This window comes from Streptomyces sp. NBRC 109706 (assembly GCF_000974485.1).
Lineage (GTDB): Bacteria > Actinomycetota > Actinomycetes > Streptomycetales > Streptomycetaceae > Streptomyces.
The window spans coordinates 111190-226532 of the sequence record NZ_BBOM01000007.1 but is presented as its reverse complement, the minus strand read 5'-3'; the positions used below and the strand labels follow the sequence as shown (position 1 = coordinate 226532).

Annotated in this window: 102 protein-coding genes and 1 tRNA gene (1 of these 103 running past the window's edge); 73 read left to right on the top strand and 30 right to left on the bottom strand. The window is 71.7% G+C overall.

What is annotated here, in order from left to right; all coding sequences use genetic code 11:
- On the bottom strand, positions 1–1072 hold the 5' end (the start) of the coding sequence (locus tag AOM46_RS15210; RefSeq protein ID WP_062211411.1) for a BTAD domain-containing putative transcriptional regulator. 2123 nt of this gene lie to the left of the window's left edge; the window shows 1072 of its 3195 coding nt (coding positions 1–1072); the start codon lies at positions 1070–1072; the stop codon falls past the left edge of the window.
- Between the two features lie 140 nt (positions 1073–1212).
- Between AOM46_RS15210 and AOM46_RS15205 the strand changes: the two genes are divergently transcribed.
- Complete coding sequence (locus tag AOM46_RS15205; protein ID WP_062211407.1) at positions 1213–2115, top strand: NAD(P)-dependent oxidoreductase; 903 nt, start codon at positions 1213–1215, stop codon at positions 2113–2115.
- A gap of 18 nt (positions 2116–2133) precedes the next feature.
- On the opposite strand, the gene AOM46_RS15200 is transcribed toward AOM46_RS15205, so the two are convergent.
- Positions 2134–2769 (bottom strand): TIGR03085 family metal-binding protein, encoded by a 636-nt coding sequence (locus tag AOM46_RS15200; RefSeq protein ID WP_062211404.1) that lies wholly within the window; start codon positions 2767–2769, stop codon positions 2134–2136.
- Positions 2770–2944: 175 nt separating this feature from the next.
- Here AOM46_RS15200 and hisI point away from each other — a divergent pair, with 175 nt between their 5' ends.
- The 14 genes from hisI (at position 2945) to AOM46_RS15135 (ending at position 14680) form a co-directional block, all read left to right on the top strand.
- Positions 2945–3343, top strand: a complete 399-nt coding sequence (gene hisI / locus AOM46_RS15195; protein ID WP_062211401.1) for a phosphoribosyl-AMP cyclohydrolase — start codon at positions 2945–2947, stop codon at positions 3341–3343.
- An 11-nt stretch (positions 3344–3354) separates the two neighbouring features.
- The gene (locus AOM46_RS15190; protein WP_062211398.1) at positions 3355–4893 is read left to right on the top strand and encodes an anthranilate synthase component I; all 1539 of its coding nucleotides are present in this window, start codon (positions 3355–3357) and stop codon (positions 4891–4893) included.
- Complete coding sequence (locus AOM46_RS15185) at positions 4890–5501, top strand: TIGR02234 family membrane protein (RefSeq protein ID WP_062211395.1); 612 nt, start codon at positions 4890–4892, stop codon at positions 5499–5501. Before AOM46_RS15190 ends, AOM46_RS15185 begins: the two co-directional genes overlap by 4 nt.
- A gap of 107 nt (positions 5502–5608) precedes the next feature.
- A complete protein-coding gene (locus AOM46_RS35360) occupies positions 5609–5905 on the top strand; it encodes an HGxxPAAW family protein (RefSeq protein WP_062211392.1) in 297 nt (98 codons plus the stop codon).
- 103 nt (positions 5906–6008) lie between these two features.
- Entirely contained in the window at positions 6009–6413 is a 405-nt protein-coding gene (locus tag AOM46_RS15175) for a DUF2752 domain-containing protein (protein WP_067226241.1), read from the top strand.
- Between the two features lie 170 nt (positions 6414–6583).
- Entirely contained in the window at positions 6584–7390 is an 807-nt protein-coding gene (gene trpC / locus AOM46_RS15170; protein ID WP_062211389.1) for an indole-3-glycerol phosphate synthase TrpC, read from the top strand.
- A gap of 6 nt (positions 7391–7396) precedes the next feature.
- Entirely contained in the window at positions 7397–7621 is a 225-nt protein-coding gene (gene trpM, locus AOM46_RS35355; protein ID WP_078856845.1) for a tryptophan biosynthesis modulator TrpM, read from the top strand.
- 224 nt (positions 7622–7845) lie between these two features.
- A complete protein-coding gene (gene trpB / locus AOM46_RS15165) occupies positions 7846–9099 on the top strand; it encodes a tryptophan synthase subunit beta (RefSeq protein WP_062211386.1) in 1254 nt (417 codons plus the stop codon).
- Positions 9096–9914 carry a tryptophan synthase subunit alpha gene (trpA, locus tag AOM46_RS15160; RefSeq protein WP_062211384.1) on the top strand — a complete coding sequence of 273 codons (819 nt, stop codon included), beginning with the start codon at positions 9096–9098 and terminating at the stop codon, positions 9912–9914. Before trpB ends, trpA begins: the two co-directional genes overlap by 4 nt.
- 67 nt (positions 9915–9981) lie before the next feature.
- Positions 9982–11199 carry a DUF1266 domain-containing protein gene (locus AOM46_RS15155; RefSeq protein ID WP_062211381.1) on the top strand — a complete coding sequence of 406 codons (1218 nt, stop codon included), beginning with the start codon at positions 9982–9984 and terminating at the stop codon, positions 11197–11199.
- Positions 11200–11252: 53 nt separating this feature from the next.
- On the top strand, positions 11253–12293 hold the full coding sequence (locus tag AOM46_RS15150) for an NAD(P)-dependent oxidoreductase (protein WP_062211378.1): 1041 nt from the start codon (positions 11253–11255) through the stop codon (positions 12291–12293).
- 343 nt (positions 12294–12636) lie between these two features.
- A complete protein-coding gene (locus AOM46_RS15145) occupies positions 12637–13302 on the top strand; it encodes a glycosyltransferase family 2 protein (RefSeq protein ID WP_062211376.1) in 666 nt (221 codons plus the stop codon).
- Positions 13299–13982 (top strand): DUF2064 domain-containing protein, encoded by a 684-nt coding sequence (locus AOM46_RS15140; protein WP_062211369.1) that lies wholly within the window; start codon positions 13299–13301, stop codon positions 13980–13982. The genes AOM46_RS15145 and AOM46_RS15140 overlap by 4 nt, the downstream gene beginning before the upstream one ends.
- Positions 13979–14680, top strand: a complete 702-nt coding sequence (locus AOM46_RS15135; RefSeq protein ID WP_062211367.1) for a bifunctional 2-polyprenyl-6-hydroxyphenol methylase/3-demethylubiquinol 3-O-methyltransferase UbiG — start codon at positions 13979–13981, stop codon at positions 14678–14680. The genes AOM46_RS15140 and AOM46_RS15135 overlap by 4 nt, the downstream gene beginning before the upstream one ends.
- Positions 14681–14806: 126 nt before the next feature.
- Here AOM46_RS15135 and AOM46_RS15130 read toward each other — a convergent pair whose 3' ends face one another.
- From AOM46_RS15130 to AOM46_RS15120, 3 genes are read right to left on the bottom strand one after another with little or no spacing between them, the layout of a single operon-like run.
- The gene (locus tag AOM46_RS15130) at positions 14807–15241 is read right to left on the bottom strand and encodes a hypothetical protein (RefSeq protein ID WP_067226238.1); all 435 of its coding nucleotides are present in this window, start codon (positions 15239–15241) and stop codon (positions 14807–14809) included.
- Between the two features lie 4 nt (positions 15242–15245).
- Positions 15246–16382: a molybdopterin-dependent oxidoreductase gene (locus tag AOM46_RS15125; RefSeq protein ID WP_062211365.1), complete on the bottom strand. Its 1137-nt coding sequence runs from the start codon at positions 16380–16382 to the stop codon at positions 15246–15248.
- Positions 16379–17833, bottom strand: coding sequence for a hypothetical protein (locus tag AOM46_RS15120; RefSeq protein WP_370592716.1), 1455 nt, complete (start codon positions 17831–17833; stop codon positions 16379–16381). The genes AOM46_RS15125 and AOM46_RS15120 overlap by 4 nt, the downstream gene beginning before the upstream one ends.
- Before the next feature lie 101 nt (positions 17834–17934).
- Here AOM46_RS15120 and AOM46_RS15115 point away from each other — a divergent pair, with 101 nt between their 5' ends.
- The 5 genes from AOM46_RS15115 (at position 17935) to AOM46_RS15095 (ending at position 26945) form a co-directional block, all read left to right on the top strand.
- Entirely contained in the window at positions 17935–18675 is a 741-nt protein-coding gene (locus tag AOM46_RS15115) for a thioredoxin domain-containing protein (RefSeq protein ID WP_062211364.1), read from the top strand.
- Between the two features lie 117 nt (positions 18676–18792).
- On the top strand, positions 18793–19851 hold the full coding sequence (gene lgt, locus AOM46_RS15110; RefSeq protein ID WP_062211361.1) for a prolipoprotein diacylglyceryl transferase: 1059 nt from the start codon (positions 18793–18795) through the stop codon (positions 19849–19851).
- 15 nt (positions 19852–19866) lie between these two features.
- Positions 19867–20568, top strand: coding sequence for a VIT1/CCC1 transporter family protein (locus AOM46_RS15105; protein ID WP_062211358.1), 702 nt, complete (start codon positions 19867–19869; stop codon positions 20566–20568).
- A 367-nt stretch (positions 20569–20935) separates the two neighbouring features.
- Complete coding sequence (gene gltB / locus AOM46_RS15100; RefSeq protein WP_370592714.1) at positions 20936–25492, top strand: glutamate synthase large subunit; 4557 nt, start codon at positions 20936–20938, stop codon at positions 25490–25492.
- Entirely contained in the window at positions 25485–26945 is a 1461-nt protein-coding gene (locus AOM46_RS15095; protein ID WP_062211351.1) for a glutamate synthase subunit beta, read from the top strand. Before gltB ends, AOM46_RS15095 begins: the two co-directional genes overlap by 8 nt.
- Positions 26946–27053: 108 nt before the next feature.
- On the opposite strand, the gene AOM46_RS15090 is transcribed toward AOM46_RS15095, so the two are convergent.
- The gene (locus AOM46_RS15090) at positions 27054–27632 is read right to left on the bottom strand and encodes a hypothetical protein (RefSeq protein WP_062211348.1); all 579 of its coding nucleotides are present in this window, start codon (positions 27630–27632) and stop codon (positions 27054–27056) included.
- Positions 27633–27821: 189 nt separating this feature from the next.
- Between AOM46_RS15090 and AOM46_RS15085 the strand changes: the two genes are divergently transcribed.
- The 3 genes from AOM46_RS15085 to AOM46_RS15075 are packed head-to-tail and all read left to right on the top strand — an operon-like array spanning position 27822 to position 30887.
- Positions 27822–29123: a sugar ABC transporter substrate-binding protein gene (locus AOM46_RS15085; protein ID WP_062211344.1), complete on the top strand. Its 1302-nt coding sequence runs from the start codon at positions 27822–27824 to the stop codon at positions 29121–29123.
- On the top strand, positions 29113–30066 hold the full coding sequence (locus AOM46_RS15080; RefSeq protein WP_062211342.1) for a carbohydrate ABC transporter permease: 954 nt from the start codon (positions 29113–29115) through the stop codon (positions 30064–30066). The genes AOM46_RS15085 and AOM46_RS15080 overlap by 11 nt, the downstream gene beginning before the upstream one ends.
- The gene (locus AOM46_RS15075; protein ID WP_062211340.1) at positions 30063–30887 is read left to right on the top strand and encodes a carbohydrate ABC transporter permease; all 825 of its coding nucleotides are present in this window, start codon (positions 30063–30065) and stop codon (positions 30885–30887) included. The genes AOM46_RS15080 and AOM46_RS15075 overlap by 4 nt, the downstream gene beginning before the upstream one ends.
- Positions 30888–31082: 195 nt before the next feature.
- Here AOM46_RS15075 and AOM46_RS15070 read toward each other — a convergent pair whose 3' ends face one another.
- On the bottom strand, positions 31083–32021 hold the full coding sequence (locus tag AOM46_RS15070) for a TIGR03564 family F420-dependent LLM class oxidoreductase (RefSeq protein WP_062211337.1): 939 nt from the start codon (positions 32019–32021) through the stop codon (positions 31083–31085).
- Between the two features lie 50 nt (positions 32022–32071).
- Entirely contained in the window at positions 32072–32476 is a 405-nt protein-coding gene (locus AOM46_RS15065) for a VOC family protein (protein ID WP_062211334.1), read from the bottom strand.
- 22 nt (positions 32477–32498) lie between these two features.
- On the opposite strand from AOM46_RS15065, the gene AOM46_RS15060 reads away from it, so the two are divergent.
- Positions 32499–32870 carry a chorismate mutase gene (locus AOM46_RS15060; protein ID WP_062211331.1) on the top strand — a complete coding sequence of 124 codons (372 nt, stop codon included), beginning with the start codon at positions 32499–32501 and terminating at the stop codon, positions 32868–32870.
- A 58-nt stretch (positions 32871–32928) separates the two neighbouring features.
- Here AOM46_RS15060 and AOM46_RS15055 read toward each other — a convergent pair whose 3' ends face one another.
- Together AOM46_RS15055 and AOM46_RS15050 are read right to left on the bottom strand one after the other, a co-directional pair.
- The gene (locus AOM46_RS15055; protein ID WP_078856843.1) at positions 32929–34674 is read right to left on the bottom strand and encodes a coagulation factor 5/8 type domain-containing protein; all 1746 of its coding nucleotides are present in this window, start codon (positions 34672–34674) and stop codon (positions 32929–32931) included.
- A 3-nt stretch (positions 34675–34677) separates the two neighbouring features.
- Entirely contained in the window at positions 34678–35721 is a 1044-nt protein-coding gene (locus AOM46_RS15050; RefSeq protein ID WP_062211328.1) for a chitinase, read from the bottom strand.
- A gap of 405 nt (positions 35722–36126) precedes the next feature.
- Between AOM46_RS15050 and pepN the strand changes: the two genes are divergently transcribed.
- The 5 genes from pepN (at position 36127) to AOM46_RS15025 (ending at position 44604) form a co-directional block, all read left to right on the top strand.
- Positions 36127–38622 carry an aminopeptidase N gene (gene pepN / locus AOM46_RS15045; RefSeq protein ID WP_062211325.1) on the top strand — a complete coding sequence of 832 codons (2496 nt, stop codon included), beginning with the start codon at positions 36127–36129 and terminating at the stop codon, positions 38620–38622.
- 169 nt (positions 38623–38791) lie between these two features.
- Positions 38792–40258, top strand: a complete 1467-nt coding sequence (locus AOM46_RS15040; protein ID WP_062211322.1) for a pyridoxal-dependent decarboxylase — start codon at positions 38792–38794, stop codon at positions 40256–40258.
- An 89-nt stretch (positions 40259–40347) separates the two neighbouring features.
- A complete protein-coding gene (locus AOM46_RS15035) occupies positions 40348–41805 on the top strand; it encodes a lysine N(6)-hydroxylase/L-ornithine N(5)-oxygenase family protein (protein ID WP_078856842.1) in 1458 nt (485 codons plus the stop codon).
- A 254-nt stretch (positions 41806–42059) separates the two neighbouring features.
- Complete coding sequence (gene pyk, locus AOM46_RS15030) at positions 42060–43493, top strand: pyruvate kinase (RefSeq protein WP_062211319.1); 1434 nt, start codon at positions 42060–42062, stop codon at positions 43491–43493.
- A gap of 166 nt (positions 43494–43659) precedes the next feature.
- Entirely contained in the window at positions 43660–44604 is a 945-nt protein-coding gene (locus AOM46_RS15025; RefSeq protein ID WP_062211316.1) for a PmoA family protein, read from the top strand.
- Between the two features lie 27 nt (positions 44605–44631).
- Here the strand turns inward: AOM46_RS15025 and AOM46_RS15020 are convergent.
- Positions 44632–44714 (bottom strand) — tRNA-Leu (locus AOM46_RS15020).
- Positions 44715–44870: 156 nt separating this feature from the next.
- Here AOM46_RS15020 and AOM46_RS15015 point away from each other — a divergent pair.
- The 8 genes from AOM46_RS15015 (at position 44871) to AOM46_RS14985 (ending at position 51884) form a co-directional block, all read left to right on the top strand.
- Positions 44871–45521 (top strand): ANTAR domain-containing response regulator, encoded by a 651-nt coding sequence (locus AOM46_RS15015; RefSeq protein WP_062212616.1) that lies wholly within the window; start codon positions 44871–44873, stop codon positions 45519–45521.
- A 353-nt stretch (positions 45522–45874) separates the two neighbouring features.
- A complete protein-coding gene (locus AOM46_RS15010; RefSeq protein WP_234313788.1) occupies positions 45875–47038 on the top strand; it encodes a branched-chain amino acid ABC transporter substrate-binding protein in 1164 nt (387 codons plus the stop codon).
- A 90-nt stretch (positions 47039–47128) separates the two neighbouring features.
- Entirely contained in the window at positions 47129–48052 is a 924-nt protein-coding gene (locus tag AOM46_RS15005; RefSeq protein WP_062211310.1) for a branched-chain amino acid ABC transporter permease, read from the top strand.
- Positions 48049–49431, top strand: a complete 1383-nt coding sequence (locus tag AOM46_RS15000; RefSeq protein ID WP_062211308.1) for a branched-chain amino acid ABC transporter permease — start codon at positions 48049–48051, stop codon at positions 49429–49431. Before AOM46_RS15005 ends, AOM46_RS15000 begins: the two co-directional genes overlap by 4 nt.
- Positions 49428–50477, top strand: a complete 1050-nt coding sequence (locus tag AOM46_RS14995; protein WP_062211305.1) for an ABC transporter ATP-binding protein — start codon at positions 49428–49430, stop codon at positions 50475–50477. The genes AOM46_RS15000 and AOM46_RS14995 overlap by 4 nt, the downstream gene beginning before the upstream one ends.
- Positions 50474–51250, top strand: a complete 777-nt coding sequence (locus AOM46_RS14990; RefSeq protein WP_067226236.1) for an ABC transporter ATP-binding protein — start codon at positions 50474–50476, stop codon at positions 51248–51250. The genes AOM46_RS14995 and AOM46_RS14990 overlap by 4 nt, the downstream gene beginning before the upstream one ends.
- Before the next feature lie 139 nt (positions 51251–51389).
- Positions 51390–51611 carry a hypothetical protein gene (locus AOM46_RS34045; RefSeq protein ID WP_158920438.1) on the top strand — a complete coding sequence of 74 codons (222 nt, stop codon included), beginning with the start codon at positions 51390–51392 and terminating at the stop codon, positions 51609–51611.
- 48 nt (positions 51612–51659) lie between these two features.
- Positions 51660–51884, top strand: a complete 225-nt coding sequence (locus AOM46_RS14985) for a hypothetical protein (RefSeq protein ID WP_062211302.1) — start codon at positions 51660–51662, stop codon at positions 51882–51884.
- Between the two features lie 436 nt (positions 51885–52320).
- Here AOM46_RS14985 and AOM46_RS14980 read toward each other — a convergent pair whose 3' ends face one another.
- Complete coding sequence (locus AOM46_RS14980) at positions 52321–52845, bottom strand: PaaI family thioesterase (protein WP_062211299.1); 525 nt, start codon at positions 52843–52845, stop codon at positions 52321–52323.
- Positions 52846–52865: 20 nt separating this feature from the next.
- A complete protein-coding gene (locus AOM46_RS14975) occupies positions 52866–55151 on the bottom strand; it encodes an FdhF/YdeP family oxidoreductase (protein ID WP_062211296.1) in 2286 nt (761 codons plus the stop codon).
- A gap of 157 nt (positions 55152–55308) precedes the next feature.
- On the opposite strand from AOM46_RS14975, the gene polA reads away from it, so the two are divergent.
- The 6 genes from polA (at position 55309) to AOM46_RS14945 (ending at position 63605) form a co-directional block, all read left to right on the top strand.
- Complete coding sequence (gene polA / locus AOM46_RS14970; protein WP_062212610.1) at positions 55309–58011, top strand: DNA polymerase I; 2703 nt, start codon at positions 55309–55311, stop codon at positions 58009–58011.
- 133 nt (positions 58012–58144) lie between these two features.
- Entirely contained in the window at positions 58145–59548 is a 1404-nt protein-coding gene (locus AOM46_RS14965) for a lytic murein transglycosylase (RefSeq protein WP_062211293.1), read from the top strand.
- A 359-nt stretch (positions 59549–59907) separates the two neighbouring features.
- On the top strand, positions 59908–61419 hold the full coding sequence (gene rpsA / locus AOM46_RS14960) for a 30S ribosomal protein S1 (RefSeq protein WP_062211291.1): 1512 nt from the start codon (positions 59908–59910) through the stop codon (positions 61417–61419).
- A 218-nt stretch (positions 61420–61637) separates the two neighbouring features.
- Positions 61638–62585: a proteasome assembly chaperone family protein gene (locus AOM46_RS14955; RefSeq protein WP_062211289.1), complete on the top strand. Its 948-nt coding sequence runs from the start codon at positions 61638–61640 to the stop codon at positions 62583–62585.
- 14 nt (positions 62586–62599) lie between these two features.
- Positions 62600–63202: a dephospho-CoA kinase gene (gene coaE / locus AOM46_RS14950; RefSeq protein WP_062211287.1), complete on the top strand. Its 603-nt coding sequence runs from the start codon at positions 62600–62602 to the stop codon at positions 63200–63202.
- A gap of 49 nt (positions 63203–63251) precedes the next feature.
- Entirely contained in the window at positions 63252–63605 is a 354-nt protein-coding gene (locus AOM46_RS14945) for a hypothetical protein (RefSeq protein ID WP_067226234.1), read from the top strand.
- 40 nt (positions 63606–63645) lie between these two features.
- On the opposite strand, the gene AOM46_RS14940 is transcribed toward AOM46_RS14945, so the two are convergent.
- Both AOM46_RS14940 and AOM46_RS14935 read right to left on the bottom strand, forming a co-directional pair.
- Entirely contained in the window at positions 63646–64887 is a 1242-nt protein-coding gene (locus tag AOM46_RS14940; RefSeq protein ID WP_062211283.1) for an aromatic acid exporter family protein, read from the bottom strand.
- A 208-nt stretch (positions 64888–65095) separates the two neighbouring features.
- Positions 65096–65326 (bottom strand): hypothetical protein, encoded by a 231-nt coding sequence (locus tag AOM46_RS14935; protein ID WP_062211280.1) that lies wholly within the window; start codon positions 65324–65326, stop codon positions 65096–65098.
- 105 nt (positions 65327–65431) lie between these two features.
- On the opposite strand from AOM46_RS14935, the gene AOM46_RS14930 reads away from it, so the two are divergent.
- From AOM46_RS14930 to AOM46_RS14905, 6 genes are all read left to right on the top strand, one after another.
- A complete protein-coding gene (locus tag AOM46_RS14930) occupies positions 65432–66106 on the top strand; it encodes a hypothetical protein (protein WP_062211277.1) in 675 nt (224 codons plus the stop codon).
- A gap of 111 nt (positions 66107–66217) precedes the next feature.
- Positions 66218–66658 (top strand): DUF6224 family protein, encoded by a 441-nt coding sequence (locus tag AOM46_RS14925; protein ID WP_062211276.1) that lies wholly within the window; start codon positions 66218–66220, stop codon positions 66656–66658.
- 148 nt (positions 66659–66806) lie between these two features.
- Entirely contained in the window at positions 66807–67256 is a 450-nt protein-coding gene (locus tag AOM46_RS14920; protein WP_062211273.1) for a type II toxin-antitoxin system PemK/MazF family toxin, read from the top strand.
- A 45-nt stretch (positions 67257–67301) separates the two neighbouring features.
- A complete protein-coding gene (locus AOM46_RS14915; RefSeq protein WP_062211270.1) occupies positions 67302–68765 on the top strand; it encodes an exonuclease domain-containing protein in 1464 nt (487 codons plus the stop codon).
- An 87-nt stretch (positions 68766–68852) separates the two neighbouring features.
- Positions 68853–69593 carry a PIG-L deacetylase family protein gene (locus tag AOM46_RS14910; RefSeq protein WP_370592711.1) on the top strand — a complete coding sequence of 247 codons (741 nt, stop codon included), beginning with the start codon at positions 68853–68855 and terminating at the stop codon, positions 69591–69593.
- Positions 69594–70051: 458 nt separating this feature from the next.
- Complete coding sequence (locus tag AOM46_RS14905) at positions 70052–70741, top strand: M23 family metallopeptidase (RefSeq protein ID WP_078856837.1); 690 nt, start codon at positions 70052–70054, stop codon at positions 70739–70741.
- Positions 70742–70774: 33 nt separating this feature from the next.
- Here AOM46_RS14905 and AOM46_RS14900 read toward each other — a convergent pair whose 3' ends face one another.
- The 3 genes from AOM46_RS14900 to AOM46_RS14890 form a co-directional block, all read right to left on the bottom strand.
- Positions 70775–71401 (bottom strand): hypothetical protein, encoded by a 627-nt coding sequence (locus tag AOM46_RS14900; protein ID WP_062211267.1) that lies wholly within the window; start codon positions 71399–71401, stop codon positions 70775–70777.
- A 131-nt stretch (positions 71402–71532) separates the two neighbouring features.
- A complete protein-coding gene (locus tag AOM46_RS14895; protein WP_062211264.1) occupies positions 71533–72078 on the bottom strand; it encodes a methylated-DNA--[protein]-cysteine S-methyltransferase in 546 nt (181 codons plus the stop codon).
- A 64-nt stretch (positions 72079–72142) separates the two neighbouring features.
- Entirely contained in the window at positions 72143–73069 is a 927-nt protein-coding gene (locus tag AOM46_RS14890; protein WP_078856836.1) for a glycerophosphodiester phosphodiesterase family protein, read from the bottom strand.
- 175 nt (positions 73070–73244) lie between these two features.
- Between AOM46_RS14890 and uvrB the strand changes: the two genes are divergently transcribed.
- Positions 73245–75371, top strand: coding sequence for an excinuclease ABC subunit UvrB (gene uvrB / locus AOM46_RS14885; protein ID WP_062211260.1), 2127 nt, complete (start codon positions 73245–73247; stop codon positions 75369–75371).
- A gap of 51 nt (positions 75372–75422) precedes the next feature.
- Here uvrB and AOM46_RS14880 read toward each other — a convergent pair whose 3' ends face one another.
- Together AOM46_RS14880 and uvrA are read right to left on the bottom strand one after the other, a co-directional pair.
- On the bottom strand, positions 75423–78869 hold the full coding sequence (locus AOM46_RS14880) for a phosphodiester glycosidase family protein (protein ID WP_370592710.1): 3447 nt from the start codon (positions 78867–78869) through the stop codon (positions 75423–75425).
- A gap of 127 nt (positions 78870–78996) precedes the next feature.
- On the bottom strand, positions 78997–81966 hold the full coding sequence (gene uvrA / locus AOM46_RS14875; RefSeq protein ID WP_062211253.1) for an excinuclease ABC subunit UvrA: 2970 nt from the start codon (positions 81964–81966) through the stop codon (positions 78997–78999).
- A 247-nt stretch (positions 81967–82213) separates the two neighbouring features.
- Here uvrA and AOM46_RS14870 point away from each other — a divergent pair, with 247 nt between their 5' ends.
- The 12 genes from AOM46_RS14870 (at position 82214) to pgi (ending at position 94651) form a co-directional block, all read left to right on the top strand.
- Positions 82214–82903, top strand: a complete 690-nt coding sequence (locus AOM46_RS14870) for a maleylpyruvate isomerase family mycothiol-dependent enzyme (RefSeq protein ID WP_062212594.1) — start codon at positions 82214–82216, stop codon at positions 82901–82903.
- Positions 82904–82960: 57 nt separating this feature from the next.
- Positions 82961–83617, top strand: coding sequence for an MBL fold metallo-hydrolase (locus tag AOM46_RS14865; RefSeq protein WP_062211250.1), 657 nt, complete (start codon positions 82961–82963; stop codon positions 83615–83617).
- Positions 83618–83686: 69 nt separating this feature from the next.
- Positions 83687–85660, top strand: coding sequence for an excinuclease ABC subunit UvrC (gene uvrC, locus AOM46_RS14860; protein WP_062211247.1), 1974 nt, complete (start codon positions 83687–83689; stop codon positions 85658–85660).
- Between the two features lie 66 nt (positions 85661–85726).
- Positions 85727–86644, top strand: a complete 918-nt coding sequence (gene rapZ, locus AOM46_RS14855; protein WP_062212592.1) for an RNase adapter RapZ — start codon at positions 85727–85729, stop codon at positions 86642–86644.
- A gap of 2 nt (positions 86645–86646) precedes the next feature.
- Positions 86647–87729: a uridine diphosphate-N-acetylglucosamine-binding protein YvcK gene (yvcK, locus tag AOM46_RS14850; protein ID WP_078856835.1), complete on the top strand. Its 1083-nt coding sequence runs from the start codon at positions 86647–86649 to the stop codon at positions 87727–87729.
- The gene (gene whiA, locus AOM46_RS14845; protein ID WP_062211244.1) at positions 87720–88697 is read left to right on the top strand and encodes a DNA-binding protein WhiA; all 978 of its coding nucleotides are present in this window, start codon (positions 87720–87722) and stop codon (positions 88695–88697) included. Before yvcK ends, whiA begins: the two co-directional genes overlap by 10 nt.
- A gap of 166 nt (positions 88698–88863) precedes the next feature.
- Positions 88864–89868 carry a type I glyceraldehyde-3-phosphate dehydrogenase gene (gene gap / locus AOM46_RS14840; protein WP_062211241.1) on the top strand — a complete coding sequence of 335 codons (1005 nt, stop codon included), beginning with the start codon at positions 88864–88866 and terminating at the stop codon, positions 89866–89868.
- 149 nt (positions 89869–90017) lie between these two features.
- Positions 90018–91220: a phosphoglycerate kinase gene (gene pgk, locus AOM46_RS35350; protein WP_062211238.1), complete on the top strand. Its 1203-nt coding sequence runs from the start codon at positions 90018–90020 to the stop codon at positions 91218–91220.
- A gap of 87 nt (positions 91221–91307) precedes the next feature.
- The gene (gene tpiA, locus AOM46_RS35345; protein WP_062211235.1) at positions 91308–92084 is read left to right on the top strand and encodes a triose-phosphate isomerase; all 777 of its coding nucleotides are present in this window, start codon (positions 91308–91310) and stop codon (positions 92082–92084) included.
- A gap of 121 nt (positions 92085–92205) precedes the next feature.
- Positions 92206–92436 carry a preprotein translocase subunit SecG gene (secG, locus tag AOM46_RS14825; RefSeq protein ID WP_062211233.1) on the top strand — a complete coding sequence of 77 codons (231 nt, stop codon included), beginning with the start codon at positions 92206–92208 and terminating at the stop codon, positions 92434–92436.
- Between the two features lie 83 nt (positions 92437–92519).
- The gene (locus tag AOM46_RS14820; RefSeq protein WP_078856834.1) at positions 92520–92855 is read left to right on the top strand and encodes an RNA polymerase-binding protein RbpA; all 336 of its coding nucleotides are present in this window, start codon (positions 92520–92522) and stop codon (positions 92853–92855) included.
- A 134-nt stretch (positions 92856–92989) separates the two neighbouring features.
- Positions 92990–94651, top strand: a complete 1662-nt coding sequence (gene pgi / locus AOM46_RS14815) for a glucose-6-phosphate isomerase (RefSeq protein WP_062211229.1) — start codon at positions 92990–92992, stop codon at positions 94649–94651.
- A 27-nt stretch (positions 94652–94678) separates the two neighbouring features.
- On the opposite strand, the gene pgl is transcribed toward pgi, so the two are convergent.
- The 5 genes from pgl to tkt are packed head-to-tail and all read right to left on the bottom strand — an operon-like array spanning position 94679 to position 101264.
- Positions 94679–95422 (bottom strand): 6-phosphogluconolactonase, encoded by a 744-nt coding sequence (pgl, locus tag AOM46_RS14810; RefSeq protein ID WP_062211226.1) that lies wholly within the window; start codon positions 95420–95422, stop codon positions 94679–94681.
- Positions 95419–96492 carry a glucose-6-phosphate dehydrogenase assembly protein OpcA gene (opcA, locus tag AOM46_RS14805; protein ID WP_078856833.1) on the bottom strand — a complete coding sequence of 358 codons (1074 nt, stop codon included), beginning with the start codon at positions 96490–96492 and terminating at the stop codon, positions 95419–95421. Before opcA ends, pgl begins: the two co-directional genes overlap by 4 nt.
- A complete protein-coding gene (zwf, locus tag AOM46_RS14800; protein WP_062212587.1) occupies positions 96489–98015 on the bottom strand; it encodes a glucose-6-phosphate dehydrogenase in 1527 nt (508 codons plus the stop codon). The genes opcA and zwf overlap by 4 nt, the downstream gene beginning before the upstream one ends.
- 16 nt (positions 98016–98031) lie before the next feature.
- On the bottom strand, positions 98032–99150 hold the full coding sequence (gene tal / locus AOM46_RS14795) for a transaldolase (protein WP_062211224.1): 1119 nt from the start codon (positions 99148–99150) through the stop codon (positions 98032–98034).
- A 35-nt stretch (positions 99151–99185) separates the two neighbouring features.
- Positions 99186–101264, bottom strand: a complete 2079-nt coding sequence (gene tkt, locus AOM46_RS14790) for a transketolase (protein ID WP_062211221.1) — start codon at positions 101262–101264, stop codon at positions 99186–99188.
- Positions 101265–101666: 402 nt separating this feature from the next.
- Here tkt and AOM46_RS14785 point away from each other — a divergent pair, with 402 nt between their 5' ends.
- The 3 genes from AOM46_RS14785 (at position 101667) to AOM46_RS14775 (ending at position 103543) form a co-directional block, all read left to right on the top strand.
- Entirely contained in the window at positions 101667–102614 is a 948-nt protein-coding gene (locus tag AOM46_RS14785; protein ID WP_078856832.1) for a heme o synthase, read from the top strand.
- A gap of 45 nt (positions 102615–102659) precedes the next feature.
- Positions 102660–103058 carry a hypothetical protein gene (locus AOM46_RS14780; protein WP_067226232.1) on the top strand — a complete coding sequence of 133 codons (399 nt, stop codon included), beginning with the start codon at positions 102660–102662 and terminating at the stop codon, positions 103056–103058.
- Between the two features lie 68 nt (positions 103059–103126).
- Positions 103127–103543 (top strand): glyoxalase superfamily protein, encoded by a 417-nt coding sequence (locus tag AOM46_RS14775; protein WP_234313787.1) that lies wholly within the window; start codon positions 103127–103129, stop codon positions 103541–103543.
- A 27-nt stretch (positions 103544–103570) separates the two neighbouring features.
- Here AOM46_RS14775 and AOM46_RS14770 read toward each other — a convergent pair whose 3' ends face one another.
- From AOM46_RS14770 to AOM46_RS14755, 4 genes are all read right to left on the bottom strand, one after another.
- A complete protein-coding gene (locus AOM46_RS14770; protein WP_234313786.1) occupies positions 103571–104557 on the bottom strand; it encodes a heme A synthase in 987 nt (328 codons plus the stop codon).
- Between the two features lie 63 nt (positions 104558–104620).
- Positions 104621–105394 (bottom strand): ABC transporter permease, encoded by a 774-nt coding sequence (locus AOM46_RS14765; protein ID WP_062211212.1) that lies wholly within the window; start codon positions 105392–105394, stop codon positions 104621–104623.
- Positions 105394–106326 (bottom strand): ABC transporter ATP-binding protein, encoded by a 933-nt coding sequence (locus AOM46_RS14760; protein WP_062211209.1) that lies wholly within the window; start codon positions 106324–106326, stop codon positions 105394–105396. The genes AOM46_RS14765 and AOM46_RS14760 overlap by 1 nt, the downstream gene beginning before the upstream one ends.
- An 81-nt stretch (positions 106327–106407) precedes the next feature.
- Positions 106408–107709 (bottom strand): Gfo/Idh/MocA family protein, encoded by a 1302-nt coding sequence (locus AOM46_RS14755; RefSeq protein WP_062211207.1) that lies wholly within the window; start codon positions 107707–107709, stop codon positions 106408–106410.
- A 321-nt stretch (positions 107710–108030) separates the two neighbouring features.
- Between AOM46_RS14755 and AOM46_RS14750 the strand changes: the two genes are divergently transcribed.
- From AOM46_RS14750 to AOM46_RS14715, 8 genes are all read left to right on the top strand, one after another.
- Entirely contained in the window at positions 108031–108864 is an 834-nt protein-coding gene (locus tag AOM46_RS14750) for a metalloregulator ArsR/SmtB family transcription factor (RefSeq protein WP_067226230.1), read from the top strand.
- A 57-nt stretch (positions 108865–108921) separates the two neighbouring features.
- Positions 108922–110343: a Fe-S cluster assembly protein SufB gene (gene sufB, locus AOM46_RS14745; RefSeq protein ID WP_062211204.1), complete on the top strand. Its 1422-nt coding sequence runs from the start codon at positions 108922–108924 to the stop codon at positions 110341–110343.
- Between the two features lie 87 nt (positions 110344–110430).
- Entirely contained in the window at positions 110431–111612 is a 1182-nt protein-coding gene (sufD, locus tag AOM46_RS14740) for a Fe-S cluster assembly protein SufD (protein ID WP_062211201.1), read from the top strand.
- Positions 111609–111947, top strand: a complete 339-nt coding sequence (locus AOM46_RS14735; RefSeq protein ID WP_062211199.1) for a non-heme iron oxygenase ferredoxin subunit — start codon at positions 111609–111611, stop codon at positions 111945–111947. Before sufD ends, AOM46_RS14735 begins: the two co-directional genes overlap by 4 nt.
- 9 nt (positions 111948–111956) lie before the next feature.
- A complete protein-coding gene (sufC, locus tag AOM46_RS14730; protein ID WP_062211198.1) occupies positions 111957–112718 on the top strand; it encodes a Fe-S cluster assembly ATPase SufC in 762 nt (253 codons plus the stop codon).
- Complete coding sequence (locus AOM46_RS14725) at positions 112715–113983, top strand: cysteine desulfurase (RefSeq protein ID WP_062211196.1); 1269 nt, start codon at positions 112715–112717, stop codon at positions 113981–113983. The genes sufC and AOM46_RS14725 overlap by 4 nt, the downstream gene beginning before the upstream one ends.
- Positions 113984–114085: 102 nt before the next feature.
- The gene (gene sufU / locus AOM46_RS14720) at positions 114086–114559 is read left to right on the top strand and encodes a Fe-S cluster assembly sulfur transfer protein SufU (RefSeq protein WP_062211194.1); all 474 of its coding nucleotides are present in this window, start codon (positions 114086–114088) and stop codon (positions 114557–114559) included.
- 31 nt (positions 114560–114590) lie between these two features.
- Positions 114591–114926 (top strand): metal-sulfur cluster assembly factor, encoded by a 336-nt coding sequence (locus AOM46_RS14715; protein ID WP_062211192.1) that lies wholly within the window; start codon positions 114591–114593, stop codon positions 114924–114926.
- Between the two features lie 114 nt (positions 114927–115040).
- Here AOM46_RS14715 and AOM46_RS14710 read toward each other — a convergent pair whose 3' ends face one another.
- Positions 115041–115277: a hypothetical protein gene (locus tag AOM46_RS14710; RefSeq protein WP_062211190.1), complete on the bottom strand. Its 237-nt coding sequence runs from the start codon at positions 115275–115277 to the stop codon at positions 115041–115043.
- Between the last annotated feature and the right edge of the window lie 66 nt (positions 115278–115343).

Here is a 115343-nt window from a genome sequence, read left to right as displayed (position 1 = left end):
CCAGCGCCCCGGCCAGCCGCTCCGGCAGCGGCGCGGCGCCGCCCGGCCCGGGCGTCTCCCGCACGCCCAACACCGCGGCCACCGCGTCCGGCACCGTGTCGGGGCCCTCGGCGGCCAGCTCGACCAGCCAGACGCCGTCGGGGAACGCGGCCGCCAGGCCCTCGGCCACCGCCAGCGCCAGCCGGGTCTTGCCGACGCCACCGGGACCGGTGAGCGTGACCAGCCGGGCGGTGGAGAGCGTGTCCGAGACCTCGACGATCGCGCGTTCGCGGCCGATCAGCTCATCGACCCGGGCCGGCAGATTGCCCGGCGGCCGGGCCGCGAGCGAGGCGTCATGGTGGAGCAACGACCGGTGCAGCGCGGCGAGTTCGGGGGAGGGATCGGCCCCCAGCTGCTCGGCGAGGCCGGTCCGCAGCGTCTCGTAGGCGGCCAGCGCCGCGTCCTGGCGGCCCGCCTGGTAGAGCGCCCGCATCCGCAGCCCGGCCAGCTGTTCGTGCAGCGGATGCCGGGCCAGCGGCTCGGCCAGCTCGGCGAGCACCGCCTCGTGGTCCCCGAGGGCGAGCCGCGCCGCCGCCCGGTCGGCGAGCGCGCCGAGCCGCAGCTCGTCCAGCCGGGCGATCACGGGGGCCAGCAGCGGCTGATCGGCGAAATCGGCGAACGCCGGGCCCCGCCACAGCCGCAACGCCCCGTCCAACGCCGCCAGTCGGGCCGCGGGCGCGGCGGCGGAACCGCCGGCCTCGGCGACGGCCGCGGCGAAGCCGCCCGCGTCGACGGCGGTCGGCGCGACCTCCAGGGCATAGCCCGACGGACGCCACACCACCAGCGATCTGCCGCCCGGCTCGGCCCGCTCAAGGGCGCCCCGCAGCTGGGAGACCCGCGCCTGGAGCGTGCCGGCGGCGGCACGCGGCGGACGGGAGCCCCACAGCTCCTCGATCAGCAGATCCCGGGAGACCGGCGCCCCGGGCTCCGCGAGCAGCAGCGCCAACAGCGCCCTGACCTTGGTGTCGGGGACCGGAACGCCCCGCCCCTGATCCGTCCACACGGCCAGTGGACCGAGCACCCCGAAACGCATCCACCCACCGTAACCGCCCCCACTGACAGTCCCGTGGCGCACCCGTGGCGATCCCGAAGCGCCGCCGCGCACAGTGCCGACAGCGGGAACGAGCCGGCCCCGCCGGCCCCGGAAAACCGAACGAGACGAGGAGAACCACCATGGCGACACGCGAGCCGGTCACCGTCATCGGGCTTGGCCCGATGGGCACCGCGATGGCCGAGTCCCTGCTGGCCGCCGGGCACCCCACCACCGTGTGGAACCGCACGGCCAGCAAGGCCGAGCCGCTGGTGGCGCGCGGCGCCACCCAGGCCGCCAGCCCCGAAGAGGCCCTGCGCGCCGGCGAGTTGATCGTGATCAGCCTGATCGACTATGCCGCGATGTACGACATCCTGAACACCGCGGGAGGGGCGCTCTCCGGCCGGGTGCTGGTCAACCTCAGCTCCGGCAGCCCCGAGGAACTGCGCCGGGCCGGCGGCTGGGCCGCCGAGCGTGGGGCACAGCTGGTCACCGGCGGGATCATGGTGCCGCCGCCCGGCGTAGGACAGCCCGGCGCCTATGTCTTCTACAGCGGGCCGGAGGCGCCGCTGCGCGCCCACGAGGAGGCGCTGGCCGTCCTGGGCCGGGTCGACCACATGGGCACCGACCACGGTCTGTCGATGCTCTACTACCAGGCCATGCTGACCCTCTTCACCGGGACGCTGGTCAGCCAGATGTACGCGACCGCGCTGGTCGCCTCGGGCGGCGACCGGCCGGACCGGCTCCACCCCTACGCGGCCGAACTGGTCGCCGGGCTCGCCGACGAGGGGCCGATGGGCTATCTGCGGATCGTCAGCGAGGAGCTGCAGGCCCGTTCCTACTCGGGGGAGGAGAACAGCCTCCACATGCAGGCGGCCAGCGCGCGGCATGTGGAGGAGGCCTACCGGGAGGCCGGCCTCGACGCCGAACTGCCGCGCGCCATCCGCCGGCTGTTCGAACGCGCGGTGGACGCGGGACACGGTCACCACAGCCTGACCGCGTCCTACGAGGTGATCGAGAAGCCGCCGGCGCCGAGCGCCGACTGACCGGGGGGCGGGCGCGGGTCAGCCCAGGCCGAGCCGCGCCGTCCTGGCCCTGGCCACCGCGTCCTCGTCGCCCTCCAACTCCACCCGGGCCACGTCCTGCCGGCCGAAGGCGAACATCAGCAGCTCACCCGGCTCGCCGGTGACCGTCACCACCGGGGTGCCCTTGTGCGCCACCACGGTCTGCCCGTTGGGCCGGCGCAGCACCAGACCGACCGGGCTGCGCCGGCCCATGATCCGGCCGGCCGTCTCCAGGCGCTTCCACAGCGCGTCCGAGAAGACCGGATCCAGCGACCTCGGCTCCCAGTCGGGCTGGGCCCGGCGGATGTCCTCGCCGTGGACATAGAACTCCACGACATTGGCGGCCTCGTCGATCTGCTTGAACGAGAACGGGGACATCCGCGGCGGGCCCGTCCTGATCAGCTGCAGCAGCTCGTCGTAGGGCCGGGCCGCGAACTCGTCCCGCACCCGCTCCCCCCGGGCCGCGAGCGGCTTGATGATCACCCCGCCCGCCGCGTCCGCCCGGCGCTCCCGCACCACCAGATGCGCGGCGAGGTCACGGGTGGTCCAGCCGTCGCACAGGGTGGGGGCCTCGGGGCCCGAACTCTCCAACAGATCGGCGAGCAGTAGGCGTTCACGCTTGGCATGGGTAGACATGCGCCCAAGCCTAGGCGGTGTCCGGTCGTTTCCCCTGTTGCACCGGGGTTCCGGGGTTCGGGGTTTCCGGGGTCGCGGGTTCTCCGGGGTTCCCGCGACGGTTCCCGCGATTCCCCGGTTTCCGGGGTCGCCCCGGCGGAACCGGGCCCGGGCGTCGGCGGGGCAGAATGGGGGCATGTCCAGCACCCAGTCGCCCCGACTCGATCCCGCCATCGCCGCGCGGCTCAAGCGCGACCCCCAGGGCCTCTTCCCCGCGATCGCGCAGCAGTACGACACCGGCGAGGTGCTGATGCTGGGCTGGATGGACGACGAGGCCCTGCGGCGCACCCTGGTCACCGGACGCTGCACCTACTGGAGCCGCAGCCGCCGCGAGTACTGGGCCAAGGGCGACACCTCCGGCCATGTGCAGACGGTCAAGTCCGTGGCGCTGGACTGCGACGGGGACACGGTGCTGGTCCGCGTCGACCAGACGGGCGGCGCCTGCCACACCGGGGACCGCACCTGCTTCGACGCCGACGAACTCCCGCTGGGCGAGCGGGCCCAGGAGATCGCCCGGGGCCACGAGATCGCCTAGGGTCAGGGGCCATGACGACTGAGGACATCGACCGCTTTCGGGTGCTCGCCAAGGAGCGGCGGGTCATCCCGGTGACCCGTCGCCTGCTCGCCGACGGCGACACCCCGGTCGGTCTGTACCACAAGCTGGCCGCCGGCCGCCCCGGCACCTTCCTGCTGGAGTCGGCGGAGAACGGCCGCACCTGGTCGCGTTACTCGTTCATCGGGGTGCGCGGCGCGGCCACGCTCACCGTGCGGGACGGGCGGGCCCACTGGGTGGGACGGCCGCCGGCCGGGGTGCCGGCCGGGGGCGATCCGCTCGATGTGCTGCGGGAGACGCTGCGGGTGCTGCACACCCCGCGCGATCCCGAACTGCCCCCGTTCACCGGCGGCATGGTCGGCTACCTCGGCTATGACGTGGTCCGCCGGCTCGAGTCCGTCGGCGACTCCACCGTCGACGATCTGCGGCTCCCCGAGTTGACCATGCTGCTCGCCGCCGATCTCGCCGTGCTCGACCACCGCGACGGCACCGTGCTGCTGATCGCCAACGCCTTCAACGACGCGGCGGCTTCCGGCGCCCCCGACGACGAGCGGGTGGTGGCGATCCACGCGGACGCCGTGGCCCGCCTCGACGCGATGGCCGCCGATCTGGCCCGGCCCCTCGCGCTGCCCGCCGTCGAACTGCCGGCCAGCGAACTGCCCACGTTCACCGCGCGCTCGGGCGGCGCCCGCTACCGGGCGGCGGTCGAGGCGGCCAAGGAGTACATCAGGGCCGGCGACGCCTTCCAGGTGGTGCCCTCACAGCGGTTCGACGCGCCCTGCACGGCCAGCGCCCTGGACGTCTACCGGGTGCTGCGCACCACCAACCCGAGCCCCTACATGTACCTCTTCCGGTTCGCCGGCGACGAGGCGGCCGGCGAGAGCGGGTTCGACGTGGTCGGCTCCAGCCCCGAGGCGCTGGTCAAGGTCGCGGACGGGCGCGCCATGCTGCACCCCATCGCCGGCACCCGGCCGCGCGGCGCGACGCCGGGGGAGGACGCGGCGCTGGGCGAGGAGCTGCTGGCCGACCCCAAGGAGCGGGCCGAGCACCTGATGCTGGTCGACCTCGGCCGCAACGACCTCGGCCGGGTCTCGGTGCCCGGCACGGTCGAGGTGGTGGACTTCATGACGGTGGAGCGCTACAGCCATGTGATGCATATCGTCTCCACGGTCACCGGGCAGCTGGCCGAGGGGCGCACCGCCTTCGACGCGCTCACCGCCTGCTTCCCGGCCGGCACCCTTTCCGGGGCGCCCAAGCCGCGCGCCATGGAGATCATCGAGGAGCTGGAGCCCACCAGGCGCGGCGTCTACGCCGGCTGCGTCGGCTACCTGGACTTCGCCGGTGACGCCGACACCGCGATCGCCATCCGCACCGCCGTGCTGCGCGACGGGGTCGCCCATGTCCAGGCGGGCGCCGGGGTGGTCGCCGACTCCGACCCGGTCGCCGAGGACACCGAGTGCGCCAACAAGGCGGCGGCCGTTCTCAGGGCGGTGGCCACGGCGGGAAAGCTGCGCGGTAGCGTGGAGGGGTGACCCCTGACCCCTCCCACAGCCCCAGCGCCAGGGCGACGCGTCGGGCGCTCGGCCTGGCGCTGCTGTTCGGCGCCGCCGGGGCCGCCGTCGTCCTGATCTCGGCGGGGCAGACCTGGGGCGAGGGCGACGCCCAGGGCGGCGGCGCCGAACTGCCGGTGACGGCCAGCGGCAGCGCGGTGTCCGGACTGCCCAGCGCGCTGGCCCTCGTCGGTCTCGCCGCGCTGGTCGCGGTGTTCGCGGTGCGCGGAACGGGCCGGGTGGTCGTCGCCTCCGCGTTGGCGCTCAGCGGCGCGGGATCGATCGGCGCGGCGCTGCTCGGCGCCGGCGACACCAAGGCGCTGGACCGGGTGGCGGTGGACACCATCGGCATCACCGATGTCGCCGTCACCTCGGTGAGCCACACCGGTTGGCCCTGGCTCTCGGCGGTGGGCGGCCTGTTGCTGCTGTGCGCCGGGCTGCTGGCGTTGAGCTACGGGCGGCACTGGCCGTCCATGTCCAGCAGGTACGAGCGGGCCGGACGGTACGAGCGCGGCGGGCGCGCGCCGAGCGACCCGGACCGGCCCGAGGACATCTGGCGGGCCCTGGACCGGGGCGAGGACCCCACCTAGACCCCACCCAGGACTGTCGGTGTGGCCTGCCACAATGGAAGGCGGGCGAGGGAGACACCCACTCAAAACCTTCCGTTCGTCGTTTCGTTTTTCGAGGAGCACACAGCATGGCGGGCCACTACCACCACGGAAACACCCCTGCCGCCTGGACCGGGGTGATCATCGCTTTCATCGGGTTCTGCGTCTGCAGCTACTTCACCGTTGTCGCGCAGCCGTGGGGCGTCGCCGCCGGTGGCGCGGTGCTCCTGCTGGCCTGTGTGGTCGGCCTGGTGATGCGCTCGATGGGCCTCGGCCAGGAGCCGGCCGTCTCCCGGAGCCCGGGCGCGGCGCAGCTCGCGGCCGGCGGGTCGGCCGACATCCCGGCGCAGGCCGCCGGCGAGCCGGAGCGGGCCGCCGCCAACTGACCCGCCCTACCAGCCCCACCCGGCCTCGTCGGCCGACCCGTTCGGGCCGTCGCCCGGCGGGGCGAGCCGGCGGGGGCGCCCCGGCCGTGGTGAGACTGGTCACATGCGGCAGCGGCTGTCCCGGCTCGGTCCACCCCTGGCCGCCGTCGCCCTGCTGGGCGCGGCGGTCGGCTATGTCGCGCGGGTCGATCCCGGGCAGCCGGGGAACTACACGCCCTGCCCGCTGCTGACCCACCTCGGCCTGCACTGCCCCGGCTGCGGCGGGCTGCGCGCCACCCATGCACTGGCGCACGGCGACTGGGCGTCGGCTTTCGGCCACAACGCGCTGCTGGTCCTCGCCGCCGTGGCGGTGACGCTCGGACTGCTCGACTGGACGCTGCGCGCGGTCGCCGGTCGGCCACCCCGCCGGCCGACCCCGGGGCGCCGCGCCGGCTGGGCCGCCGTCGTACTGGTGGCCGTCTTCACCGCGCTGCGGAACCTCGGCCCGTTCTCGGCCCTCCGCCCCTGACCCGCGGGTTCATGGGCCGGCTGGCCCCCTGACCTGCGCGGACGGTGCGGTTTCCGGCGTCGGGACGAGGGGGTTCCGGCCCGCCTCGGGCGGGTGGTACGGGTGTCGGCGGTGCCCGATACTATCGATGGGGATTGCCCTCCCCACACCGACAGGAAGGGGCCGGTCGCGTGAGTGTGCTCGACGAGATCATCGACGGAGTCCGAGCCGACCTCGCCGAGCGGCAGGCACATGTCCCCCTCGACGAGCTGAAGGAACGCGCGGCTGCCGCCCCACCGGCCAAGGACGGTGTCGCGGCGCTCAAGGGCGACAGCGTCACGGTGATCTGCGAGGTGAAGCGCTCCAGCCCGTCCAAGGGCGCGCTGGCCGCGATCGCCGATCCGGCGGGCCTGGCCGCCGACTACGAGGCCGGCGGCGCCGCGGCCATCTCCGTCCTCACCGAGCAGCGCCGGTTCGGCGGCTCGCTCGCCGATCTCGGCGAGGTGCGCGCCCGGGTGGACATCCCGGTGCTGCGCAAGGACTTCGTGGTCACCGCCTACCAGCTGTGGGAGGCCCGCGCGCACGGCGCCGACCTGGTCCTGCTGATTGTCGCCGCGCTGGAGCAGCCGGCGCTGGTCTCGCTGGTCGAGCGCGCCGAGTCCATCGGTCTCACCCCGCTGGTCGAGGTGCACGACGAGGACGAGGTGGAGCGCGCCGTGGACGCGGGCGCCCGGATCATCGGGGTGAACGCGCGCAATCTGAAGACCCTTGAGGTGGACCGCTCCACCTTCGAGCGGGTGGCTCCCGAGATCCCCAACGGCATCGTCCGGGTCGCCGAGTCCGGGGTGCGCGGCCCGCACGATCTCATCGCCTACGCCAACGAGGGCGCCGACGCCGTGCTGGTCGGCGAGTCCCTGGTCACGGGCAAGAACCCGCGCGCCGCCGTCGCCGATCTGGTCGCCGCCGGCGCCCACCCGGCGCTGCGTCAGGGGCGCTGAGGAGCGATGGTTTCCGGACACCCGTACGGCACGCCGAGGCGCGGCACCCCGCCGCCCGCCGGCGGGATCGCGGCGCGCGGCGCGCGAGGCGCCCGCCCGCGTGGCTGCCGTGCGCCCGGTCGTCGGGTGTTGGGCCGTCGGGTGCGGTACCACATCGGCGCCGAGCCCGGGCAGGTGCGCGGCCGCCGATGGCCGGCCGCCCCGGGCCCGGGTGCGTTCCGCCTCGGCTGACGCACTCCGGCACCCCGTGCCCGTGCGGTCGCACGCCCCCGCGCGCCAGCGCTGACGGGCGCGGCCGCGCGCACCGGTGCGCCCGTTCACCCGAGCCACCCCCGGGTGCCCCGACACCCCCGCACGCTTCCGGGCCGAGCGCCCGCCGCATGCGAGGGTTGTCCGCTCCCGCCCTTCTTCTTCCTGCTTCTTCTTTCTGTTCGTCTGGGAAGGCACAGAGATCGATGCCCGCTGACTACTTCTTTCCCGACCCCGACGGTGGGGTGCCCGACGCGCGGGGCTACTTCGGCGCGTTCGGCGGCACCTTCGTCCCCGAGGCCCTGCGCTCGGCCATGGACGAGGTCGCCGCCGAGTACGAGAAGGCGCGGAACGACCCCGCGTTCCTCGCCGAGCTCGACGATCTGATGGTCAACTACGCGGGCCGCCCGAGCCCGTTGACCGAGGTGCCCAGGTTCGCCGAACAGGCCGGCGGCGCCCGGGTGTTCCTCAAGCGTGAGGACCTCAACCACACCGGCTCGCACAAGATCAACAACGTGCTGGGGCAGGCCCTGCTCACCCGCCGGATGGGCAAGACCCGGGTGATCGCCGAGACCGGCGCCGGCCAGCACGGCGTGGCCACGGCCACCGCCTGCGCCCTCTTCGGGCTGCGCTGCACCATCTACATGGGCGAGGTCGACACCGAGCGGCAGGCCCTGAACGTCGCCAGGATGCGGATGTTGGGCGCCGAGGTGATCGCGGTCTCCTCGGGCAGCCGCACCCTGAAGGACGCCATCAACGAGGCGTTCCGCAACTGGGTCGCCACCGTCGACGAGACCCACTACCTCTTCGGCACGGCCGCGGGACCGCACCCGTTCCCGGCCCTGGTGCGGGACTTCCACCGGGTCATCGGGGTGGAGGCCAGACGGCAGATCCAGGAGCGCGTCGGGCGGCTGCCGGACGCGGTGGTCGCCTGTGTGGGCGGCGGATCCAACGCGATCGGCCTCTTCCACGCCTTCATCCCGGACGCGGGCGTCCGCCTGGTGGGCTGCGAGGCGGCCGGGCACGGCGTGGACTCCGGCGAGCACGCGGCGACGCTGACCGCCGGCGAACCCGGTGTGCTGCACGGCTCGCGTTCCTATGTGCTGCAGGACGACGAGGGGCAGATCACCGAGCCCTACTCGATCTCGGCCGGTCTCGACTATCCGGGGATCGGTCCCGAGCACTCCTATCTCAAGGACAGCGGGCGCGGCGAGTACCGGCCCGTCACGGACGCCCAGGCCATGGAGGCGCTGCGGCTGCTGTCCCGCACCGAGGGCATCATTCCGGCCATCGAGAGCGCCCACGCGCTGGCCGGCGCCCTCGAAGTCGGCCGGGAACTCCAGCGGGAGAAGGGCCCCGAGGCCGTCCTGGTGGTCAACCTCTCCGGGCGCGGCGACAAGGACATGGACACCGCCGCCCGTTACTTCGGGCTCTACGACGGCGAGGAGAACGACCGGTGAGCGGCAATCTGAGGCTGCTGGAAGCGGCGTTGGCGGGGGCGCGCGCCGAGGGGCGCGCGGCGCTGATCGGCTACTACCCGGCCGGTTTCCCCAGCGTGGACGCGGGGATCCGCGCCACGGTGGCCATGGTCGAGGGCGGCTGCGACATCATCGAGGTGGGACTGCCGCACAGCGACCCGGTGTTGGACGGCCCGGTCATCCAGACCGCCGACGACATCGCCCTGCGCGGCGGGGTGCGGATCGCCGACGTGCTGCGCACGGTGCGCGAGCTGCACGCGGCCACCGGTGTGCCGGCGCTGGTGATGACCTACTGGAACCCGGTGGACCGTTACGGTGCCGAGCGGTTCGCCGCCGAGCTCGCCGAGGCGGGCGGGGCCGGCTGCATCCTGCCCGACCTGCCGGTCGAGGAGTCCGACGGCTGGCGCAAGGCCGCCGAACAGCACGGTCTGGCCACGGTGTTCGTGGTCGCGCCCAGTAGCGGCGACGAACGGCTGGCCACCATCACGGCGGCCGGCAGCGGCTTTGTCTACGCGGCCTCGCTGATGGGGGTCACCGGCGGTCGGGCCGCCGTCAGCCGGGGCGCGGCCGGTCTGGTGGCGCGGACCAGGGAGACCACCGAACTGCCGGTCTGTGTCGGCCTCGGGGTCTCCAACGGCGCCCAGGCGGCGGAGGTCGCCGGGTTCGCCGACGGGGTGATCGTCGGTTCCGCCTTTGTCCAGGCGGTGCTGGACCGGCTGGCGGACGAGCCGGCCGCCATCGAACAACTGCGGGCGCTGACCCGCGAGTTGGCCGACGGGGTACGCGCCGGACGCTGACCGGGAGCCGGGGCGCTGACGGCTGGTCAGCGCCCCGGCTGTCGGTGGCTGCGGGTACAGTCGGGCCATGGGGAACGAGGGGACCTCGGCCGATCTGCCGTGGCAGCCGCCGACGAGCGTGGAGCAACAGCTCTATGACGCCGGCCTGAACAGCGACTGGACGCGTTACTTCGAGGTGCTGGCCGGCACGGATCTCTTTCTGCCGATGTCCAGGGAGTTGGCGGACGCGGTGCCGGGTCGGCTGCGGTTCAGCCCGTTCCAGCATCCGGAGGTCAAGGGCACCTGCCTGCCGGTGTACACCCGGGGCATGCTGCCGCCGCCCGCGGCCGACCAGATCTTCGAGCGCTGTGAGCTGGCCGATCTCGCCAAGGGCTGGCCGCGCCCGGCGCGTTGGCTCGCCGTCAACCCGGGCACCCCGGTGGAGACGTTTCTGCCCGCCGATCCGCGCAAGTGGAAGCGGCGGGCGAAGAACAGCGCGGCCGAGAGCCAGCTGAAGACGCTCTGGACGGGCCATCGCGCCGGTCCGATGGCGCACGGCCTGGCCTGCGGGGCCCTGCTGATGGTCAACAACGGCGCCATCTGGAACCACCTGGGCTGGCAGTCCGGCGGCTACTCGGAGGAGAAGGAGCTGCTGCGGGCCTGGTGGAGCGTCACCAGCAGGGCCCAGTGGCTGGAGATCCTGGAGCGCCTGCTGAAGGGCGAACTGATATCCCCGGCCTGGGAGTTCGTGCTCCGGGTGCGGCAGGCGATGATCCAGGAGTACGGTGCGGTGCCCGATCCGGTCGCCTGGCGGGAGGCCGCCGAGCGGGTGCTGCTCTCCCGCACCGCCGAGGTGGTGGACCGCACGGGCAAGCCCCCCGAGTTCGATCTGGACGCCGATATCGCCCTGGCCCACCAGCTGATCGGCCAGGTGCTGCGCTATGAGGCGCGGTTCCGCGCCGACGGTCTGATGGCGGCGGACGAATGCGTCCGTTCCGTTCTCGCCTGGGACTTCGGCCGCGCCTCCTGCATGGCGCGCTGGGGCCTCGGCGCCCGCCTCGGCGAGCTGGCCGAGACGGAGCGCGCGGTGCTGCACGCCAGCGAGGGCGCCCGGCAGGTGTACCAGTCCTGGGGGGACTACGCCACCGGCTACATCCTGGGGCGCTGTCTGCACTTCGACAGCGAGGAGTTCGGCGACTGGTACACGGAGATGGTCACGGTCTTCCGGATCCTGACCACCGATCCGGAGAGCCCCTGGCTGAGCGTCCCCTGGGAACACCCGGCGGTGGATCTCACGGAACGCTGACGCGCGGCGCCGGCTCCCACGGTGTCGGGCCCCCGCTGACTAGCGTGTCCGCTATGCGTGTATTGGTCACTGGCGGAGCCGGTTTCATCGGCTCCCATATCGTTCAAGCCCTGCTGGCCGCCGGCCATGAGCCGACGGTGCTCGACATCCTGCCGCCGCAAGCCGCCGGCGCCCCGGCCGAAGTGCCCTGGATCCGCGCCGACGTGCGGGACGCCCAGGCCCTGGCCGGCGCCCTGCCGGGCATGGCGGCGGTCTGTCATCAGGCCGCGATGGTCGGCCTGGGCAAGGACTTCACCGACGCCCCCGAGTATGTCTCCGTCAACGACCTGGGCACCGCCCGGCTGTTGGCGGCCATGGCCGAGGTCGGGGTGCGCGATCTGGTGCTGGCCGGGTCCATGGTGGTCTACGGCGAGGGCCGCTACGACTGCGCCCGACACGGGCAGGTCCGCCCGGGCCCGCGCCGGGTGGCGGAGTTGGACGCCGGCCGCTTCGAACCGCCCTGCCCCGAATGCGGGGCGCCGCTCTCGCCCGGGCTGGTCGACGAGGAGGATCCGGTCGATCCCCGGAGCGTCTACGCGGCCACCAAACTGGCCCAGGAGAACCTGGCGGCGGCCTGGGCCAGGGATGTCGGCGGCCGGGCGATCAGCCTGCGCTACCACAACGTCTACGGCGACCGGATGCCGCGCGACACGCCCTACGCCGGCGTCGCGGCGTTCTTCCGTTCGGCGCTGGAGGCGGGCCGCCCGCCCCGGGTCTTCGAAGACGGCGCGCAGCGGCGGGACTTCGTCCATGTCACGGATGTGGCCCGGGCCAATGTCGCGGCGCTCGGCGCGCTGGCCGACCGTCCGGCGGGGAGCGCGCGGGCCTACAACGTCGGCAGCGGGCAGCCGCACACCGTGGGCGAGATGGCCGCCGCCCTGGCCGAGGCGCGCGGCGGCCCCGCGCCCGTGGTCACCGGCGAGTACCGACGGGGCGACGTTCGGCATATCACCGCCTCATCGGCTCGGCTGCAGAAGGAACTGGACTGGTCCCCCCGCGTCGCCTTCGCCGACGGGGTGACGCGTTTCGCCACCGCCCCGCTGCGTTCCCGCTGAGCAACGGCGGTGGCGCCGCCGGTCGTTGACGGCCCGTTGGCCGGGGTGTCGACGAACCCGGGGCTCTGCGCGGAGGAGTGAGCGCCGGCGCGTGTCCCCGGGGCGGCGCGCCGGCGTGTCATCTGTTCGAGACCGCCCCCGCCGGGAACGTCAGCCCGGCTCCCCGAAAACCACCGGATCGGGTGGCCGGCCGGCGCGTTGCTCCCGCGCCGCCCGCCGGGAACCCGCCGGGCTGCCACACTCCTCCCGCCATCCGCGACGGTCGCCCGGCCGGATGCGAACACCGGGATTCATCAGCACTGTTGCCCCGATATACGTTGTTTGTCTTTGTACGGTATGCCGGGTGAGTAACCATTCATCCGCGCGGGGCGACGTGGTGCTGCCCTGCCTGAACGAGGCCGAGGCCCTTCCCTGGGTCCTCGACCGCATCCCTGACGGCTGGAACGCCGTCGTGGTGGACAACGGCTCCACGGACGACTCGGCCCGTATCGCCGAAAAGCTGGGCGCGCGCGTGGTGTTCGAACCACGCCGTGGCTTCGGCGCCGCCTGCCACGCCGGACTCCGCGCCGCCACGGCCGAACTGGTGGCGTTCTGCGACTGCGACGCCTCCCTCGACCCCGGCGAGCTGCCCCGGGTGGCCACCCCGGTGGTCGACGGCGAGGCCGATCTGGTGCTGGCCAGACGTCAGCCCACCCGAAGAGGGGCCTGGCCGCTGCACGCCCGCGTCGGCAACCAGGCGCTCTCCCGGCTGGTGCGTCGCCGCACGGGCCTGAGACTCCACGATCTCGGCCCGATGCGGGTGGCCCGCAGAACCGACCTGCTGGCGCTCGACCTCACCGACCGGCGCAGCGGCTATCCGCTGCAGATGGTGGTGCACGCGGCCGACGCCGGCTGGCGGGTCGCCGAGACCGAGGTGCCCTATCTGCCCCGCGTCGGCACCTCCAAGGTGACCGGCACCTGGCGCGGCACCTGGCACGCCGTTCACGACATGCGGGAGGTACTCCGATGACCCGTCCGGCCACGACCCTGTTGGTCATCGCCAAGGAGCCGCTGCCCGGCCGGGTCAAGACCCGGCTCACCCCGCCGTTCAGCCCGGCCGAGGCCGCCCGCATCGCGGCGGCGGCCCTGGCCGACACCCTCGCCGCCCTGCTCCTGGTGCCGGCCGCGCGCCGCGTCCTGGTCCTCGACGGCCGCCCGGGCCCCTGGCTGCCCCCCGGATACCTGGTGGTTCCGCAGTGCGCCGGCGGCCTCGACCAGCGGATCGCCGCCGCGTTCGCCGGGTGTACCGGGCCCACCCTGTTGGTGGGCATGGACACACCGCAGCTGACCCCGCAGCTGCTGGCCCCGGCGACCGGACCCGACAGCTGGCCGCCGGGGCGCGCCTGGTTCGGCCCGGCCGATGACGGCGGGTTCTGGGCGCTCGGCATGGCCGAACCCCGCCCCGAACTGGTGCGCGGAGTACCGATGTCCACCGCCCGCACCGGCGCGGAACAGCGCCGCCGGCTGCTGGCGGCCGGGCTCGACGTCCGGGAACTGCCGTCGCTGTGCGACGTCGACACGGCCCGGGACGCGGAACGGGTCGCCGCCGCGCACCCGGACGGCCGGTTCGCGGCGACGCTCGCCGCACTGGCCGCCGGCCCCGGGCGACAGCCGGTCGGCGCGGCCGCCCACGAGGGAGGGGGACGATGACCACCGTCACCACCACCCCCGCGTGGTCCACCGACCTCTACACGCTGGCCCTGCGCACCGGCCGTGGCCCGCTGTTCCTGCGCGCCGCCAACGGGCACCGGCTCCGCCTCGACGTCGAACGCTGGTGCCAACGGCCCGACGCCGCCGACCGCACCGTGCTGGAACGCTGCGCGGGCAGCGTCCTCGACATCGGCTGCGGCCCGGGGCGGATGGTCGCGGCGCTGGCCCGCCGGGCCAGCCCGGCGCTGGGCATCGACACCGCACGCGCCGCCGTCCAGCGGACCAGGGCCAGGGGCGGCGCCGCGCTGCTGCGCTCCGTCTTCGACGTGCTGCCCGACGAGGGCCGCTGGGACAGCGTGCTGCTGATGGACGGCAACGTGGGCATCGGCGGCGACCCGCTGGCCCTGCTCCACCGCGTCGGCCAACTGCTCACCCCCGGCGGCCTGTTGCTGGTCGAAGCGGCACAGTCCGAGGTGGACGAACGGTTCGACGCCTGGCTCGACGACGACCAGGGGGGCACCAGCCCGGCGTTCCCCTGGGCCAGGGTCGGCGTCGACGCCCTGCGCGGCCGCGCTGAGGCCGCCGGCTGGACCACGGTCGCCCGCTGGTCCACCCACTCCCGCCCCTTCCTCGCCCTCCGCCACGGCCTTGCCGGCCCGGCCCTCGCGGCGCCCCCCACCGCGCGGGCATCGGGCTGACCCACCGGGACGGCGGGGCCCGGTCCCGGACCGTGTGGGTCGGGCCCCGCCGGCCTTCGTTACTGGTGCGGGAGCCGCACCGTCGTGACGGTTCGAGCGGCGGCGCCATGGGCGCCGTGGCCCGGGTCAGCGCGGTGGTCGCCCTCGTCGGCCCGCACCGCGCCAGCGGGGTTCGCGCCAGCGGCGCCAGCGGATCAGCACCACCGCCAGGGCCACGGCGGTCAGGGAGATCAGGAGGCCGCGTGGGTAGTCGAGGGGGAGCGAGGTGGGGTAGCGGGCGGAGTCGGCGCGCAGCAGTGGGGGGAGGGCCACCAGGAACAGCGCGCCCGCCGTGAGCAGGCCGCCGCGCAGCGGCCCGCGCCAGCGGCCCGCCGTGGGGAGGGCGAACCCGATCAGCAGTACCAGCGGGGCCAGCAGCAGATCGTGCGCCGGCAGCGTCCCCAGCAACCAGCCGGCCACCTGCCCGGGGGTGCCGTCCGCCGTGTCGACCCACAGCAGCCGCACCCCCACGCCGATCAGCAGCAGGCCCAGCCCGCCCGCCGTCAGCCGAGTCACCGTCATCCCCTCACCCCGTCACCTCGATGGTCCCGACCCATTTCGTCTGCCACACCCCGGGTCGGTTGGGCGCGATGATCCGGGCCGGGAAGCCATGGTCCAGGCTCAGCACCTGCCCGTTGAGGCGCAGCGCCAGCAGGGTCAGCGGATCGGCCGCGTACTGGCCCGGCATCTCCATCACCCGGTAGCTCCCCGTGGTCTGCGCGGAGCGCACCCGCACCGAGGTCCGTGCCGGCGCGCCGGCCAGCTCCAGCAGGTCGCGCAGCCGCACCCCCGTCCACTCCGCCGAGGCGCTCCAGCCCTCCACACAGGCGATGGGCAGCCGCGCCGTGTGCTGGCGCAACGCGCCCAGTTCGGCCAGCGAGAGGGTGTACTCCAACGGGCCCAGCACCCGCAGCCGCCACCGTTCGGACGTCAGCTCGGCACGGTCGACGCCGGCGGCCGCCGCCGTCCGGTTGATCGGCAGGCCCTGCGTCCCATGGTCGGGATCGCGCGGCGCCAACAGGACGAACGGGCGCAACGGCGGGAACGTCTGCCCCGCCGTCACCACCGTCACCGCGCCCACCCCGGCGACCACACCGCGCAGCAGCGACCTGCGGTCGGCCGATTCCGGATCGGCCGGATCGCGCCGCCAGTGCCGGGCGATCAGCGGCAGGCGCACCGCCACATGCAGCAGCACCGAGCCGACCAGCACCCAGGCCAACGCGTAGTGCACCGGCTTGAAGGAGAACGGCCACGGATACCACTGCGCGATGTTGACCAGCCCGATCAGCACCTCCAGCAGCCCGACCGACACCAGCACGGCCACCGAGAGCCGATCCAGCGCATGCGGCACCGAACGCACCGGCGGCCGGACCCAGAGCCGGGGGTAGACGGTCCAGAGCTTCGCCAACAGCAGCGGGACCAGGGCGATCCCGGTGGCCACATGGAGGCCCTGGCTCACCCGGTAGCCCCATACCGGGCGGGTCGGCAGATGCGGCGCCAGCCAGCCGGGCGGCGTCTGCAGACCGTGGCTGACCAGCCCGGTGAGGAAGCAGACCAGCACCCCGACGCCCAGCAGCCGCCCCACCGCCGTCGCCGTCCGCGCGTCGTGCAACCGCCCCCGGAAGCGGGGCCACGGGCGGCGCGGCCCCGGCGCGACCTTCACCAGCTGGTCCGGTACACATGGTTGACGGTGACCGCCATCACCACCTGGGCCGCCAGCCACCAGCGGGCCCGGTTCGGCGGCAACAGCGCCGTCGCCGGCAGCGTCCAGACCACGAACGGCAGCCAGATCCGTTCCGTCTCCGCCTTGCTCATCCCGGAGAGATCCGCGATCAGCAGCGCGGCCAGCGCCGAAGCCACCAGCACCACCAACGCGCCGGTGCCCCGCGCCGGACGCCGCTCGGCCGTCAGATCCCGCAGCCCGCCGGGCAGCCGGGGCGCCCAGTGCCGCAGCCCCGCCACCGTGGCCAGGCCGACCGTCAACACCTGGGCCGCCACGTTCGCCCAGACGAAATACCCGTAGGGGCGCTGGCCGCCCGCGCCCGCGTAGTAGCGCTCCACCAGCACCTGGTAACCCTCGTACCACCAGAAGCCGTTGGCCGTGAAGAGCGTCACCCAGGCCGCGACGCCCAGCAGCACATAGGGCAGCGGCCGCCACTCCCGGGTCAGCACCAGCACCGCCACCCCGACCAGCGCCATCAGCGTCAACCCGTAGGACAGATAGACCAACCAGCCGAAGAACAGACCGGAGCCGAGCGCCGCCCAGCGCCACCGGCGGCCCGGCGACCGCCGCCACACGCAGGCCAGGGTCAGCAGCGCCACCGCCCAGGCGGCCACCGCCGCGAAGTAGGCGTCGGCCGAGACCCCGAGCCAGACCGCCGCCGGCGCCAGCACCAGAAACGGCGCCGCGCGCCTGGCCAGCCGCTCGCCGCTGAGCGCCCGCACCGTGAGCAGCACGGCGGCCGGCACGCTGGCCGCCCAGAGGACACAGAACAGCGAGGCCCAGGTGCCGCCGGAGAGCCCGATCCGGTCCAGCAGGACGAACGTCAGCGTCGCCCCCGGCGGATGACCCGCCACATGCGCCGGCCAGTTGTCGGGCGCGTCGATGGGGATCTGGTACACGAAGGTGTCCAGGAAGTGGCCCAGGGACGGCAGCGCGTTGATGTCGTCGACCGAGCGCAGGTACTCGTGCTTGGTCTCCAGATTGTTGGTCACCCCGCGCCGCCAGCCGTCGATCGACGCCAGCGCGAGCAGCCAGCCGACCGAGCCCGCCCAGGTGCCGAGCAGCAGCCAACGCCAGGGCAGTCGCCGGGCCAGCGTCGGGCCGTAGAGCACCCCGAGGCCGGCGAGCAGCAGCGCCGGCACCGTGCCGGGGCCGATATGCGGCGCCCAACTGGCCAGCAGCGGCGGGGACTGCAGCCGCAGCCGGTCCCCGTCGTTGATGGCGGTGCCCAGCACCGCCGAGAGGGCGAACAGCAGCGCCGCGCAGCCGGCCGCGACCAGCTCCCCGCGTACCCCCGGCCGCGGGGGCCCGGACGGCGGAGGCGGCGGGGGGGCAGGGACGGCTTCCCGTGGAGGGGACGGAGGGGCGGGGGAGGACACTTTCTCGGGCATCACACCAGGAGGAACGAGGCCGGACGCCTCCCGTCACCTGCGCCGATCGTTGCGCGTGGCGTTCGGGCGTGTCCTGGCAGCCCCGGTGTCGTTGGCCAGGCGTGAGCGCACGGAACCAAGAGGGAAAGCGCAGCGCCAGGGAGCGGCTGCGGGAGGAACGCGAGCGGGAGCGGGCCGGTCAACGGCGGTTGCGCGTCCTCAAGATCGTCGGGGTCGCCGCCGTGGTGCTGGCGATCGCCGCGGGCGTCGGCGTCCTGGCCGCCGGCGGGGGACAGGACGACGACAGCGCCGGCCCGGCGGCCGAGCCGATCACGGTGGGCGAGGCTTCGGCCCCCGCCGTGCTGACGGTCTTCGAGGACTTCCGCTGCCCGGCATGCGGACAGTTCGAGTCCATGTTCCGAGAGACGATCAACGAGCTGACGGCCGCCGGTCAGTTGCGCGTCGACTACCACCTGGTCACCATCATCGACGGCAACATGCGCGGCAGCGGCTCAAGGAACGCCGCCAACGCCGCCGCCTGCGCCCGCGACCAGGGCACCTTCCCCGAATACCACGACCTGCTCTTCGACAACCAGCCCGCCGAGACCGACGACGCCTTCGCCGACAAGTCGATGCTGATCGACCTGGGGAGGCAGGTCGACGCGCTGGACAACGAGATCTTCCAGGCGTGCGTCGAGGACGGCACCCACGACGACTGGGTCTCCCGCGCCAACGCGGACTTCCTCAACGGCGACCACAACGCCACGCCGACCGTGCTGCTCAACAACGAGCGGATGGGTCCTGGCGGCGATCCGCTGACCCCCGACCACCTGCGGGAACGCGTCGCCGAGTTGACCGGCTGAGGCAGGGCGCCGGCGGCGGCGCACCGCCGTGACGGACGGGACGCCGGGTGACACGGGCAGTCAACCGGGCCACGGGATTCCACTGAGGACGCGGGGCACGGTAGCGTCGGGGGCACCATGGAGATCCTTGCGTCTATCCCCAGTCCCGGCGGCAGCGAGATCGAGCTGGGGCCACTGCCCCTGCGCGGCTACGCGGTGTGCATCATCATCGGCGTCTTTCTGGCCATCTGGCTAGGCGGTCGACGCTGGGTCCAGCGGGGTGGCCGGGCCGAGACGGTGGCCGACATCGCGGTGTGGGCGGTGCCGTTCGGCCTGATCGGCGCGCGGATCTACCACGTGGTGACCGACTACCAGCTCTACTTCGACGAGGGCAGGAACTGGGTCAACGCGTTCAGGATCTGGGACGGCGGTATCGGCATCTGGGGCGCGATCGCCGGTGGCGCCGTCGGTGCCTGGATCGCCTGCCGTCGGCGGGGCATCGCGCTGCCGCCGATGGCCGACGCCGTCGCGCCGGGCATCGCCTTCGCCCAGGCGATCGGCCGCTGGGGGAACTGGTTCAACCAGGAGCTCTTCGGCCGCCCGAGCGATCTGCCGTGGGCCGTCCGGATCACCGAGGAGGAGAACATCCCGCCGGAGTACCGGGGGATCCACGACACCTTCCAGCCGACCTTCCTCTACGAGTCGCTGTGGTGCGTGGGCGTCGGTGTGCTGGTGATCTGGGCGGACCGCAGGTTCCGCCTCGGCCACGGCCGGGCCTTCGCGCTCTATGTCGCGGGGTACACCGTCGGCCGCTTCTGGATCGAGTACCTGCGGGTCGACGAGGCGCACGAGTTCCTCGGCCTGCGGCTCAACAACTGGACCTCGGTGGCCGTCTTCCTCGCCGCCGTCGCCTATATCGTGATCTCCCACCGCCTCGCCCCCGGCCGGGAGGACGACGTCGAGCCACGCTCCGACGACCAGCCCGACACCCCGGACGCGACGGAAGCCAGGGGCGCCGAGAGCGCCGAAAGCGCCGGCGAAGCCGAGGACGGCGGTAGGGGCGACAGCGGCGGAACCACCGGCGAAGCCGAGGAACCGGGCGACGACGAGGGGACGACGGCGAAGACGACCCTCGACAAGGGCGGGGCCGCGCCGAAGGCCGGCGGCTCCGAGACGGCGCCCGCCACCTCCTCCTGACCCGCTCCGCACGCGATGTCGGCAGCCGAGGCGCATCACCGTCACCGCGACGTCCAGGGCGGCTGGCTGCGCCCGGCCGTCTTCGGGGCGATGGACGGACTGGTCTCCAACCTCGGCCTGATCAGCGGCGTCGCGGGAAGTTCGGCGGCCAGCGGGACGGTGGTGGTCGCCGGCATGGTGGGGATGGCGGCCGGCGCCTTCTCGATGGCCGCCGGTGAGTACACCTCGGTCGCCGCCCAGCGCGAGCTGGTGCTGGCCGAGCTGGCGGTCGAGCGCCGCGAGCTGACCCGCCATCCCGAGGCGGAGCTCGCCGAGTTGGCGGCGGTCTTCGAGAACCGGGGCGTGGATCCCGAGCTGGCCCGTGAGGTGGCCGGGCAGCTCTCGCGCGATCCCGAGCAGGCCCTGGAGATCCATGCCAGGGAGGAGCTGGGCGTCGGCCCGGCCGACCTTCCGTCGCCGGCGGTGGCGGCCGGCTCCTCGTTCGTCTCCTTCGCGGTGGGCGCGGTGCTGCCGGTGCTGCCCTATCTGCTGGGGGCCGAATCGCTCTGGCCGGCGGTGCTGGTCTCCCTGCTGGGGCTCTTTCTCTGCGGCGCGCTGGTGGCGCGGATCACCGCCCGCCCCTGGTGGTTCAGCGGCACCCGGCAGTTGGCCCTGGGGGCGGCGGCGGCCGGTCTCACCTATCTTCTCGGCTCGGCCTTTGGCACGGCGGTGGGCTGACCTACTCTGGACAAAGCCCCCACCCGGGACCACCGGGGCGGAGTCGGGAATACGGCCGCGATGGGTCACGTTAGGTCACTTTGACGTGCTTCGGGGTGAGCTTTGTTTCCGAGGGGTTTCACTTCATGGACGCCGGGCAGGTGCTTGGACGCCCAACGGACAGCGGCGTCCACGCCAGCCAGGTGATTAGGGTGGCCATGTCGCCCATATCCGGCGCGAATCGATGGCATGAAGTCCGTATCGTGGACTGACGTATCCGCTTCCCGGGAAACGGGCCATCGTGTAACCTGCGTGAAAATTTTAGCAACGCCAGGGCCAACGTCGTCCCTCGGAGCCACCACAGACCAAGACGACGACGGGAGAGCCGATGCGTTCTGCGTCCCACCCGGTTAAGCAGGGGATGTACGACCCGCGCAACGAGCACGACGCCTGTGGTGTCGGCTTTGTCGCCACTCTCACCGGCGAAGCCAGCCATCAGCTCGTTGACCAGGCGCTTGCCGTCCTGCGCAACCTTGAGCACCGTGGGGCCACCGGCTCTGACCCGGACACCGGCGACGGTGCGGGCATCCTGATCCAGATCCCCGACGGGTTCCTCCGTGAGAACGTCTCCTTCGAGCTGCCGCCCGTCGGCCGGTATGCCGTGGGCCTGGCCTTTCTGCCCGCCGAGGCGGACGCGGCCGAGGCCGCCGTCGCCCGGGTGGCGGAGATCGCCGCCGAGGAGGGGCTGACCGTCCTCGGCTGGCGGGACGTCCCCGTCGCCCCCGGCCTGCTGGGCGCCTCGGCCCGCGAGACCATGCCGTCGTTCCGGCAGCTGTTCGTCGCCGACGAGCGCGACGGGCGGGCCGGTCTTGAGCTGGACCGCATCGTCTTCGTCCTGCGCAAGCGCGCCGAACGCGAGGCCGGGATCTACTTCCCGTCGCTCTCCGCGCGCACCGTCGTCTACAAGGGGATGCTCACCACCGGGCAGCTGGAGCCCTTCTTCCCCGACCTCTCAGACCGCCGGCTGACCAGCGCCATCGCGCTGGTGCACTCGCGGTTCTCGACCAACACCTTCCCCAGCTGGCCGCTGGCGCACCCCTACCGTTTCGTCGCGCACAACGGCGAGATCAACACCGTCCAGGGCAACCGCAACTGGATGAGGGCCAGGGAGTCGCAGCTGGCCAGCGGCCTCTTCGGGGACCCGGAGCGGCTGGAGCGGGTGTTCCCGATCTGCACCCCGGAGGCGTCGGACTCGGCGACCTTCGACGAGGTGCTGGAACTGCTCCACCTCGGTGGCCGTTCACTGCCGCACGCGGTGCTGATGATGGTCCCCGAGGCGTGGGAGAACCACCCGTCGATGGACCCGAAGCGGCGCGCCTTCTACGAGTTCCACTCCACGATGATGGAGCCCTGGGACGGGCCCGCCTGTGTCACCTTCACCGACGGCACCCAGGTCGGCGCCGTGCTGGACCGCAACGGTCTGCGTCCCGGCCGGTACTGGGTGACCGACGACGGCTTCGTGGTGCTCTCCTCCGAGGTCGGCGTGCTGGATCTTGAGCCGGCGAGGGTGGTCCGCAAGGGCCGTCTCCAGCCGGGCCGGATGTTCCTGGTGGACACCGCCGAGCACCGGATCATCGAGGACGACGAGATCAAGGAGCGGCTGGCCGCCGAGCACCCCTACGAGGAGTGGCTGGCCGACGGCCAGATCGAGCTGGCCGACCTTCCGCAGCGTGAGCACGTGGTGCACACCCATGCCTCCGTCGCCCGGCGGCAGCAGACCTTCGGCTACACCGAGGAGGAGCTGCGGGTCCTGCTCACGCCGATGGCCAAGGCGGGCGCCGAGCCGATCGGCTCGATGGGCACCGACACCCCGATCGCCGCGCTCTCCGAGCGGCCCCGGCTGATCTTCGACTACTTCACCCAGCTGTTCGCGCAGGTCACCAACCCGCCGCTGGACGCCATCAGGGAGGAGCTGGTCACCTCGCTGCTCTCCGCGCTGGGCCCGCAGGGCAACCTGCTGGAGCCGACCGCTGAGTCCTGTCGCAGTGTCTCGCTGCCCTTCCCGGTGATCGACAACGACGAGCTGGCCAAGCTCATCCACATCAACGCCGACGGCGACCTGCCGGACTTCGCCTCCACCACGCTCTCCGGCCTCTACCGGGTCTCCGGCGGTGGCGAGGCGCTGGCGCGGCGTCTCGACGAGATCTGCGCCGAGGCGGACGCGGCCATCGCCGAGGGCGCGCGGGTGATCGTCCTCTCCGACCGGCACTCGGACGCCGAGCACGCCCCGATCCCCTCGCTGCTGCTCACCTCGGCCGTGCACCACCATCTGATCCGCACCAAGCAGCGCACCCAGGTGGGGCTGCTGGTGGAGGCGGGCGACGTCCGCGAGGTGCACCATGTGGCGCTGCTGATCGGCTACGGCGCGGCGGCCGTCAACCCCTATCTGGCGATGGAGTCCGTGGAGGACCTGGCCATCCGGGGCACCTTCCTGCCCGGGGTCGAGCCCGGTGTCGCCATCGGCAACCTGATCAAGGCGCTCGGCAAGGGCGTGCTCAAGGTGATGTCCAAGATGGGCATCTCCACCGTGGCCTCCTACCGGGGCGCGCAGGTCTTCGAGGCGGTCGGTCTGGACGCCGCCTTTGTCGAGCGTTACTTCCAGGGCACCGCCACCAAGATCGGCGGCGCAGACCTCGACGTGATCGCCAAGGAGGTCGCCGCCCGGCACGCCAAGGCATACCCGGCCTCCGGGGTGGCGCCCGCGCACCGCACGCTGGAGATCGGCGGCGAGTACCAGTGGCGTCGCGAGGGCGAGCCGCACCTCTTCGACCCGGAGGCGGTCTTCCGCCTCCAGCACTCCACCCGCGAGGGCCGTTACGACATCTTCCGCCAGTACACCCAGCGGGTGAACGAGCAGGCGGAGCGGCTGATGACGCTGCGCGGCCTGTTCCGGCTGAAGGACGGCGAGCGCCCGCCGGTGCCGTTGGCCGAGGTCGAGCCGGTGAGCGAGATCGTCAAGCGGTTCTCCACCGGTGCGATGAGCTACGGCTCCATCTCCCAGGAGGCGCACGAGACCCTGGCCATCGCCATGAACCGGCTGGGCGCCAAGTCCAACACCGGTGAGGGCGGCGAGGACTCCGACCGGCTGGTCGACCCGACCCGGCGCAGCGCCATCAAGCAGGTGGCGTCCGGGCGGTTCGGCGTGACCAGCGAGTACCTGGTGCACGCGGACGACATCCAGATCAAGATGGCGCAGGGCGCCAAGCCGGGCGAGGGCGGCCAGCTGCCCGGGCACAAGGTCTATCCGTGGGTGGCGAAGACCCGGCACTCCACGCCGGGCGTTGGCCTGATCTCGCCGCCGCCGCACCACGACATCTACTCCATCGAGGATCTGGCGCAGCTGATCCACGACCTGAAGAACGCCAACCCGGCGGCCCGGATCCATGTGAAGCTGGTCTCCGAGGTCGGCGTCGGCACCGTCGCCGCCGGCGTCTCCAAGGCGCACGCGGACGTGGTGCTGATCTCCGGCCACGACGGCGGCACCGGCGCCTCGCCGCTGACCTCGCTCAAGCACGCGGGCGGCCCCTGGGAGCTGGGCCTGGCCGAGACCCAGCAGACGCTGCTGCTCAACGGGCTGCGGGACCGGATCGTGGTGCAGACCGACGGCCAGCTGAAGACCGGCCGCGATGTGCTGATCGCGGCGCTGCTGGGCGCCGAGGAGTACGGCTTCGCCACCGCTCCGCTGGTGGTCTCCGGCTGTGTGCTGATGCGGGTCTGCCATCTCGACACCTGCCCCGTCGGCATCGCCACCCAGAACCCGGCGCTGCGTGAACGCTTCGCCGGCAAGCCGGAGTTCGTGGTGAACTTCTTCGAGTTCATCGCCGAGGAGGTCCGCGAGCTGCTGGCCGAGCTGGGCTTCCGCAGCCTGGACGAGGCGGTCGGCCACGCCGAGCTGCTGGACGTCTCCCGGGCCGTCGACCACTGGAAGGCGCAGGGCCTGGACCTGGCCCCGCTGCTGTACGTTCCCGAGCTGCCCGACGGCGCGGTCCGGCGGCGGGTCGTCGAGCAGGACCACGGGCTGGCCAAGGCGCTGGACAACGAGCTGATCAAGCTGTCGGCCGACGCGCTCGCCGCCGAGCGGGCCGAGGACGCCCAGCCGGTGCGGGCCCAGGTGCCGGTGCGCAACATCAACCGCACCGTGGGCACCATGTTGGGCAACGCCGTCACCAAGCGGTTCGGCGGCGCCGGACTGCCCGACGACACCATCGACATCACCTTCACCGGCTCGGCCGGCCAGTCCTTCGGCGCCTTCGTGCCGCGCGGGGTGACGCTGCGGCTGGAGGGCGACGCCAACGACTATGTCGGCAAGGGCCTCTCCGGCGGCCGACTCGTGGTGCGCCCTGACCGGGGGGCCGAGCATCTGCCGGAGTTCTCCACCATCGCGGGCAACACCATCGCCTATGGCGCGACCGGCGGGGAGATCTTCCTGCGCGGCCGGGTCGGCGAGCGGTTCTGCGTGCGGAACTCGGGCGCGACCGTGGTCGCCGAGGGCGTGGGCGACCACGGCTGCGAGTACATGACGGGTGGCCGGGCCGTGGTGCTCGGCGACACCGGGCGGAACTTCGCCGCCGGCATGTCGGGTGGCGTGGCCTATGTGGTCGATCTCGATCCCGATCTGGTCAACACGGGAATGGTGGCGGTCGAACCATTGGAGGAATCCGATCGGAGCTGGCTGCGCGGGGTGCTGCGCCGCCATGCCGAGGAGACCGGCTCCACCGTCGCGGACCGGCTGCTCAAGGACTGGGACAGCGCCGTCACCCGGTTCAGCAAGATCATGCCCACCACCTACAAGGCCGTGCTCGCCGCCAAGGACGCCGCCGAGCGGGCCGGACTCAGCGAGTCCGAGACCCACGAGAAGATGATGGAGGCGGCGACCCATGGCTGATCCGAAGGGCTTTCTCACCACCGAGCGCGAGGGCGCCAAGAGCCGCCCCGTCGCCGAGCGGGTCAGGGACTGGAACGAGGTCTACGTTCCCGGTTCGCTGCTGCCGGTGATCAGCAAGCAGGCCGGCCGCTGTATGGACTGCGGCGTGCCGTTCTGTCACAGCGGCTGTCCGCTGGGCAACCTCATCCCGGAGTGGAACGACTTCGCCTACCGGGGCGACTGGGCGGCCGCCAGCGAGCGGCTGCACGCCACCAACAACTTCCCTGAGTTCACCGGGCGGTTGTGCCCCGCGCCCTGCGAGTCCGCCTGTGTGCTCGGCATCAACCGGCCCGCGGTCACCATCAAGAACGTCGAGGTGACCATCATCGACAAGGCGTGGGAGGCGGGCGACGTCACCCCGCAGCCGCCGCAGCGGCTCTCCGGCAAGACGGTCGCCGTGATCGGCTCGGGCCCGGCGGGGCTCGCCGCCGCCCAGCAGCTGACCAGGGCCGGGCACACCGTCGCCGTCTTCGAGCGTTCGGACCGCATCGGCGGGCTGCTGCGCTACGGCATCCCCGAGTTCAAGATGGAGAAGCGGCACCTCAACCGGCGCATCGAGCAGATGCGCGCGGAGGGCACCAAGTTCCGCACCGAGGTGGAGATCGGCCGGGATCTGGACGCCGCCAGGCTGCGCCGCCGCTACGACGCCGTGGTGATCGCCGCCGGCGCCACCACCGCGCGCGATCTGCCCGTTCCCGGGCGGGAGTTGACCGGCGTGCACCAGGCCATGGAGTATCTGCCGCTGGCCAACAAGGTGCAGGAAGGCGATCTCACCCGCGCCCCGATCACCGCCGAGGGCAAGCATGTGGTGGTCATCGGCGGCGGCGACACCGGCGCCGACTGCGTGGGCACCGCGCACCGGCAGGGCGCCGCCTCGGTCACCCAGCTGGAGATCATGCCGCGCCCCTCCGATGAGCGCGCCGGTCACCAGCCGTGGCCCACGTTCCCCATGCTCTACAAGGTGACCTCGGCGCACGAGGAGGGTGGCGAGCGGGTCTACTCCGTCTCCACCACCCACTTCGAGGGCGACGAGGACGGCAACGTCCAGTGGCTGCACCTGGTCGAGGTGGAGTTCGTCGACGGCAAGCTCACCCAGAAGGCCGGCACCGAGCGGCGTATCCCCGCCCAACTGGTCACCCTGGCCATGGGGTTCACCGGCACCGACCAGGAGAACGGCCTGGTGCGGCAGTTCGGCCTCGAACTGGACGCGCGCGGCAATGTCGCCAGGGACGCCAGCTACGCGACCAATGTCGACGGTGTCTTTGTCGCCGGTGACGCGGGGCGCGGGCAGTCGCTGATCGTCTGGGCCATCGCCGAGGGGCGCGCCGCCGCCCGTGGCGTGGACCGTTTCCTCACCGGGGAGAGCGCCCTGCCCTATCCGGTGCGGCCGACCGACCGCTCGCTGGCGGTCTGACCCGGCCCCCCACTCGTGCCGTACAACGTGGTACGGACACCCCACGGCGCCCGCCCCTCCCCGACCGAAGGGCGGGCGCCGTCATGCGTGGGTACCGCTACGGCCGGTTCACAGCTCGGCGCCGCTGAGCGCGTCGACCACGGTGCGGTCGCCCAGCGCGGCCTCCAGCTCGACCGGGACCTCGTCCAGCACCAGGATCTCGGCGCACATCTCGACGTCGGGATCGGGCTCGATCCAGCCGCCGACGATCACCAGTTCGTCGGTCTCGGCGACCCAGGCGCCGAAGTCGGCGTCGCACTGGCCGTGGCCGAGCTGAACCGTCAGCTCGTCCGCCGTCGGATCGGCCTCGCCGAGCGCCGTCAGCGGCGCGAGGTGTTCGCCCTCGGGGCCCGCGGGCTCGGGCTCCGGCCAGGTGTCGACCAGCAGTTGGGCGCGCTGTTGGAACGCGGCCTGGCTGTGCGCGCCCGGCTCCTCGCCGCCGGGGTCGTCCGGGTCGGTCCCGTCGGGTTGCTCGCCGCCCGGCTGTTCCTCGTCGGGGTTCTCGTCGGGTGTCTCCTCCGGTGCCTCCTCGCTCGGGGCCTCGTTCCCCTGGCCGTTCTCGGCCGGCTCGTCGCCATCGGACGAGCCGCAGCCGGCCAGCAGCAGGCCGGCGATCGCGATGGTCGGCACGATCATCTTCTGTCGCACGACGTACCTCCTCTGCGTGTTCCGGTGGGACGCGCCGGGCCGGCTCCGGGTTCCGCCGGCCGCCAAAGGTCCAGCCCATAAACGGTGTTGCTCCTGAGGTGTGGAGCGATCCCCGGGTGGACATCGCTGTCACATCGCCGCCGCGCGGAAGGGCGGCCTGTGGGACCCACGGTGAGGACGGGAGAGGCAATGACGCACACCTCCGGAAGACACCCCCGGCGCGGGCGCCGCCGCCGGCTGACCGCCTGCGCGGCCGCCGCCGCGCTGACGCTGGGCGCGGCCACCGCCTGCGGCGGGGACGGCGATTCGGCCGACTCCCTGACGCTGTGGCTCATGGAGGGCACCAACCCCGACGCCCGGCCCTATGTCGAGGCGCTGCAGGCGGAGTTCGGCGAACGCACCGGCGCCACGCTCGACGTCCAGTTCATCCAGTGGGGCGACGCGCACGACCGGATCACCACCGCGATGGCCGGCGACGAGCTGCCCGACGTGGCCGAGATCGGCACCACCTGGGCCCCCGAGTTCGGCGAGGCGGGCGCGCTGCGCGATCTCGCCGGGGACATCGAGGCGGACGGGCTCGGGGACGATCTCGTCCCGGGGCTGTACGAGGCCGGCACGGTCGACGGGGCCACCTACGGGATGCCCTGGTACGCGGGCGTGCGGGCGCTGATCTACCGGGCCGACATCTTCGCCGAGCACGGTCTTGAGCCGCCCACCACCTGGGACGAACTCCGCGATGTCGGCCTGGCCCTGCGCGAGTTGGAGCCGGAGATGATCCCGTTCCCGGTCTCCGGCGGCGCCGAGCACGGGCTCTCCCCGTTCATCTGGGGCGCCGGCGGCGAGATCGCCGAACCGGACGGGAACGGCGGCTGGCGGGCCACCGTCGACGAGCCGGCGGCCATCGAGGGCATCGCCTTCTACACCTCGCTCGCCACCGAACACGACCTCTCCGTCGCCGCCGCCCAGACCTGGCTGGAGACCGACCAGTTGGAGAGCTTCCAGAACGGCCAGTCCGCCATGGTGATCAACGGCAACTGGACGGTGACCACCCTGCTGGAGTCCGATCCGGCGTGGGCGGAGCGGATCGGGGTCGTCCCCGTCCCCGGCCAGGACGGCGGGTTCAGCCCGTCGTTCGTCGGCGGCTCGCTGCTGGGCGACTTCAACAGCTCCCAGCCGGAGCTGGCCTGGGAGCTGATCACCCTGATGACCACCGGCGAGTTCGCCGCCGACTGGGCCGAGCAGACCGGCTACTTCCCCGGCCAGCAGAGCCTGTTGGCCGAGGTCCAGGCCAGGGACGAGCCGCTGGTCGCCCCGTTCGCCCAGCAGATGCTGGAGGCCGGCCGGAACCTGCCGGTCACCGAGAAGTACGGCGCGATCCAGGGCGAGCAGGTGCTCCAGCGGATGCTCCAGTCCATCCTCGCCGGCGACCGGAGCGTCGCCGAGGCGGCCGCGGAGGCGGCGGCGAGCATGGACGAGACCTTTGGCGACTGAGACGGGCCCGGCGGCCCGGGCCGCCGCCGCGCGCCGGGCCCGCGCGGCCCGGGCGCGGGCCCTCCGGCCCTGGCTGCTGCTGGCGCCCGCCCTCGGCGTGCTCGCCGTGCTGCTGTTCTGGCCGCTGGCGCGGGTGGTGCTGCTGTCCTTCCAGGACTACGGGCTGCGGCAGATCAACACCGGCGAGAGCAACTACACCGGCCTCGACAACTACCGGTCCATCCTGGGGGACTCCTTCCTGTGGACCACGGTGCTGCCCAACACCGTTCTCTTCGCGCTGAGTTGTGTGCTGCTCACGGTGGTGCTCGGTACCCTGGTCGCCCTGCTGCTGCGCCGTCTGGGGCGCGGCTGGCGGCTGGTCTGCGCGACCGCGATCATGACGGCCTGGGCGATGCCGGCCGTCACCGGCACCTATGTCTGGATCTGGATCTTCGACCCGCTCAACGGCGTGGTGAGCGGCGGCCTGGACGCGGTGGGCGCGATCGAGCCACGGGAGACCAACTGGTTCACCGACCGCTGGTCGTTCTACGCCATCGCCACGCTCAACGTGGTGCACCACGGCTTCCCGTTTGTGGCGATCACCGTCTACGCGGCGCTGCTCACCATCCCGAGGGAGCTGCCGGAGGCCGCCCTGATGGACGGGGCCAACGCCTGGCAGCGGTTCTGGCGGATCACCGTGCCGACCATCAGGCCGGTGTTCCTGGTGGTCACCATCCTCTCCACCATCTGGGACTTCAAGGTGTTCGCGCAGATCTATCTGATGCCGGGCGGCGCCGGCGCCAACCCCGATGTGCTCAACCTCGGCGTCTGGTCCTATATCCAGTCCTTCAGCCGCAACGAGTACGGCATGGGTTCGGCCATCGCCGTGCTGCTCACCCTGCTGCTGCTCGCCATCACCGTCGGCTATGTGAAGGCCCTGTCCAGGGAGGGGGAGCAGCTGTGAACCGGACGACCCCGCAGCGGCGGTTCGGGCTGGCGGTGGCCGTGGCCGCGCTGTTGGTGTTCACCCTCTTCCCCGTCTACTGGATGGTCTCCTCCGCCTTCGACCCGGGCGCCGACCACCGGGGCGCGGCCGTGCTGCCGCAGGGCTTCACCCTGGACCACTTCCGCCATGTCCTGGACACCGGCGAGTTCGGGCGCTATCTGCGGAACTCCGCGCTGGTCGGCCTCGGCACCGTGCTGCTCTCCGGGCTGCTGGCGCTGTTCGCCGCCGTGGCCGTGGCCAGGTTCCGCTTCCGGCTGCGCACCAAGGTCCTCGTGATGATCCTGGTGGTGCAGATGGTGCCCCTGGAGGCGCTGGTGATCCCGCTCTTCCTGCAGATGCGTGATCTCCAGCTGCTCAACAGCCTGTTGGGGCTGACCATCGTCTATCTCGCCTTCTCGCTGCCGTTCGCGATCTGGACCCTGCGCGGCTTTGTCGCGGCCGTGCCCGAGGAGTTGGAGGAGGCGGCCTATCTGGACGGCTGCGGCTGGTGGCGGATGTTCCGCTCGGTGCTGCTGCCGCTGGTGGCGCCCGGGCTCGTGGCCACCAGCGTGTTCGCGTTCATCGTGGCCTGGAACGAGTTCGTCTTCGCCTTCGTCTTCCTCCAGGACGACGCCAAGTACACCGCGGCCGTCGGTCTGCACCGTTTCTTCGGGCAGTACAGCACCGACTGGGGCGCGGTGATGGCCGGTTCCACCCTGATCACGCTGCCGGTGCTGGTCTTCTTCGTCCTGGTGCAGCGCAGGCTCGCGGCCGGGCTCGCCGCCGGGGCCATCAAATGACGGCCGGCCCGCGTGGGACGGGGAGCCTCGGGAAAGCGACAGGAAAGCGTGGCGGGCGACCATGGACCCGACGGCGGGCCCCGCGCCAGCCCGTCATATCGCACCCGGGGCCCGTCGCCACCACACCCGGCGGGCGTCGGGTGGCCGACAGCTCCCGCCGCGTCCGGGCGGCGGCCCGGACGCGGCGGGTCCCGTTCAGACGCGGGCCCCGCTCAGCTCGCCGGCCAGCCGCCAGGTGCGTCGGCGGGCCGCCTCGCCGCCCATGGCGGTCTGGGTCAGCACCACCTCGGTCGCGCCCGCGTTCCGGTACCGCCGGATCCCGGCCGCGACCGTCTCCTCGTCGCCGACCAGCGCCAGTTCACCGGCCCGGTCCGCGCCGCTCAGATCCAGCGCCCGCCGGTAGGACGGGATCGACTCGTAGAAGGCCAACTCCTCCGTGGCGACGTCCCGCACCCGGGCCACCTCGGCGGTGACCGCCGCCGGCACCAGCGCCACCACCCGGGGCGCCGGGCGGCCCGCCGCCTCGGCCGCCGCCGTCAGCGCCGGCACCACATGCTCCCCGAGGGCGCGCGGCCCGGCCAGGAACGGCAGGGTCCCGTCGGCGAGTTCGCCGGTCACCCGGAGCGCCTGCGGCCCCATCGCGGCCACCAGCACCGGCGGCGCGGGATCGGCCCCCGGCAGGGAGACCGGCAACGTCGGCGCGGCGCCCAGCAGTTCGCCCCGGAAGTCGACGGTGCCGTCGCTGAGCAGCGGCCGCAGCGCCGTCAGGAACTCCCGCAGCAGCGCGACGGGGCGCTCGTAGGGGAGCCGGAAGGCGCTCTCCACCAGCGGTTTGGCGCCCAGCGCGAGCCCCAGCTGGAACCGGCCCCGGGTGGCGGCCTGGGCGGTCAGCGCCTGCCCGGCCACCAGCACCGGATGGCGGGCGAAGACCGGGATCGCCGAGGTGCCCAGGGCCAGCCTCGGCACCACATGCCCGATCACGGCGGCCAGCGCCGCCGCGTCGTAGTCCAGCCGTTGCGCGAACCAACCGGAGGCCACCCCGGCCGCCTCCGCCTCGCGGGCCAGCGCGACGACCCCGTCCACGTAGTTGTCGCCGGTCACGTTCTGTCCTGACAGCACCACTCCGATGTCCATGCCACGGCCAACTCGCCCCGCGCCGCGCTTATTTCCGAACGGGTGGCCGCTCAGGTGACGTCCGCCGTGGGCAGGTCGCGCAGCTGCCCGTAGCAGAGACAGAAGGGGTGCCCGGCCGGGTCCGCGTAGACGCGGAAGCCGCTCTCGGTGCCGCCGCTGTCGTGCAGCGGGGTGGCGCCCAGGGCCAGTACCCCGGCCTCCGCCGCCGGCAGGTCGGCGCGGGTCGGCACGTCGAAGTCCAGATGGAACTGTTGTGGCCGGTCCGGGTCCGGCCACTGCGGGGGTTGGTGGTTCTCCGCCCGCTGGAAGGCGATCCGCAGCCCGGTGGGGGTGGTCAGCTCCACCCAGGGCGGCTCGCCGTCGGCCAGCTCACCGCCGAGGATCCCGTGGTAGAAGGCGCCGAGGGCGCGGGGGTCGGGGCAGTCGACGACAACGCACTGAAAGGTCGCGATCATGCGCGCAGCTTAGGCTGGGTTCATGGAGAACAGCAGCACGGACGAGGGCGTCGTCGCGCGGGGCGGCCTGGACGACAGTGTGCGTGGCGAGTTGGACTCGTTGCGCGACAGCATCGACAACATCGACGCCGCCGTGGTTCACATGTTGGCGGAGCGCTTCAAGTGCACCCAGCGGGTGGGGCGGCTGAAGGCCGACCACCGTCTGCCGGCCGCCGACCCGGCGCGTGAGGCGCGACAGATCATACGGCTCCGGGAGCTGGCGGAGAGCGCCAAGCTGGATCCGGCGTTCGCCGAGAAGCTGCTCAACTTCATCATCGCCGAGGTGATCAGACACCACGAGACCATCGCCGGCGAACGCCCTTCCGACGGCGCCGACAGCACCGAAGGACCCTGACGAGCCGACGACGCGCCCCCGCCTCGGCCGGCGGGGGCGCGTCGACGCGGGCCCTGGATCAGGGATAAGCGACCAGGTTGGCCACGGTGTTCTGGGCGTTGGCCGGGCCGCCCGTGTCGTTGATGATGTGCTCGATGGCGCCGGTGCCGCCGCCCAGCGAGACCGCCACCATATGGGTGAACCGGACGCCGGGCGACTCCGGTACGTCGAAGGCGCGTTCGGCGACCACGCCCGGGTTGGCGTTGAAGAAGCAGTAGGCGCCCAGCCCCCACGCCTGGTGTTCGGTCACCGAGTCGGCCACCTGGTAGGCGGCGTAGCCCCGGGTGTCGCCGTCCATCCAGGCGTCCTGGTTCGGCGGGTCGTAGGGCATCTCGTTCTGGTAGAAGTAGGTGCGCCCGCGCTCGCCGTTCCAGATGGTCTGGGTCTTCTGGTAGTGCTCGACGAAGAGCCCGTACATGGTGGCGTCGTCGCCGTTGACCACCAGCCCGGTGTCGGCGGTGTTCTGGTTCCAGCCGATGCCGGAGCCGTGGTCGCCGCGCCAGAGCCAGAGGTGGTCGCCGATCACGTCATGGCTGTTGATCACCAGGCTGGTGGTGGCCCGGCCGACATGCGAGCCGCCGATCCGGAAGAACACGTCGTGCAGCGAGATCGGGTTGTCCGAGTGGTCGGCGGACGAGCCCTCGGGGCCGACCTCCATCAGCAGTTCGGAGTTCTCCTCGCCGGCGTCGATCAGCACCCCGGCGACCTTGACGCCGGGCACGTCGGCGACCTCGACGGCGGTCACCCCGTTCCGCGGCACAAAGGTGGCCAGACCCAGGCCGAGCACCACGGTGTCGGGCTCGGTGATCCGCAGGGTGTCGTCCAGATCGTAGATCCCGGGGGTGATCAGCAGGTGCCTGCCGCTCTCCAGGGCCGCGTTGATCTCGGCCGAGCCCTGCCCCGGCAGCACCACATGGAAGTCCTCGATGGACAGCGACTCACCGTCGGCCGTGCCGTCCGCCCAGCTCACCCCGGAGGTGTCGGTGCGCAGGGCGGGGACGAAGACCTGGTAGTCGCCGTTGTCGTCCACATAGAGGAAGGGCTTCTCGCGGTGCACCGGGGTGGTGTCGACCCGGGTGTAGGGCGGGTTGGGGAAGTCGCCCGACGGTGCGTTCTCGGCGCCGACGAAGACCATGTTCCAGTTGGAGCCCTGCCAGGCGCCCCAGTCGGTGTTGCGGGAGAGCCACTGCTGCTGGGAGCCGGAGCGCACCGTCCCGTCAACCAGGGTGTCGGCCATGAAGCCGCCGCTCGACCAGCCGCCGTCGTCCAGCTGGAGATCGCCGCGGACATGCATCCGACGGTAGGGGGCGGCCTGGGAGACGGCCCAACGGTCGCTGCCCCCGGTCGGGTTGACCGAGAGGTTCTCCGCGGCGCGCCAGAAGTTGTGGGTGGCGTTGCCCTGGAACCAGTCGGCCTCCACATGGACGGCCCCGTTGATCGTCACATCGTCGGGGTGCGCGCCGAGCCCGGAGACCTGGGTGTAGTAGCCGACGTTCACATCGACGTCGTACTCGCCGGGGGCGAACAGGAACGCCTGCCGGCCGTTGCCGAACTGGCTGGTCTCCTGCTGCCGGAAGACCGCGTCGACCTCGCTCTGGATCTCCGCGTTCGACATCGACGGGTCGAAGACCGACACGTTCGGGCCCAGATCGGGCACGGCGCGCGGCTCCTCGTCCGCCTGCGCGGTCGGTGTCACTGCCACGCCGGCCAGTATCGCACCGAGCGCGACGGCCAGAATCGTCCCATTGCGGGTATCTCGTCCCATCGCTCAGGCTCCTTCGGTGACATAGCGGGCCAGCACCCCGGTGAACTCCCACGGCTGCTGGTCCACTCCGGAACAGCTGTCGGCGCCGCCGCCCTGGCAGGGCCGGTCGCGGTTGACCGACCAGAAGGTGAGGCGGGAGAGCCCGACCTCCTGTGCGTAGTCGAGCATGGTCTCGAAGTCGGCGACGGTGATGGTCTCGCCGACATCGGTGATGCCGTTCATGGAGGAGATGCCCATGTGCCGGTACGCCTCCGCCTCGCCGTAGCCGTAGGCGTCGATCAGCGCGTTCTTGAGGCCCTCGGCCGCCTGGACGGAGAGTTGGCCCATGTCCTGGCCGTTGCCACCGAAGTTGAACGGCATGATGGTCCAGCCGTCCACGGTCAGCCCGGAGTCGGCGGCGCGGTTGATCAGGCTGGTGTCCGGGCCGTTCTGGCCGGTGCCGAAGGTGATGTACACCTTGATCCCGGGGTTGGCCGCCTGGACGGCCAACAGCGCGTCCACGGTCCGCTGTTGGGTGGCGGGATCGTCGTAGGCGGCGGCCTCGATGTCGATGTCGATGGCGGCGAGCCCGTAGGCGTCGATGACCTGCTGGTACGCGGCGGCCAGCTCTCCGGCGGTGGAGCAGGAGCTCTCCAGCTTGTTGCCGCTCCAGCCGCCGAAGGACGGGATCACGTCGCCGCCCGCGGCCCTGACGGTCTCGATGGTGCCCTGGTCGACGCCGCCGGTCAGCGGGCGCCAGCCGTCCCACTGCGGGTCGCAGTAGCCGTTGCTGAGCACGAAGGCGAGGGTGAACCACTCGACGCCGGTGGCGTCCATGACGGTGGTCGGGCTGGGCGGATCGCCCCAGCCGTTGTAGAGGTAGGGCGCGACGGTCATCGGCTCGGCGGCCGGCCGGATCTGCTCGGCGGGTTCGGCGGCCGCCTCCTGGGCGCCGGCGCTCGGCAGTTGGCCGAGCGCGAGGCCGCCGGCGGCGAGCAGCGCGGCGGCGGTGCCGGCGAGCCGGCGGGTGGTGCGGTTGGTGCGGGCGTGGCGCTGTGTGGGGGACATGCGTTCACATCCGATTCCGGTGCGGGAGTGGGGGACGGTGCGTCCTCCGGGGACGGTGCCTGCTCCCCGGGGGCGGCGTCGGGGTCGGGGGCGGGCGACGGGCCGGGCGGAGTCCGTGCCACCGGTGGGTGATGACATCGGGTGGGTTTATGACAATCGGTGACCCCTTCGCTTCGGGCATGATTTAAGGAGCGGCCCCGGGGAGCGTCAAGGCTTTGGACTGGACCAATTCTCGGGTGGCTCCCCACGCACCCCACTGACCTGCGCCGTCCCCCCTTGTAGACGGCCGCGCCGCGAGTTCCGGTACCGCCGGTGCCCTCGGCGCCGGGCCATCGGGGCCCCGTACTCGGCCACGCCGACAACTCGTTGGGCCCCGCGCCCGGCGGTGCGGCAGCATAGGGCGTCATGGCGACACTCACCCGTCTCGAAGCCGAAGCCCGCGCCCGTCAGCTGGCCGTCGAGCGTTACACCATCGACCTCGACCTCACCCGGGGCGACACCGTCTTCGGCTCCACCACCACCGTGCGGTTCACGGCGCGCGAGCCAGGCGACACCTTTGTCGAACTCCGCCCCACCACCCTGCGCTCCGCCACCCTCGACGGCCATGACCTGGACGTCGAAAGCCTCGCCGACGGCCGGCTCCCGTTGCGCGAACTGACCGCCGGCGACCACGAGTTGGCGGTCGTGGCCGAGATGCCCTACTCCCGCACCGGCGAGGGGATGCACCGCTTCACCGACCCGGAGGACGGCCTCACCTACCTCTACTCCATGTGCTGCATGACCAACGCGCCGGTGGTCTTCGCCGCCTTCGACCAGCCCGATCTCAAGGCCGTCTTCGATGTCTCCGTCACCGCCCCCGAGGACTGGACGGTGCTGGGCAACGGCATCGCCACCCCCGACGCCGACCGGCCCGGCCGCTGGCGCTGCGCCGAGACCCCGCCCATCTCCACCTATCTGATGGCGGTGGCCGCCGGCCCCTACCACTCGGTGCGCACCGAGCACGCGGGCCTCCCGTTCGGCCTGCACGTCCAGCGCTCGCTCGCCGCCCAGCTGGACCGGGACGCCGAGGAGATCTTCGACATCACCCGCCGCTGCTTCGACCGCTACCACCAACTCTTCGACGAGCCGTACCCGTTCGACTCCTACGACCAGGCGTTCGTCCCCGAGTTCAACGCCGGCGCCATGGAGAACCCGGGCCTGGTGACCTTCCGGGACAGCTTTGTCTTCCGCTCCGCCGTCACCGACACCGAACGCGCGGTGCGGGCCGTCGTCATCGCCCACGAGATGGCCCATATGTGGTTCGGCGACCTGGTCACCCTGCGCTGGTGGGACGACCTCTGGCTGAACGAGTCCTTCGCCGAGTACCTGGGCTACCAGGTGCTGGACGAGGCCACCGACTACCGCCCGTGGACCGAGTTCGCCGTGGTCCGCAAGTCCTGGGGCTACGACGCCGACCAGCGCCCCTCCACCCACCCCGTCGCCCCCGAGGCCGACGCGGTGCCCGACACCGCGTCCGCCTGGCTCAACTTCGACGGCATCTCCTACGCCAAGGGCGCCTCCGCGCTGCGCCAACTCGTCGCCTGGCTCGGCCAGGACGTCTTCCTCGCCGGCATCAACGACCACTTCGCCCGGCACCGCTTCGGCAACGCGACCCTCGCCGACTTCATCGACGCCATGGCCCGCGCCTCGGGCCGCCCCGTGCCCACCTGGGCCGACGCCTGGCTGCGCACCAGCGGCCCCGACACCCTCACCCCGCGCACCGACGACGGCACCGACGAGTGGCGGCTCAGCCTGACCCACAGCGGCGGCCGACCGCACCGACTGCGGCTCGGCGCCTACGACATCGACCCCACCCGACCCGAACGCGCGCTGCCCCGCGCCCAGTACGAGATCGAACTCGACGCCACCGAGGGCACCACCGAGCACACCTACCCCGGCGCCCGCCCCGACCTGCTGGTGGTCAACGACGGCGACCTCAGCTACGCCAAGGTCCGGCTCGACCCCCGCTCCTGGGGGACCGCGCTCGCCACCCTCTCCAGCCTCCCCGACCCGCTCAGCCGCACCGTGGTCTGGAACGCGGCCCGCGACATGGTCAGGGACGGCGAACTCGCCCCGTTCGACTACCTGGACGCGGCGCTCCGGCATCTGCCGGGCGAACGGGAGACGCCGATCGTGGGCGGCGTGCTGGCCTTCGCCGGCGGCCCGCTGGCCGGGCGCTATGTGCCCGAGGAGCGCAGGGCCGAGGCCCTGGCCGTGATCCGGCGGACCACCGAACTGCTGCTCGTCGGCACGGGGGACGACCCGCGCCGGCTCACCGCCGCACGCTCCGCCATCGCCGCCGCCGACACCCCCGAAACGCTGCTGCACTGGTGGCGCGAGGGCACCGTCCCCGGCGGCCCGGCGCTCGACACCGACCTCCGCTGGCGGCTGCTGCACCGGCTCGCCGTGCTCGGCGCGACCACCGAGGAGGAGATCGACGCCGAGGCCGAACGCGACCGGGGCGCGAGCGGTGAGAAGGGCGCCGCCCGCTGCCGCGCCGCGCTGCCGGACGCCAAGGCCAAGGAGGCCGCCTGGGAGGCCATGTTCGACCCGGCCGACCGTCTCTCCAACTACCTCTTCGCCGCCACCGCCGAGGGGTTCTGGCATCCGGAGCAGCGGGAGCTGCTGGAGCCCTATGTGGAGCGGTACTTCCCGGCCGCCACGGCGCTGGCCGCCCGCCGGGGCCACGCGCTCACCATGACCGTCGGCTACGAGGGCTTCCCGACCCCGTTCACCGACCGGCGCACCCTGGAGCTGGGCGAGGACTGCCTGGCCGGCGACATCACTCCGGCGCTGCGCCGCAGGCTGGTCGACCAGCTCGACGACCTGCGCCGCGCGCTGCGGGTACGCGCCGCCCACTGACGCCGCCTCGGGGGTGGTTAGGCACCCCTTACCACCCCCGAGGGGTGGCGCGTCGGCCCGCTTCGCTCTATCGGGGGAAAGCGAGCCGAAGTGACGGGTGGGGCAGCAGGCACCGCATAGCGTTTGGGCGTTCACGACGTTCCCCCGGCGCCGCCTGTTGGAGTACTCCATGCCTGCCCTTCGCCCGCCCGATCCGACCGCGCTCGCGGGCGGCGGCTCCGGAGCCGCCGCGCTGCGCCCGCTGCTGGAGACGGTGCTGACCGCGCTGGCCGAGGGCGCGGCCGAACGCTGCGGGCCGCTGCCCGCCGGCGGTCCCACGTCCCCGCACGCCCGCTTCGGTGGAACGATCCTGCCGGCCCGGGGCACCGGCGCCCACGAGGCCCTTGGCACCCTGGTCCAGGCGCTGGCCCGGGGCGCGGCCGATCCCGCGGACCCGCACTGCGTCGCCCATCTGCACTGCCCGCCGCTGGCCGTGGCCACCGCCGCCGATCTGGCGGCCAGCGCGCTCAACCCCTCGCTCGACTCCTGGGACCAGGCGCCCGCAGCCTCCGCCCTCGAAGCCCGGGTCACCGCCGAACTCGCCGCGCTCGTCCACCCGTCGGGCCCGGCGCCCGACGCGCTGGTCACCACCGGCGGCACCGAGTCCAACCTGCTGGGCGTGCTGCTGGCCAGGGAACGGGACGAGGCGCCGCTGCGGGTGGTCTGCGGCGCCAACGCCCACCACAGCACCGCCCGCGCCACCTGGCTGCTCGGCCTGCCGCCCCCCGTCGTGCTGCCGACGCCCGCCGGGGTGCTGGATCCGGCCGCCGTGCACGCCGCCGTCGAGGCGCTGCCCCCGGGCGCGCACGCCCTGGTGGTGGCCACCGCCGGCACCACCGACACCGGCGCGATCGATCCGCTGCCCGCGCTCGCCGATCTGGTGCGTGCCCACCGCCGCCACCGGCCGGCCGGCCTGCACATCGACGCGGCCTACGGCGGGCCGCTGCTGCTCAGCCCCCGCCACCGGCACCAACTCGCCGGCCTGGAGCGGGCCGACACGGTCACCCTCGACCTGCACAAGCTCGGCTGGCAGCCGATCGCCGCCGGGCTGCTCACCGTCCCCGACCGGGCCACCCTGTTACCGCTCGGCTACCAGGCGGACTACCTCAACGCCGACGACGACACCGAGGCCGGGCTGCCCGACCTGCTGGGACGCTCGCTGCGCACCACCCGCAGGGCCGATGTGCTCAAGATCGCGGTCACCCTGCGCGCCCTCGGCCGCGCCGGTCTGGCCCGGTTGATCGAGGACACCTACGCCGCCGCCCACCGGCTGGCCGAGCTGGTCGACGCCGAGCCGGGACTGCGGCTGCACGCCCGACCCACCATCAGCACCGTGCTGTTCCGCCCCGCCGGGGCCGGCGACGAGCGGGTCGCCGCCGTACGTCGACAACTCCTCGCCGACGGCCGGGCGGTGCTCGGCCGGGCCTGGGCCGAGGACGAACGGGGCCGGCGCACGCTGTGGTTGAAGGCCACCCTGCTCAACCCGGGAGTGCAGGAGAGCGATCTGGTCGCCCTGCTCAAGCTGGTCCTCGAGCAGGCGGCCGAGCCCGCCCCTCCGCCGGGACCCGCCGTCACCCCCCTGACCCCCCGTCCCTGACTCCCTGCCCGACCACGGGTCCGACCCGTCCCCGACCGCTCGCCCGACCACACAACCACCCGTGACCGACCCCAAGAAGGAAGCAGCCCGTGACCGCCGCTGACCCCCGCTACCCCCTGGACCTCGTCGGCGTCGGCATCGGGCCCGCCAACCTCTCGCTGGCCGCACTCGCCGACGACCAACCCGATCTGCGCACCGCCTGGTACGAGCAGCGCCCCGACTTCCGCTGGCACCCCGGTCTGCTGATCGAGGGCACCACGCTCCAGGTCCCCTTCCTCGCCGATCTGGTGACCCTCGCCGACCCGACGAGCGTCTGGAGCTTCCTCAACTACCTCAGGCACCAACGGCGGCTCTTCCCCTTCTACTTCGCCGAACGCTTCCACAGCTCCCGCGCCGAGTACGACGACTACTGCCGCTGGGTCAGCGAGCAGCTTCCCGCGCTCCACTTCCACCACCGGGTGGACGCCGTCCGCTGGAACGCCGAGCACGCCGTCTTCGACATCGACCTCACCCCGCTCGGCCGCCCCGACGAGGGCGGGGCCACCGGCCGGGTGCACGCCCGCAACCTGGCCCTGGGCATCGGCACTGCGCCCCATGTCCCCGAGCAGCTGCGCCCGCTCATCGACGCGTCGGCCACCGCGCCCGTGATCCACTCCGCCGGATACCTGGAGCACCGCGACCGACTGCTGGCCGCCGGGCATGTCACGGTGATCGGCGGCGGCCAGTCGGGCGCCGAGGTCTTTCTCGACCTGCTGCGGCACCGGCCGGCCGGCGCCGAGCGGCTGCACTGGATCAGCCGCAGCCCGGCGTTCTCGCCGATGGAGTACAGCAAGCTGGGCCTGGAGCACTTCACCCCGGACTACACCCGCTACTTCCACGCGCTGCCCGAGCAGACCCGCGACCAACTCCTGTCCAGGCAGTGGCAGTTGTACAAGGCGATCGACGCGGACACGTTGGCCGCCATCCATGAGGAGCTGTACCGGCGCTCGGTGGCCGGGGGCTGGCCGGACGTGGTGCTCACCCCGGGCGTCGGGGTGCGCACGGCGGGCCGGATCGGCGCCCACCAGCTGGAGCTGCACCTCGACCACCAACCCGACGGCGGCCGCAGCCGGTTGCTCACCAACGCGGTGGTGCTGGCCACCGGGTACCGGGAGCGTCCCCTGGGCTCGGTGCTGGCCGGTCTCGACGCCGACATCCGCACCGACGCCGCCGGCCGGCCCCTGGTCACCAGGGACTACCGGCTGGTGCTCGACCCGGAGATCACCGGCGGCATCTACGTCCAGAACGCGGAACGGCACACCCATGGCGTCGGCGCGCCCGACCTCGGGCTGATCGCGCACCGCAGCGCCACCATCCTCAACGCGCTGACCGGCGAGGCGCGTTACCCGCTGCCGGAGCGGACCGCGTTCACCACCTTCGGCGCCGGGGCCCAGCCGGAGGCGCAGGGCTCCCAGGGGGCGCGGGGTGCGCGGGGCGCCCAGGAGACGGGGGGCCCCGAACCGCGCGCCGTCGCCCCGTTGCCGCCGCCCCGGCACATCCCGGTGTGACCCGCGCGGGCGGCGTCGACGGGTTTCACCGGGCGCGCGCCTGGCAAGGCTGTTCCGCGCGGGGTGCGGCTCGCGATAAAGCCGACGGATCTCCGCATTCCACTCGATTCGAGAGAAACGATAAGGCAGCGGAAAGCTCATAAGAGCGGAGTCGCGCTCATTCTGTTGTTTGTTGGTTCTCTGGTGAAAAGGCCGCCATCTCGTGGTCACTTCCGGATAGTCGGGTACTCACCGGTAACTCCTAGGGTTGCCCCATGCGCCGAGCCAAAATCGTTTGCACACTGGGCCCTGCCAGCGACTCGTCCGAGCGGATCACCGAGCTGGTGGACGCCGGGATGGACGTGGCCCGCCTCAACCTCAGCCACGGCGCCCACCGCGAGCACGAGCTGCGCTACCAGCGGGTCCGGCAGGCGGCCAGGGAATTGGGGCGCAGCGTCGGAATTCTCGCCGATCTGCAGGGTCCGAAGATCCGTCTCGGCCGTTTCGCCGAAGGTCCGGCACTTCTGGAACGCGACGACGAATTCACCATCACCACCGAGGACATCCTCGGCGACCACCGGCGTTGTGGCACCACCTATGGCGGACTCGCCCAGGACGTGCGCGCCGGCGAGCGCATTCTGGTGGACGACGGCCGGGTGACGCTCGAGGTGGTCGAGGCGACCGAGACCGAGGTGCGCACCCGGGTGATCGAGGGCGGCCTGGTCTCCGACCACAAGGGCCTGAACCTCCCCGGCGTCGCGGTCTCCGTGCCCGCCCTCTCCGGCAAGGACATCGAGGACCTGCGCTGGGCGTTGCGCACCGGGGTCGACATCGTCGCGCTGTCGTTCGTGCGCAGCGGCGACGACATCAAGGACGTGCACCGGGTGATGGCCGAGGAGGGCCGCTTCCTGCCGGTGATCGCCAAGATCGAGAAGCCGCAGGCGGTGGAGAACCTGCAGGACATCGTGGACGCCTTCGACGGCATCATGGTCGCGCGCGGGGATCTGGGCGTCGAGGTCCCGCTGGAGACGGTGCCGCTGGTCCAGAAGCGCGCCGTGCGGCTGGCCAAGCGGAACGCCAAGCCGGTGATCGTCGCCACCCAGATGCTGGACTCGATGATCGACTCCTCCCGGCCGACCAGGGCCGAGGCGTCCGACGTGGCCAACGCCGTGCTGGACGGCACCGACGCCGTGATGCTCTCCGGCGAGACCAGCGTGGGGCGTTACCCGGTGGAGACGGTGCGCACCATGAGCCGGATCGTGGTGGCCGCCGAGGCGGAGCTGCTGGCCGAGGGGCTGGCGCCGCTCACCGACGAGAACAAGCCGCGCACCCAGGGCGGCGCCGTGGCGCGGGCCGCCGCCGATATCGGCGACTTCCTGGACGCCCGGCTGCTGGTCGCGTTCACCCAGAGCGGCGACACCGCCCGCCGGCTCTCCCGTTACCGCTCGCCGATCCCGCTGGTCGCCTTCACGCCCGATCCGGCCACCCAGGCCCAACTCAGCCTGACCTGGGGGGTGGAGGCGCATCTGGTGCCCACCGTGCGGTCCACGGACGAGATGGTCACCGAGATGGACGAGGAGCTGCTGCGGGTGGGGCGCTGCCGGGTGGGTGACGTGGTGGTGATGACCGCCGGCTCGCCTCCCGCGACCCCGGGCACCACCAACCTGGTCCGCGTCCACCATGTGGGCGAGGACGACATGCCGCGCTGAGTCGCGGCGCCTCCCCGGGAGTGGGCACCGTCGACGGCCGGCCGTCGACGGTGCCCTTGTCAGTTCGGACGGTGCGTGGTTGGCTTGCTGACCGATCGTTGAAAGCGCTTACCATCCGGGTGCCCTTCCCGGGGCCCGGTGTCCGGATCGGGCCCAGGGAGACCGTGTGACCGCGCAGTTCACCGTCCAGCACACACTCGGCGAGCGCATCGCCCTCTCGGTGGAGGGCGACTCCCGCGTCGAGGTCCTTTCGTATGTCTACCGGCCCGATCCGGAGCCCTACGAGTCGCGCAAGCCGTACGCGCATCCGGTGCGCACCCTCGGCGGGCGGCTGGTCAGCGGCTACCGGCCCAACGACCACCGTTGGCACAAGGGGCTGCAGATGACCGCCAGTCATCTCTCGGAGCAGAACTTCTGGGGCGGCAACTCCTATATCCACGGCCGGGGTTACCAGCGCATCCCGGAGCGCGTCGGCTGGATGCGGCACGACGGGTTCCCGACGCTGGACGCGGCCGGCGACCGGGTGACCGTGGCCGAGGACCTGACATGGATCAACAACGGCGGCCAGGAATGGGCCAGGGAGCGGCGCACCCTCACCGCGCACAGCGCCGATCCGGTCGCCGGCAGCTGGGCGTTGGACTGGTCGATCCACCTCACCAACGTGCGCGGCGAACCGCTGCGCTTCGGCAGCCCGACCACCGCCGGCCGCGAGATGGCCGGCTACACCGGTCTGCAGTGGCGTGGGCCGCGTGACTTCACCGGCGCCCGGGTGCTCACCCCGGCCGGCGTCGGCACGGACCAGGACACCATGGGCGCCCCGGCGGCCGAGGCGCCCTGGCTCGCCCTCAGCTCGGCGCACGACGATGTGGACGCCCATTCGACCCTGGTCTTCGCGCACGCGCCGGAGAACCTCGGCCCCGGGGCCGTCCATCCCTCGCACTGGTTCGTCCGCGCCGAGCCGGTGCCCGTGGTGGCCTTCTCCTGGGCGTTCTTCGAGGAGTTCGAGCTGCCGCCGGGGGAGTCCTTCGACTACCGCTACCGGGTGCTTGTCGCCGACGGAGCCTGGGACGTCCCCGAGGTGGAACGGGCGCTGGCCGGCCACCGCTGGTAGCCGGGGCCAGGGGCCGTACGGAAGGGGTGCCGGGTGCGGGATTCGAACCCGCAAGCCCTTTCGGGCAGAGGTGTTTGAGACCTCCGTGTATGCCATTCCACCAACCCGGCTGGCGGCGCCACGGCAGTCTACCGGCTCTCAACGGGTGGATGCGACTCAGGGTCCGACCGGACTCTGGGTACTCTCATGAGTGCCCCAGCAGTGCCCCAGCGTGCGTGAAACCGAGGAGCATCGTGAGCACCCCCGACGTCCCTGACGAGCCCGACATCCCGGCGGAGGCCGCCGAAGAGGCGGCCACCGCGGACAGCGCCCACGTCCCGCCCAACACCACCCGCGTCGTGATCGCCGAGGACGAGGCGCTGATCCGGCTGGATCTCAAGGAGATGCTGGAGGAGGAGGGCTACACCGTCGTCGGGGAGGCGGGGGACGGCCAGCGCGCCGTGGAGCTGGCCCGGGAGCACAACCCGGACCTGGTGATCCTCGATGTGAAGATGCCGGTGATGGACGGGATCTCCGCCGCCGAGAAGATCGCGGCCGACAACATCGCGCCGGTGCTGATGCTCACCGCCTTCTCCCAACGCGATCTGGTGGAGCGCGCCAGGGACGCGGGGGCCATGGCGTACCTGGTGAAGCCGTTCAGCAAGAGCGATGTGGTGCCGGCGATCGAGATCGCCGTCTCCCGCTTCCAGCAGCTGCGCAGCCTCGCCGGCGAGGTGGCGGACCTGGCGCAGCGGCTGGAGACCCGCAAGCTGGTGGACCGGGCCAAGAGCGTGCTCCAGACCCAGTACGGGCTGACCGAGCCGGCCGCGTTCCGCTGGATCCAGAAGACCTCGATGGATCGCCGGCTCTCCATGCACCAGGTCGCCGAGGCGGTCATCCAGGACGCCGAGGAGAAGCGGCAGAAGCAGCAGAAGTGACGCCACGGGGAGCCGACCCCGCTCCCCGTGTTAACTCTCCGTAAAGAGCATCCCCTTGACGGCGCGCGCCGGGGCATTAGCCTCGACGCGCGCCGCCCTTATGGGAATTGGTCGGTTCCTACCACTGGACAGGTGTCCGGATCGTCCGCTAACCGGGCAGTTGTGTTCTGTTTCCGGCGTGTGCCAGAGGTCACGAGGCGATCACATCTGTCGCTCTGGTGTGTTCGTGCAGCTTGCGGGGCAATAGATTCCGCTGCACGCCGCACCAGTATGCGTGGTGCATGGACGTCGTGCGGTGCCGACATGGCTGGGCTCGTTCCAGGGGGTTTTACCAAGTGCTCAACAAATCCATCGTGCGACTGGCGATACCGGTGGCCGCCGGTGCCCTGCTGCTTACCGGTTGCGGAAGCGATGACGACGAAGGTGGCAGCGGCGGCAACGGCGGAGGTGGCGAGACCTACAAGATCGCCTACCAGGGGCCGCTCTCGGGGCAGAATGTCGCCCTGGGCGAGAACATGCAGAACGGTGTGCAACTCGCCATCAACGAGGCCAACGACAGCGGCGAGTACGACTTCACCATCGAATATTTCGCGGCGGACGACCAGGGTGCGGAGGGGCAGGCCACCTCGGCCGCCCAGTCGGCCATCGACGACCAGGACGTGGTGGCCGTCGTCGGCCCCGCCTTCTCCGGTCCGACCCATGTGGCCGCCCCGCTCTACGGGCAGGCCGGACTCGCCGCGGTCTCCTCCTCGGCCACCGACCCGGCGCTGACCGAGGCCGGCTTCCCGACCTTCCTGCGCGCCGTGCCCAACGACAACGCCCAGGGCAAGGCCATGGCCGACTTCCTGGCCACGCAGGACGGCGTGAACAGCGTCATGGTGATCGACGATGTCACGCCGTACGGCGAGGGCCTCGCGGACGTCGCCATGGAGGAGCTGGCCAACGCCGGTCTCGACGCCCAGCGGGAGAGCGTGCCGGCCGACACGGTCGACTACGGCGGTGCCGCCCGTACGGTGACGACCTCGGGTGTGGACGCGCTGATCTACGCGGGTTACTACGAGGCGTTGGCGCCGTTCGCCACCAGGCTCAGCGAGTCCGGCTTCGACGGCATCGGCATCTCGGGTGACGGCGCCAACGACGACGAGCTGATCAACCTGGCCGGCGGCGCGGTCGAGGACTGGTACCTGACCTGCCCGTGCACCGAGGCCACCGCCGAGGACGCCACGGCCGACTTCGCGCAGCGTTACCAGGACGAGTACGGCAAGGCTCCCGGCACCTACTCGGCCGAGAGCTACGACGTCACCAGCATGGTCATCCAGACCATCGCCGAGCTGGACGGCGACGTGAACCGGCAGTCCGTCTACGAGGCGCTGGCGGCCGTCGAGTACGAGGGCCTGACGAAGACCTTCTCGTTCACGGACACCGGTGAGTTCAACAACGAGGCGATCTTCCTCTACCAGATCAAGGACGGCGTGCGCGGTTATGTGGGCGCGGTCGAAGAGCTGGTCGGCGGCTGACATTTCGTGAGGTCCGGTGGGGCGCTGACTAATCGTCACGCCCCACCGGTCCTGTAATCCCCTGCCGCTCGTCACGAGGAAGTTTCGTCCATGTCCCTTTCCGATATCTGGGACGTTCTTGTCCTGGGCTTGGTGCTCGGCTCGCTCTATGCCGTCATCGCCATTGGGTACACGCTGGTTTACGGCGTGTTGCAACTGCTTAACTTCGCACACAGCGAAGTCTTTATGGCCGGCGGTTTCGGGGGCGTTATCGCGCTGACCATCATCGAACCGGTCGCCGATCCTTCGGGTATGCAGTCGGTGCTCTACATCCTGCTCGGCATGGGCGCCGGAGCACTACTCGGCGGAGTGATTGCCTTCGGTCTTGAGAAGGCCGCCTATCTACCGCTACGGAGACGGAACGCGCCACGCCTGGTCTTTCTGATCACGGCCATCGGCGCGTCGTTCTTCCTCTACAACCTGGCGGGCAAGCTCTTCGGCCGGTATCCCATCGCGATGCCGAACATGTACGAGAACAAGACCGTGTTCACGATCTTCGGCACCACGGTCAGCGTCACCCAGCTGCTGATCGTCGGCGCGGCCGTGGTGATGCTCGCGGCCGTCGACCAGATCGTGAACCGCACCAAGCTGGGCTCCGGGATCAGGGCCGTCGCCCAGGACCCCGAGGTGGCCGCGTTGATGGGCGTGAACATCGACAAGGTGGTCTCGCGGACCTTCGTGCTGGGCGGCCTGCTCGGCGGCGTCGCCGGCTTCCTCTTCGGCACCAACCTGCAGGTCGAGTACACGATGGGCTTCCTGCCCGGGATCACCGCCTTCGCCGCGGCCGTGCTCGGCGGCATCGGCAACGTCCGGGGCGCCGTGCTCGGCGGCCTGCTGCTGGGCGTGGTCGAGGCGTTCACGGTGGAGATCTGGAGCGACGCCTGGCGCTATGTGGGCGCCTTCGCGGTCCTGGTCCTGGTGTTGATGTTCCGGCCGACCGGACTGCTCGGTGAGCGTGTGGGGAGGACAGCATGAGCCAGTCAGCCACGGAGGCGGCGACGCCGTCGGCGGCCCGCCTGAGAAAGGGCGCCTGGTACCAACAGCCCCGTTGGAAGCGGCTGTTCGCCATGATGGTGACGGCCGTGGTGCTGGCCCAGGTCACCGGCGAACAGGGAGTGCGTGGCGATCTCTTCTACGCGCTCAAGGAGAACTTCACCGGGAGCGGTCTCTGGGTCTGGGTCGGGATCTTCCTGGCCGTCTGGTTGGTGCGGGAGTTCCTGCGCGACTGGGCGAAGGCCGCGTTCATCAGGTTCCGCACCGAGAAGTGGGAGCCGAGTCCGCTCGCCGCGCGCGGCCGAGAGGTCACCAAGACCGTTCGTACCGGGCGGTATTACCGCTGGGGCGGGATGGCGGCGCTGCTCGGCCTGCTGATCGTTCTGCCGCTGCTGGTCTCCACCTTCTGGCAGCAGGTGATGGTGGACCAGATCGGCATGTTCGTCCTGGTCGCCATCGGTTTGAATGTGGTGGTCGGCTGGGCCGGAATGCTGGACCTCGGCTTTATCGCGTTCTTCGCGATCGGCGCCTATAGCGCGGCGTTCTGGACCGGCGGCCTGCCGGTGGACTCGCCGATCGAGCTGAACAACTTCGTGGTGATGCCGGTCGCCGTGCTCACCTGTCTGATAGCCGGCGTTCTGCTGGGCGCGCCCACACTCCGGCTGCGCGGTGACTATCTGGCGATCGTCACCCTGGGATTCCACGAGATCGTCTACCTCACCGCGAAGAACTGGACCGAGTTCACCGGCGGCCCCCGGGGTGCCAGCCCCGACCGCTTCTCGATCGACCTGGGATTCTGGTCCTATGAGTGGGGCCTCGATCCGGCGCCCTACTACTGGCTGCAACTCGGCTTCGTCGTCGTGATCCTGTTCCTGTTCGTCCGGCTGGAACACTCCCGGGTCGGCCGCGCCTGGACGGCCATCAGGGAGGACGAGGTGGCCGCGGCGGCCACCGGCGTGGACACCGTCCGCTTCAAGCTGCTGGCCTTCGCCATCGGCGCCTCCACCTCCGGCATCGCCGGCGTGATCTACGCGAGCAAGCTCGGCTTCATCAACTCCGAGATGTTCCTGGTGCTGCTGTCCGTGCTGGCCCTTTCCTATGTGGTGTTCGGCGGGATGGGTTCCCTCCCCGGCGTGCTGCTGGGCACCGCGATCCTGGTGTGGCTCCCGGAGTACCTGCGGGACACCGTCGACCCCCAGGACCGCTACATGTATCTGGGCGGGCTGCTGGTGGTCATGATGATCTACCGGCCGCAGGGCCTGTGGCCATCGCGCCGTAGACAGCGCGAGCTACGCATGTCCCAGGAGGGCGCGGGCTCGGCCGACGGGCTGGGCGCGCAGCCGGGAGGAGCACAGGGATGAAGACCAAAGCGAGCCTCACGAAGCCGGGTCAGGCGGGAGGCGCGTCGGCCGATGTGCTGCACGCCTCCGGGGTGACCCTGCGGTTCGGCGGCCTCACCAGCCTCAACAACGTCGAACTGCGGGTCGGCCGGGGCGAGATCCTGGCCGTCATCGGCCCCAACGGGGCCGGGAAGACCTCCCTGTTCAACTCCCTGACCGGCGCCTATGTGCCGCAGGAGGGGACGATCAGCTTCAGCCCCCGCCGAGGCGGCAGCCATGAGCTGCGCGGCCGCAAGCCGCACAAGGTGAGCCGTCTCGGGGTGGCCAGGACGTTCCAGAACATCCGGCTGTTCGGCGCGCTCACCGTGCTGGAGAACGTCAAGATCGCGATAGAGACGCGGCAGAAGACGGATCCGATCTCCATCATGCTGGGCCTGCCCAACGCGCGCAGGGACGAGCGGGAGAGCGACCACAGGGCCCACGAGGTGCTGTCCTTCGTCGGCCTCGAACACCGGATCAACGAGCTGGCGTCCGCGCTCAGCTACGGTGAGCAACGCCGACTGGAGATAGCCAGGGCGCTGGGCACCGAGCCCGAACTGCTGCTGCTGGACGAACCGGCGGCGGGCACCAACCCGACCGAGAAGCACGATCTGGAACGGCTGATCCGGCGGATCAACACCGATCTGGACATCAGCGTGCTGCTGATCGAGCACGACATGCGGCTGGTGATGTCCGTCGCCGACCGGGTCGCGGTGCTGAACTTCGGCAAGAAGATCGCCGAGGGGACACCGTCCCAGGTGCAGCAGGACCCGGCGGTGATCGAGGCATATCTCGGCGTCTCGGAGGGCGAGGAGAGCGAGGCCGTCACCGAGTTGGTGGCCGAGCAGGCCGAACACGCCGAGGCGGCCCGGGTGCAGGCGGAGGCGGAGGCGGAAGCCGAGGCTGCTTCCGAGGCCGGTTCCGACGCTGGATCGGGGGCCGGTCCGGGGGCCGGTTCGGGGGCTGAGGAGAGCGCGGACGCGGAGGACCAGTCCTCCGGGACCGACGCCGAGAAGGAGCGCGGATGAGCACCACAGCGGACCAGGAGCAGTTCCACCGGACGGAGAACGTGGCCGACGACGGCGGCACCCCGCTCCTGGAACTGCGCGATCTGCGCGTCTTCTACGGCGCCATCGAAGCGCTCAAGGGCATCAGCCTCTCCGTCAACGAGGGCCAGGTGGTCGCCCTGCTCGGCGCCAACGGCGCCGGCAAGTCCACCACCCTCAAGGCCGCCTCGGGCATGCTGGCCCCCCGATCGGGCCAGGTGCTGCTGCGCGGCGAGCGGGTGGACGGCATCAAGTCCCACGAGCTGGTCCAGTTCGGCATCGGGCATGTCCCGGAGGGACGACGGGTGTTCGCCCGGATGTCCATCCTGGAGAACCTGAAGATGGGCGCCTACCGGCTGCGTCGGCCCGACCCGGCCGACATGGACCGGGTGTTCACCCTCTTCCCGGTGCTCGCCCAGCGGCGCAAGCAGATCGCCGGCACGCTCTCCGGCGGCGAGCAGCAGATGCTCGCCATCGGCCGCGCGCTGATGGGCAAGCCGGAGCTGCTCCTGCTGGACGAGCCCTCCATGGGCCTCGCGCCGCTGATCGTGCAGCAGATCTTCGAGATCCTCCGGGAGATCAACGAACAGGGCACCACGCTGCTGCTGGTGGAACAGAACGCCTCACAGGCGCTGCAACTGGCCGACCACGGCTATGTGTTGGAGACGGGAGCCGTGGTGATGGCCGACCGGGCCGGAGCCCTGCTCTCCGACCCGAGGGTGCGCGCCGCCTATCTGGGCGAGGTCGTCGAGTAACGCCGTCAGCGGTGCAGGACCACGACGGCGGCGGGCCCCGGCCCGCCGCCGTCACCGTTCCATGGGACGCGCGCGACAGCCGTGTCACAGCTCCCGCCTGCCGCGTCACGCGGCCGGGGGCCGCGCCTAGGCTCGGCCCATGACCAACGTGCCATGTGCGTACTGCGGTTCGACCCAGCGGGAGTCCGGATTCCTGGCCCCGGGAGGAGGGGCACCTCGCTACACCGGCTGGATACCGGGACCGCTGCGGCTGGGACCGCTCGGCAACGCCCGCGTCGCCGGGAAGCAGAAGTGGCGGGTGGAGGCGTGGCGTTGTGCCGGCTGCGGCCGGCTTGAGATGTTCGCCCGCGAGACGGTCTGACCCGCCGGGGGCGGGGCGCGCCGGCCCGGCGTTGTCTAAGCTCCGGGCATGAGCGACTTCAGCTGTCCGCGCTGCGGCAACGGGCAACACGAAGAGGGATTCGTCGAGGACGGCGGGCAGGGCTCCCAGGGCGCCCTGCGCTGGATCTCCGGCCCGCTGCGCCGTGGCCCGATGGGCGGGGCGCGCCGGATGGGCAGACAACGCTGGGAAGTCGAAGCGTGGCGCTGCACCGGCTGCGGCCGCCTCGAACTCTACGCCCGCGAACAGGCCTGACCCACCCCCCACCCCTGCCCGACACCACGGCCAACCCCGTTGCCCGTCCCCGCCATTGGCTGGCGGGGGCGGGGCCCTTGTGGCTCAGCTGGCGCCGGCGGCGCGGCGGCCTCGGTGCTTCACTCCGCCAGGCCCGTTGTCCGCCGGCCTCAATGGCCGCCCGTCGCTCGTGGCGCGGTCCGCCCCCGCCACCGGCCGGCGGCGCGTTCTTCCGCGGACGGCTTCGTTCCCGGCCCGGGGTCCGTCCGGTCATGCCTCGGCCAAGTCTCGCCCGCCGCCGGCGGCTTCACCCTCGGGCCGGTCAACCCCGCTGCCCGTCCCCGCCACCGGCCGGCCGGGGAGGTGTCGCTCCGCCGGCGGGTTCGTTCCCGGACCGGTCAACACCATTGCCCACCGGCGCCGTTGGCCGCTCGGTGCCCGCCCGGAGGGCGCCCGCTCAGCCCTCCGTCGGTTCGGCGGCGGCTCCGGCGCCGTCCGCGTTGTCGCCGTCGCGGGACGGGGTCTGTTGGGCGGCAGGGCGCAGGGCGCAGGTCAGCCGGGCGGTGCAGACCCGCTTGTCCCGCTCGTCGGTGATCACGATCTCGTAGGTCGCCGAAGTGCGCCCCGCGTGCGCCGGGGTGGCGACGCCGGTGATCAGCCCCGCGCGCACCGGCCGGTGGTGGGTGCAGCTGAGATCGACGCCCATCGCCATCTTGTTGGGGCCGCCGTGCAACATCGCGGCGATGGAGCCCAGCGTCTCCGCCAGCACCGCCGAAGCGCCCCCGTGCAGCAGGCCGTACGGCTGGGTGTTGCCCGCCACCGGCAGCGTGCCCACGACGCGCTCAGGAGCGGCCTCCAGCACCACCAGGCCCATCCGCGAGCCGAGATCACCGGCCGAGAACAGCGCCGGCAGATCGATGCCGAGCCCCGCCCACTGGTCGATCACCTGCGGGGAAAACAGCGTGTTGGTTCTTTCACCCATGGCCGACGTTCTATCAGGTCTCACTGACAAGCGGCCCCGGGGGTGAGGCGGATCACCACCGACTTGCTGACCGGGGTGTTGCTGGTGTCGGCGGTGGCGTCCAGCGGGACCAGCACATTGGTCTCCGGGTAGTACGCCGCCGCGCAGCCCCGCGCCGTCGGATAGTGGACCACCCGGAAGCCGGGCGCCACCCGTTCCGTACCGTCCGTCCACTCGCTGACCAGGTCGGCGTAGTCGCCGTCCGCGAGGCCCGCGTCGGCCGCGTCCGCCGGGTGCACCAGCACCACCCGGCGCCCGCCGGCGATGCCCCGATAGCGGTCGTCGAGGCCGTAGACCGTGGTGTTGTACTGGTCGTGCGAGCGGAGCGTCTGCAGCAGCAGCCGGCCGGCCGGCACCCTGGGGAAGGTGACCTGCTCGGCGGTGAAGTTCGCCTTCCCGGTGGCGGTGGGGAAGCGGCGCTCGTCGCGCGGGGCGTGCGGCAGGGTGAAGCCGCCGGGCTTCGCGACCCGCTCCTCGAAGTCCGTGAAGCCCGGGATCACCCGGGCGATCCTGGCCCTGACCTTCGCGTAGTCCGCCTCGAACTCCGCCCAGGGAGTGGCGCTCCGCTCGCCGAGCACCCGGCGCGCCAGCCGACAGACGATGGCCGGCTCCGAAAGCAGCGCCTCGCTCGCCGGGCGCAGCCGCCCACGCGAGGCGTGCACCACCCCCATCGAGTCCTCCACGGTGACGAACTGCTCGCCACCGGCCTGGACGTCCCGCTCGGTGCGCCCCAACGTCGGCAGGATCAGCGCCCGGGCGCCGGTCACACAGTGCGAACGGTTCAGCTTGGTGGAGACATGCACCGTCAACCTGGCGCGGCGCATCGCCCGTTCGGTGACATCGGTGTCGGGGCTGGCCGCGACGAAGTTGCCGCCCATCGCGAAGAACACCTTCGCCGTTCCGTCCCGCAGCGCCCGAATGGCGTTCACCACGTCGAGCCCGTGGTGGCGCGGGGGCTCGAAGCCGAACTCCGCCCCCAGCGCGTCCAGGAACGCGGCCGCCGGCCGTTCCACGATGCCCATGGTGCGATCGCCCTGCACATTGCTGTGCCCCCGCACCGGACAGACCCCGGCCCCCGGACGACCGATATTGCCGCGCAGAAGAAGGAAGTTGACCACTTCCTTGATGGTGGGCACCGCGTGCTTGTGCTGCGTCAGGCCCATCGCCCAACAGACCACCACGCTGTCGGCCGCCAGCACCATCTCCAGCGCGCGCTCTATCTCGGCCCTGGTCAGGCCGGTGGCCTCCAGGGTCTGCGCCCAGTCGGCCGCGCTCGCCGCCTCGGCGAACCGGTCGAAGCCATGGGTGTGCTCGCGGACGAACGCCTCGTCCACGGCGCCGTCCCGTTCGATGATCAGCTTGTTGAGCAGTCGGAAGAGCGCCTGGTCGCCGCCGAGCCGCACCTGGAGGAAGAGGTCGGTCAGCGCGGTGCCGCCGCCGACCAGCCCCTTGGGCGTCTGCGGGTTGCGGAACCGCTCAAGACCGGCCTCCGGCAACGGGTTCACCGTGATGATCCGCGCGCCCTCGGCCTTGGCCCGCTCCAGCGCCGTCAACATCCTGGGGTGGTTGGTCCCCGGGTTCTGCCCGGCCACGACGATCAGATCCGCGCGGTACAGATCCTCCAGCAGCACACTGCCCTTCCCGACCCCCAACGTCTCGGTGAGCGCCGAGCCGGACGACTCGTGGCACATGTTGGAGCAGTCGGGCAGGTTGTTGGTGCCGAACTCGCGGGCGAACAGCTGATAGAGGAAGGCCGCCTCGTTGCTGGTGCGCCCCGAGGTGTAGAAAACCGCCTCGTCGGGCGAGTCCAGCGCGGTCAACTCCTCGGCGATCAGCTCGAAGGCCGCGTCCCAGCCGATCGGCCGATAGTGCTCGGCCCCCTCGTCGAGATACATCGGCTCGGTCAGCCGCCCCTGCTGGCCCAGCCAGTAGCCGGAGCGCTCGGACAGCTCGGCGAGCCCGTGCTCCGCGAAGAACGCCGGCGTCACCCGCCGCAGCGTCGCCTCCTCCGCCACCGCCTTGGCACCGTTCTCACAGAACTCGGCGCGATGCGGCCGGTCGGGCTCCGGCCAGGCACAGCCCGGGCAGTCGAACCCGGTGGGCTGGTTCACCCGCAGCAACGTCAACGCCGTGCGACGCGCACCCATCTGCCGATGGGCCAGGCGCAGCGAGTGCGCCACCGCCGGCAGCCCGGCCGCGGCGTGCAGCGGCTCGCTGACCTCGGGGGCGTCCTGGACCGGATCCTTCGCGGGGGGCTTGGCTGACATCAGTGATCTTCCTCGATCTTCGGTGATCTTTTTCGGCCTCGGGGTTCCGCTGCTTTCTACGGGTTTTCGCAGGTTTCCACGGGCGGACGAGCCGTCGCAGGGCCGATGGTCGCACGGCTGAGGGCGAGTGTCAGTGGTCCGTGGGAGTATCGACGGCGTGGTTGAGAAAGCATCGCAACAGACCCAGACGCCCCGCCTGCTCCTCCTCGACGGGCATTCCCTGGCCTATCGCGCCTTCTTCGCCCTCCCGGCGGAGAACTTCACTACCGCGGTCGGCCAGCCGACCAACGCGATCTACGGGTTCACGTCGATGCTGGCCAACACCCTGCGTGACGAGGCGCCCACGCATCTCGCGGTCGCGTTCGACGTCTCCCGCAAGACCTGGCGCTCCGAGCGGTACGCCGAGTACAAGGCCACCCGATCCGCCACGCCGGACGAGTTCAAGGGCCAGGTCGAGCTGATCGGCGAGCTGCTCGACGCCATGCGGGTCCGCAGATTCGCCGTGGCCGGCTTCGAGGCGGACGATGTGATCGCCACGCTCGCCACCCAGGCGGCGGGCGAGGGCTTCCAGGTCTCCATCGTGACGGGCGACCGCGACGCGTTCCAGCTGATCACGGAGCAGATCACGGTCCTCTACCCCACCAAGGGCGTCTCCGAGCTGACCCGCTTCACCCCGGAGAAGGTCCTGGAGAAGTACGGCCTGCCCCCCGCCCGTTACCCGGACTTCGCCGCCCTGCGGGGCGACCCTTCGGACAACCTCCCCGGCATCCCTGGCGTCGGCGAGAAGACGGCCGCCAAGTGGATCAACCAGTTCGGCTCGCTGGACGACCTGATCGCCCGCGCCGAAGAGGTCAAGGGCAAGGCCGGCCAGAACTTCCGCGATCATGTCGCGTCCGTCCAGCTCAACCGCCAGCTCACCGAGCTGGACCGCGAGGTCGAGCTCGACTGCCTGCCGGCCGATCTGGCCCGCGAGCCCTATGACAACGCCGCCGTCACCGGCCTGCTCGACGCCCTGGAGTTCCACAACGCCAGCCTCAGGGACCGCCTCTTCGCCGTCGATCCGGGAGCCGACGAGGCCGCGCCCGCGCTCGCCGAGAGCGTCGAGGTGGTGGGCGAGCTGGTCGCCGCCGACGCGTTGGCCCCCTGGCTGGCCGCCCACGCCGCCGCGCCGCTGGGCCTGTCCACGCTCGACAGCTGGCAGTTGGGAGCCGGCGGCGTGCATGCCGTCGCCCTCGCCACCGCCGACGGTCCCGCGGCCTGGTTCGATCCCGCCGAGCTGTCCCCGGGCGACGAGCGCGCCTTCGCCGCCTGGCTCGGCGATCCCGAGCGGCCCAAGGTGCTGCACGGCGCCAAGGAGGCATTCCGGGTCTTCGCCGAGCACGGCTGGGCGATCGAGGGCATCACCATGGACACCGCCCTCGCCGCCTATCTGGTGCAGCCGGGGCGCCGTTCCTTCGCGTTGGACGCGCTGAGTGTGGAGTTCCTCGGCCGCGAGCTGGACAAGCCGGCCGACGACAACGGCCAGCTCGCCTTCGGCGCCGACGACGCGGCCGAGGCCCACACCCTGATGCGCCAGGCCCGCACCGTCCTCGATCTGGGCGAGGTCTTCCGGGGGCGGCTCCCCGAGGTGGGCGCCGCCGAGTTGCTGACCGACCTCGAACTCCCCGTCTCCGCATTGCTGGCCCGGATGGAGCGCGCCGGAATCGCCGCCGACCGCTCCCATCTGACGGCGTTGGAGGGCCAGTTCGCCGCCGCCGTGGCGCAGGCGATCAGCGAGGCGCACGCCTCCGTCGGCCACGAGTTCAACCTGGGCTCGCCCAAGCAGCTCCAGGAGGTCTTCTTCGGCGAGCTGGGCCTGCCCAAGACGAAGAAGACCAAGACCGGTTACACCACGGACGCGGACGCCCTGCTCTGGCTGGCCGGCCAGACGGAGCACGAGCTGCCGGTCATCATGCTCCGCCACCGCGAGCAGGCCCGGCTGCGCACCACGGTCGAGGGCCTGATCAAGACCATCGCGGCCGACGGGCGCATCCACACCACCTTCCAGCAGACGGTGGCGGCCACCGGCCGGCTCTCCTCCACCGACCCCAACCTCCAGAACATCCCGGTCCGCACGGACGAGGGGCGCGCGATCAGGGGCGGCTTCGTCGTCGGCGAGGGCTTCGAGACGCTGCTCACCGCCGACTACAGCCAGATCGAGCTCCGCGTCATGGCCCATCTCTCCGAGGACTCAGGCCTGATCGAGGCGTTCGCCTCGGGCGAGGACCTGCACACCACGGTCGCCTCCCAGGTCTTCTCCGTGGCCAAGGACGCGGTCGACGCCGAGATGCGCCGCAAGATCAAGGCCATGAGCTACGGCCTGGCCTACGGGCTCTCCGCCTTCGGGCTCTCCCAGCAGCTGTCCATCTCGCCCGACGAGGCGCGCAAGCTGATGGACACCTACTTCGAGCGCTTCGGCGGCGTGCGCGACTATCTCCAACGGGCGGTCAAGGAGGCCGCGATCGTCGGCTACACCCAGACACTGATGGGCCGCCGCCGCTACCTCCCCGACCTCGGCAGCTCCAACCGCCAGCGCCGCGAGATGGCCGAGCGCATGGCGCTCAACGCCCCCATCCAGGGCACCGCCGCCGATATCGTGAAGATCGCCATGCTGCGGGTGGACGAGGCCCTTGCCCGGGAGCGGCTGGCCAGCCGGATGCTCCTCCAGGTGCACGACGAGATCGTGCTCGAAGTGGCCCCGGGCGAGCGCGAGGCGGTGGAGGAGCTGGTGCGCCGCGAAATGGCCGGCGCCGTCCAGCTGCGCGCCCCGCTGGATGTCTCCGTCGGCTGGGGCCGGACCTGGGAGGCCGCGGCGCACTGACCGTTCTGTCCCGGTTGGTCGCGCGTTCTCCGTACCGTCACAGCAACCACTCGCCCCGTTCGTGCCGTGGGAACCAACCGTGTCGTACGGTCGTCGGTCACTGGGGGAGAGGCGTCAACGAGGGGAAGTACGCGTGGGGTTGCGCATCACCAGAATCCGTAGGGGGCTTTCCGGCTCGGCGGTGGCGGCCGTCGCCATGGCCGCGCTGTCGGCCTCTCAGGCGTCGGACGTCTTCGGCCAGGGGGCGGCCCCGCCGCCCGAGCCGACCGACCGGCCCGTCACCCAACAGCCCGACGAGGCGCCACCGGCCGAGGGGGTCGAGCTTCCGTACCACACGGATCTGCCGCCCCTCGACACGGTGGATCCCGAGGCGGAAAGCGACGATCCCGGCCAGGGCGGCGGCTCGGAGGTCGCCGACGGCTCCGGCATCCCCGCCACGGTGCTGGACGCCTACCGGCGGGCCGAGGCGCGGCTCGCCGAGACCACCCCGGGCTGCCGGCTCGAATGGCAGGTGCTGGCCGCCATCGGCAAGGTCGAGTCCGGCCACGCCAGGGGCGGCGATGTGACAGCCGACGGCACCACGGCCAGCCCGATCCTGGGCCCGGCGCTGGACGGCAACGGCTTCGCCCATATCGCCGACACGGACGGCGGCAGCTGGGACGGCGACACCCGGTACGACCGGGCGGTCGGCCCCATGCAGTTCATCCCCTCCACCTGGGCCAACTGGAGCGCGGACGGCAACGACGACGGGGTCGCCGATCCCAACAACGTCTATGACGCCGCCCTCGCCGCGGGCAACTACCTCTGCGCGAACGGCCGGGATCTCTCCGACCCCGACGAGCTCGACCAGGCGCTCCTCAGCTACAACCGCTCCTGGGACTACGTCCGCACGGTCCGCTCCTGGCTGGAGTACTACCGCGAGGGCGCCCACGAGGTCCCCGACGGCCAGGGCGCGCTGCCGGACAGCCCGGGCGCGGGCAACCCGGACGGCCCCGGTGACCGTCCCGCCGACCGGCCGGACCGTGGCGGCGCCGGTCGCGAGGAGACCGACCGGCCCGGTGGGGACGAGGAGCGTCCGACGCCCCCGCCGGCCGAGTCCGGCGGCGAGGTCCGCCCCGGCCCCGATCCGGACGAGGAGGAGCCCGACGGCGAGTCCCCGGATCCGGGCGGCGAGGACCCGGACGACCCCGAGGAGCCGGAGGAGCCCGAAGAACCGGAGGAGCCGGGCGAGGAGCCGGGCGAGCCGGAGTGCCCGGTGGATCCGGACGATCCGGATGATCCGGAAGACCCCGAGGCTCCCGTCGACCCGGACGACCCCGAGGTGCCGGAGAGCCCCGAGGAGCCCGGCGACGGCGAGGAGGGCGAAGGGCGCCCGGGCGACGGCGACGACGACGGCGACGAGGGCTCGGAGGAGTGCCCCGACCCGGAGGACCCGGAGGATCCCGACGACCCCGAGAGCCCGGTGGATCCGGACAACCCCGAGGGGTCGGGACAGAGCGACCCCGGCGGTCTCGTCGGGACACGCCGCGCCCTATGATTGATGGCCGCCGCGCCGGTGAAGGGCGTGGCGGCCACTCTCGTCGACGAGGGGCGCGCACGAGCGAGACGGGCGGGGAAGCACGAGTTTCGGCCCGTCCGCGCGCCTCGTGGGGCGAACCGCGCATTGACCCTGGTCGGATGCCCCCGTATGCTATAAGACGCGCTGCGGGCTTGCGCGCCTCGGACGGAGCAGGTCGCGCTCGTAACTGTTGTATGTCTCCTCGGTTGGCGAGGCGCGTGTCAGATCCCTCGGGATCGGGATTCGCGCTTCTCAGGCTGTCCGGCTGCGGCAGTGGCGATAGGGGTCTTCGGCGTAGCAGTGCCTACCAATATGTCCGTACCGGAGCCCTTTACCACATGACGAGCAGCACCGAGACCACCGCGACCACCCCGCAGGTTGCGGTCAACGACATCGGTTCCGAGGAAGCCTTCCTCGCCGCGATCGACGAGACGATCAAGTACTTCAACGACGGCGACATCGTCGACGGCGTCATCGTGAAGGTCGACCGGGACGAGGTCCTGCTCGACATCGGCTACAAGACCGAGGGGGTCATCCCCTCGCGAGAGCTGTCGATCAAGCACGACGTGGACCCCAACGAGGTTGTCGCCGTCGGCGATGAGATCGAGGCCCTTGTTCTCCAGAAGGAGGACAAGGAAGGCCGTCTCATCCTGTCGAAGAAGCGCGCCCAGTACGAGCGCGCCTGGGGCACCATCGAGAAGATCAAGGACGAGGACGGCATCGTCACCGGTACCGTCATCGAGGTCGTCAAGGGCGGCCTCATCCTCGACATCGGTCTCCGTGGCTTCCTGCCGGCCTCCCTCGTGGAGATGCGCCGGGTCCGCGACCTCCAGCCCTATGTCGGCAAGGAGCTCGAAGCCAAGATCATCGAGCTGGACAAGAACCGCAACAACGTGGTTCTCTCCCGCCGCGCCTGGCTGGAGCAGACGCAGAGCGAGGTCCGCCAGACCTTCCTCACCACCCTCCAGAAGGGTCAGGTGCGCTCCGGCGTCGTCTCCTCCATCGTCAACTTCGGTGCCTTCGTGGACCTGGGTGGCGTGGACGGCCTGGTGCACGTCTCCGAGCTGTCCTGGAAGCACATCGACCACCCCTCCGAGGTCGTCGAGGTCGGCCAGGAGGTCACCGTCGAGGTGCTCGACGTGGACATGGACCGCGAGCGCGTCTCCCTGTCGCTGAAGGCGACCCAGGAAGACCCGTGGCAGCAGTTCGCGCGGACGCACCAGATCGGTCAGGTCGTCCCGGGCAAGGTCACCAAGCTCGTGCCGTTCGGCGCGTTCGTCCGGGTGGACGAGGGCATCGAGGGCCTGGTGCACATCTCCGAGCTGGCCGAGCGCCATGTGGAGATCCCGGAGCAGGTCGTCCAGGTCAACGACGAGATCTTCGTCAAGGTCATCGACATCGACCTGGAGCGTCGTCGGATCAGCCTCTCGCTGAAGCAGGCCAACGAGAACTTCGGCGCCGACCCGATGGTGGTCGAGTTCGACCCGACGCTCTACGGCATGGCGGCGTCCTACGACGACCAGGGCAACTACATCTACCCCGAGGGCTTCGACCCGGAGGCGAACGACTGGCTGCCCGGCTTCGACAAGCAGCGCGAGGAGTGGGAGCGCCAGTACGCCGAGGCGCAGCAGCGCTTCGAGCAGCACCAGGCGCAGGTCATCAAGTCCCGCGAGGCGGACGCGCAGGCCGAGGCGGAGGCCGCCGGTGGCGGCGGCAGCGCCCCGCAGGCCGGCGGCGGTTCGGGCGGTGGCAGCTCGTACTCCTCCAGCCCGGCGGAGGACTCCGGCGCCCTGGCTTCGGACGAGGCGCTGGCCGCGCTTCGCGAGAAGCTGGCCGGCGGTCAGAGCTGACCCAGGCTGCCACGGGCTCGGTCCCGTGCTCAGGGGCCCGTTTCCTTCTGGAAACGGGCCCCTGGCCGTTTCTCGCCCCGGCTGGCGGCCTGTTCGGCTGGCTGTTTGACAACGGGCCGCGGACGCCGCCATGTTGACCGCGGGAATGCGCTTCGCGATCGCGGCGTTGACCCGGGAGACGCCAAGCATGCGAGGACACCGGAAGGAGAACGGGGACGGTGCGTGATCCGCAGGAGTTGTACGCATGGGAGCCCGACGGGGTGGCACGGGTGGAGGAGGCCGTCGGGGGAGCTGAGAGCGCCGGGCCCGTCCTGCTCTACCACTTCGACGGATTTATCGACGCGGGTGACACGGGCGGCCAACTGGTGGAACAGCTGCTCGCCGGCCCCACCGTTCCCGTCGCCCGGTTCGACCACGACCGTCTGGTGGACTACCGCGCCAGGCGGCCGACGATGACGTTCCGTCGGCAGCGCTGGACCGCCTACGAACACCCCGCGCTGGAGCTGCGCCTGGCCAGGGACGCCACCCACCAGCCGTTCCTGGTGCTCTCCGGACCCGAGCCCGATGTGGAGTGGGAGGGCTTCGCCGCCGCCGTGGGGCAGTTGGTGGAGCGGCTTCGGGTCCGTCTCGCCGTCACGTTCCACGGGATTCCGATGGGGGTGCCGCACACCCGGCCGGTCGGCCTCACCCCGCACGGCAACCGCGCCGAGCTGATCCCCCTGCAGCGTTCGGTCTTCGAGGAGGCACAGGTGCCGGGGAGCGCGGCGGCGCTGGTGGAGCTGCGGCTCGAACAGGGCGGGCACGATGTGGTCGGCGTCGCCGCCCATGTGCCGCACTACATCTCCAGGTCCCGCTACCCGGACGCGGCGCTGGTGGTGCTGGAGTCGATCACGGCCGCCACCGGCCTGGTGCTCCCGGAGGCGGCTCATGTGCTGCGCAGCCAGGCGCTGAAGACCCAGGACGAGATCGAACGCGAGTTGGCCGAGGGCGAGACGGACCTGGTCGCGGTCGTGCGCGGTCTTGAGCAGCAGTACGACGCGGTCGCCGGCGCGGCCACCCGGGGCAATCTGGTGGCGGAGCCCGCGGAGCTGCCCTCGGCGGACGAGCTGGGCGAGGTCTTCGAGCGCTTTCTCGCCGAACGCGAGGACGGCGACGGAACGCCGTAGCGTAGCCTGCCCGCATGGTGGCAGTGGGGTTGACCGGGGGTATCGGCTCCGGCAAGAGCGAGGTCGCGCGCGCTCTGGCGCGCCGTGGCGCGGTGATCGTGGACTCCGACCGGATCGCGCGCGAGGTGGTGGCCGTGGGGACGCCGGGCTTGGCCGCGGTGGTCGCCGAGTTCGGCGACGAGGTGCTGGGCGCCGACGGGGCACTGGACCGGGAGCGGCTGGGGCGTCTGGTCTTCGCCGACCCCGAGCGCCGCAAGGTGCTGAACGGCATCGTGCACCCCCTGGTGGCGCGGCGTTCGGCCGAGTTGCAGGCGCAGTCCGGCCCCGGGCAGGTCGTGGTGCACGATGTGCCGCTGCTCGCCGAGGAGCGGCTTTCGCACCGCTATGCGGCGGTGGTCGTGGTGGATGCCACCGAGGAGACCAGACTGGCCCGGCTGACCGGGTCGCGGGGGATGGGCGAGGCCGACGCGCGCGCCAGAATGGCGGCCCAGGCCACCCGCGAGGAGCGGCTGGCCATCGCGGACTTCGTGGTGGACAACGACGGCACGCTCGCCGAACTCGACGCGCGGGTGGGGGAGTTGTGGGAGCGGCTGGTGGTGCTGGCGGGGTCGGACTGATCCGCCGTTCCCGTGGCGGTGTCGGGGTCCGGGCCACTACCGTTGCCCCATGGACCTTCAATCCGTTGTCGGCCTGGTCACCGCGGCTGCGGCGAGTGCCGCGAATGAGGTGGGCCGGCGGGCCTGGGACGCGCTGTTGTCACTGACCCGCAGGGTTGCCGCCGGGGAGGACCCCGAGCCCGTCGATCCGGCGGACGACGAGGCCGTGCGAGCGCTGGCGGGGCGCCTCACGCAGCGCGCCGAGGGGGACGACGAGTTCGCCGGTCAGCTGCGCGACTGGGCGGACACCCACCGGCCCGAGCTCGGGGGCGGGGTGCACAACGAGATCTCCGGCGACGCGCGGGTCACCGGCCCGGTGATCCAGGCGGGCACCATCAACGGCAGTATTTCCTTCGGTTCCTGACCGGCCGTCACCGGCCTCGGCCGGCGGCCGGCGCCAGGGCTCAGCCGGTGCGGGCCTGCCACGCGCGTTTGACGCGCCGCTGCAGCCGCTGGGCGCGGCGGCGCATCCGGTAGAGGCGTGGATACTGCTCGCGCTCCTCCCGGGAGACGCGGTCCAGCTCCGCCGCCAGGTTGGTGGAACGCTTCTGGATGTCCAACTCCTCCAGCATCCGGTCCACCTCGGCGAGCAGCGAGCCATGCCACTGCCACTGCTTGGGGTGCTCCTGCACCCGGGCCAGCAGCAGTTTGGCGACATGCTCCCGGGAGATCCGCGCGGCCTCCAGCTCCACTTCCAGGAACGCCTCCGCCTCGTCGGCCGCGCTGCTGACCTGGCTGGTGATCAGGGTCGCGAAGCTGTCGACGGCGCCGGCCAGGTTGGTCAGCAGCTCCCGCATGGCCGGGGCCACATCGTCGGGGAAGAGTGGTTCGTCGGTGCGGCGGGCGGCCAGGTCGCTGATGTTGCGGGACATCGTTCGCAGGATCACCGCGCAGACCTCCAGGGTGTCGAGGCCGGTGCGCAGCACGATGCGGGTGAGCAGCGGTTCCTTGGCCCGGGGGTTGAACCGCAGGCTCTCCTCCGCCTGGGTGAGCGAGGCGTCCACCTGGGCGACGTCGTGGTCGAGCTGGCGCGCCTCCTCCAGTTTGTCGGGCAGCTGGGGGTGGGGGGAGTCGTTCTCGTCGGCCTCCTCGCTCAGTCGGATGAGGAGTTGTCGCATCCGTCGGGCCTGTTCCTCGATGTCCTCGCCGGCCGAGCGCACCCAGACGGGCGGGATGAAGACGAGGTTGAACAGCAGCCCGACCACCGCCCCGATGACCGTCTCCACCACGCGGTCCAGCGCGGTCTCCGCGACCTGGGTCACGCCGAGCACCAGCATCGCGCTGATGGCCACCTCGGGAACGAACTCGCTCACCCGCACCAGGTGGCCGGCCGTCAGCGCGGCGAGGATCAGCAGGCCCAGGCTCCACCAGCTGAGGCCCACCACCGCGCTGAAGGCGGAGGCCAACAGCACGCCCGTGACCACGGCGTTGACCCGGCGCACGCCGGTGGTGATGGTGGCGAAGAGGGTGACCTGGACGACGAGCAGCGCGGTCAGCGGGGCCAGCAGTGGGGCGGTGACATCCGTCAGCCAACGCGCGGCCATATAGGCGAGGGTGGCCGCCGCCGTGGATCGGAGGGTCTGCACCACCACGGGCTCCGAGCCCCGCTTGGCGAGGCCGGCGATATGCTCGGAGACATCCGGCATATATCTCCCCTTTCGCTCCCTGTGGTGTTGTTCGGAAAACACCTAGCAAAAAGATGACACCCGCCGGCCCGGTCGGGGCGAACCCCGGGGAGGTCTGCGCGTCCTCGCGTTCTCGGCGGGCCGGCGCGTTCGGGGTCAGGGGCCCCGATGGGCAGGGAGACGGGGAGTCGGGAGCGTTCCGGGGCGGCGGGGGAGGGGTGACGGCGGGTCAGGGGGCGGCGGTGAGTCGCATCAGGGTGAGCATCTCGCTCTGCAGTTCGGCGGTGAAGGGCTCGCGTTCGCCCGGCGGGTGCGGCACCAGGGGGAGACGCAACGCGCCACCGTCGGTGAGCAGGGCATGGAAGGTGCGCATCAGCAGAATGAACTGCTCCGGGGGTAACCGGGCGCGAAGCGTCTCGACATAGGGCTCCAGCCGGACCGGTTCCTGGTCGTGGGTCATGGCTCTATCGTGCGGCGCGCGGCGCACGGAGGGAAGAACGCGCCCCCCGGCGCCCCCCGGCAGCCCCGGGGGCGCGCGGCGTGCCGCTGCGGCGATGATGGGGTGATGCGACTGGAGGCGATCACCTGGGAACGGCTGGCCGGGGAGCTGACGGAGCGGATCCTGGCCCCGGCGCCAGGCCCTGACGCCGGGGGGCGGGATGCGTCCGAGCCGACCTGGCGGCGGGTGCTGATCGACGGGGCCCCGGTGGCCGGCGGCGGCCGGCTGGCGGCGGCCGTCGCCGAGGAGCTGAGGCTGCGCGGGCGGTCGGCGGTGGTGGTCGACGCGGCCGGGTTCCTCAGGGCCGCCTCGCTGCGCTACGAGTTCGGCCGCCGGGACCCGGACGCCTATCGGGAGTCCTGGTGGGATGTGAGCGCCCTCTGGCGCGAGGTGCTGACCCCGCTCGACCCCGGCGGCACGGGGCGGGTGCTGCCGGATCTCTGGGACCGGGAGCTGGATCGGGCGACGCGCAGCGCCTATGTCGAACTGCCGCCGGGCGGTGTGTTGTTGCTCCATGGTGTCTTTCTGTTGGGTCGGTGGTTCCCGGCCGATCTCGTCGTTCATCTGAGCCTTTCCGCGGGCGCGCTGGCCCGGCGTACGCCGGCGGAGTGGCAGTGGACCCTGCCCGCCTTCGCCGGCTACGCCGCCGACGAGCGGCCGGAGGAGGTGGCGGACGTGGTGGTGCGGGTGGACCACGCGGAGCGTCCCGCGTGGAACGGGGGCGCGGTTCGGCGGCCGTGACGCCCAAGAGGGGGAGCGGGGACGGGGCTTGGCGAACGGACCCATCCGGCGGACAAACCTGACACACTGAGTGCTCCACTGATCAGCGCACAGTGAGCAGGGAGTTGGGGCGTGGACGACGCGGTCAGGCCGTACAGCAGGGACGAGGTGCTGCACGCGGTGGCCCTCATCAAGGCCCATCTCGCCGAGGACGAGGAGGCCGTGCGGGCGCTTCAGGACGAGTCGGACGAGAGCGCGCGGCAGTGCGCCCGTTCGATGTTCGCGTTGGCGCACATCATCGTCTTCGGCCAGATCATCCCCGACATGTGGGTGATGCGGCGCAGCCTGGACTTCGGCCACACCGATCGCGTGCCCGAACTGAACCTCGCCATCCATGTGTTGAAACGTATGGAGGAGCGGGTCGGCCTGGCGCATGTCCACCCCGTGGTCGGGGCGCTGTCCGCCGGCGACGTGATGGATCTGATCGTGCAGTGCACGGGGACGACCATGGAGGACGTGCCCGTCTTTCTCGACAACATTCGCGAACGCACCCTTCGTTCCGCCGACTTCTGACACCACACCGGGATCAGGGGAGCGGGCACCGTCGCCGGCCGCCGCCGACGCCTCCGCCAACGCCCGTGACCACGGCCGAAGTCGACTACCCGAACGTTAACCCCCGCCACTGACAGTCCGGCTGGGCGGCGGCGATACCGTGGGTTCCATGGACAGCATCCAGTCAGACGAGATACCCGGCCGCCATGGCGCCTCCGCCACCGTCGAGGTCGAGCCGCGCGGCGTCGGCGCCGTCCGTACCGAGTACGCCCCGGAGCCCGACGGGGATCCCGATCCCGGCGAGATCGTCTGGACCTGGGTCCCCTACGAGGAGGGCGACGGCCGGGGGAAGGACCGCCCGGTGCTGGTGGTGGCCCGTGAGGCCCAGCGGGAGACGCTGCTCGCGGTGCAGCTCTCCAGCCGCGTCAAGGAGGGCGACGAAGAGTGGTTGCCCCTGGGCTCCGGCCCCTGGGACCGCTCCGGCCGCGACTCCTGGGTGCATCTGGAACGCGTGCTGCGGGTGCATCCCGACGGCATGCGGCGGGAGGCGTGCGCCCTGGACCGCGCGCGGTTCCAGCGCGTCGTGCACAACCTCCAGGCGCGCCACGGCTGGCGCTGAGCGCGCCCACGCTCCCCGTCTCCCTCGTCAACTGCCATGACTCCCATGGATCCCCCACCGAGCGACATACTGCGCGCCCACCGCTTCGTGGTGCTCGACTGCGAGACCACCGGGCTCGCCCCCGAACGGGGCGACCGCATGGTCTCCCTCGCCCTGGTCACCGTGGAGGACGGTCGGATCACCGACCGTTGGAGCAGCCTGCTCGACGCCGGCCGGGACACGGGACCGGTGCATGTCCACGGGATCACCCTGGCGCAGAGCACCGCGGCCCCGCGCTTCGCCGCCGTGCTGCCCCAGGTCGTCAGCAGGCTGGAAGGCGCGGTCCTGGTCGCCCATAACGTGGGCTTCGACCTGCGGTTCCTCGCCATGGAGCTGGAGCTGGCCGGGGCCGGTCGGCTGCCCGAGACGGCACTGGACACCCTGGCCCTGGCCCGCCGCTACCTGCCCGAGCTGGCCAACCACCGACTGACCACCTGCGTCGCCTCGTTGGGCATCGCCCATCGGGCGCATCGGGCGGACTCGGACGCCGAGGTGACCGCCGCGCTCCTCTTCGAACTGCTCGCCAGAGCCGAGGCCGACGGCCACACCGATCTCGCGCGGCTCACCGAACCCACGGCCGAGGTGCTTCACCGGGAGCGGCGCGGGCGGGCCCGCTGCGACGCGGAGACCGAGGGGCTGGGGACGGAGCACCGGGCCGCGCACCGGCTGATCGCCCACTGGCAGGGGGGCGCCGACGCCTGGACACGGGCGCTGACCACCCTCCAGCGGGACGGCTGCCCGGAGGCCGGGCGGCTCTGGGGCTGGTTCGGCGGCATGGTGAGCGGGCCCACCGCCGTCTTCGGGCCGGCACGGCCCGAGCTGGCGCGCGAGGCGCTGCACACCGCGCTGCGTCTGCTGCTGGCCGACCCACGGACCCGACGGTCCGATGTGGCGCCCTCGGTGACCTGGCTCGCCGCCCTGGATCAGGGCCCCGAACCCCCGCGCCACCTGCTGGAACTCTTCCCCGAGCCGGCCGCGGCCATCGCGGCGCTCGCCGACTGCGGCGGCTGCTGGTCCTGCGCCACGCTCGGTCTCTGCGCGACCGGCAGCGCCGGAGCCGCGCTGGTCTCCCACTACGGCGACGATCCGGCGTGGGTGGACGAGCTGGCCGCCGTCCTGCCGCTGCTGCGGGCGGCGGGCGATCTGGCGGCGCTCGGCCGGGCGGCCCGCTATGTCGGGCGGGGCCTTGAACGCCGGGGGCGTGACGCGGACGCCGCCCGGATCTGGCGGTCGGCCGTCGACGGGGGAGTGCGGGATCTGGTGGTGTTCAACCGGCTCTCGCTGCACCACGAGCGCCGGGGCGAGCACGCCGCCGCGCTCGCGCTGTGCGAACGCGCGCTGGCCTTCCGGCGGGGCGAGAGCGCCCAGGCCGCGTGGGAGACGCTTGACCGGCGGGCCGGCCGCTGCCGGCTGCGGCTCGCCCGGACGGGCGGCGGCACGACCGGGGGCGCCGACCACGGCGCTGGTTAGGGTGAGTGGGCTCCCGCTGGGCCCCTCCGTCGTCCGTCGCCCGCCGGCGAGCGGCCTCCGGCCCACCCCGTCGACCGTGAGGAGACCGTGGTGCCCGACCAACTGACCCCCCTGCCCCTGGACTGGCGAAGGGCACTGGCCGTCGTCGCCCACCCCGACGACCTGGAGTACGGGGCCTCCGGAGCGGTGGCCGAGTGGACCGAGGCGGGCAAGGAGGTGACCTATCTGCTGGTCACCAGGGGAGAGGCCGGCATCGACGGCATCGAGCCCGGGGAGTCGGCCCGGATCAGGGAGGCCGAGCAGATCGCCAGCGCGGCGGCGGTGGGCGTGGACACCGTGGAGTTCCTCGACCATCGCGACGGCGTGATCGAGCCGGGCCCCCGGCTGCGGGCCGATCTGGCGGCCGCCGTGCGTCGGCACCGCCCCGAGCTGCTGCTCACCCTCAACCACCACGACACCTGGGGCGGCACCTACTGGAACACCCCGGACCACCGGGTGGTGGGCCGCGCCGTGCTGGACGCCGCCGGCGACGCGGGCAACCGCTGGATCTTTCCCGAACAGCTCGCCGAGGGCGGCCTCCAGCCCTGGGGCGGGGTGCGCTGGGTGGCGGTGGCGGCGGCCCCGCATCCCACCCACGCCCAACCGCTCGGCGAGCGGTCGCTGGAGCGGGGCATCGCCTCCCTCGCCGAGCACCGCGCCTACATCACGGGGCTGGGCGACCACGAGCCGGTCGGCTACGCGCGGAAGCTGCTCACCAGGGCCGCCGAGGCCGACGCGCCCCGTTTCGGCGGCCGCCGCTGCGCCACCTTCGAGCTGTATCCGCAGTGACGAAAAGGCCGTCCCGAGGCTTCCGTCCGCGCTGTGCGCACCCTGAATTCGGCAATCCGACCGCCCTTTTCCGGGCCTGCCCGCCGCATTCCACGTGACGGTCGACACAGCCCCTCGGGGGCCTACGAGGGTGGATAGGAAAACCAGGTGACCAAAGGCCCGGGACTTTCGGTCCTGGCCGATGGGAATTTCGCCCGGCACACTCGCCGACTTCCGGACAGTCGGAAGAAATGACAGGTCAGCGGCGTGTGCCGGGCTTCCTCATGGCATGAACGGCTTCCGGACGGCGTTCCGTGGCGTTCTCGACGGCGGTGATCGGGCCCGTTATTCCGGCCGTGACGACTACGGGGACGGCTAGTAATGAGGGTTCTTGTGCTCGGGGGAAATGCCCGTTATCAATGAGATTCGCCCGGCTGGTTTCGGTCGGGATGCCCCCGAATCTCAGAGGATGTCCCTTCATGCTGAACACCACCACCATCACGACCCGCGCCCCCAGGACCCTCCGTGCCCGTGCCGCCGCCGCTGTCGTGGCCGGCGCCTGCGCCACGGTCGCGCTGACCGGTGCCGCGGTGGCCGCCGAGGGCACGAACGCCGACGCCTTCGCCTCCGGCACCGCGAGCGAGCTGGCCGACACCACGCGTGGCCAGGCCGAGGCGCTGCGGGCCGCCGCCGAGTCGGGCGAGGGCACCGCCAAGGCCGCCAAGGCTGCCGAGACCGACAAGGCCGCCGACTGGGTGTCGCCCATCTCGGACGACTACGAGCTGTCGGCCACCTATGGCAACAGCGGTGACCGCTGGGCCGCCAAGCACAGCGGTCAGGACTTCGCCGTGCCGAGCGGCACCGAGGTGCACGCCGTCCACGACGGCACCGTGGTCAAGGCCGGCGGCAACGGCGCCGGGGACGGCCCCGCGTACGGCAACGCCGTGGTGATCAAGCACGATGACGGCACCTTCAGCCAGTACGCGCACCTGTCGCAGGTCGACGTCCAGGTGGGCCAGCAGGTCTCCGCCGACGAGCGGATCGCGCTGTCCGGCAACACCGGGAACAGCAGCGGCCCCCACCTGCACTTCGAGATCAGGACCAGCGCCGACTACGGCACCGCCATAGACCCCATGAAGTTCCTGCGCGACCAGGACGCCGAGGTGTGAGCCGGCTGATCGACCGATCGGCGACCCGACGCCTCAGGATCCCTCCGGGGCATCCCCCAGCGCGGCGGCCCGCTGTTCCCGGCACTCCGGGCGGAGTGCCGGATAGGCCGCCGCTATCGCGTCGTAACACCGCTCGGTGAGCAGCCGCCGGCCCTCGGCCCGGCTGTCGCCGGGCGGTAGTGCGTCGAGCAGCGCGGCATGCGGGAGCAGCGCCTCCCACAGCCAGCGCACCTGCCATCTGCCCAGCTCGGCGGGCGTCAGCTCGTCCACCGTGCGCGGACGCGGCCGGTGCCCCCAGGACAGCGCGGCCCGCTGGGCATCCCGCAGATTGCGATGGGCCACCGCCCGCTCCGCCAGCTCGGCCTCCGTGAGGCGGGGCAGCCCCAGCGGCGCGGCCAGGATCGCCGCCAGCGCCTCGGCCCGACGGCGCTCGCCCGCCTCGCGCTGCGCCCGCGCCCTGCGCCTGCGCAGCTCCCTGGCGGCCAGGAACTCCGGCAGCGACTCCGCTTCCCTGACCCGGGCGCTGAGATACAGCTCCACCGGCGCCGTGCGATCCGGCCGGCCCAGAAAGCCCCGGACCAGGAACGGCGTCCAGCCACGGGCGCGCAGCGCGTCCAGCGAACAGTAGGTGATCGTCGGCCGATCCTGGGCCCCAGCCATCGTCGCCCTCCTTGCCTGGGGCCGGACGACGCTCGGCGTCGGGCTCGCGCCTGGCGAGGGCGCCGGGAAGAACCACGGATCCGGCGCGGCCCCGGCACCAGTATCGGTACAGAAGGGCGGAGACCGCCTCCTCAGAAGAGCGGGCTGGGCAACACCCCCTCCAGGGCCAGCAGCTCCCGCTTGGTCTCCAGACCCCCGCTGAAGCCGCCTATGCCCCCGCCGGATGCCACCACCCGATGGCAGGGCACCACCACCGGCAGCGGATTCGCCCCCATGGCCCCGCCCACCGCCTGCGCGGCGCCCGGCTCACCCACCCGCAGGGCCAGCTCCTGGTAGGTGACCACGCTGCCCAACGGCACCGACACCGCCAGCTCCCGCAGCACCCGCTGGGTGAATCCGGATGTCAGCGACCAGTCCAGCGGCAGCTCGAAGGCCCGGCGACGGCCCGCGAAGTAGGCCGCCAGCTGCTCGGCAGCCTCCGCCACCACCGGATGCCCGGCCGGCGCCGGCTCCGCCCGGACGCCCAGCTCCGCGGACAGCCGCGCCAGCGCCCGCCGCACCGTCCCCGGATCGGCGTGGAAGGCGACCTGCACCAGGCCGGCCGCCGAGGCCACCAGCAGCAGGGGGCCGATCGGGCTCTGCTCGACGGCCCAGACGCAGCCGCTCTCCTCAGTCATGGCGCTCAGCCTAGGGCGGCCCACTGACAATGCCGGTCGGTGAGCCGCCGGGCACGGGCGGCGCTCAGGAGGCCAGCGCCGCCCGCACCACCTCGGGGACGTCCGAGATGATCCCGTCCACGCCCAGCTCCGCCACCCGGGTGGCCAGCGCCCCGTCGTTGACGGTCCAGGTGTAGACCTTCAGCGGCCGGCCGTGCGGACCCCGCACCGCCTGCACGCTCTCCACATAGGCTGCGGTCAGATCTGCGTGGCGCGGGTTGATCTGGTCGGCGAACTCGGCGTAGTCCGCGATCTCGGCCACCGGGGGCGTGCCGAGGAAGCCGGTCTCGACGCGCGGCGCCAGCTCGTGCACCGTGCGCACCGAGGCGGCGTCGAAGCTCTGCAGCACCAGCCGCTGCCCCGGGTACCACTCGTCGAGCCAGCCCCGCTCGCCCAGCTCCGCCAGGATCTCCTCCTCGATGCCCGGGTAGTCGTCGGGGGACTTCAGCTCAAGCAGCAGCCGCTGATCGTTGGCGGAGAGCCGGTCCAGGAACTCGGCCAACGTCGGGACGCCCTCCCCGGCGAAGTCGGGGCCGAACCAGCTGCCGGCGTCGAGCCGGTCGATCTCCGCCAGGGTGAAGTCCGAGACCCGCCAGGGCGCGCGGTCGGGGAAGACCTCCTCCACGTCGGTGGTGCGGTTGAGGGTGGTGTCGTGCAGCAGGATCAGCTCGCCGTCCCTGGTGCGCTGTACATCGGTTTCCACCCAGGCGGTGTCCAGCTCGGCGGCGGCGTCGGCGGCGGCCAGGGTGTTCTCCGGGGCGTGCCCGGAGGCGCCCCGGTGGGCGACGATCAGCGGGCCCTGGCCGCGCGGGGACGCGGCGGCGGTGCTCGCCGGCGCGGCGGACGCGGTGGCGGGGGAGAAGCCGTGGCCCGGCAGCTCGCTGACCGAGAGCGCGGTGACGGCGACGGCGCCGAGCAGCCAGCCCGGCCAACCGGCGGTGGCGTAGCTCATGGGGAACTCCTCGTATCCGTGGGGGAACGGCGTCCGTGTGGGACCGCGAGGAGCCTGCCCGTCGCCGGGAAACCGCTGGGTAGGCGGACGGCGACGGTGAGTTGAACAGCGTGAGACCGGTGGGGGCGAGGCGGGCCGAGCCCGGTTGTCAGTGCCTCGTCGTACGGTGGGGACCATGCGGCCCGTCTCAGACATCGAACGCTCGTCGACCCCCTTCGAGGTGGTCAGCCCCTATCAGCCCAGTGGTGACCAGCCGGCGGCCATCGCCGAGCTGGAGAAGCGCGTCTCGGGTGGTGAGAAGGATGTCGTCCTGCTCGGCGCCACCGGCACGGGCAAGTCCGCCACCACGGCCTGGATGATCGAGCGGCTGCAGCGGCCGACCCTGGTGATCGCCCCCAACAAGACGCTCGCCGCCCAGCTGGCGAACGAGTTCAGGGAGCTGCTGCCGAACAACGCCGTCGAGTACTTCGTCTCGTACTACGACTACTACCAGCCCGAGGCGTACGTCCCGCAGACGGACACCTATATCGAGAAGGACTCCTCGATCAACGAGGAGGTCGAGCGGCTGCGTCACAGCGCGACCAACTCGCTGCTCACCCGCAGGGACGTGGTGGTGGTGGCCTCCGTCTCCTGCATCTACGGCCTGGGCACGCCACAGGAGTACGTGGACCGCATGGTGCCGCTGCGGGTGGGTGAGGAGACGGATCGGGAGGCGCTGCTGCGGCGCTTCGTGGAGATCCAGTACGCCCGTAACGACATGGCGTTCACCCGGGGCACCTTCCGGGTCAGGGGCGACACCATCGAGATCTTCCCGGTCTACGAGGAGCTGGCCGTCCGGATCGAGATGTTCGGCGACGAGATCGAGGCGCTGTCCACGCTCCACCCGGTCACCGGCGAGGTCATCTCCCAGGACCAGCAGCTCTATGTCTTCCCCGCCTCGCACTATGTGGCCGGCCCCGAGCGCATGGAGCGCGCGATCTCCCGTATCGAGGCGGAGCTGGCCGATCGGCTGGCGACGATGGAGGGCCAGGGCAAGCTCCTGGAGGCGCAGCGGCTGCGGATGCGCACCACCTACGACATCGAGATGATGCGCCAGATCGGCACCTGCTCCGGCATCGAGAACTACTCGCTGCATGTGGACGGCCGGGAGACGGGCAGCCCGCCCTACACCCTGCTGGACTACTTCCCGGACGACTTCCTGCTGGTCATCGACGAGTCGCACAACACGGTGCCGCAGATCGGCGCGATGTACGAGGGCGACGCCTCCCGTAAGCGCACCCTGGTGGACCACGGCTTCCGGCTGCCCTCGGCGTTGGACAACCGGCCGCTGCGCTGGGAGGAGTTCCAGGAGCGGATCGGGCAGACGGTCTATCTCTCCGCGACGCCGGGATCCTACGAGCTGTCCCGGGGCGACGGCGTCGTCGAGCAGATCATCCGGCCCACGGGCCTGGTCGATCCGGAGGTCGTGGTCAAGCCCACCGAGGGCCAGATCGACGATCTGGTCCACGAGATCCGGGTGCGGGCCGAGCGGGACGAGCGGGCGCTGGTCACCACGCTGACCAAGAAGATGGCCGAGGATCTCACGGACTACTTCCTGGAGCTGGGCATCCGGGTCCGCTATCTGCACAGCGATGTGGACACCCTGCGCCGGGTCGAGCTGCTGCGGGAGCTGCGCGCCGGCGAGTTCGACGTGCTGATCGGGATCAACCTGCTGCGGGAGGGCCTTGACCTGCCGGAGGTCTCCCTGGTGGCCATCCTGGACGCGGACAAGGAGGGCTTCCTCCGCTCGGGCACCTCGCTGATCCAGACCATCGGCCGCGCCGCGCGGAACGTCTCGGGCCAGGTCCATATGTACGCGGACCGCATCACGCCGGCGATGGAGAAGGCCATCGACGAGACCAACCGCCGTCGGGCCAGGCAGCTGGCCTACAACGAGGAGCGCGGCATCGATCCCCAGCCGCTCCGCAAGAAGATCAACGACATCGTCGCGTCGATCGCGCGCGAGGACGTCGACACCCAGCAGCTGCTGGGCACGGGCTTTCGGCAGGCGGTGGACACGGCCAGGGGCCGGGCGCCGGTGCCGAGCGTGCCGGCCGGCGGCAAGGCCAAGGGCAGGGCCAAGGAGCCGGAGCAGCTGACGGACCGGCCCGCCGCCGAGCTGGCCGAGACGATCGAGCAGCTCACCGAGCGGATGCGCGCGGCGGCGGCCGAGCTGCAGTTCGAGATCGCCGCCCGGCTGCGGGACGAGGTGTCCGATCTCAAGAAGGAGCTGCGCCAGATGCGGGAGGTCGGCCTGAAGTGAGCGCCCTGCCCCCGGGGCCGCGGCCCCGGGGGCATCGAGCGGGGTGCCCGGTCAGCGGGTGATCCGCACGGCAGCCTCCCTGGTCTCCCCGTTGACGGTCACCTCCAGGGTGACCTCGCCGGGCCGCAGGCCGGTCAGCTCGCCGGTGGCCGGATCGAAGGCGGCCACCGCCCGTCGCCCGGCCTCCTCGGCCGGGCCCAGATGCAGTGGCCGTGAGCCGTCCCAGTCCGCGCTCACCAGCGGGCCGACCGGCACCTCGCGCGGACCGCCCGCGCCGTCCTGCGCGACGGTGGCTTCCACGGCGGCCGTCTCGCCCACCGCCAGCCGGTCGGGCGCGGTCAGCGTCAGATCGTCGACCCGCGCCATGGTGCGCACGGACAGCCAGTCCGGCAGCGCCCGTTCCGGGTGGCGCCGTGCCTCGGCCTGTTCGGCGCGGGAGACGGCGTCCACCCCGACCAGCAGCCAGCCGTTGAAGCCGCCCTCCTCGGGCACCGTCGCCGGCTCCTTGCCGGAGTTGCCGCCGATCACATAGGGCACGCCGTCCAGCCGGTAGGTGTCGAAGATGCCGACATGGGCACCGAAGTAGGCCACCCCCTTGCCGGACCGGTGGCGGAAGTCGGTCAACCAGCGTTCCAGCACCGCCGCCTCCAGACGGTCGGTGAGCTGGCTGGCCGGCTGCGCCATGGTGTCCCGTGGCGGCACATGCCCCAGCACCACCACCGAGTCGATCGAGCGGTCGCCCGCCGCCGCGTCCAGCTGGGCACGCAGCTCCTGGATCTGTGCGAAGCCGCCGCCCCGCAGGGTCAACGAGGAGGTGTCCAGGGTGATGAACCGGGTGCCACGGTGGTCGAAGGTCTGCCGGGTCGCGCCGAACTCGTCGCGGAAGTTGTCGATGGAACCGCCCATCACCTCGTGGTTGCCCGGCACGTAGTACCAGGGCAGGTCATCGCCCAGCTCCTCCTCGATCACCTGCCGGGCGAACGCGAGGTCCTCGGGCGACCCCTCGTCCACCAGATCCCCGTTGATCACCACCAGGTCGGGTTCGGCATCCCTGGCCTCCCGGAGGCTGCGGCGCGCGGCGGCGACCAGTTCGCTCTCCGGGGCGCGCGCCACGAACTGGGCGTCGGAAACCACGGCGAACCGCCAGTCCCGCCCGTCGGTCCCCGCGGCCGAGTCGATCAACGGATGGGCGGCGGGGGCCTGTTCCGGCAGTTCGACCTCGGGCGGGGTGAGGGCGTGCAGCTCGTCGAGGACCACCTCGCTCACATAGCTCTGCTCGGGACGGGTTTCGGCGAGGTACAGCCGATGCACCGAGACCGGATAGGCGGTGCCCTCCGGCACCGCGAAGCTGAGCTGCCGCCAGCCTTCGAAGTCCAGATGGTCGCCGCGCAGGATCAGGTCGGTGCCCCGGGCGTCGCGGAGCTGGAGCGAGGGCCAGGCGCCCCGGCCGTCGCCCAGCACCCAGAGCGTGAAGCTGGCGGGCTGCCCCGGCACCGCGATGTCGGACGGCGGATAGGCGTAGGCCGCGCGGGTCGCGGTGCTCAGCGAGAAGTCGTAGGAGAGCCGGAGGCCCGCGCCGTCCGCCGCCTCGGGCTCGGGCGACACCGAGCCGTCCCCCCTGGCGTGGTCGAAGGTCCACTCCTCGGCGTCGGAGAAGTCGGCGACCGTCGTGTCGGCCAGGCCGACCGTGACGGCCAGCACGGTGGTGACACCGTCGACCGTCACCGTGACCAGGTCGGACGCGGAGTCGACCGGGCCGGCGGTCACGGTGAACCCGCCGCGGGCGACGTCAGGTTCGATGCTGAGAAGGTCCGCGTCGTACTCCAGCCGGATGTCCGCCGGCTCGATCGGCGCCGAGGTGCCGGCCGCGTCCACCCCCAGCACGCCGAAGGAGCCCCGGGAGCCGGCGCCGGCCAGGCCGAGACGTCGGGTGGTGGTGGCGATCTCCGTCAACTCGCCGATGACCGTCAGCTCCGTGGTGCCGCCGACGCCGCGCTGGCGGGCGCCGATCTCCACGCCGCCGGACGAGCGGGCCCGGAAGATCCCGTCCTCGACCGTGCCGACCCGGGGCCGGTCGGAGTGCCAGCGCGGGTCCGCCTGGGCCGGGCCATAGCTCTCGTCGTGGCCGACGGCGGACAACACCCGCGTCAACCCGGGGAAGACGCGCTCCGGATGGCCGCCGGGGACGGGGTCGGCCGTCGGCGCGTGAACCGGTGAGACCGCGCTCTCCACCCGGAGGCCCGACAGTTCGCCGCTGCCGGTGGGCGCGGTGATCGCGAGCCCGTTGGGCACCTCGCGCTCCTGCCCGTCGGACGGGCTGTTGACCAGCTCGGTCCCGGCCGCGCCCGGCAGCCTGGCCAGCAACGTGCTGGAGCCGCCACCGTCGAGGTTGAGCGCGCTGTAGGCGCCCAGATCGGCCATCATCACGGCCAGTTCGGTGAGCGTGGTGCCCCCGGAGTGGGCCTGACGGCCGTCCACGCTGAGCACGTACATCTCCTGACCGTCCCGGGAGAAGCCAACGGCCGTCCGCGGCGCGGTGGCGTTGTTGGGCAGGCCCTCCCAGTCCTGCGGCTCGCCCTCGACCACCAGCACGCCCCGGCCGCCGACCGCGCTGTGCGGCAGTTCGGAGCCGTCCTCGGTGCGGGGCGCGTACTCAAGGTCCACCGGGTCGCCGGCCTCCAGCGTGGCCAGGGTCCTGGCACCGGCTTCGCGCCCCAGCAGGACGACGGCGCCGTCGGGGATCGGGCCCGCGCCCGGTTTCTCGGCGACCGAGGTGACCTCGCCGTCCTCGACGACCACCTCCGTGGTCTCCTCGGCCTCGCCGACCGGGAAGGCCCGGTCGGCCTCGCCCCACCGGGGGGTGAACACCCCGATGCCGTCCGGTGGTACCTCGGGGGAGTTGTAGCCGTCCAGCTCGGCCTCGCCGTCGGGGAGGGTCGCCGTGCCCTCGAAGTACAGGCCCAGGACGCGGCCGGCGCCGTCGGGGCCGATCCCGACCGCCTCGGTGGCGCCGTGCGCGGAGCCGTGCACCAGCTCGCCGCCGTCGAGACCGGGGCCGAGCGGCGCGTTGGTGGCGTTGATGTCGAAGAAGTCGGCGTTGATGGCGGCCACCGTGGTGCGACCCTCGCCCGGGTCGTGCGCGGCGACCAGCTCGCTCAGCGGAGCGGCGTCGGCGACATGGGGCGGGCCGAGGTATTCGACGCCCAGCTCGGCGGTCAGATCCAGGCTGAGTGCGTGGGCGCTCAACCATTTGTCGGACTCCAGCCGTTGATAGCTGGTCAGCTCGGCGCCCGGCGCGAGCGGCTGCCGGGTGCGGGACAGTTCCAGCCCGTCGTGCTCGACGATCCCGGTGGGGACGGTGGAGACGACGGCCGGGGCCTGTCGCGGTGGGGTGACCGCGCCCGCGGGCTGGACCAACCCCATGGTCAGCGCGGACGCGGCTGCCACCGCGATCAGTGCGGGCGCCCGAAACGCTCGACGCACCATGAGTCTCTGCAAGGGAACTCCCTGGGAACGCTTGCCGTGTGCGTGCGGGGAGCACGCCCAGCGGCTCAGCGTTCCAAGGGAGTTGACGCTTCGCCAGACTCCGACCGGGAACTTCCGGGAAACAACTCGACGGGGGGTATCAGCGTTTGGCGGCGGCCTTCTTCCTGGCGGGCTTGCCGGCCGTGCCCGCCGCTCCCTTGCCCGCCGCCGTGCTCCTGGCGGTCTTCCGGCCGGCGGCCCGTGGCGCGACCGGGGTCGCGTCGCTCACCGCGTCGCCCAGGATGTCCCGGAGGAACTTCCCCGTGTGGCTGGTCGGAACGGACGCCACCTCCTCGGGGGTGCCCTCGGCGAGCAGCAGCCCACCGCCGGCGCCGCCCTCGGGGCCCATGTCCAGCACCCAGTCGGCCGTCTTGATGACGTCGAGGTTGTGCTCGATCACCACCACGGTGTTGCCCTTGTCCACCAGGTCGGAGAGCACCGTGATCAGCTTTCTGATGTCCTCGAAGTGCAGCCCGGTGGTGGGCTCGTCCAGCACGTACACCGTGCTGCCGGTGGCCCGCTTCTGGAGCTCGGAGGCGAGCTTGACGCGCTGTGCCTCACCGCCGGAGAGGGTGGGCGCCGGCTGCCCGAGCCGGACATAGCCGAGGCCCACGTCGTTGAGCGTGCGCAGATGGCGGGCGATGCCCGGCACCGCGGCGAAGAACTCCAGCGCCTCCTCGATCGGCAGATCGAGCACCTCGGCGATGGACTTGCCCTTGTAGTGGACCTCCAGCGTCTCCCGGTTGTACCGGGCGCCGTGGCAGACCTCGCAGGGCACATAGACATCGGGGAGGAAGTTCATCTCGATCTTGATCGTGCCGTCGCCCGAGCAGTTCTCGCAGCGACCGCCCTTCACGTTGAACGAGAAGCGGCCCGGCAGGTATCCGCGGACCTTCGCCTCCATCGTCTCGGCGAAGAGCCGCCGGATGTGGTCGAAGACACCCGTGTACGTGGCCGGGTTGGACCGGGGGGTGCGGCCGATGGGCGACTGGTCCACATGGACCACCTTGTCCACCAGATCGTCCCCGGTGACCCGGGTGTGCCGGCCGGGCACCGACTTGGCGCCGTTCAGCTCCCGCGCGAGATGGGTGTAGAGGATGTCGTTGACCAGCGTGGACTTCCCCGAGCCCGAGACGCCGGTGACCGCGGTCAGCAGCCCGATGGGGAAGCTGACGTCGATGCCGCGCAGGTTGTGCTCGCGCGCGCCGTGCACCGTGATCATGCGGTCGGTGTCCACCGGGCGGCGGGTGGCGGGGGTGGGGATCACCCGGGCACCGGAGAGGTACTGGCCGGTGAGCGATTCGGCGTTGGTGAGCAGCTCCGCGTAGGGGCCGCTGTGCACCACCTTGCCGCCGTGCTCGCCGGCTCCCGGGCCGATGTCCACCACCCAGTCCGCGGTCTTGATGGTGTCCTCGTCGTGCTCGACGACGATCAGCGTGTTGCCCAGATCGCGGAGCCGCACCAGCGTCTCGATCAGCCGGTGGTTGTCCCGCTGGTGGAGGCCGATGGACGGCTCGTCCAGCACATAGAGGACGCCGACCAGCCCCGAGCCGATCTGGGTGGCCAGCCGGATGCGCTGGGCCTCGCCACCGGAGAGCGAGCCGGCGGCGCGGTTGAGCGAGAGGTAGTCGAGGCCGACGTCGACCAGGAACCGCAGCCGCTCGTTGACCTCCTTGAGGACCCGCTCGGCGATCTTCTTCTCGCGGGCGGTGAGCCGCATCCGGCCGAGGAAATCGGCGCACTCGCTGATCGACATGCCGGCGATCTCGGCGATCGACCTGCCCTGGACCGTGACCGCCAGGATCAGCGGCTTGAGCCGGGTGCCCTGACAGGCGGCGCAGGGCACCTCGCGCATATAGCCCTCGAAGCGCTCCCGGCCCGAATCCGTCTCGGCCTCGGCATGCCGCCTGCGGATGAACGGCAGCACCCCCTCGAAGGCCGTGGTGTACGCCCGCTCCTGGCCGTGGCGGTTCTCGTAGCGGACGTCGATCTTGGTCTTGTGGCCGTTGAGCAGGGCCTTCTTGGCCCGCTGCGGCAGCCCCTCCCAGGGGATGTCGGTGCGGAAGTTCAGCGCGTCGCCGAGGGCGCCGATCAGCAGGTTGAAATAGCCCTTGGTGTGGCCGTGGGACCACGGGTGGATCGCGCCCTCCTCCAGCGTCTTCTCCGGATCGGGGATGATCAGCTCCGGATCGACCTCCATCTTGGTGCCGATGCCGGTGCACTCGGGGCAGGCGCCGAAGGGGGAGTTGAAGGAGAAGGAGCGCGGCTCCAACTCCTCGAAGGAGAGATCGTCGTACGGGCAGTACAGATGCTCGGAGAACATCCGCTCGCGCTGGGGGTCGTCCTCGGGGAGGTCGACGAAGTCCAGGATGACCATCCCGCCGGAGAGGCCGAGGGCCGTCTCCACCGAGTCCGTCAGGCGCCGCTTGGCGCTGTCCTTCACCGTGAGGCGGTCCACCACCACCTCGATGGTGTGCTTCTCCTGCTTCTTCAGCTTGGGCGGGTCGGCGAGCTGGATCGTGGCGCCGTCGACCCTGGCCCGGCTGTAGCCCTTGGTCTGCAGATCGGCGAAGAGATCGACGAACTCGCCCTTCCGCTCCCGCACCAGCGGCGACAGCACCTGGAACCGGCTGCCCTCGTCGAGGCCGAGCACCTTGTCGACAATGGCCTGGGGCGACTGCCGGGCGATGGGCCGGCCGCACTCCGGGCAGTGCGGCTTGCCGATCCTGGCGAACAGCAGCCGCAGATAGTCGTAGACCTCGGTGATGGTGCCCACCGTGGAGCGGGGATTGCGCGAGGTGGACTTCTGGTCGATGGAGACGGCGGGGGACAGGCCCTCGATGAAGTCCACATCCGGCTTGTCCATCTGCCCGAGGAACTGCCGGGCATAGGCGGACAGCGACTCGACATATCGCCGCTGACCCTCGGCGAAGATCGTGTCGAAGGCGAGCGAGGACTTGCCCGATCCCGACAGCCCGGTGAAGACGATGAGCGAGTCGCGGGGCAGGTCGAGCGAGACATTCCGGAGATTGTGCTCGCGAGCGCCACGAACGATGAGTCGGTCGGCCACGCCGGATGGACCTTTCGTTGTTGATCTGGGGTGATCTGGATGCGTTCGCCCGTGAGGCGAGCGACCTATCCCAGGGTATGGGGGACCACTGACAAACGAGTCCGGATGCCGAGTCCCGCCCCCGCACCCTATAGCACGTGCGTTCGATTCCCGGCCCCCGGCCACCTCCCCACCCGCCCTCGCCCCTTCTCTCCGGCGTTCCCTCGTCGTTCTTTCACTCGATGGGGTGGCGAGCTAGCGTGTGATCATGACCGCACCCGAAAGCGACCTGACGGCCGTCGAGGACGCCACCGTCCCGCTGCTGGCCACGGCCGCCGGGCTGGGGCCGGCGGAGCTGGCCGCCCCCTCCCTGCTGCCGAACTGGAGCCGGGGCCATGTGCTCGCCCACCTCGCACGCAACGCGGACGCCCTGACCCGGATCCTCGCCGGTCAGCCCATGTACCCGAGCGACGAGGCCAGGGACGCCGACATCGAGCGGGACGCACCCCGTCCGCCGGCCGCCCAGCTCGACGACCTGCGCACCAGCTCCGAGCGGTTCCTGACCGCCGCCAGGGCGCTGGACGAACAGCGCTGGGCCGAGGTGGTCCGGCTCCGCAACGGAATCACCGATCTGGCGTCCAGCCTGCCGTTCCGCCGCTGGGTCGAGGTCGAGATGCACCACATCGACCTCGGCGTGGGCCGCACGGTGGCCGATCTGCCCGGCGCCTTCCTCGACCGGGCGCTGCGCTACCTCGCCGACCGGTTCGTCGGTGCCCCCGGGCTGCCCCCGATCGAGCTGCGCGCCGAGGACGGCCGGCACTGGCCCACCGGCGGGCCGGACGGTGAGTCGCGGACGGTCGCCGGCACCCCGGCCGCCCTGGTCGGATGGCTCTCCGGCCGCACCCGGGGCAGCGGCCTGACCAGCGCCCTGCCGCTGCCCGAACTCCCCCCGCTCTGAGCGGGCCCCGACCACCTCCGAGTCGGACCCGAGCCAACACCGAGAGGCTTCACGCGCATGCCGTACACAGGGAACGTCCAGGTCGGCGGTCCCGCCGACGCGCACGAGCTGGCCCACCTGGTGATCAGCAAGATCGCCGTGGGGGCGATGGAGAACAACGCCTATCTGCTCCGCTGCCGGGCCACCGGCGAACAACTGTTGATCGACGCCGCCGCCGACGCCCCCGCCCTGCTGGAACTGATCGGCCCGGACGGCCTCGTCGGGGTGGTCACCACCCATCGCCACGGTGACCACTGGCAGGCGCTCGAAGAGGTCGTGCGCGCCACCGGCGCACCCACCTACGCCGGCCGCCACGACGTCGAGGGCATCCCGGTGCCCACCTCGGTCCCGCTGGACGACGGGGGCGAGGTCGCCGTGGGCCGCTGCCGCCTCACCGTCCGGCACCTGGTCGGGCACACCCCGGGCTCCGTCGCGCTGGTCTACGACGACCCCGACGGCCACCCCCATCTCTTCACCGGGGACAGCCTCTTTCCCGGCGGCGTCGGCAACACCCGTGGCGACGCGGACGCGTTCGCCAGCCTGCTGCACGACGTGGAGACCAAGCTGTTCGCCCAACTCCCCGACGAGACCTGGGTGTACCCGGGCCATGGCGCGGACACCACGCTGGGCGCCGAGCGACCGAGCCTCCCCGAGTGGCGCGAACGCGGTTGGTAGCCGTCCGGGGCCGGGCCGGGGAGCCGCGTGCTTCGCTCACTGTCAGTTGGCGGCAGTAGGGTTGCGGTCATGGCCGATCCTTCCAGCTACCGCCCGAGGCCGGGCGAGATTCCCGACTCGCCCGGCGTCTATCGGTTCCGCGACGAGCACCGCCGGGTGATCTACGTCGGGAAGGCGAAAAGCCTGCGTCAGCGCCTTTCTTCCTATTTTCAGGACATCACCGGGCTGCATCCCCGCACCGCCACCATGGTCACCACGGCGGCCTCGGTGGAGTGGACGGTGGTGGCCACCGAGGTCGAGGCCCTGCAGCTGGAGTACTCCTGGATCAAGGAGTACGACCCCCGATTCAACGTCAAGTACCGCGACGACAAGAGCTATCCGTCACTCGCGGTGACCATGAACGAGGAATTCCCCCGGGTCCAGGTGCTCCGTGGCGCCAAGCGCCGGGGCGTTCGCTACTTCGGCCCCTACGCGCACGCCTGGGCCATCCGCGAGACGGTGGATCTGCTGCTCCGCGTCTTCCCCGTCCGCACCTGCTCCGCCGGGGTCTTCAAACGCGCGCACGCCATCGGACGCCCCTGCCTCCTGGGCTATATCGAGAAGTGCTCCGCGCCCTGCACCGGCCGGGTCAGCCCCGAGGAGCACCGCGCGCTGGCCGAGGAGTTCTGCGATTTCATGGCCGGGCGCACCGGCGCCTATCTCCGCCGCCTGGAGGCCGAGATGGGCGAGGCGGCCGAGGCCCTGGAGTACGAGCGGGCCGGCCGGCTGCGGGACGACATCGAGGCGCTGCGCCGCGCCATGGAGAAGAACGCGGTGGTCCTCGCCGACGCCACCGACGCCGATCTGATCGCCCTCGCCGAGGACGAGCTGGAGGCGGCCGTGCAGATCTTCCATGTGCGCGGCGGCCGGGTGCGCGGCCAGCGCGGCTGGGTCACCGACCGGGTGGAGAACGTCACCACCGGAGAGCTGGTGGAGAGCGCCCTGCAGCAGCTCTATGGCGAGGAGACCGGCGAGAGCGTGCCCAGGGAGGTCCTGGTGCCCGCCCTGCCCGAGCCGGCCGAGCCGCTTACCGACTGGCTCACGGAACGCCGGGGCTCCGCCGTCAGCCTGCGCGTCCCGCAGCGCGGCGACAAGCGCGATCTGATGACCACGGTCGAGCGCAACGCCCAGCAGGCGCTGGTGCTGCACAAGACCAAGCGCGCCTCGGACCTCACCACCAGATCCCGCGCGCTGGAGGAGATCGCCGAGAACCTCGGCCTGGATTCGGCGCCGCTGCGCATCGAGTGCTTCGACATCTCCCATCTCCAGGGCGACGACGTGGTCGCCTCCATGGTCGTCTTCGAGGACGGCCTCGCTCGGAAGAGCGAATACCGTCGCTTCCAGATCAAGAGCTTCGCCGGACAGGACGATGTCCGGGCCATGCACGAGGTGGTCTCCCGGCGGTTCCGCCGCTATCTGCGCGAGCGCGAGCGCACGGGGGAGTGGGCGGTCGAGGAGGAGACGGACGACGCCTTCGCCGCCCCGGTGGAGGACGACGGCCGCCCCAAGCGCTTCGCCTATCCGCCGCAGCTGGTGGTGGTCGACGGCGGCCAGCCGCAGGTGGCGGCGGCCCGCCGGGCGCTGGACGAGCTGGGTATCGACGATGTCGCGGTCTGCGGCCTGGCGAAACGGCTGGAGGAGGTCTGGCTGCCGGCCGAGGAGGATCCCGTGATCCTCCCGCGCACCAGCGAGGGGCTTTACCTGCTGCAGCGGGTCAGGGACGAGGCGCATCGCTTCGCCATCCGCTATCAGCGCGGGAAACGGTCACAATCGATAAGAAAGGGTCCTCTCGATGCCATTCCCGGCCTCGGGGAGACCCGTAAGAAGGCGCTGCTCAAGCACTTCGGCTCGGTCAAACGGCTCCGCGCCGCCACCGTGGAGGAGATCAGCGAGGTGCCCGGCATAGGCCGCAGGACCGCCGAGACGGTCGCCGCGGCCCTCGCCGGCCAGGCCCCGGCCGCCCCCGCGGTCAACACGGCCACCGGTGAGATCGTCGAGGACTGAGCGAGCGCGGAAGAGGCCACCCACAACGACCCACTTCACAAAGGAACAGGCGGGGGATTGAGCATGATGAGTGAACACACCAGAGGCGAGGAACCCACCACCGGGCCGGCCGGCGACGACGCCGCCACCCCGGAGCTGGTCATCATCTCCGGCATGTCCGGAGCCGGTCGCAGCACGGCGGCCAAGTGCCTGGAGGACCTGGGCTGGTTCGTGGTGGACAACCTCCCACCGGCCCTGATCCCCACCATGGTCGATCTCGGCGCCCGCTCCCAGGGCAACGTCGCCCGGATCGCCGTGGTGGTCGACGTCCGGGGCCGCGGGTTCTTCGACAGCCTGCGGGAATCGCTCACCGACCTGGAGGCCAAGGGCGTCACCCGGCGCATCGTCTTCCTCGAAGCCTCGGAGAACGCCCTGGTCCAGCGGTTCGAGTCGGTCCGCCGCCCGCATCCGCTGCAGGGCGAGGGACGGATCGTCGACGGCATCGCCGCCGAACGCGATCTGCTGCGCGAGCTGCGCGGCGACGCCGACCTGGTGATCGACACCTCCAACCTCAACGTCCACGAGCTGCGCGCCAAGATGGACGCCCAGTTCGCCGGCGGGGACGAGCCCGAGCTGCGGGCCACCGTGATGTCCTTCGGCTACAAGTACGGCCTGCCCGTCGACGCCGACCACGTGGTGGACTGCCGCTTCCTGCCCAACCCGCACTGGGTGCCGGAGCTGCGCCCCTTCACCGGGACCAGCGAGGAGGTGGCCGGCTATGTTTTCAACCAGCCGGGGGCCAAGGAGTTCCTGGACCGCTACGCCGAGCTGCTGCAGCTGATCGCCGCCGGCTACCGGCGCGAGGGCAAGCGCTATGTGACCATCGCCGTCGGCTGCACCGGCGGAAAGCACCGGAGCGTCGCCATGTCCGAGCGGCTGGCCCGCCGGCTGTCGGCGGAGGGAGTGGAGACCGTGATCGTCCATCGTGACATGGGACGCGAGTAGGGATGCCGCGCAAGGCGATAAGACAGCGTCGCGCGGCAGCCGGCGGCGCCCCCCTGCTGGGGCGCCGCGGCGTCCGCACGGCGCGGGGCGGCCGTCGCGGGGCCCAGCCGAAGGTCGTCGCGCTCGGCGGGGGCATGGGCCTGTCCGCCTCCCTCACCGCCCTGCGCCGGATCACCGGCGATCTCACCGCCGTGGTCACCGTCGCCGACGACGGTGGCTCCAGCGGCCGGCTCCGCGACGAGCTGGGCGTGCTGCCCCCGGGCGACCTGCGCAAGGCGCTGGCCGCGCTTTGCGGCGACGACGAGTGGGGTCGCACCTGGTCCGAGGTGATCCAGCACCGCTTCCAGAGCGAGGGCGCGCTGCACGACCACGCGGTGGGCAATCTGTTGATCGTCGCGCTCTGGGAGCAGCTGGGCGATCATGTCGGCGCCCTGGACCTGGTCGGCAAGTTGCTGGGCGCGCACGGCCGGGTGCTGCCCATGTCCGCGGTGCCGCTGGCCCTGGAGGCCTCGGTGCTCGGGCATGATCCGGCGCACCCCGACGAGCTGGCCCGGGTCAGGGGCCAGGCGGCCGTGGCCCTCACCACGGGGGAGGTGCGGGAGGTGATGCTGGTGCCGCACGATCCGCCGGCCGTACCGGAGGCGGTGGAGGCGGTGCTGGACGCCGACTGGGTGGTCCTCGGCCCCGGCTCGTGGTTCTCCTCCGTCATCCCCCACCTGCTGGTGCCCGAGCTGCTTCAGGCCCTGGTCGACACGAAGGCCCGCAGGGTGCTCTCGCTCAACCTCGCGCCCCAGCCCGGCGAAACTGATGGCTTCTCACCGCAGCGTCATGTGGAGGTTTTGGTACAACACGCCCCTAAACTCGCCTTCGACGTGGTGCTGGCAGATCGGGCCGCCGTCCCCGACGGAGAGAGCCTGAGCCAGGCCGCCGCCGAACGGCTGGGGGCCGATGTGGTGTTGGCACCGGTGGCCGCGAGCGGTGGCTCCGGTGCCGGCGCCGGCTCTCCTCGGCACGACCCCGAGCTACTGGCCGCCGCGTACGACCGTATTTTTCGGATGCATGGAAGGATCGGCCCATGGCGATGACGGCTGCGGTGAAGGACGAGATCTCCCGCCTTCCCGTCACCCGCACCTGCTGCCGCAAGTCGGAGGTGTCGTCCATCCTGCGCTTCGCGGGCGGTCTGCACCTGGTGAGCGGGCGGATCGTGATCGAGGCGGAGCTCGACACCGGAATCGCCGCCAGGCGGCTGCGCCGGGACATTCTGGAGATCTTCGGGCACTCATCCGACCTGGTGGTGATGGCCCCCGGCGGACTGCGCCGGGGCAGCCGCTATGTGGTGCGGGTGGTGGCCGGGGGTGACCAGTTGGCCCGGCAGACCGGGTTGGTCGACGGCCGGGGCAGGCCCATCAGAGGGCTGCCACCACAGGTGGTCTCCGGAGCCACCTGCGATGCCGAGGCCGCCTGGCGCGGGGCCTTCCTGGCGCATGGTTCGCTCACCGAGCCGGGGCGTTCCTCCTCCCTCGAAGTCACCTGCCCGGGCCCCGAGGCCGCCCTCGCCCTGGTCGGCGCCGCCCGGCGGCTGCAGATCGGGGCGAAGGCCCGCGAGGTGCGCAGCGTCGACCGGGTGGTCGTCAGGGACGGTGACGCCATCGGCGCGCTGTTGACGCGTCTCGGCGCGCACGAGTCCGTGTTGGCCTGGGAGGAGCGGCGGATGCGGCGCGAGGTGCGCGCCACGGCCAACCGCCTGGCCAACTTCGACGACGCCAACCTCCGTCGTTCCGCCAGGGCCGCCGTCGCCGCCGGGGCCAGGGTGCAGCGCGCGTTGGAGATCCTGGGCGACGAGGTGCCGGACCATCTCGCGGCGGCCGGCCGGCTGCGGATGGAGCACAAGCAGGCGTCCCTTGAGGAGTTGGGCGCGCTCGCCGAGCCGCCGCTCACCAAGGACGCGGTGGCCGGCCGGATCCGCCGGCTGCTGGCGATGGCCGACAAGCGGGCGCAGGATCTGGGCATTCCGGGGACGGAGTCCAACCTCACGGAGGAGATGGTCGGCTGACCGCCGCCTGATCCGGTGTCGCGCGGCCGGAGTTCCGGGGGGCGAACACGCCTGGGCGATGTCTCCCCCCGGGGCGCGGCGCGGTAGGGTCGGAGACGGTCGGGGACATCCCAATACAGCATCGCCGGTATCTGTTTCGCCGGCGTACCAACGAGGAGATCGGTTCGTGACGATCCGCGTAGGAATCAACGGCTTTGGCCGTATCGGTCGCAACTACTTCCGCGCGCTCCTTGAACAGGGGGCGGATGTCCAGATCGTCGGTGTCAACGACCTGACCGACAACGCGACTCTGGTTCACCTGCTGAAGTACGACAGCATCCTCGGCCGCCTCAAGGAAGAGGTCAGCCACACCGACGACACCATCACGGTCGGCAACCAGACGTTCCGCACCCTGGCCGAGCGCGACCCGGCCAACCTGCCCTGGGCCGAGCTGGGCGCCGACATCGTGATCGAGTCCACCGGCATCTTCACCAAGCGCGAGGACGCCGCCAAGCACCTCGCCGCCGGCGCCAAGAAGGTCCTGATCTCCGCCCCGGCGAAGAACGAGGACATCACGATCGTGATGGGCGTCAACCAGGAGCAGTACGACCCGGCGGCGCACGACGTCATCTCCAACGCCTCGTGTACCACCAACTGCGTGGCGCCGATGGCCAAGGTGCTCGACGAGAGCTTCGGCATCGTCAAGGGCATGATGACCACGGTGCACGCGTACACCAACGACCAGCGCATCCTGGACTTCCCGCACAAGGACCTGCGCCGCGCCCGCGCCGCCGCGGAGAACATCATCCCCACCACCACGGGCGCCGCCAAGGCGACCGCGCTGGTGCTGCCGCAGCTCAAGGGCAAGTTGGACGGCATCGCGATGCGCGTCCCGGTGCCCACCGGCTCGGTCACCGACCTGGTGGTGGAGCTGGACCGCGAGGTCACCAAGGAAGAGGTCAACGCCGCCTTCCGCACCGCCGCCGAGGGGCAGCTCAAGGGGTACCTCGACTACACCGAGGACGCCATCGTCTCCTCGGACATCGTCAACTGGCCGGCCTCCTGCACCTTTGACTCCTCGCTGACGATGAGCCAGGGCAAGCAGGTCAAGATCGTCGGTTGGTACGACAACGAGTGGGGCTACTCGAACCGCCTGGTGGACCTGACCGTCTACGTGGGCGAGCGGCTCTGACCCGCTGCTGAACGTGGCGCCGCCCGGCCGCCGAATGGCAGGCCAAGGGGCCCGCGGAGTGCGTGAAGCGCTCGGCGGGCCCTCGCCGCGTCCGCCACGTCGATGGGGACAGAAGCGGGTTTCACCAGCCTCAAGGAGTCCAGACAACCATGAAGACCATTGACGACCTGAGTGTCGCCGGGCAGCGGGTGTTCGTCCGCGCCGATCTGAACGTCCCGCTCGCGGACGGCACCATCACCGACGACGGCCGGATCAGGGCCGCCGTGCCGACCATCAGCACCCTGCTCAAGGCGGGCGCCAGGGTGGTCGTCGCCTCGCACCTGGGCCGCCCCAAGGGCGCGCCCGACCCGGCGTTCTCCCTCGCCCCCGTCGGCCGTCGGCTCGGCGAACTGCTCGGCCAGGATGTCGTCGTCGCCACCGACACGGTCGGCGACAGCGCCAGGGCCGCCGTCGCGGGGCTGGCCGACGGCCAGGTCGCGCTGCTGGAGAACCTGCGCTTCAACGCGGGGGAGACCAGCAAGGACGACGCCGAGCGCGGCGCCTTCGCCGACCAGCTCGCCACCCTCGCCGACTTCTATGTCGGCGACGGCTTCGGCGCCGTGCACCGCAAGCACGCCTCCGTCTTCGACCTGCCGGCCCGGCTGCCGCACGCCGCCGGTGGCCTGATCGCGACCGAGGTGGGTGTGCTCAAGCAGCTCACCGAGGACGTCAAGCGCCCCTACGCCGTCGTCCTCGGCGGCTCCAAGGTCTCCGACAAGCTGGGCGTGATCGACCACCTGTTGGAGCGCGCCGACCGCATCCTGATCGGCGGCGGCATGGCCTTCACCTTCCTGGCCGCCCAGGGCCACGAGGTGGGTGCCTCGCTGCTCCAGACCGACCAGATCCCGACCGTCCAGGACTATCTGCGGCGGGCCGAGGAGCGGGGCGTGGAGTTCGTGCTGCCGGTGGACGTGGTGGCGGCCGAGGAGTTCCCCGACCTCAGGACGAAGGCCCCGGCCGGTCCGGTCGAGGTGGGCGCCGACGCCATTCCCGCCGGCCTCATGGGCCTCGACATCGGCCCCCGGACGAGGGAGCTGTTTGCCGCCAAGGTCGCGGATGCGGCCACCGTCTTCTGGAACGGCCCGATGGGCGTGTTCGAGCACCCGGACTTCGCCGAGGGCACCAGGGCCGTCGCCCAGGCCCTGGTGGACAGCGACGCGTTCACCGTGGTCGGCGGCGGGGACTCGGCGGCCGCGGTGCGGCTGCTGGGCCTGGACGAGAACGGTTTCGGCCATATCTCCACCGGCGGCGGCGCGAGCCTGGAGTACCTGGAGGGCAAGGCCCTCCCGGGCCTGGCCGCGTTGGAGGACTGAGATGGGGCGGCAGAGCCCCGACACCAGCACGCCGCGCGTCCGCGCGCCGTGGGCAGCCAGGACAGCAGGGAAGAAAGGGGCGGGCGCGTGAGTCAGCGCACTCCGCTGATGGCGGGCAACTGGAAGATGAACCTCAACCACCTTGAGGCCATCGCCCATGTGCAGAAGCTCGCCTTCGGCCTCGCGGACAAGGACTACGAGGACGTCGAGGTGGCCGTGTTGCCACCGTTCACCGATCTGCGTTCGGTGCAGACGCTGGTGGACGGCGACAAGCTGAAGATCAGGTACGGGTCGCAGGACATCTCGGCCTTCGACTCGGGCGCCTACACCGGCGAGATCTCCGGGCCGATGCTGGCCAAGCTGAACTGCTCCTACGCCGTCGTCGGCCACTCCGAGCGTCGCCAGTACCACGGCGAGGACGAGGAGATCTGCAACGCCAAGGTGAAGGCCGCCTACCGGCACGGCATCACCCCGATCCTCTGTGTGGGCGAGCCGCTGGAGGTGCGCAAGGCCGGTGGCCAGGTGGCGCACACCCTGGCGCAGCTCGACGGCGCGCTCGACGGTGTGCCGGCCGAGCAGGCCGCGAGCATCGTCATCGCCTACGAGCCGGTGTGGGCCATCGGCACCGGCGAGGTGGCCACCCCCGACGACGCCCAGGAGGTCTGCGCGGCGATCCGGGCGCGGCTCGCCGAGCTGTACGACGGCGCGCTGGCCGACGGGGTGCGCATCCAGTACGGCGGTTCCGTGAAGTCGGGCAATGTCGCCGCGATCATGGCGCAGCCGGATGTGGACGGCGCCCTGGTGGGCGGGGCGGCCCTCGACGCCGAGGAGTTCGTCAAGATCATCAGGTTTCGTGATCAGTAGACCCTGGGGCCACAGCCCGAGCTAGCGGTACCCTGTCCGGGGGCCGGCCGCAGGCCCTGTGCCGCCCTGGTCGGCTCCCGGAATTGTCCGTCGTTCGTCGTCGTAGAGAGTTGGTCCAGTCGTGGAAACGGCGTTCCAGATCGCGCTGATCGTCTTCAGCTTCCTGCTGGCACTGCTCGTGCTGATGCACAAGGGCAAGGGCGGCGGTCTCTCCGACATGTTCGGTGGGGGCATGCAGTCCTCGGTCGGCGGTTCGTCGGTCGCCGAGCGGAACCTGGACCGGATCACCGTGGTGGTCGCCCTGGTGTGGGTCGCGATCGTCGTGGTGCTCGGTCTGTTGATGAAGTCATAAGTCAGTAACTCCCAGCACTGGACGTGCGTTGAGCCTTGCATAGACTGAGGACTTCGCAGGATGGCAGGCAGGGAGTAACGACCGTGGCAGGTGGCAACGCGATCCGAGGCAGCCGGGTCGGGGCGGGGCCCATGGGTGAGGCCGAGCGCGGGGAGACCGCGCCCCGGCTCAGGGTCTCCTTCTGGTGCGCGAACGGGCACGAGACACAGCCCAGCTTCGCCAGCGACGCGCAGATCCCGGACACCTGGGACTGTCCGCGTTGCGGGTTCCCCGCAGGCACCGAGCGCGACGATCCGCCGGACCCACCGCGTACCGAGCCCTACAAGACCCATCTCGCCTATGTGCGGGAGCGGCGCAGCGACGCCGACGGCGAGGCCATCCTCGCCGAGGCGCTTGCCAAACTACGCGGTGAGATCTGAACGAACGCATCCTCGGTGAAACAGTTCGGCCCCGGCATCCGTGCCGGGGCCGAACTGCTGCTGGCCGCCGCCTCGGTGTGGTCGATCGACTAGCGTGGGGCCGGACGTAAGCACAAGGGATAACCGAGGCGAACATGACTACAGGTGGCCGGGGCCGTCTTGACCAACTGCCCGAGTGGGGCGCGCTGGCGAAGCACCGCGCGGAGCTGGGTGAGGTGGGCCTGCGGAAGCTGTTTGACGAGGATCCGGGGCGGGCCGACCGGTACGGCCTGACGGTGGGCGATCTCTACCTGGACTACTCCAAGCAGTTGGTGACTGACGAGACGCTTCGGCTGCTCCGGGCGCTCGCGCGGACCACCGGGGTGGCCGGGCTGCGGGACGCGATGTTCCGGGGCGAGCGGATCAACGTCACCGAGGACCGCGCGGTGCTGCACACGGCGCTGCGCGCGCCGGCCGACGCGGTGATCGAGGTCGAGGGCGGGAACGGCGGAAACGTCGTGCCGGCCGTGCACGCCGTTCTGGACCGGCTCTCGGAGTTCGCGGAGCGGGTGCGCTCGGGGAAGTGGCTCGGCCACACCGGGCAGCGGATCCGCACGGTCGTCAACATCGGTATCGGCGGCTCCGATCTGGGTCCGGCGATGGCCTACGAGGCGCTGCGCCCCTACACCGCGCGGGAGCTCGACTTCCGCTTCGTCTCCAATGTGGACGGCGCCGATCTGCACGAGGCGCTGCGCGATCTGGACCCGGCGACCACGCTGTTCATCGTGGCGTCCAAGACGTTCACCACCATCGAGACCATCACCAACGCCACCTCGGCCCGCCAGTGGCTGCTCGACGGGCTCGGTGGCGATCCCGCGGCCGTCGCCCGGCACTTCGTCGCGGTCTCGACCAACGCCGAGAAGGTCGCCGCCTTCGGCATCGACACGGCCAACATGTTCGAGTTCTGGGACTGGGTCGGCGGCCGTTACTCCTTCGACTCGGCGATCGGGCTCTCCCTGCTGGTCGCCATCGGCCCGGAGCGGTTCCGGGAGATGCTGGGCGGCTTCCGGCTGATGGACGAGCACTTCCGCACCGCGCCGCCGGAGGAGAACGCGCCGCTGCTGCTCGGCCTGTTGGGCGTCTGGTACGGCGCCTTCTTCAACGCCCAGTCCCATGCGGTGCTGCCCTACAGCCACTACCTCGGGCAGTTCACCGCCTATCTCCAGCAGTTGGACATGGAGTCCAACGGCAAGCGGGTGGACCGGCAGGGCCGGCCCGTCAGCTGGCAGACGGGGCCCGTGGTGTGGGGCACCCCGGGCACCAACGGGCAGCACGCGTACTACCAGTTGCTCCACCAGGGCACCAAGCTCATCCCGGCCGACCTGATCGGCTTCGCCCGCCCGGTCGCCGAGCTGTCGCCCGCGCTCGCCGCGCAGCACGATCTGCTGATGGCCAACCTCTTCGCCCAGGGCCAGGCCCTGGCGTTCGGCAAGACGCCGGACGAGGTGCGCGCCGAGGGCGTGGCCGAGGAGTTGGTGCCGCACCGCACCTTCCCCGGGAACCGCCCCACCACCACGATCCTGGCCGAGGAGCTGTCGCCCGCCGTGCTGGGGCAGCTGATCGCGCTCTACGAGCACAAGGTGTTCGTCCAGGGAGCGGTGTGGGACATCGACTCCTTCGACCAGTGGGGTGTCGAACTGGGCAAGGTGCTAGCCAAGAAGGTCGAGCCGGCCCTGACGGAGGGCGCCGAGGTGCCGGGGCTCGACGCCTCGACCGCCGGACTCGTCGCCCGGTACCGCGCGTTGCGCGGCAGGTGAGCGACGACCCCGGCGGTCGGGAGGCGGTCAGCCGGCCGTGGCCGCCGGGGGCAGCTCGACGGCGGCGGCCTGGTCGACGAGCAGCAGTGTCTCGCCGGTGCCCCGGACGCCGGCCGCCGGCGTCCGGGCGTCGCCGCGCATGACCCGGGCGGCCGCCTCGGCCTTGTCGGCGCCGGCCGCCAACAGCCAGACCCGGCGGGCGGCGTTGATCGCCGGGGGGGTGAGGCTCAGCCGGGTGGGCGGCGGCTTGGGGGCCTCACGCACGGCGACCACCGTCGTGTCCCGTTCGCCCACGGCCGGCAGTCCGGGGAAGAGCGAGGCCACATGGCCGTCCGGGCCGACGCCCAGCAGCAGGACGTCGAACGGGTCGGTGGCGGCGTCCAGTTCGGCGGCGTAGCCCCGGGCCGCCGCCTCCGGATCGTCGCCGAAGGGGCCGTCCGAGGCGGGCATCACATGGACCCGTCCCGGCTCCAGCGGGACCGCGTCCAGCAACGCCTGGGCGGCCTGGGTGTGGTTGCGGTCCGGATCGCCGGCCGGCAGGAACCGTTCGTCGCCCCACCAGAGGTCGAGCCGGGACCAGTCGACGGCCTCCCTGGCCGGGGAAGCGGCCAGCGCGGCCAGCAGGCCGTTGCCGTTCCGCCCGCCGGTCAGCACCACGGAGGCCGAGCCACGAGCGGCCTGGGCGTCCTGGACCACGGTGATCAGACGGGCCGCCGTGGCCTGGGCCATCAGCTGCTGGTCCCGGTGGACCAGCAGCCTCGGCACCGTCACGATCCCCCCTCGGCGGCCTTGCCGGCCCGCTCCGGGGCCCTGCCGGGGGCGGGCTTCGGCTTGTCGGCGGGGGCGGGCTTCGCCGGCCGGCCGCCGCCGTGACCGCTCCCGCTGCCGTTTCCGTGACCGTTCCCGCTGCCGCCGGCGATCCGGACGGCGTCCCCGTGGAAGCGCACCGCCTGGGCGTACGCCTCGTCCGGGTCGAGCCGGCGCAGCTCCTCGGCGATCAGCTCCGAGGTGGGGCGCCGGTTGAGCGCCACATGGCGGTCCGGCTGCCCCGGCACCGCGAGGGTGGCCAGCGAGGTCTCCGGGCGCTCCAGGCGGATCGTCCCGTCCTCGACCGTCAGTCGCACGGCGGTGATCCCGGGGCCGGCCGAGACCACCCGGGTGACCGGCACGCCGAGCCGCGCGCCGAGCCAGTCGGCCAACAGCTCGGTGCTCGGGCTGTGTTCCTCGCCCTCGACCTCGGCGGCCGAGATCGGGGCGTGCTTCTGGTCGAGCGCGGCGGCCAGCACGCTGCGCCACGGGGTGATCCTGGTCCAGGCCAGGTCCGTGTCGCCGGGGGAGTAGACCGCCGCCCGGCGCGCCAGCTCGGCGGCCGGGTCCTCGCTGGTCGCCGCGTCGGTGATGCGCCGCTGCGCCAGCGCGCCCAGCGGATCGTCCGACGGGTGCGCCGGCGCGTCCTCGGGCCACCAGACCACCACCGGCGCGTCGGGGAGCAGCAGCGGCAGCACCGCGCTGTGCGCGTGCGCGGCCAACTCGCCGTGCAGCCGCAGCAGCACCGTCTCGCCGATGCCGGTGTCGCCACCGACCCGCACCTCGGCGTCCAGCCGGGCCGAGGCCCGCTCGCGGCGCGATCGGCCCGGCCGGCCGATCACCACCAGGGTCCGCGACGGATGCTCCTTGGAGGCTTCGTTGGCCGCCTTGAGCGCGTCGTAGTGGTTGCCCTCGTCGGTGACGATGACCATGGTCAGCACCATGCCGACGGCCGGTGAGCCCGTGGTCCGACGGGCCCTGATCAGGGCGGAGTTGATCTGGCTCGACGTGGTGTCCGTGAGATCGATGTTCATGGCCGCCGCCAGCTCCGTCCGTCGCGCGCCAGCATGTCGTCCGCCGCCTTGGGCCCCCAGGTGCCGGCGGTGTAGGGCTCGGGCTTGCCGTGGCCGGCCCAGAACTCCTCGATCGGGTCCAGGATCTCCCAGGACCGCTCGACCTCCTGGTGCCGGGGGAAGAGGTTGGCGTCGCCCAGCAGCAGATCGAGCAGCAGCCGTTCATAGGCTTCCGGGCTGGACTCGGTGAAGGACTCGCCGTAGGCGAAGTCCATGGTGACGTCCCTGATCTCCATCTGGGTGCCCGGCACCTTGGAGCCGAAACGCACCGTGATCCCCTCGTCCGGCTGCACCCGGATCACCAGGGCGTTGCGCCCCAGCTCCTGGGTGTCGGTGGTGTTGAAGGGGGAGTAGGGGGCGCGCTGGAAGACCACGGCGATCTCCGTGACCCGGCGGCCGAGCCGTTTGCCGGTGCGCAGATAGAACGGGACGCCCGCCCAGCGGCGGTTGTCCACCTCCAGCTTTATGGCCGCGTAGGTGTCCGTGGCGGAGGCGGGGTCGATGCCCTCCTCCTCCAGATAGCCGGCGACCTTCTCGCCGCCCTGCCAGCCGGCCGCGTACTGTCCGCGCACCGTGTGCAGGCCCAGGTCGGCCGGCAGCTTCACGGCGTTCAACACCTTGAGCTTCTCGGTCACCAGGGTGTCAGCGTCGAACGACGCGGGCTCCTCCATCGCCGTCAGGGCCATGAGCTGGAGCAGATGGTTCTGGATCACGTCGCGGGCGGAGCCGATGCCGTCGTAGTAGCCGGCCCGGCCGCCGATGCCGATGTCCTCGGCCATGGTGATCTGGACATGATCCACATAGGAGCGGTTCCAGAGCGGTTCGAACATGGTGTTGGCGAACCGCAGCGCCAGGATGTTCTGAACCGTCTCCTTCCCGAGGTAGTGGTCGATCCGGAACACCTCGTGCGCCGGGAAGACATCGTGCACCACCCGGTTCAGCTCCTGCGCCGAGGCCAGATCGTGCCCGAACGGCTTCTCGATCACGGCCCGCCGCCAGCTGTCGCCCGGCCCCTCGGAGAGGCCGTGCTTCTTCAGCTGACGCACCACCGTGGGGAAGAACTTCGGCGGCACCGAGAGGTAGAACGCGAAGTTGCCCCCCGTGCCACGCTCCTTGTCCAGCTGGTCGATGGTGCCGCGCAGCCGGACGAACGCCTCGTCGTCGTCGAAGGTGCCCTGGACGAAACGCATCCCCTCGGCCAGCTGCCGCCAGACCTCCTCACGGAACGGGGTACGCGCGTACTGCTTGACGGAGTCGTGCACCACCCGGGCGAAGTCCTCGTCCGCCCAGTCCCTGCGGGCGAAGCCCACCAGGGAGAAACCCGGCGGCAACAGCCCCCGGTTGGACAGGTCGTAGACGGCCGGCATCAGCTTCTTGCGGGAGAGGTCGCCGGTGACCCCGAAGATGACCAGGCCCGAAGGCCCCGCGATCCGGGGCAGTCGGCGGTCCTGCGCGTCGCGTAGCGGGTTTGTGTGGTTCCCGATACCGCTCACCGGGGTCTCAACCCTCCTCGCGGGCCAGGCGTTCGAGCTCCGCCTGGGTGGATTCGAGCAGCGCGACCCAGGCGGTCTCGAACTTCTCCACGCCCTCCTCCTCCAGCACCCGGACCACGTCGTCGTAGTCCACGCCGACCCCGGCCAGCGCGTCCAGATCGGCGCGCGCCTGCCGGTAGGTGCCGCGGACGGTGTCCCCGGCGATCTCCCCGTGGTCCTCCGTCGCCCTGAGCGTGGGCTCCGGCATGGTGTTGACCGTGCCGGGCGCCACCAGCTCCGTGACATAAAGGGTGTCGGGGAGGTTCGGGTCCTTGACCCCGGTGGAGGCCCACAGCGGACGCTGTGTGTTGGCGCCGGCGCGCTCCAGCGCCTGCCAGCGGTCGGCGGCGACGACCTCCTCGTACGCCTGGTACGCCAGCCGGGCGTTGGCCAGAGCTGCCTTGCCGCGCAGCGCCTCGGCCTCCGGGGTGCCGATCGCGGACAGCCGCTTGTCGATCTCGGTGTCGACCCGGGAGACGAAGAACGACGCCACCGAGTAGATCGAGTCCAGATCGAGCCCGCGGGCCTTCGCCTGCTCAAGCCCCGCCTGATAGGCGTCCATCACCTCGCGGTAGCGGTCCAACGAGAAGATCAACGTCACATTGACGCTGATGCCGCGCCCGATCGTCTCCGTGATCGCCGGCAGCCCCGCCCTGGTGGCCGGGATCTTGATGAACGTGTTGGGCCGGTCGACCAGCCAGGCCAGCTGCTTGGCCTCGGCGATGGTCGCCCGGGTGTCGTGCGCCAGCCTCGGGTCCACCTCGATGGAGACCCGCCCGTCGAGCCCGCCCGTCGACTCGTGCACCGGGCGCAGCACGTCGGCGGCGTCCCGTACGTCGGCGGTGGTGATCATGCGCACCGCCTCCTCGACCGTCACCTTGCGGGCCGCGAGGTCGGCCAACTGCTCCTCGTAGCCGTCGCCGTGCGAGATCGCCTTCTGGAAGATGGCCGGGTTGGTCGTCACACCCACCACGTGCTGGGCGTCCAGCAGCTCGGCGAGGTCGCCGGACGAGATCCGCTTGCGCGACAGATCGTCCAGCCAGATCGCGACACCCTCCTCGGAGAGGCGCTTGAGTGCGTCAGTCATGGAATTCGCGTCTCCTGCTGTCTCGTGTATAGGTGTCAGCGCTCGGCGGCCGTCAGGGATTCCCGCGCGGCCTGGGCGACGGCCTCGGGGGTGATGCCGAACTCCCGGTACAGCGTCCGGTAGTCGGCGGAAGCACCGAAGTGCTCCAACGAGACCACGCGGCCGGCCTGGCCGACATAGCGGTGCCAGGTCAGGCCGACGCCCGCCTCCACCGCGACCCTGGCCCGCACATCGGGCGACAGCACATGATCCCGGTACGCCTGATCCTGCTCCTCGAACCACTCGGCGCAGGGCATCGACACCACCCGAGTGGGCACCCCCTCGGCCTGCAGCGCCTCCCGCGCCGCCACCGCCAGATGCACCTCGGAACCCGTGCCGATCAGGATGACGCGCGCGGGGCCGCCCTCGGCCTCGGTGTGCACATAGCCGCCCCTGGCCGTGTTCTCGTCGGCCGCGTAGGTCGGCACGTTCTGCCGGGTCAGCGCGAGGCCGTGCGGCGCCGGGTCGGTCCGGTGGCGCTTGAGGATCTCCCGCCAGGCGATGACCGTCTCGTTGGCGTCGGCGGGCCGGACCACGTTGAGCCCGGGGATGGCCCGCAGGCTCGCCAGATGCTCGACCGGCTGGTGGGTCGGGCCGTCCTCGCCCAGACCGATCGAGTCGTGCGTCCAGACATAGGTGACCGGCAGCCTCATCAGCGCGGCCAGCCGCACGGCGGGGCGCATGTAGTCCGAGAAGACCAGGAACGTGCCGCCGTAGATCCGGGTGTTGCCGTGCAGCGCGATGCCGTTCATCGCCGAGCCCATGGCGTGCTCGCGGATGCCGAAGTGCACCGTGCGGCCGTAGGGGTCGGCGACCGACAGCGGGTTGTCCGCCGGGAGGAACGACGAGGTCGCGTCGATGGTGGTGTTGTTGGACCCGGCCAGGTCGGCGGAGCCGCCCCACAGCTCGGGCAGCACCCCGCCCAGCCGCTTCAGCACCTGGCCCGACGCCTTGCGGGTGGCCACGTCGGTGCCCGCGTCGAAGCCGGGCAGCGCGTCCTCCCAGCCGTCCGGCAGCTCACCGGCCCGCACCCGGTCGAACAGGGCGGCCCGCTCCGGGTTGGCCTGCCGCCAGCCGTCCAGCTCCTTCTCCCAGGCGGCGCGCGCGGTCCGGCCGCGCTCGACGGCCGCCCTGGCGTGCCGCAGCACCTCGGGGGCGACCGCGAAGTGCGCCTCGGGGTCGAAGCCCAGCACCTTCTTGGTGGCCGCGACCTCCTCGGCGCCCAGCGCCGAGCCGTGCGCCGCCTCGGTGTTCTGCGCGTTGGGCGCCGGCCAGGCGATGATCGAACGGGCGGCGATGATGGACGGGCGGCCCGTCTCGGCACGCGCGGCCACGAACGCCTCGTGCAGCGCCGCCGGGTCGAGATCGCCGTTCTCCCGGGGCGCGACCCGCTGCACATGCCAGCCGTAGGAGGCGTAGCGGGCCAGCACGTCCTCGGAGAACGCGGTCTCGGTGTCGCCCTCGATGGAGATGTGGTTGTCGTCGTAGAGCAGCACCAGATTGCCGAGCTTCTGGTGGCCGGCCAGCGAGGACGCCTCGGCCGCCACGCCCTCCTGGAGGCAGCCGTCGCCGGCGACGACCCAGACGGTGTGGTCGAACAGGGAGGCCCCCGGCGCCGCTTCGGGGTCGAAGAGCCCACGCTCGTATCGCGCGGCCATCGCCATGCCGACCGCGTTGGCCACGCCCTGGCCCAGCGGCCCCGTGGTGGTCTCGACGCCGACCGTGTGCCCCTGCTCGGGGTGGCCGGGGGTGCGGGAGCCCCAGGTGCGGAAGGACTTCAGGTCGTCCAACTCCAGGCCGTAGCCGGCCAGGTAGAGCTGGATGTAGAGGGTCAGGCTGGAATGCCCGACGGAGAGCACGAAACGGTCCCTGGCCGCCCAGCCGGGGGCCGACGGGTCGTGCCGCATCAGCTTCTGGAAGAGCAGGTACGCGACCGGTGCCAGGCTCATCGCCGTGCCAGGGTGGCCGTTGCCCACCTTCTGTACGGAGTCCATGGCCAGGACGCGGGCTGTGTCAACGGCCCGCTGGTCCAGTTCGGTCCATTCGAGATCTGAGGTCGTCGGCTTCTCGCTCACCCTGCGTCAGGGCTCCTCTCCGGAGTTCTGTGGCTGGTGACATGACATATCCGCCCGACGACGGAGTCGGACTCACCTGGCCGTGTCGAGCCTACCTCTGGCACTGTCGGCGACTCCCGTGCCGTTCGGACAGGCGTCCCCAGTCCTTCCCCGGGCCGCCCCCAGCCACCCCAGGGGGTGCCGGGTCGGCGGGATAGAGGTCGGTGCCAACACGGCACCCCCGGCGCCAACACGGCACCCCCGGCGGCGGGCGGATGAAGTCGGGCGACTACAGTGACGGGGTGTGTGGGGGTCTCACTCGCCGACCTTCGGGCCGGTAGGGACCCGCCCAGCCAGCTCCCGGCAGACCCGTTCCACGGGCTCGGGGGTTGCCCTCCGATCGCTGATGTCGCACATCCAGAGGTGCCCGTGACGGCCGTTGATTCCCACCCTGTGGCAGGGTCCGCTCCGGGCTCCGACCATTGGTCAACGGGAGATCGGGTCAAGGCGTTCATCGCACTGACGAAGCCCCGCATCATCGAGCTGCTGTTGACCACCACCGTTCCGGTGATGTTCCTCGCCGCCCAGGGGGTCCCCGAGCTCTGGCTGGTGGTGGCCACCTGCCTCGGCGGCTATCTCTCGGCCGGCGGCGCCAATGCGCTCAACATGTACATCGACCGCGACATCGACGCCCTGATGGCGCGCACCCAGAACCGGCCCCTGGTCACCGGCGTGGTCTCGCCAGGGGAGTGCCTGGCGTTCGGGGTGACGCTCGCCGTGGTGTCCACCCTCTGGTTCGGCCTCACCGTCAACTGGGTGTCGGCATGGCTCGCCCTGGGGGCGCTGCTCTTCTATGTCGTGGTCTACACGATGCTGCTCAAGCGGCGAACCAGCCAGAACATCGTCTGGGGCGGCATCGCCGGCTGTCTGCCGGTGCTGATCGGCTGGTCCTCGGTGACGGGCGAGCTGTCCTGGGCGGCCGTGATCCTCTTCATGGTGATCTTCTTCTGGACCCCGCCGCACTACTGGCCGCTGTCGATGAAGGTCAAGGAGGACTACGCCCGGGTCGGCGTGCCCATGCTGCCGGTGATCGCCAGCAACAAGGTGGTCGCCCGGCAGATCGTGCGCTACAGCTGGGTGATGGTGGCCGTCTCCCTGCTGCTGTGGCCGCTGGGCTACACCGGCTGGTTCTACCCGGTGGTCGCGGCTCTTGCCGGCGCCTGGTGGCTCAGGGAGGCGCACGCGCTGCACGCGCGCGCCCGCGCCGGGGTCACGGGTGCGGCACTCAAGGAGATGCGGCTCTTCCACTGGTCCATCACCTATGTCTCGCTGGTCTTCCTCGCGGTGGCCATCGACCCCTTCCTGCGCTGACGGGCCAGCGCCCGACGGGGCTTACCGGCGGGTAGCATACGGGTCATGGCTGACACCGCAGAGGACGCAGAGGACTTCGCAGGGAACGACGAGTCCGGTTCGGTCCCCGAGGACGCGCCGGGCGGAAGGGCGGCCGAGCGCCGCGTGGCCCGGCTGACCAAGCGGCTGCGCGCCTTCACCGCCGCACACGGGGCCGAGACCGAGGGGCAGATCAGCTACCTGGGGGAGCGCGGCTACCGGCTGGTGCTGGTGGGCCGGGACGGCGCCTTCGGCGACCAGGTGGCGCCGAGCCGCGAGATCCTGGTCCGGGCCGCGGAACGCGCCGGCGTCACGCTGCGCGAGAGCTTCGACGGTGAGCTGGCCGCCCGGGTCCGGATCGGGCCCTACGAGTGGAGCCGGATGGCCGGCCTCCAGATCGGCGGACCGGCCAACAACCCCGGCTGAGCCCCCGGGACATCGTCTCGTCGGCCCGGCCCGGCCGACTGTCAGTGGCATGCGGCACGATGAACGGCATGGTTGAGAAGCCCGTTCAGAACGCCGCGGCAGGAGCGGCCGCGAGAGCCGCCGCGAGGGCCGCCCGGGCGGCCGAGGAGGTCATTCCGGTCCTGCGGGTCGGTCAGGTCGTCGCGGCGCTCGCGTGGTATGCCCGTCTCGGGTTCCTGCTGAGCTGGGAGCACCGCTTCGGCCCCGGGTTCCCGGTCTTCGCCGAGGTGGCCAGGGGCCGGCTGCGGCTGTTCCTCTCGGAGCACGAGGGGGATGCCGCGCCCGGTGGCCTGGTCTTTCTGCGGCTGGCCGATCTCGACGCGGTGGCCGAGGAGTTCGCCGTGGTGCCTCGGGACGAGCCCTGGGGGCGGGAGATAGAGCTGACCGATCCGGACGGCAATCGGCTCCGCATATCCGACGCCGCGTCGGCGAGCCCGGAGGGCTGAGCGCCGGCGCGGCGGGACGCGGCCGGCTCAGGAGGAGGCGGTCGTCGCCAGCGGTGGGCTGGGCTCGGGGGCGGGCGCCGCCGGCGCGAGATGTTCGCGCTCCCGGGTGGCGAGCAGCAGCCGCAGGGTGGCGATCCAGACCAGTGTGGCGCCCAGCAGGTGCATGCCCACCAGGAACTCCGGCTCGTCGAGGAAGTACTGGACATAGCCGATCACGCCCTGGGCCAGCAGCACCAGGAACAGCTCCCTGGCCCGCGCCCTGACCACGGGGGGAGCGTCCACCACGCGCAGCGCCGCCCAGATGGCCAGCGTGCCCAGCACCACCGCCCAGGCCAGGGCTGAGTGCAGCCGGGTGATGGTCTCCCAGTCGAACGGCATCCGCTCGATCTCGCCGTCGTCGCCCGCGTGCTTCCCGGAGCCCGTCACCGCCGTTCCCACGACCACCAGGGCGGCGGCGAGCAGCGTCAGCGCGGCCGCCGCGCGTCGCAGCGGCACCCCCACCAGGGGGCGCGGCGGAGCGTCGCCCTCCCGGGCGCGCACCCAGCTGAGCGTGGTCACGGTGACCAGCGCGGTGGCGGCGAGGAAGTGTCCGGCGACGATGAAGGGGTTCAGCTCGGTCAGCACGGTGATGCCGCCGACGATCCCGTTGGAGGCCACCACCCAGAACTGCGCCCAGCCCAGCCGGGTCAGGGACCGCCGCTCCGGCTCGGCCGACCTGGCGGCGACGATGAACCACCCGACGGCCGCGCACACCACATAGGTCATCAGCCGGTTGCCGAACTCTATGGCGCCGTGGAAGCCCATCTCCGTGGTGGCGACAAGGCTCTCGTCGCTGCACTTGGGCCAGGTGTCGCAGCCGAGCCCGGAGCCGGTCAGCCGCACCGCGCCGCCGGTGACCACGATGACCACGCTCATGACCAGGGCGGCCAGTGCCGCGCGCCGCACCGTCCCGGGCTGCGGAGTCCAGCGGGCGGCGACAAAGGCGAGGGGGTTTCGCACGACTTCCTTGAGCACCCACTCATGGTAGGCCCCCGCTTGTGCGCGGATTCACGAGCCCCCGCCGACGGGCCCGCCCGCTCACTCCCAGCGGAAGAAACGCGCCGCCCCGCCCAGGCCCACCACCGACCAGCCGACCAGCACCCCGATCTCCCGCCAGTCCGGCCAGTCGCCCTCGCGCAGCACCTCCCGCAGCCCCTCGGAGAGCGCCGAGACCGGCAGCAGCTCCAACACCGTCCGCACCCCGTCCGGATACTCCGTCAACGGGACGATCACCCCGCCGAAGAGCAGCAGCAGGAGGAAGACCAGGTTGGCCGCGGCCAGGGTGGCCTCGGCCCGCAGCGTGCCCGCCATCAGCAGGCCCAACCCGGAGAGCGCCGCCGTACCCAACAGCAACAGCACGGCCACCGCCAGCGGGTTCCCCCGGGGCGACCAGCCGAGGGCCAGCGCCACCACCGTCAGCAGCGCCGTCTGGAGGGCCAGGGTCAGCAGCACCGCGCCCGTCTTCCCCGCGAGCAGGGCCCACCGGGGCAGCGGGGAGACGCCCAGCCGCTTGAGGACTCCGTAGCGCCGCTCGTAGCCGGTGGCGATGGCCTGCCCGGTGAACGCCGTGGACACCACGGCCAGCGCCAGCACCCCGGGGGTCAGGAAGTCGATCCGCTCGCCCGGGCCCGTGTCGATCAGCTCGACCGAGCTGAACAGGGTCAGCAGCAGCACCGGGATGACGATGGTGAGCAGCAGCTGTTCCCCGTGGCGCAGCAGCATCCTGGTCTCCAGGGCCGCCTGGGCGAGGATCATCCGGGCGGGCGGGGCGGCGCCGGGGCGCGGGGTGTGGCGGCCGGTGGCGGCGGTCATCAGCGAAGTTCCCTGCCCGTCAGTTCCAGGAAGACGTCCTCAAGGGTGTGGCGTCGGGTGGTGATCCGGTCGGCCAGCACCCCGTGCTGGGCGCACCAGGCGGTGACCGTGGCCAGCAGATGGGGCCCGACGTCCCCGGTGATCCGGTAGCTGCCGGGGGTGGGCTCGGACACCTCGCTGTCGTCCGGCAGCGCGGAGCGCAGCGAGGCCAGATCGAGCCCCGGGCGGCCGGCGAAGCGCAGCACATCGGCGGCGCCGCCCCGGCCCAGTTCGGCCGGGCTGCCATGGGCGATCACCCGGCCGGCGTCCAGGATGGCGACCTCGTCCGCCAACTCCTCGGCCTCGTCCATCAGATGGGTGCTCAGCACCACGGTGACCCCGTCCGCGCGCAGCTCCCTGACCAGGTCCCAGGTCGCCTGCCTGGCCTGCGGGTCGAGCCCGGCCGTCGGCTCGTCGAGGAAGACCAGCTCGGGGCGGCCCACCACGGCCATCGCCAGCGCCAGGCGCTGCCGCTGCCCGCCGGAGAGCCGGCGGTAGGCGGTTCTGCCGCAGGAGCCGAGGCCGAGGCGTTCGACGAGCGCGGTCACATCGAGGGGGTGCGCGTAGAGCCTGGCGATGTGCCGAAGCATCTCCTCGGCGCGCGCTCCGGGATACACGCCCCCGTCCTGCAGCATCACCCCGATACGGGAGCGCAGCGCCGCGCTGTCGGCGATCGGGTCGAGCCCGAGCACCCGCAGCCGGCCGGCGTCCGGGCGTCGGTAGCCCTCGCACGCCTCGATGGTGGTGGTCTTGCCGGCGCCGTTGGGGCCGAGCACGGCCGTCACCTTATGGGCCGGGACGGTGAGGTCGAGGCCCTGGACGGCGATCCGGTCGCCGTACCGCTTGACCAGGCCGACGGCCTCCACGGCCGGTGGCTCCCCCGCGCTGCGCATGCGGCCGAGTCTAGGCGGGCGGGCGCGGGCGCCGGCCGCCCGGGTGGTCGCGGCCGGGCCCACCCGGGCGCGGGCCGCGGGTCAGCCGGCGATCCGGCAGCCGCCGTCGACCAGCCGTACCGGGGCCCCGGTACGGGCGGACTCGTTGGCGGCCACTCCCGTCAACACGCTGCGGACGCCGGCCGGATAACCCGCCTGTCGGCCCAGCGGATCGTCCGACGCGCCGCGGAGGACATCGTCGAGCAGCAGCCGGTCGCCGCCGCCGTGGCCGCCGTCGCCCCGCTCGATGGGCACCTCCTCGGGGCGCTCCCAGTGCCGGTGGAGGGTGAGCCGTTCCCGGTAGCCGTCGTCGAAGGCGTGCGCCGCCGCGCTCGGGTCGATGGCGGCCTCCCTCGGCGTCCAGGCCCGTTCGACCACGTCCAGCTCCAGCCGGCCGGCGGTGCCGTTGAAGACCACCCGGTAGCCCTCCCAGGGGGCGTAGGCGTGCAGCGCGTAGGTCAGTTGGGCCCGGTTGTCGTAGCGGACCAGCAGCGACATGGTGTCCGAGATCTCCACGCCGGGGGAGAAGACGTCCTGGTCGCGGAGGTAGCCGTCCTCGTGTTCGGCGTCCAGGTAGAGGGCCTTGAGGGTGGGGTCGGCGGCGAGGTCGAGCAGGAAGGGGTCTTCGCCGAGCCCGGGGGCGCCGTGGCCGCGCGGTGGGCGTGGGCCGAGTTCGGCGGCCGGTGGGTTGGTGTCGCCGTAGAAGCGGAGCCCCTGCTGGGCGAAGACCAGTTCGGGGGCGGCGTCCAGCCACCAGTTGACCAGGTCGAAGTGGTGGGTGGACTTGTGCACCAGCAGTCCGCCGGAGTTCTTCGGGTCCCGGTGCCAGCGGCGGAAGTAGTCGGCGCCGTGCAGGGTGTCGAGGGACCATTCGAAGTGCACCGCCGTCACCTCGCCGATCCGCCCCTCGGCCAGCACCTGGCGGACGGCGGAGTTACGGGGCGAGTAGCGGTAGTTGAAGGTGACGATCAGGCGGCCGGCGGAGCGTTCGGCGGCCTCGGCGATGGCGGCGCAGGCGGCCGCCTCGGTGGCCATGGGCTTCTCCACGACGACATCGCGGCCCGCGTCCAGGGCGGCGACGACATAGCGGGCGTGGGTGGCGTCCACGCTGGTCACCACGACGACGTCGGCGGCGTCCAGGACGGTCGCGAAGTCCTCGGGGGCGTAGGTGGGCACGGGCGGCAGGCCCGCGGCCTGGATGCGGCGGTTGTGGTAGGCCATACGGGTCTGGTTGCTGTCACACAGTGCGACGATCGCTCCGGTGTCCCGCCAGTCACCGAGCAGCGCGTCCACATAGAGATGGGCGCGGCTGCCGAGTCCGACCAGGGCGTAGCGGCGTGTCATCCGATGCTCTCCCAGAAGCGGTGGTGCGAGGGTGTGCGGCGCCCGTCGAGGTCGCGTCATGGCGCGACGAGGGCGTCGCCGGTGGTGGAGATACGAGGCCAGCTGGCTCGAAAGCGCTTTCTATACCCTTGCCCCCGCCTCGCGATCACGTCAAGAGGGGGGCGTCGCGCGGTCCCCGTCGTCCGGTCGGGGGCGTGTCAGGTTAGGTTCGCCTTACGTGACGCACTGCATCCCGGCTGGTCAGGACGTGGCTTGCTCGCCCCGCGCGAATTACGCAACAATGGCGTTGTGAAAACCGGGAGCGACGGACACGAGACCCCGATGGCCAGGCGGGCCACCGGTGGCTCCGCGCTGTCTCCCGTCCCCGACGAGCAGTCCGGCACCCGTCGCCGGGTGGCCCGTTCCATTCTTGACCACGGCCCGTCGACCGCGGCGCAGCTGGCCGAGCGTCTTGGGCTCACCCAGGCCGCCGTCCGGCGTCATCTGGACGCGCTGGTGGCCGAGGCGCTGGTCGAGCCCAGGGAGAAGCGCGTCTACGGTTCGCGGGGCAGGGGCCGGCCGGCCAAGGCCTTCGCGATCACCGATCTGGGCCGGGACGCCTTCGACCAGGCGTACGACGAGCTGGCCGTCGAGGCGCTGCGCTGGATCGAGCACGCCGCCGGCGGCGGCGAGGACGGCGCGGCGGCCGTGCTCGGCTTCGCCCGCGCCCGGGCCGCCGCCCAGGCGGAGCGGTATCGTTCGCTGGTGGAGCGGGTGCCGCCGGAGCGGCGCGCGCAGGCGCTGGCGGAGGCGTTGTCCCGCGACGGCTATGCCGCCGCCGCGCGCGGGGTGGCCGCGCCCTCGGGGGAGCAGATCTGTCAGCATCACTGTCCGGTGGCGCATGCCGCGGCGTCGTTCCCCCAGCTCTGCGAGGCGGAGACGGAGGTCTTCTCCGCGCTGCTGGGCACGCATGTGCAGCGGCTGGCCACCATCGCGCATGGTGACGGCGTCTGCACCACCTTCGTCCCACAGGCTCCACAGTCCGGACAGGACCCACCGGCCGCACAGGCCCCACAGGGTTCCGTCGGCCCCTCGCGGGTCGATCGCGAGCGGCCCGTCGCCGCGCCCGAGCCCACGGCGTCCGACGTCGCCGCGCCCGAGAACGCTTCACCGTAAGACCCGTCACACCACCAGGACCACCGCACAAGCACGCATCGCCGGGAGGAACCCCGCATGACTCTCCCCACGGAGACCGCCCACCCCGAGCTGGAGGGGCTGGGTACCTACGAGTACGGCTGGGCCGACTCCGACGCAGCCGGTGCCGCTGCCAAGCGCGGCCTGTCCGAGGAGGTCGTGCGCGACATCTCGGGTAAGAAGTCCGAGCCGGAGTGGATGCTCAAGCTGCGGATGAAGGGCCTGAAGCTCTTCGGCAAGAAGCCCATGCCGTCCTGGGGCTCGGACCTCAGCGGTATCGACTTCGACAACATCAAGTACTTTGTGCGGTCCACCGAGAAGCAGGCCCAGAGCTGGGAGGACCTGCCGGAGGACATCAAGAACACCTACGACAAGCTGGGCATCCCCGAGGCGGAGAAGCAGCGTCTGGTCGCCGGTGTCGCCGCGCAGTACGAGTCGGAGGTCGTGTACCACCAGATCCGCGAGGACCTGGAGAAGCAGGGCGTGATCTTCCTCGACACGGACACCGCGCTGCGGGAGCACCCCGAGCTGTTCCAGGAGCACTTCGGCACGGTGATCCCCGCCGGCGACAACAAGTTCGCCGCGCTGAACACGGCCGTCTGGTCCGGCGGATCGTTTATCTACGTCCCCCCGGGCGTGCAGGTGGACATCCCGCTCCAGGCGTACTTCCGGATCAACACCGAGAACATGGGCCAGTTCGAGCGGACGCTGATCATCGTCGACGAGAACGCCTATGTGCACTACGTCGAGGGCTGTACCGCCCCGATCTACGACTCGGACTCGCTGCACTCCGCCGTCGTGGAGATCATCGTCAAGAAGGGCGGCCGGTGCCGCTACACGACCATCCAGAACTGGTCGAACAACGTCTACAACCTGGTGACCAAGCGCGCCGTGGCCTACGAGGGCGCCACCATGGAGTGGGTCGACGGCAACATCGGCTCCAAGGTCACCATGAAGTACCCGGCGATCTATCTGATGGGTGAGCACGCCAAGGGCGAGACGCTTTCCGTCGCCTTCGCCGGCGAGGGCCAGCACCAGGACGCCGGCGCCAAGATGGTGCACATGGCGCCGCGGACGTCGTCCAACATCGTCTCCAAGTCGGTGGCCAGGGGCGGCGGGCGCACCTCGTACCGCGGCCTGATCGAGATCGCCGAGGGCGCCGAGGGCTCGAAGTCCAACGTGCTGTGCGACGCGCTGCTGGTGGACACGATCTCCCGCTCCGACACCTATCCGTACACCGACGTCCGCGAGGACGACGTGACGATGGGCCATGAGGCGACGGTCTCCAAGGTCAGCGACGACCAGCTGTTCTACCTGATGAGCCGTGGCCTCTCGGAGGACGAGGCGATGGCGATGATCGTGCGCGGCTTCGTCGAGCCGATTGCCAAGGAGCTGCCCATGGAGTACGCCCTGGAGCTGAACCGGCTGATCGAGCTGCAGATGGAGGGTTCGGTCGGCTGACCGCCCCACGCACTGGCCACCCCCTGTGGCCCGGCCCCGCCCGTGGGCGGCCGGGCCCCGAAAAAGAGAGCGAGCACGACGACACCCATGGCTGAGGCCCAGAGTATGCCCGGTGCCGACAGCGCAGGCGCGGCGGTCGCGGCGGCCGTCGAGTCCTCCGTGGTCACCCGGACGAGCGCTCCGCCGTCCTTCGACGTGGCGGACTTCCCGGTGCCCCACGGCCGTGAGGAGGAGTGGCGTTTCACTCCTCTGGAGCGGCTGCGGGGTCTGCACGACGGGACCGCCACGGCGGACGGTTCGATCAAGGTCTCGATCGACGCGCCCGACGGCGTCACGGTCGAGACGGTCGGCCGGGACGATCCGCGCGTCGGCCGCGCCGGCACCCCGGTGGACCGGGTCGCCGCCCAGGCGTTCAGCTCCGTCGAGAAGGCCACCGTGATCTCGGTGCCCAAGGAGGCGGTGCTCGCCGAGCCGGTGCGGGTCGGTCTGCACGGCGAGGGCGGCGTCACCTTCGGGCACACGGTGTTCGAGATCGGTGCCTTCGCCGAGGTGGTGCTGGTGCTCGACCACACGGGCGACGGCGTCCGGGCCGCCAACGTGGAGTTCCAGGTCGGCGACGGCGCCAAGCTCACGGTGGTCTCCGTCCAGGACTGGGACGACACCGCGGTGCACTGCTCCCAGCACAACGCGCTGGTCGGCAGGGACGCGTCGTTCAAGTCCATCGTGGTCACCTTCGGTGGCGACGTGGTCCGGCTGCATCCCCGGGTGAGCTACGCGGGTCCCGGCGGCGAGGCCGAGCTGTACGGGCTGTACTTCACCGACCAGGGGCAGCACCAGGAGCACCGGCTGCTGGTGGACCACAACGCCCCCAACTGCCGCAGCAACGTGGCGTACAAGGGCGCGTTGCAGGGCGAGACCGCCCGCGCGGTGTGGATCGGCGACGTGGTGATCCGGGTGGCCGCCACCGGCACCGACACCTACGAGCTGAACCGCAATCTGGTCCTCACCGACGGTGCCCGGGTGCACTCGGTGCCCAACCTGGAGATCGAGACCGGCGAGATCGTCGGTGCCGGACACGCCTCGGCGACCGGCCGCTTCGAGGACGAGCAGCTGTTCTACCTGATGGCCAGGGGCATCCCGGCCGACGAGGCGCGTCGCCTGGTGGTGCGCGGCTTCTTCGCCGAGCTGGTCCAGCAGATCGGCGTCCCGGACGTCGAGGAGCGGCTGATCGCGAAGCTGGAGGCCGAGTTGGCGGAGTCCATCGGATGAGCGCCGACACCTTCCGGCGGGTCTGCGCGTTGGCCGACCTTGCGGAGGACACCCCGCACCGGGTCGAGGTCGACGGCACCCCGGTCGCCGTCGTCCGCACCGAGGGGGAGGTGTTCGCGGTCAACGACATCTGTTCGCACGCGAATGTCTCGCTCTCCGAGGGCGAGGTCGAGAACTGCCAGATCGAGTGCTGGCTGCACGGCTCCAGCTTCGACCTGCGCACCGGCAAGCCCTCGGGGCTGCCGGCCACGCGCCCCATCCCCGTTTACCACGTCAAGATCGAAGGAGAGGGCCCGGCGGCGGCCGTGCTCGTCTCTCTCACCCAGGAGTCCTGAGGCATCCCCATGGCAAAGCTTGAGATCCACGACCTGCACGTCTCCGTCGAGACGGAGACCGGCTCCACCGAGATTCTGCGGGGTGTCGACCTGACCGTCCAGCAGGGCGAGACGCACGCCATCATGGGCCCCAACGGCTCCGGCAAGTCCACGCTCGCCTACTCGCTGGCCGGCCACCCCAAGTACACGGTCACCGGCGGCACCGTCACGCTGGACGGCGAGGACGTGCTGGAGATGTCCGTCGACGAGCGGGCCAGGGCCGGCGTCTTCCTCGCCATGCAGTACCCGGTCGAGGTCCCCGGCGTCTCCGTCTCCAACTTCCTGCGCACCTCGGCCACCGCGATCCGGGGCGAGGCGCCGCGCCTGCGCACCTGGGTCAAGGAGGTCAAGGAGGCCATGGAGCGGCTGGAGATGGACCCGGCGTTCGCCGAGCGCAACGTGAACGAGGGCTTCTCCGGCGGTGAGAAGAAGCGGCACGAGATCCTTCAGCTGGAACTGCTGAAGCCCAAGATCGCGATCCTGGACGAGACGGACTCGGGCCTGGACATCGACGCGCTGCGGATCGTCTCCGAGGGCGTCAACCGCGTCCGGGAGACGGGCGAGGTCGGCACCCTGCTGATCACGCACTACACCCGGATCCTGCGCTACATCAAGCCCGACCACGTCCATGTCTTCGCCGGCGGTCGGATCGTGGAGTCCGGCGGCGCCGAGCTGGCCGACAAGCTTGAGGCCGAGGGGTACGAGCAGTACACCAAGGGGGCGGGCTCATGACAGACGGGCGCCCGGTGGCCGGCGTTCCGCTGGACACCGAAGCCATCCGCAAGGACTTCCCGATCCTGGACCGCACGGTCCACGACGGGAAGCGCCTGGTCTATCTGGACAACGCGGCCAGCTCGCAGAAGCCGCGCCAGGTGCTGGACGCGATGTCGGACTACTACGAGCGGCATCACGCCAACGTCCATCGCGGGGTGCATGTCCTGGCCGAGGAAGCCACCGCGCTCTACGAGGGCGCCAGGGACAAGGTCGCGCGGTTCGTCAACGCGCCCAGCCGGGACGAGGTGATCTTCACCAAGAACGCCTCGGAGTCGATCAACCTGGTCGCCAACATGCTGGGCCTGGCCGACGAGCCCTATCGGGTGGACTCGGGCACCGAGATCGTCATCACGGAGATGGAGCACCACTCCAACATCGTGCCGTGGCAGCTGCTGGCGCAGCGGACCGGCGCGAAGCTGAAGTGGTTCGGCCTCACCGACGAGGGCCGGCTCGATCTCTCCCGGATCGACGAGGTCATCACCGAGCGCACGAAGATCGTCTCGTTTGTGCTGGTCTCCAATGTGCTGGGCACGCTCAACCCGGTGGAGGCCATCGTCCGCCGGGCCCAGGAGGTCGGCGCCCTGGTGCTGATCGACGCCTCCCAGGCCGCCCCGCACATGCCGCTGGACGTGCAGTCGCTGCAGGCGGACTTCGTCGCCTTCACGGGTCACAAGATGTGCGGCCCGACCGGCATCGGGGTGCTCTGGGGCCGGCAGGAGCTGCTGGAGGACCTGCCGCCGTTCCTCGGCGGTGGCGAGATGATCGAGACGGTCACCATGAGCGCGTCCACCTACGCGCCCGCCCCGCACAAGTTCGAGGCGGGCACGCCGCCGATCGCCCAGGCGGTCGGCCTCGGCGCGGCGGTGGACTATCTCACGTCGATCGGCATGGAGCGGATCGCCGAGCACGAGCACGCCCTCACCCGCTACGCCCTGGAGCGGCTGGCCGAGGTGCCGGGGCTGGTGATCGTCGGGCCGACCAGCCCGGAGGACCGGGGGGCCACCCTCTCGTTCACGCTCGGCGACATACACCCGCACGACGTGGGTCAGGTGCTGGACGAGCAGGGCATCGCGGTCCGGGTGGGGCACCACTGCGCCCGGCCGGTCTGCCTGCGCTACGGAATTCCGGCGACCACGCGAGCGTCGTTCTATCTGTACTCCACGACCGCCGAGGTCGACGCACTGGTCGACGGTCTTGAGTATGTGCGTGGCTTCTTCGGCTGAGCGGGCCGGGTCGGCCTGGTCGGTGGCCTGGTCGGCCTGGTCGGCCTGGTCTGCGGAGAAGCGAAACCGGACGGTGGCGGAGAAGAGGATCGGAACGAGGACGTGCAGCTTCAGTCGATGTACCAGGACGTGATCCTGGACCACTACAAGAACCCGCACGGCCGGGGTCTGCGCGAGGGGGACGCCGAGGTCCACCACGTCAACCCGACCTGTGGGGACGAGATCACGCTCCGGGTGCGCTACGAGGGCGAGACCATCGCCGACGTGTCCTACGAGGGCCAGGGCTGCTCCATCAGCCAGGCCAGCGCCTCGGTGCTGAACGAGCTGCTGGTGGGCAAGGAGCTGCCGGCGGCGCTGGAAGTCCAGCGGACGTTTCTGGAGCTGATGCAGTCCCGTGGCCAGATCACGCCGGACGACGCGATGGAGGAGGTGCTGGAGGACGCGGTGGCCTTCGCCGGCGTCTCCAAGTACCCCGCGCGGGTCAAGTGCGCGCTGCTGAGCTGGATGGCCTGGAAGGACGCCACGGCCCAGGCGCTGGGCGAGGACACGGTCACGGCCGGGGACGAGCGGCCGTGACCGCCGAGGCGAACGAGAGAGGTGCTGTGGCATGACCGAGACCGAGACCGTCGCCAACCCGGCGAGCGAGGAGGAGGTCCGCGAGGCGATGATGGACGTCGTCGACCCCGAGCTGGGGATCGACGTGGTCAACCTTGGCCTGATCTACGGCGTGCACGTGGACGAGGGCAATGTGGCCACCATCGACATGACGCTGACCTCGGCGGCCTGCCCGTTGACCGATGTCATCGAGGACCAGGCGAAGTCGGCGACCGAGGGCCTGGTCAGCGAGTTGAAGATCAACTGGGTCTGGATGCCCCCGTGGGGTCCTGACAAGATCACCGACGACGGCCGCGACCAGCTGCGCGCCCTGGGCTTCAACGTCTGAGGCTGCGTCTGAGGCTCAGCGCCGACGGCGGTCGTCCTCCGCCCCCGCCCCGAACCGCGCCGCGCGGGTTCGGGGCGGGGGCGTTCGTGCGCCCCGGTGCCCTGCCCCGGCGGGTCAGGCGTGGTCGACGAGCTGGGCGTGTCCCTGGGTTCTGGCGCAGTGCGCGCAGCAGAAGAACTGGCCGTTCTCGGTCTCCAGGCCGTGCCCGAGGATGCGGCACTGGCAGTTCTCGCAGATCGGGGCCATCCGCTGGGCGGCGCACTCCAGGCTGTCGAAGACATGGACCTCCCCCGCGGCGCGCACCTCGAAGGCCATCCGGTAGTCGTTTCCGCAGACCTCGCACTGGGCCATGGTCTCGTCACTCCCTCTGGTTCAGCCGGCTTGTCCGACAAGCTGTCCGGAACACCCTGGCGTCCC

Coding starts and splice junctions, on each gene's coding strand:
- AOM46_RS15205 (WP_062211407.1), top strand. CDS start 1,213: ATGGCGACACGCGAGCCGGTCACCGTCATCGGGCTTGGCCCGATGGGC.
- AOM46_RS15200 (WP_062211404.1), bottom strand. CDS start 2,769: ATGTCTACCCATGCCAAGCGTGAACGCCTACTGCTCGCCGATCTGTTG.
- hisI (WP_062211401.1), top strand. CDS start 2,945: ATGTCCAGCACCCAGTCGCCCCGACTCGATCCCGCCATCGCCGCGCGG.
- AOM46_RS15190 (WP_062211398.1), top strand. CDS start 3,355: ATGACGACTGAGGACATCGACCGCTTTCGGGTGCTCGCCAAGGAGCGG.
- AOM46_RS35360 (WP_062211392.1), top strand. CDS start 5,609: ATGGCGGGCCACTACCACCACGGAAACACCCCTGCCGCCTGGACCGGG.
- AOM46_RS15175 (WP_067226241.1), top strand. CDS start 6,009: ATGCGGCAGCGGCTGTCCCGGCTCGGTCCACCCCTGGCCGCCGTCGCC.
- trpM (WP_078856845.1), top strand. CDS start 7,397: ATGGTTTCCGGACACCCGTACGGCACGCCGAGGCGCGGCACCCCGCCG.
- trpB (WP_062211386.1), top strand. CDS start 7,846: ATGCCCGCTGACTACTTCTTTCCCGACCCCGACGGTGGGGTGCCCGAC.
- AOM46_RS15155 (WP_062211381.1), top strand. CDS start 9,982: ATGGGGAACGAGGGGACCTCGGCCGATCTGCCGTGGCAGCCGCCGACG.
- AOM46_RS15150 (WP_062211378.1), top strand. CDS start 11,253: ATGCGTGTATTGGTCACTGGCGGAGCCGGTTTCATCGGCTCCCATATC.
- AOM46_RS15140 (WP_062211369.1), top strand. CDS start 13,299: ATGACCCGTCCGGCCACGACCCTGTTGGTCATCGCCAAGGAGCCGCTG.
- AOM46_RS15135 (WP_062211367.1), top strand. CDS start 13,979: ATGACCACCGTCACCACCACCCCCGCGTGGTCCACCGACCTCTACACG.
- AOM46_RS15130 (WP_067226238.1), bottom strand. CDS start 15,241: ATGACGGTGACTCGGCTGACGGCGGGCGGGCTGGGCCTGCTGCTGATC.
- AOM46_RS15120 (WP_370592716.1), bottom strand. CDS start 17,833: ATGCCCGAGAAAGTGTCCTCCCCCGCCCCTCCGTCCCCTCCACGGGAA.
- lgt (WP_062211361.1), top strand. CDS start 18,793: ATGGAGATCCTTGCGTCTATCCCCAGTCCCGGCGGCAGCGAGATCGAG.
- AOM46_RS15105 (WP_062211358.1), top strand. CDS start 19,867: ATGTCGGCAGCCGAGGCGCATCACCGTCACCGCGACGTCCAGGGCGGC.
- gltB (WP_370592714.1), top strand. CDS start 20,936: ATGCGTTCTGCGTCCCACCCGGTTAAGCAGGGGATGTACGACCCGCGC.
- AOM46_RS15095 (WP_062211351.1), top strand. CDS start 25,485: ATGGCTGATCCGAAGGGCTTTCTCACCACCGAGCGCGAGGGCGCCAAG.
- AOM46_RS15085 (WP_062211344.1), top strand. CDS start 27,822: ATGACGCACACCTCCGGAAGACACCCCCGGCGCGGGCGCCGCCGCCGG.
- AOM46_RS15070 (WP_062211337.1), bottom strand. CDS start 32,021: ATGGACATCGGAGTGGTGCTGTCAGGACAGAACGTGACCGGCGACAAC.
- AOM46_RS15065 (WP_062211334.1), bottom strand. CDS start 32,476: ATGATCGCGACCTTTCAGTGCGTTGTCGTCGACTGCCCCGACCCCCGC.
- AOM46_RS15060 (WP_062211331.1), top strand. CDS start 32,499: ATGGAGAACAGCAGCACGGACGAGGGCGTCGTCGCGCGGGGCGGCCTG.
- AOM46_RS15055 (WP_078856843.1), bottom strand. CDS start 34,674: ATGGGACGAGATACCCGCAATGGGACGATTCTGGCCGTCGCGCTCGGT.
- AOM46_RS15050 (WP_062211328.1), bottom strand. CDS start 35,721: ATGTCCCCCACACAGCGCCACGCCCGCACCAACCGCACCACCCGCCGG.
- pepN (WP_062211325.1), top strand. CDS start 36,127: ATGGCGACACTCACCCGTCTCGAAGCCGAAGCCCGCGCCCGTCAGCTG.
- AOM46_RS15040 (WP_062211322.1), top strand. CDS start 38,792: ATGCCTGCCCTTCGCCCGCCCGATCCGACCGCGCTCGCGGGCGGCGGC.
- pyk (WP_062211319.1), top strand. CDS start 42,060: ATGCGCCGAGCCAAAATCGTTTGCACACTGGGCCCTGCCAGCGACTCG.
- AOM46_RS15005 (WP_062211310.1), top strand. CDS start 47,129: ATGTCCCTTTCCGATATCTGGGACGTTCTTGTCCTGGGCTTGGTGCTC.
- AOM46_RS15000 (WP_062211308.1), top strand. CDS start 48,049: ATGAGCCAGTCAGCCACGGAGGCGGCGACGCCGTCGGCGGCCCGCCTG.
- AOM46_RS14995 (WP_062211305.1), top strand. CDS start 49,428: ATGAAGACCAAAGCGAGCCTCACGAAGCCGGGTCAGGCGGGAGGCGCG.
- AOM46_RS14990 (WP_067226236.1), top strand. CDS start 50,474: ATGAGCACCACAGCGGACCAGGAGCAGTTCCACCGGACGGAGAACGTG.
- AOM46_RS34045 (WP_158920438.1), top strand. CDS start 51,390: ATGACCAACGTGCCATGTGCGTACTGCGGTTCGACCCAGCGGGAGTCC.
- AOM46_RS14985 (WP_062211302.1), top strand. CDS start 51,660: ATGAGCGACTTCAGCTGTCCGCGCTGCGGCAACGGGCAACACGAAGAG.
- AOM46_RS14980 (WP_062211299.1), bottom strand. CDS start 52,845: ATGGGTGAAAGAACCAACACGCTGTTTTCCCCGCAGGTGATCGACCAG.
- AOM46_RS14975 (WP_062211296.1), bottom strand. CDS start 55,151: ATGTCAGCCAAGCCCCCCGCGAAGGATCCGGTCCAGGACGCCCCCGAG.
- rpsA (WP_062211291.1), top strand. CDS start 59,908: ATGACGAGCAGCACCGAGACCACCGCGACCACCCCGCAGGTTGCGGTC.
- coaE (WP_062211287.1), top strand. CDS start 62,600: ATGGTGGCAGTGGGGTTGACCGGGGGTATCGGCTCCGGCAAGAGCGAG.
- AOM46_RS14945 (WP_067226234.1), top strand. CDS start 63,252: ATGGACCTTCAATCCGTTGTCGGCCTGGTCACCGCGGCTGCGGCGAGT.
- AOM46_RS14940 (WP_062211283.1), bottom strand. CDS start 64,887: ATGCCGGATGTCTCCGAGCATATCGCCGGCCTCGCCAAGCGGGGCTCG.
- AOM46_RS14935 (WP_062211280.1), bottom strand. CDS start 65,326: ATGACCCACGACCAGGAACCGGTCCGGCTGGAGCCCTATGTCGAGACG.
- AOM46_RS14930 (WP_062211277.1), top strand. CDS start 65,432: ATGCGACTGGAGGCGATCACCTGGGAACGGCTGGCCGGGGAGCTGACG.
- AOM46_RS14920 (WP_062211273.1), top strand. CDS start 66,807: ATGGACAGCATCCAGTCAGACGAGATACCCGGCCGCCATGGCGCCTCC.
- AOM46_RS14915 (WP_062211270.1), top strand. CDS start 67,302: ATGGATCCCCCACCGAGCGACATACTGCGCGCCCACCGCTTCGTGGTG.
- AOM46_RS14905 (WP_078856837.1), top strand. CDS start 70,052: ATGCTGAACACCACCACCATCACGACCCGCGCCCCCAGGACCCTCCGT.
- AOM46_RS14900 (WP_062211267.1), bottom strand. CDS start 71,401: ATGGCTGGGGCCCAGGATCGGCCGACGATCACCTACTGTTCGCTGGAC.
- AOM46_RS14895 (WP_062211264.1), bottom strand. CDS start 72,078: ATGACTGAGGAGAGCGGCTGCGTCTGGGCCGTCGAGCAGAGCCCGATC.
- AOM46_RS14890 (WP_078856836.1), bottom strand. CDS start 73,069: ATGAGCTACGCCACCGCCGGTTGGCCGGGCTGGCTGCTCGGCGCCGTC.
- uvrB (WP_062211260.1), top strand. CDS start 73,245: ATGCGGCCCGTCTCAGACATCGAACGCTCGTCGACCCCCTTCGAGGTG.
- AOM46_RS14870 (WP_062212594.1), top strand. CDS start 82,214: ATGACCGCACCCGAAAGCGACCTGACGGCCGTCGAGGACGCCACCGTC.
- AOM46_RS14865 (WP_062211250.1), top strand. CDS start 82,961: ATGCCGTACACAGGGAACGTCCAGGTCGGCGGTCCCGCCGACGCGCAC.
- uvrC (WP_062211247.1), top strand. CDS start 83,687: ATGGCCGATCCTTCCAGCTACCGCCCGAGGCCGGGCGAGATTCCCGAC.
- rapZ (WP_062212592.1), top strand. CDS start 85,727: ATGAGTGAACACACCAGAGGCGAGGAACCCACCACCGGGCCGGCCGGC.
- yvcK (WP_078856835.1), top strand. CDS start 86,647: ATGCCGCGCAAGGCGATAAGACAGCGTCGCGCGGCAGCCGGCGGCGCC.
- whiA (WP_062211244.1), top strand. CDS start 87,720: ATGGCGATGACGGCTGCGGTGAAGGACGAGATCTCCCGCCTTCCCGTC.
- pgk (WP_062211238.1), top strand. CDS start 90,018: ATGAAGACCATTGACGACCTGAGTGTCGCCGGGCAGCGGGTGTTCGTC.
- pgi (WP_062211229.1), top strand. CDS start 92,990: ATGACTACAGGTGGCCGGGGCCGTCTTGACCAACTGCCCGAGTGGGGC.
- opcA (WP_078856833.1), bottom strand. CDS start 96,492: ATGAACATCGATCTCACGGACACCACGTCGAGCCAGATCAACTCCGCC.
- tal (WP_062211224.1), bottom strand. CDS start 99,150: ATGACTGACGCACTCAAGCGCCTCTCCGAGGAGGGTGTCGCGATCTGG.
- AOM46_RS14780 (WP_067226232.1), top strand. CDS start 102,660: ATGGCTGACACCGCAGAGGACGCAGAGGACTTCGCAGGGAACGACGAG.
- AOM46_RS14775 (WP_234313787.1), top strand. CDS start 103,127: ATGGTTGAGAAGCCCGTTCAGAACGCCGCGGCAGGAGCGGCCGCGAGA.
- AOM46_RS14765 (WP_062211212.1), bottom strand. CDS start 105,394: ATGACCGCCGCCACCGGCCGCCACACCCCGCGCCCCGGCGCCGCCCCG.
- AOM46_RS14760 (WP_062211209.1), bottom strand. CDS start 106,326: ATGCGCAGCGCGGGGGAGCCACCGGCCGTGGAGGCCGTCGGCCTGGTC.
- AOM46_RS14755 (WP_062211207.1), bottom strand. CDS start 107,709: ATGACACGCCGCTACGCCCTGGTCGGACTCGGCAGCCGCGCCCATCTC.
- AOM46_RS14750 (WP_067226230.1), top strand. CDS start 108,031: ATGGCCAGGCGGGCCACCGGTGGCTCCGCGCTGTCTCCCGTCCCCGAC.
- sufB (WP_062211204.1), top strand. CDS start 108,922: ATGACTCTCCCCACGGAGACCGCCCACCCCGAGCTGGAGGGGCTGGGT.
- sufD (WP_062211201.1), top strand. CDS start 110,431: ATGGCTGAGGCCCAGAGTATGCCCGGTGCCGACAGCGCAGGCGCGGCG.
- AOM46_RS14735 (WP_062211199.1), top strand. CDS start 111,609: ATGAGCGCCGACACCTTCCGGCGGGTCTGCGCGTTGGCCGACCTTGCG.
- sufC (WP_062211198.1), top strand. CDS start 111,957: ATGGCAAAGCTTGAGATCCACGACCTGCACGTCTCCGTCGAGACGGAG.
- AOM46_RS14725 (WP_062211196.1), top strand. CDS start 112,715: ATGACAGACGGGCGCCCGGTGGCCGGCGTTCCGCTGGACACCGAAGCC.
- AOM46_RS14715 (WP_062211192.1), top strand. CDS start 114,591: ATGACCGAGACCGAGACCGTCGCCAACCCGGCGAGCGAGGAGGAGGTC.
- AOM46_RS14710 (WP_062211190.1), bottom strand. CDS start 115,277: ATGGCCCAGTGCGAGGTCTGCGGAAACGACTACCGGATGGCCTTCGAG.